Raw genomic sequence first — 115,343 nt, 5'->3', positions numbered from 1 at the left:
GGCCGTGCGCTCGTCGCCAAACTCGTCGCCGCCGAACCCGAGCGGGTGGATGGCGAGTTCAGAACATGTCCTGGCGGACATGACCTGGAAGACATGCGCATCAGGACATGCCCGCAGGGGCATGTCCCGTTCAAAAGTACTCCCAGAGCACCTTGAGCAGCTTCTTGCACTCGCGGGCGAGGGCGGCGAACAGCTCGGGGTCGACCCACTTGTCGGGGATCGGCTCGCGGTTGCCGGCGACCGTCGGCGCGGCGGCGACGGCGACCTGCAGCGGGAACACGTCGGCGCGCGACCAGCCCTGCTTGCGGATCTCCGGCGTCACCAGCTCGATCCACCCGCGCGGGTTGTCGGCCCACGCGAGCCAGCGCAGCGACGGCGGCTCGCGGGTCGCGTCCGGCGTGCCGGGCCACAGGACCAGGGCCGGGCGCGCGGTGCCCTCGCGGAAGCGGACCATCGCCGGCAGCAGCAGCGCGTCGCCGGGCAGGACGTCGCTGGCGTTGCGGCGCACGACCGGGCGCTCGAGCAGCGCGCCGTGGCCGTGGGTGACGAACACCTGCGAGGTGTCGGCGCCGAGCACCGCGTCGACCTTGAGCGCGCTGATCGGCGCGCCGGTCAGCTTGCTGCGCGTCGGCGTGAAGTCCGGGCGCTTGCTCGCCTCCTCGGGCTCGGCGGGGCGCGGCTCGACCAGGGTGCGCTTGCCGGGCGCGACCTTCTGCCAGGTGAGGGCGTCGGGATCGACGCGCCACAGCCGGCCGAGCATGCCCTCCGCTTGCGGCCCGCCGAGGACGATCCGGGCCGCGCCGTGACCTGTCCCGAGGACCAGCATGCAGGTGGCAGGCCACTGCAGCCGCGTCTCCTCGGCCTCGGGCAGCGGGACGAAGCTGTCCTCCTCGCCAGGCCCGGAGGGCCGTAAAGCAGGTTCAGGCGGCGGCTTCGGCTGCTCGACGAGGAACCGCTGCAGGAGGCCCTTGGGCCGCAGGACGTAGACGTGGCGCTCGTCGCCGCCGCAGGCGAGCGGGGCGGCCTGGCGCGCGGCCAGGCGAGGGAAGCGCTCGCCTTCGACGCGCAGGTGCTTGCCGGTCCAGGCGACCGCGCCGTCGCGGGCGCAGAGGATCGCGCGGCCGGTGGTGGTGGTGCCGAGCGCGGCGATGCCCTCGGCGTCGACGTCGGCCGGGCTGGTGGCGCGCAGCTTGAGCTGCGTGTAGCCGGACGGGCGATCGGGATCGATGAGCCACGCGGTGGCCGAGCCGTCGGCCCACAGCGCGCGGCCGTCGAGGTTGACGAGGCCGGTGACGGTCCGCTCCGACACCTTGCGCCGGTGCAGCGGGTTCTCCTTGTCGACGTCGAACAGGATCTCGCCGGTCGCCCCGACGCCGCACAGGACGCTCGGACGGACCAGCGCGACGCGGTCGACGAAGTCGCCGAGCTTGCTGCCGACCTTGGTCAGCGCGGTCGAGAACACGCTGCCGAAGTAGAGGTGATGGCCGCCGATCCACAGCGAGCCGTCCTTGGCGCCCTCGCTCACCGACGGCTCCGGGTTGGCGCACTCGATCGTGCGCACGACCTCGAAGCTGCTCACGCCGAGGATCCACAGCTCGTACGGCAGCGGGACGACGAGGTGCTTGCCGTCGCGGGTGATGTGGATCGACAGCGGGCGATCGTCGAGGTTGGCGACATCGGCGGACTTCGAGCCGGCGATGGTCCGTTGACCGGTGCTCGAGCGCTTGATCGGGGCCTGGCGCCGCATGACGAGGCGAGCCTAACACGGTCGCGGGCCGCGAGATCAGGGCGCACGAAGCCGCGCAGGACGGCCAAGAGGCGCGTTCTGGCGGCCGACGGCCGGGTCCGCCCGCGGCGGCCTCAGATGTTGAGGACGCGGCCGCCGGCGTCGAGCGCCGCCTCCTTGACCACCTCCGACAGGGTCGGGTGGGCATGGACGCTGCGGGCGATGTCCTCGGCGCTGGCGGAGAACTCGATGGCGACCGCGGCCTCGGCGATGAGGTCGCCGGCGCGCGGGCCGATGATGTGGACGCCGAGGACGCGGTCGGTCTCGGCGTGGGCGAGGATCTTCACCATACCGTCGGTCTCGCCGAGCGCCTTGGCGCGGGCGTTGGCGAGGAACGGGAAGCTGCCCTTCTTGAACGGCACGCCGGCCTGCTTGAGCTCGGGCTCGGTCTTGCCGACGCTGGCGATCTCCGGGTGCGTGTAGATGATGTTGGGGATCGCGTCGTAGTTGACGTGGCCCGGCTGGCCGGCCATGCCCTCGACGGCGGCGATGCCCTCTTCCTCGGCCTTGTGTGCGAGCATCGGGCCGGGGATGACGTCGCCGATCGCCCAGATGCCGGGCACCGCGGTGGCGTAGTGGGCGTCGACCTGGACGAAGCCGCGGCGGTCGAGCTGGACGCCGACGGCCTCGGCGCCGAGGCCCTCGGTGTTGGGCTTGCGGCCGACGGCCACGAGCACGCGGTCGCCGGTGATCGTCTGTGACTGGCCGTCGGGCGCGGTGAAGGCGACCTCGACGGTGTCGCCCTTGCGGGTCGCGCCGGTGACCTTGACGCCGAGGCGGATGTCGAGGCCCTGCTTGGCGAACAGCTTGGCCGCGACCTTGCTGACGTCGGGGTCCATGATCGGCAGGAGCGCGGGCATGTACTCGAGCACCGTGACCTTGGCGCCGAGGCGGGCCCACACCGAGCCGAGCTCGAGGCCGATGACGCCGGCGCCGATGACGATCAGGTGCTCGGGCACGCTCGGGTAGGCGAGCGCGTGCGTCGAGTGGCCGATGCGGTCGCCGTCGAACGCGACGCCGGGGATGGTCGCCGGCACCGAGCCGGTGGCGATGAGGATCCGCTTCGTAGCGAGCACCTCGGTGGTCTCGCCCGCGACCTCGACCTTGCCCGGCGCGACGATCTTGCCGAGGCCCTTGGCCCAGTGGATCTTGTGCTTGCGGAACAGGCCCGCCACGCCGCCCGTGAGCTGTTTGACGATCTTGTCCTTGCGGCCCAGCATCGTCGGCAGGTCGAGCTCGACGCCGCCGATCTTGATGCCGTGCTCGGCCGAGTGCAGGCGCGCGGCGGCGAACCGCTCGCTCGACTCGAGCAGCGCCTTGCTCGGGATGCAGCCGACGTTGAGGCAGGTGCCGCCGAGGGTCGGGTCCTTCTCGACGCAGGCGGTGCGCAGGCCGAGCTGGGCGGCCCGGATGGCGGCGACGTAGCCGCCGGGGCCGGAGCCGATGACGACGAGATCGAAGGTCTCTTGGGACATGGTGTTATGGACCTGTCTTGGTGGACATGTCTTGACGGTCAGACGTCGAGGAGCAGGCGCTCGGGCGCCTCGATGCGCTCCTTGACGTGGACCAGGAACTGCACCGCCTCGCGGCCGTCGACCAGGCGGTGGTCGTAGGACAGCGCGAGGTACATGATCGGGCGGATCTCGACCTGGCCGTTCACCGCGACCGGGCGCTCGACGACGTTGTGGAGGCCGAGGATGCCGGTCTGCGGCGGGTTCAGGATCGGGGTCGACAGCATCGAGCCGTAGATGCCGCCGTTCGAGATCGTGAAGGTGCCGCCGCTGAGCTCGTCGAGCGTCAGCTTGTTCTCGCGGGCGCGCACGGCCAGGCGGGCGATCTCCTTCTCGATGTCGGCGAAGCCGAGCTGGTCGGCGCCGCGGACCACCGGGACGACCAGGCCCTTGCCGCCGCCGACGGCCACGCCGACGTCGTAGTAGCGCTTGTAGACGATGTCGTCGCCGCGGATCTCGGCGTTGACCGCCGGGTAGGCCTTGAGGGCCGACACCGCCGCCTTGACGAAGAACGACATGAAGCCGAGCTTGGCCCCGTGCTTGTCGACGAACCCCTGCTTGTAGTTGTTGCGCAGGCGGTACACGGCCGACATGTCGACCTCGTTGAAGGTCGTCAGGATCGCCGCGGTCTGCTGGGCCTGGACCAGCCGCTCGGCGACGCGCCGGCGCAGCGGGGTCATGGCGACGACCTCCTCGCGGCCGCCGGCCTGCGGGCGCGGGGCGGGCGGCGCGGCGGGCTTGCTCTCGGCCGCCGGCTTCTTGGCCTCGGCCGGCTGGGCCTGCGCGGGCTGGGCCTGCGCGGGCTTGCTCTCGGCCGCGGCGCGCTGGACGTCCTCCTTCAGCACGCGGCCGCCGCGGCCGGTGCCCTCGACCGCGCCGAGGTCGACGCCGGTGCGGCCGGCCTCGGCGCGCGCGGCCGGCATCGGCTCGCCGCCGGCCTTGGCCTGCGGCTGGGCCGGGGCCTGAGCCGAGGCTGACTGTTGGGACCTGTCCGAAGAGGCCTGTCCTGAAGCACCTGGCGCCGGGGACGTGCCCGAAGGGGCAGGTTCCGCGCCGGCCTCGCCGATGAGGCCGATGGTGTCGCCGACGTTGACCTTGGCGCCCTGCTGGGCGGAGAGCTCGGTGATCACGCCGGCGGCGGGCGAGGGGACCTCGACGGTGATCTTGTCGGTCTCGAGCTCGACGAGCGGCTGGTCGACGGTGACGCGGTCGCCGGCCTTGACGCGCCAGGACGAGACGACGGCCTCGGTGATGGACTCGCCGAGCGGCGGGACTTTGATCGGGCTAGGCATTGGCGGCACTCCGGGCGGCTTCGGGCAGGTTGGCGAAGGCTTCTTCGAGGATGAGCTTGCGTTCGTAGGCGTGGCTGTCGGGCGAGCCGGTCGCCGGGCTGGCGCTGGCGGCCCGGCCGATGTACTTGAGCGGGCGCTGCAGGTTGCGGGCGGCGAGGGCGTCGCCGAGGCAGCCGCGGACGAAGCTCCAGGCGCCCGAGTTGCGCGGCTCCTCCTGCACCCAGCACAGCTCGCGGGCGTTCGGGTAGCGGGCCAGGACCGCCAGGAGCGGCGCCTCGGGGAACGGGTAGAGCTGCTCGACGCGGACGACGGCGACGCGGCCCTCCTTCCGCTGCTCGCGCTCCTCGGCGAGGTCGTAGAAGATCTTGCCGCTGCACAGCATGACCCGCTCGACCTGGGCCGGCTCGACCCGCTCGTCGTCGATCACGCGGGCGAAGCCGCCGTCGGTGAACGCCTCGACCGGCGAGAACGACGGCCGCGAGCGCAGGAGGCTCTTCGGCGTCATCAGGATCAGCGGCTTGCGCCACGGCCGCAGCACCTGCCGCCGCAGCGCGTGGAACACCTGCGCCGGGGTGGTGAGGTTGCAGACCTGGATGTTGTCCTCGGCGCACAGCTGCAGGAACCGCTCGAGCCGCGCGCTCGAGTGCTCGGGGCCCTGGCCCTCGTAGCCGTGCGGCAGCATCAGCGTCAGGCCGCTGAGGCGGTTCCACTTGTCTTCGCTGGCGACGAGGAAGTTGTCGATGATGATCTGGGCGCCGTTGGCGAAGTCGCCGAACTGGGCCTCCCACACGATCAGCGACTCCGGCGAGCAGATGCTGTAGCCGAACTCGAACCCGAGCACGCCGTACTCCGACAGCGGGCTGTTGAAGATCTCGAAGCGCGCCTGGCCCTCGCCGAGCTCGTACAGCGGCGACCACGAGCGGCCGCTCTTGGTGTCGGTGTAGACGGCGTGGCGGTGGCTGAAGGTGCCGCGCTGGACGTCCTGGCCGGAGAAGCGGACCTGGTGGCCGGCCTTGAGCAGGCTGGCGTAGGCCAGCAACTCGGCGGCCTGCCACGTCAGCGGGGCTGCCCCGGAGTACATGTCCTTCAGTTCAGCCGCGAACCGCTGGACCTTGCTGTGCAGGTGGAAGTCCTCCGGCCAGCGGACGATCCGCTCGGCCAGCGCGTCGAGCTGCGGGCGCGGCAGGCGGGTCGGCACGTCGGGGGTGTCGCGGTCGGGGCCGCCGCGGTACTGGCTCCACACGCCGTGCATCGGCCGCAGCCGCGGCTTGTGGGCGTTCTCGCCGCGGGCCACCCCGAGCGCGCGGTCGAAGGTCGCCAGCCAGGCGCCGTCGATCGCCTCGGCGTCGGCGTTGCCGAGGGTGCCGCGGGCCAGCAGCTCGCGCTGGTAGATCGTGCGCACCGAGGCGTGCGCCTTGATCAGGTCGTACATCACCGGCTGGGTGAAGGTCGGGTCGTCGGCCTCGTTGTGGCCGAAGCGGCGGAAGCACACCAGGTCGACGATGACGTCGGTCTTGAAGCGCTGGCGGAACCCGGCGGCCAGCTTGGCGACCCACACCACGGCCTCGACGTCGTCGCCGTTGACGTGGAAGATCGGCACGTCGAGCATGTGGGCGATGCTGGTCGCGTAGGGCGTCGAGCGGGCGTCCTTCGGGTCGGTGGTGAAGCCGACCTGGTTGTTGACGACCAGGCGCACGCTGCCGCCGGTGCGGTAGCCCTCGAGGCGCGACAGGTTGAGGCTCTCCTGGACCACGCCCTGGCCGATGAAGGCGGCGTCGCCGTGGATCGTGAGGCCCATGACGCGGCTGCCGTCGGCGTCGCCGATCTGGTCCTGCTTGCCGCGCACGCGGCCGGCGATGACCGGGGTGATCGCCTCGAGGTGGCTCGGGTTGAAGGCCAGCGCCAGGTACATGTCGTGGCCGCGCGAGGTCTTGTACTCGCGGAAGTGGCCGAGGTGGTACTTGACGTCGCCAGCGCCGAGCAGCTCCTCCGGGTGGTTCGACTTCTCGAACTCGAGGAACACGTCCTCGAACGGCTTGCCCATGATGCTCATCAGCACGTTGAGGCGGCCGCGGTGGGCCATGCCGATGCACACCTCGCCGACGCCGAGCTCGGCCGACTCCTCGATGACGGTGTCGACCAGCGAGATCATCGACTCGGCGCCCGAGACCGAGAAGCGCTTGGCGCCGAGGATTGGTGTGGAGGAACTTGTCGACGTCCTCGACGCCGGCGAGCTGGTTGAGCAGCCGCAGCTGCTCGGCCGGCGCCGGCACGACCTTGTTCTCGCAGGCCTCCATGCGCGCCTGCAGCCAGGTGCGCTGCTCGAGGTTCTGCATGTGCCAGTACTCGACGCCGATGCTGCGGCAGTAGGTGTTCTGCAGCTTGGTGAAGATCTGGCGCAGGGTCGCGCGCCGGCCCGGCATGAGCAGCCCGGGGTCGAACTCGCGGTCCATGTGCTCCTCGCCGAGGCCGAAGTAGGCCGGGTCGAGGCCGGTGGCCGGGGCCTCGCGCGGGCGACCGAGCGGGTCGATCTGCGCCGCGGTGTGGCCGTGCAGCCGGTAGTGCTCGATCAGCTTGTCGACGCGGCTCTGCAGGAGCAGCTGCTCGGCCTCGCGGCTGTCGACCCGGAGCGCCGCGGGGGCCTTGCCCCCGCCGGCGCTCAGCTCCCGCAAGATCGGCACCCACTGCGGATCGACCGAGTTCGGGTCGTTCTCGTAGGCCTCGTACAGGGCCTCGAGGAAGGCGAGGTTGTGCCCGCTGAGCGTGGATTCGATATCCATAGGCGCGGCCGCAGCATACTCGTTTGCGCGTTCGAGACAACGCAGCGGGGCCTCGCGGCCGCGATCGTTTTCTCTGCGGAGATCGCGCGGCGGACAGCCGACCTCGCGCCGCAGCGGCGGCGGCTCGCCCGCGCGGGCGTCACGCGGGGGTTTCGGCGCGGCTCGCCGTGCGAGGCCTCGGCGGCGCGTCGCGGCCGGCTGCCGAGGGCTCGCGTCGGTCCCGCGGCGCGCGCGAGGGCGCAGGCCCGAGGCGAGGCTCGCGGCGCGACTTGCCGCCCCCTTCACCGCCGATTTGTGTCACGCTTCGCCCACGATGAGTTCGAAGGCAAACCTCGACGTCCTGAGCCGCCAGGTCGCGTACTCCGGTGAAGGGATCTCCGTCAAGTCGCTCGAGACGGACATCCAAAAAGAACGCACGATCCAGGACAACAAGGTCGAGGAGCTCAAGGTCCTTCGCGAACGCAACGTGAACATCCAATCCGCGATGGCGGAAGAGCTGAAGAAGCTGCGCAAGTTCAGCGACTATCTCAACGGGACCGCCACGAACGGCGGGTTCTGGGCCGGCTTCAAGGAGGTCCTCAGCTACATCCCCGGGCTCGGGTCGATGAGCATGAGCCAGCGGTCGATCGAGGAGCTGCTGAAGGCCCAGTACCAGATCTCGGCCCGCCGCGTGAAAGAGGCCGCCGAGTACGTCGACACGCTCAAGCAGAGCGAGCAGGACCTTTACAAAGAGATCGACCGCATCAACGTGCGCATCGTCGAGATGGCCAAGAACGAGCGCGAGGCGCTGAATTACGTGCTCGAGCTGAAGGCGCTGCAGGAGCAGCTCGAGGGCGAGGAGCAGGCCGTCGAGGCCGGCAGCGTCGAGCAGCGCGACATCCAGGCCAACATCGACAAGGTGCGGGCCAAGCTCGCCGAGCACTCGACCAACGTGCAGCTGTACGGCTCGGCCGAGGAGCGCTACGCCCGCCTCAAAGAGAACACCCGCAAGCTGGCCGACACCATCCGCAACCTGGCCCAGGACATCCAGCAGTACACCACGGCGTCGTCGATCAAGCTCGACATGGCCTCGGCCCAGATCCAGGCGATCGGCCGCGCCGCCGACGCGTCGACCGTCATGCTCGAGATGAAGCGCAGCCTCGACGTCATGACCGAGTCGATGAACGTCACCACACAATTCGTCAGCGACACCCAGATCTTCTTCCGCACCAACCTCGACACGTTCATCAACGAGCTCGACACCTTCGACGAGAAGACCTCGACGGTGCTCGAGGACAACCTCCGCAAGTCCAAGGAGGTCGAGGACGCGCGGATCCAGGCCGCCATCGACAAGGCGGTCAAGCGCTCCGGCGCCCCGGCCGCTTCGCCGCCGTCCCCGTCCGGCGCGTGACGCCTCCGCCGAGGTCGCGATGACGGTCGTCGCGTTGCACACCCAGGCGCTCGTCCAGCCCGAGGCGGCGACCTACCTCGATCTGCTCGGCCGCTCGCTGCACGCGGCCCGCCTGTCGAACGGATTCCCCGAGCGCCGCCCGCTGCAGCAGTCGCTCGAGACGCTGGCCGAGTCGCTGCGCCTCGGGCTCCACGGCGAGCTGTACGTCGACTCGCGCGCCGGCCTGCCCAACCTCGCCAGCTTCACCCGGCCGCTGACCGACAAGAGCGTGGCCCGCGAGTCGCTGGCCCGCATGGGCGACCGCGCCGCGCTGCAGGCCCGCGCCGGCGAGGCGGAGCTGTTCGCCCGCCTGGCCGCGAAGCACGCCTACTACGAGAAGCTGCAGGACCGCGAGCTGGCGCCGGTCGACGACCATCGCGTGCTGCTGCGCCGCCACGACCCGGCCAGCGGCACCGCGGCGTTCCGCATCGAGCTGACCAAGCTCGACGCCAGCGGGGTGTACGTGCGCCTGCAGATCGAGCTGACGCAGGTGTCGTCGCTGTGGCGGCGCAAGGTGATCGACCTCGCCGAGGACGGCGAGACGGCGGCCGCCAACGAGGCGTTCCGGTCGATGGTGTACCGCTGCGCCGACCTCGACGCCGAGGCGCTGTTCATGCGCCTGCACGGGGCCGAGGGCGTGAGCGTCGAGCGGGTCCAGCGCGGGGTGATCGGGCCGGTGCTGTTCGCCATGCCGACCGGCAGCGGGGTCCAGGTGATCCGCACCGCCGAGGCCCCGGACGACGCGCTCGGCCGCGAGTGGCACGCGTGGTCGGTCGGCGCCGGCGCTGCCGAGCACGAGCGGCCCGAGCTGCTCGCCGCGTTCGCCACCGACTCGGCCGCGCTCGACATCCGCGAGGAACGCAGCAACGACCCGATTTCGCCGCTCCTGCGCGACCGGCTGCGAGATCAGGAGCAGGCGCGTTATCGCGCGCTGCGCGAGCGCTACCCGTTCAAGGTGTTCAAGGACCGCAAATTCGTGGCGACGCCGGGGCTCAAGGCGGTCGCCCACGCGACCTGCGCGGCGGCTGGCACCAAGAACATGATCTATGCGCTCCAGCTCGCCTGAGGCACCGACGTCCGATCGGACCTCGTCACCTTCGGCGGGTTCGGGTTTGCGTTCGCGCGCGCTTTGGCCAATCATCGCTAGACGAGCGCCGCACGCGCCGGCCGAAGGAGAAGATCATGCTTAAGTACGTTCAGTTCACCGTCATCGGCGCCGCCCTGGCGCTGGGAGCCTGTGGGGACGACGAGGGGAAGGGCAGCGGGACCAACGTCACCAACCCGAGCACCAACCCGACCAACGACGCGACCGAGGGCGACACCTCGACCGGGACCAGCGACCAGACCTCGAACGGGACGACGACCGCTCCCGGCACGACGACGGCGCCGGAGCCGACCACTGGGGTCGCCACCGATGCGACCGACTCCGGTGTCGGCACCGAGAGCTCCGGCTCCTTCATCACCCCGCCCGACGGCGGCGGCGGCGTGAAGGAGTGCGACGTGTGGACGCAAGACTGCCCGCCCGGGCAGAAGTGCATGCCGTGGGCCGACAACGGCAGCAGCTCGTGGAACGCCACCAAGTGCTCGCCGGTCGACGCCAACCCGGGCAAGGAAGGCGACCCGTGCACGGTCGAGGGCAGCGCGGTCAGCGGCGTCGACAGCTGCGACGTCGGCCTGCTCTGCTGGTACTTCGACGAGAACAACAACGGCTCCTGCATCGACATGTGCAAGGGCACGCCCGACGCGCCGAGCTGCGACATGGGCCAGACCTGCGACGTGTCGAACGACGGCGTGCTGATCCTCTGCCTCGAGACCTGCGACCCGCTGGTCCAGAGCTGCCCGGCCGGCCAGATCTGCTTCTGGGACGGCCTCGATCAGTTCATCTGCGACTTCGACGCCAGCGGCGACATGGGCGCCTACGGCGATCCGTGCGCGTACATCAACGTGTGCGACTACGGCCTGTACTGCGCCACGCCCGAGTCCGTGCCCGGCTGCGACAACGCCGACGGCTGCTGCAGCTCGTACTGCAACCTCCAGGAGCCCAACACCTGCCCCGGCGCGGACGGCGGCCAGGAGTGCGTGCCCTGGTACACCGAGGGCATGGCCCCTCCGGGACAGGAGAACATCGGCGCGTGCGCCGTCCCGGTGTGACGCCCGAGCGCGAGCTCGCGTAACAGATCGAAGGGACATGTCCTCGCGGGCATGTCCCTTCGGCGTTAAGATGTCCGGAGGGACAGGCTGTCCGGAGGGACAGGCGGCCGCGGCTCACTCGTCGCCGACGGGGAACAGCGGCGGCTTGGGCTTGCCGCGGTACTCCGGGCCGATCTGGCCCCACACCAGCCAGATCGCCAGCCAGGTCGAGGGCAGCAGGACCATGAACTCGGGGTAGACGCGCATGACGAGGAAAGCCATGGCGACCAGCGACAGCGCGCCGACGGCGAGGTTGGCCCAGCGGGCGCGCAGGGCCCCGAACTTCTTGTTGCGCAGGTTCGAGACCATCAGCAGCGCGCCGACGATCATCGCCCACGGGAAGGCGCACCACACGTCGGGCCCGAGCTGCAGGTCGCCGAACAAGCGGCCCTCGGCGAACCGGTCGGGCGCGGCGAGCGGGTTGTCGGGCCCGCCGTACTTGATGCAGACGAGGAACCAGTTGACGAGCAGGCCGGCGGCGAGGGTGGTCGGCACGCCGTGGAAGATGGTCTTGTCGGTGACCTCGGCGTCGCTGAGGACGTTGAAGCGGGCCAGCCGCACCGCGGCGGCGGCCAGCCACAGGCCGGCGGCCAGCAGCGCCCAGGCGAGGCCCGAACCTGACCCGAAGGGCAGGCCGGGCGTGGAGCTCAGCGCGGTCAACACCAAAAACGGCGGGACCACGCCGAAGTTGAAGAAGTCGGCGAACGAGTCCATCTGCACGCCGAAGCTGCTGGTGGCCTGCAGCCGGCGGGCGACGAAGCCGTCGGCCCGGTCGAGGAAGGTCGAGAAGAGCAGCAGCCAGGCGGCCGCGACGTAGTCGCCGCGGTGCGTGAGCAGCATCGCCCCGAGACCGCAGGCCATGGCGCCCACGGTGATGAAGTTCGGCGCGAGATACGGGACCTTCGACATGACGCGCCTCAGCCGGCGACCCGCGCCGGACCGAGCACCGCCAGCAGCCGGGCGGTGACCTCGTCGGGCGAGCCGACGCCGTCGACCCGCTTCAGCAGGCCCTTGGCCTCGTAGAACGGGACGATCGGCGCGGTCTCACGGTGGTACTTGTCGAGCCGCGCGGTCACGGCGGCCTCGAAGTCGTCGCTGCGGTGGACCAGCCGCGCGATGGCGTCGGACGGCGGCGGGTTGAACTTGAGGTGATAGATGGCGCCGGTGTCGGGGTCGCTGCGCCGGCCGGTGACGCGCTCGACGATCAGCGAGTCCGGGACCTCGAACAGGACGACGGCGTCGAGCGCGACCCCGGCGGCGGCGAGCGCGACGTCCAGCGCCTCGGCCTGCGGCCGGGTGCGCGGGAAGCCGTCGAGCAGGAACCCGCGGGCGCAGTCGGGCCGCTGGATCCGCTCGATCACCATGCCGATGACCACGTCGTCCGGGACGAGGTCGCCGCGCTTCATCGCCGCGTCGGCCTTCTTGCCCAGCTCGGTGCCGTTGCGGACCGCCTCGCGCAACATGTCCCCGGAGGAGATGTGGGGGATCCCGTGGGTCGAGACGATGTACTGGGCCTGGGTGCCTTTGCCGGCGCCGGGCGGGCCGATGAGGATCGTGCGCATAGAGGAGAAGCTCGCAGGTGGTGCGGGCCCCGCCGCGCTCATGCGCGAAAAGGCCCGTTGGCGCGGCAACTGTGACACGGGCCCGCGGGGACCCGCAAGGTTTCCGACCGCGCGCCCGGCGACCCCGGTGCGGCAGAAACCGCGTCACAGGGCCGCTAGAGGCCGGCACGCGGCTGCGCACCGTCGTCGCGGCGGGCGAGGAGCGCGGAGAAAGAAGATCGGCGCGCAGCTCGCGATCGCGGCGCGTGCTCCCGCGCCGTGCCGCGAAACCAGCCGCACAGGCCGGCCGGCGACGGCGAGGCAGCTCGAGCACCTGGGCACCCGAGTCGAGACGACTTCAGCTCCGGACGACCGATCGCTACGGCCGGTCGAGCGCAGGCCGACGCCGCAGGTCTGCCAGTCGAGGCACCGGGCCGAGACGACGGTCGCCGCGTCGGGACCCGGTCGGCGCAGGTCTGCCAGTCGAGGCGCCGGGTCGAGACGACTGCCGCCACTTCAGGACCAGGTCGGAGAAGACTGCCAGTCGAGGGGCTTGCGCGACGTCGGGACGAGGCGGCTGCCGATCCGCGGTCGAGACGACGGCGACGCTCGCCCGCGTGGCGGCGTCGGAGCGAGCCCGGATCACGGGGGCCGAATGCGAGCGGCTCGCCAGGAGGGCGAGCCGCGTCGAGGCAGAAGTAAGGATCGAGCCGCCGCGCCGATCAGTGGACGTACTGCACGAGCAGCGAGTTGCCGCCGGCGTGGCTGGCCGCGGCGCCCGGGTGGGCCGGCGCGACCACGGGCTCGCCGAAGGTCTCGCTGAGGAACACGCGAGCGCGGATCCGGGGCCCGTCGTGCACCGGCGACAGACCGGCCTTGCGCATCAACGCGGCCAGGAAGTCGTGCGGGCGCGGCAGCTGCCGCCACACCACCGGCAAGAACACGGCCTGGCGCGAGCCGATGCCGAGGATCACGCCGTCGCGGCCGGGCGTGATGGTCTCGGCGATGGCGTCGAAGCCGACGCACTCGAGCTGCTGCGGCTCGCCGAGGATCGAGATCTCCCCGTTCATGCGGTGCCAGCGAGACGGACGCGCCGGCGAGGTCCGCGGATCGTGGAGGCCCGCCTGCACGGCGTAGCGCACGACGGCCTGCTCGAGGTTGGGCCACGGCTCGAGCGAGCCGATGCAACCGACCAGCTCGCGCACGTCGTGCCACGAGACGAACACTCGCGCCGGCGCCTCGAGACGAGGGTCCTCGTCAGGGCGCTCGGCCACGCCGACCGCAAGACCCGTGGCGTCCGGATCTTTCGCGGCCATGGCGTCGCGCAACGCCCGGCGGGCGAGGTGAAGCAGCCAGCGACGCGCCGCTTCGGAGAGCGGCTCGGGGAAGGGGGCTTTTGCCATGTCCAACGCCGGCGAACTATGGATCCTTCGGGCGGCGACGTCGACGGAAAAATGCGGGCGGCGGCGTCGCGATCCGGCGCCGTCTCGCCGAGCTCGCCGACCGCGGTGGCCGCCGGGCAGCTGTCCGTGCGCGGGGTCCCATTCTCGAGGCGACGGGGTCCTCTCGCCGCGTCGCGACGAGCGACCCGGCGAGGCGGCGGCGCCGGCGTCGAGCGCCGCGTCGCCGGACTCCATGCGGCGGAGTTCCAGCGCCGGACGGGTCGAGAGGCGCCCGCGTGGGGCTCCGACGGCGGCCGCGGGGAGAGGCGCTCGCGGGGCTGCGATGCGGGCGGCGTCAGAGAGGGCCGGCGGGGCTCCGACGCCGGCTGCGGCGAGAGCCGTCCCGCGTGGCTCCGCCGCGGGATCGGGGCGCGGCCTATCGGCGGGCGAGGGGGTCGAGATCTCCGAGCTGTCCGAAGGGACAGGCGAGAGCGGGCTCGCATGACGCGGCGCCGCGGCACCGGTCGCCTCGCTCGCGCCTGGCCGGCGGGGGAGGCTGGTGTGACGCTGCGGCAGAGTTGTCTCGCGGCGGGTCCTTCGGCGCAGCGCGTGGTCGCGAGCTCCGGCGGCCCAGCGCCGAAGAGGGGCGGATGGCACGTGTCCGCGAGCTCCGGCGGCCTGACGCTCGGACGCGAATCACTGCCGAGTCGGGCCGCGTGGTCGTGAGCTCGGCGGCCTGGCGTACGGCTGGAATCACCGCCGCCCTGGCCACCGAGGTGGCGCTCGGGCGGGGCTCACCGCGACGCGGACGGCTGGCAGTTCACGACGACCGGCGGGGGACGGTCGCGTGGCACTTCCGGCTCGGAGGCGGGGTCGATGCCCGGTCGGCACGCGCGCCGGCGCGCAGGTCGGTGTGCCCGCGGCGCCGGGGATGGGATACAACAGGACCCGTGAGCACCCTGGATCGGATCGCCAGCATCGACGAGTTCTGGACCCGCGAGTTCGCGTACTACCTGCACGAGCACCGCCACCCGCTCAACCGGCTGACCCACATGTTCGGGGTGCCGATCCTGGTGGTGACCGGCGTCGGCGCCGTGGCCACGCTGAGCTGGAAGATGTTCGTGATCGGCTGGACGATCGGCTGGGCGTTCCAGATCGCCGGGCATCGCATCGAGGGCAACAAGCCGGCGCTGCTCAAGCGGCCGATCTCGTGGCTCATGGGGCCCGTGATGGTCATGGTCGAGTTCCTCGAGCTGGCCGGGCTGCACTTCGGCTTCGCCCGCCGCGCTCGCACGATCGTCGGGCTTTGAGCGCCGATCTCGCGCTGGTATGGTGGCCGGGATGCACACCCGGCCGCACCTCGTCCTCTCGCGCTCCGCCCGCTGGCTCGGGCTCGCCGCCGCCGTCTCGCTGGCGGCCTCGCCCGCTCGCGCCGACGAGGGCCAGTGGATGCCGGGCCAGATCGTCGAGCTCGACCGCGCCAAGCTGAGCGGGATGGGCCTCGAGCTGCCGCTGGAGCAGCTGTGGAGCAACAACACCGGCCTGATGCGCGCCGCGGTCAACCTCTCGGGCTGCTCGGCGGCGTTCGTGTCGGCCGAGGGACTGATCGCCACCAATCACCACTGCGCGCACGGGGCGATCCAGGCCGTCAGCAGCGTCGAGCACGACTACATCAAGGACGGCTTCCTCGCCCGCACGCGCGCCGAGGAGCTGCCGGGCAAGGGTCTGACGGTGCGGGTGCTGGAGCGCATCGACGACGTCACCGCGGAGGTGCTGGCCGGCGCGGCGGACCTGAGCGACGACCGGGCGCGAGCGCAGGCGATCGACCGCGCGCGCAAGCAGATCGTCGACACCTGCGAGAAGCCCGGCGGCGGGCTGCGCTGCGAGGTGGCGGCCTTCTACAACATGAGCCTGTTCCAGCGCTTCACCTACCGCGAGCTCCGCGACGTGCGGCTGGTGTACGCGCCGCCCTCGGCGATCGGCGAGTTCGGCGGCGAGGTCGACAACTGGATGTGGCCGCGGCACACCGGTGACTTCACGCTGCTGCGCGCCTACGTCGGCCCGGGCGGCGAGCCGGCCGACCGCGCCGACGCCAACGTGCCGTACAAGCCCGACGTGTGGCTGCCGGTGGCGCACTCCGGGGTCAAGGCCGGCGACTTCGTGGCGGTGCTGGGCTACCCCGGCAACACCGAGCGCTACCTGCCGCTGTCGGAGGTCGAGCGCTACGAGTCGCAGATCTTCCCGGCCCGCATCGACATCGTCGGCGAGTGGGTGGCGATCCTCGAGGAGCTCGGCGCGACCGACCCGGCGCGCGGGATCAAGGTGGCGGCGACCAAGAAGAGCCACGCCAACCGGCTGAAGAACGCCCGCGGCATGCTCGCCGGGTTCGCGGCGATCGGCCTGCTCGAGCGCCGCCGCGCCGAGGAGGCCGAGCTCGAGAAGTGGGCCCAGGACTCGGGCGACCGCTCGCAGCGCGAGGCGCTGCCGGCCCTGCGCAAGCTCAGCGAGGAGCGCAAGGACAGCTTCGCCCACGACTACCTGCTCGAGCAGGTGCCGCACGGGCCGAACCTGCTCGGCCTGGCGATCGACCTGGTCCGCCGCGCGCGCGAGCGGCAAAAGCCCGACCTCGAGCGCTCGGCGAGCTACATGGACCGCAACGAGAAGAAGCTGTGGGAGCGCCAGGAGCGGCGCCTCCGCGACTTCGACCCGGAGGTCGACGCGCACCTGCTGGCGTCGGTGATCGCCCGCGCGCAGGCGCTGCCGGCCGCGTGGAAGCTGGATGCCTTCAAGGACATGTCCCCGGAGCCAGCCGCGACGAAGCCCGCGGCGGATGGCGCGAAGGACATGGCCGCAAAGACAGGCTCCGGGCGCGAGCGCTACCTCAAGCAGGCGCGGCAGCTGATCGCCCGCACCAAGCTGCTGGGCGAGGGCAAGGCCAAGGCGCTGTTCGACGGCGCCGACCCGGCGGCGCTGGCGGCCAGCGGGGACCCGTTCGTGGCGCTGGCGCTGGCGCTGGCGCCGGCGATCGAGGCGGCCGAGGCGCGGGCCGAGACGCGCGCGGGCGCGGCCTCGCGGCTCGGGCCGGCGTACTTCTCGATGCTCCGCAAGGTCCGCTCCGGGCCGGTCTACCCCGACGCCAACGGCACGCTGCGCCTGTCGTACGCGTCGATCCAGGGCTACAAGCCGCGCGAGGGGCTGCTGGCGACGCCGCAGACGACGCTGACCGGGCAGATGGCGAAGGTCACCGGCGAGGACCCGTTCACGATGCCGGAGCGGGTGCTCGCGGCTGTCCCGAAGGCCAGGGAGTCGTACTGGGCCGACCCGATCCTCGGCGACGTGCCGATCGCCTTCCTGAGCACCGGCGACACCACCGGCGGCAACTCGGGCAGCCCGGTGATCAACGGCCGCGGCGAGTTCGTCGGCCTCAACTTCGACCGCGTGTGGGAGAACATCGCCGGCGACTTCGGCTACAGCGAGCGCTCCCGCAACATCGTCGTCGACGTGCGCTACCTGCTGTGGCTGCTCGACAAGGTCGAGGACGCCGACGCGCTGCTGCAAGAGCTCGGGGTCGGCGGGCTGCGCGTGGCCGGCGCCCGGGCGCAGGTCGGCGAGGGCACGCCGGGGCCGGCCGCCGCCGGGGCCGGGCCGGAGCGCGAGACCTGCCCGCAAGAGCGCCGCGGCTGCGGCTGCGCGAGCAGCTCGGAGTCGACGCCGTGGTGGCTGCTGGGCGGGCTGCTGTGCGTCGGGCGCCGGCGGCGGCGCTGAGCCTGGCTTCGAGGACAGCTTCGGCGTGCGCGCGGTGGGAGGATCGGCGTCGGCGAGCTGTCCTATAGGGCAGGTTCCTGGGCGACGGTGAGGCGCCCGCGCCATTCTGGGGCATGACCCCTTCGGTCATGCCCCACATGATCGCCGGGATCGCGGCGGCGATGGTCGGATGACATGTTCTTCAGGGCAGGTTGTCGAGCGAGCGCGGAGCGCCCGCGCAGCTCTTGGACATGTCCCTTCGGACATGGAGCGTGCGCGTCGGCGGGCTCGCGGCGGGCGGCGCTCGGATGGCATGTTCTTCAGGGCAGGTTGTCGAGCGAGCTTGAAGCGCTCGCGCAGCTCCTGGACATGTCCCTTCGGACATGGAGCGCGCGCATCAGCGGGTTCGCGGCGGAGCGGCGGTCGGATGACATGTTCTTCAGGGCAGGTTGGTGAGCGAGCGCGGAGCGCCGCGCAGTTCTTGGACATGTCCCTTCGGACATGGGCCGCCCCGGGTCGTCGCGGAGTTCGCGTCGCCGCCCCTGCGGGGCTCGGATGACGGTCGCGTCGTCGTGGCCTCGCGGCAGATCGGCCCGCCGGTCGCGGTGGGAGCGCGGGGATGACGGCCCAGGCGGGCGAGGGTTTCCACGGCCCGGCTCGTGGCCACTGCGGCGCCCGTGCGACGAGCGGGGGCCGATGACCTCGATCTGCCGCGGGTCCGGTTCCGTCCCGGTGAGGCGCCGGAGGCCCGCGAACGCGGCCGTATCGCGCGTATACAAGCTCGCGCGGATCCGGCGGTGCGTGCGCGCGTGCGGGCGGCCGCGGGCCTGCCCGGCTCGGGCCGCTCGCCGTGGCGGGGTTTTGGCGCTCACGCCGAGGGTAGGGCACGATCCAGGGAGGATGCGCGCGGCCGACGAGACCTACCGCCAGTGGTTGAGCTTCGCCTCGGGCAGTCGTTCATCGACGACCTCATGTCGCCCGACCAGGCGGTGGTCTGGCACGAGCTGTGTCGCGCCCTGCGGGTCGGGCCCGAGCCGGCCGGCGACGACGACGACGAGGAGGCCCTGGCCGCTCGCGGCGAGTCCCTCGAGACATGTCTCATCAGCCATGGCGAAAAGGGCATGTCGCCGCTGTGGGCGGTCGGCTCGACGCGCGCCGGCGGGTGTACTCTGGTGCAGGATCTATTGCTCGGGCTGTGCGGGCCGGCCGGCGCGGGGGCGCGGGGCCGGGTGGGTGACGTGCTGCCGGTGCCGCTGGTGATGTGCGGGCGGACGGTCCGCGGGCCGCTCGGCATGCTCGGCATGGATGTCCGCTGGGACAGCTGCGAGACGGTGGGCGAGGCGCTGGCGCGCTGGTGGGCGCTGGTCGAGCACGACGTGCGGCGGGCGTTCGCGCCGGGGTTCGCGGCGGCCGACCTGCAGGCGGGCCCGGTTCGGCCGCTGCTGCTGATCGCCGGGCTCGACGAGCTGCCGGAGGCGACGCGCGCGGCCGTGGGGCGGTGGGCGGCGGAGCTGTGCGCGGCGGGGGCACCTGTCCTTTTGACCACGCGCTCGGCCGAGGTGCCGGAGCTCGAGCAGCTGCGCGCGGCGGGGTCGCTGCGGCGGGTCCACCTGCAGCCGCTCGCGCGGCCGGCGATCGATCGCTTCGTCGACCGCTGGGTGAAGCTGCCGGGGGCGTTCGAGCCGGCCGCGGCGGGGCGGGTGCGGGCGGCGATCGACGGCTCGCCGGCGCGGCGGGCCCTGGCGCGCCGCCCGGTGACTCTGGCGATGCTGACGGTGCTGCTGGCCCGCACCGAGGTCGCGCCCGACTCGCTCGAGGCGCTGCAGCGGCAGCTGCTCGCGGTGCTCGAGCCGCAGCGGCCGGCGCACCGCCTGCTCGTCGCGCGCATCGTCGCCGATCGCGACAGCCCGATCGCGGCGTTCGAGCGGGCCGAGTGGGTGGCGCCGCTGGTCGCCGCGGCGGGGGTCCACGATCACCCGGAGCTGGGCGACGCGCTGGGCCGTGACCCGGCGCTGGCGGACACGGGCGCCGAGGTGCTGCGCGCGGCGGCGCAGGGCTGGGCCGCCGGTGGATGCCCGATCGCGGCGGTGCAGTCGCTGGTGCCCGCGGGGCTCGTGGCGCTCGCGGCCGGCCACGTCGGCGACCGCGACGATGCGATGGCGCGGCTGGTAGTGTTCGGTCAGCGCGCGGGCTGGTGGCGGCCGGAGCACGCGTTCGTGCTGCACCGCGGGCTGCCGGGGCGCGAGCGGCTGTTCGAGATCGAGGACGCGAGCATCCGCCCGCGGCCGCTGTTCACGGCGCTGGCGGGGCTGCAGGAGATGTGGGGCACGTTCGCGTTGCCGCTGCTGCGCGCCGCGCCGCTCGGCTACCTGCTGGCCGAGGGCGGCGCGGCCTGCCCGGTGACGACCGCGGCGCTGTTCGCCGAGACCCCGCCGCCCGAGGTGCGGACGGTGCGAGATCTGTTCCAGCGCGCCCTCCTGCTCGAGCTGGCCCTCGTCAGTCTCGCCGCCGACGACGAGGCGCTGCAGCGCGAGGTGCTCGAGGTCGTGCTCGCCCGCGATCAGGACCTCGACGCGGCGCTCGACCGGGCCCTGCTCGCGGAGCTCGGCGAGACCCGCCCGCCGGGGCCGCGCAGCGCCGGCAACCTGAGCCCGCGGCTGCTCCACATCGACGCGGCGCTCGAGCTGGCGAGCCGCCTGACGCCCGACGGCGCGCCCGAGCTGGCGCGAGACCTCGAGCTGGCGCGCGCGCGGGCGGCGACGGAGCACGAGCCGCGGCTGCAGCGCCTGGCTGCGTTCGTGGTCGTCATCCTTTTATATGCGATCGACCGCCGGCTGGTGCCGACGCGCACGGAGATCCGGCGGAACGATGTCTCCGCGCTGCTGCTGGCGCTGACGCGCCCGGAGACGGTGGCGGCGGCGTTCCCCGAGGAGCGCCGGGGGCAGATCGCGGCCGAGTGGCAGTGGGTGGCCCGGCAGTCGTGGGCGCCGCAGCGCGTCGCGGAGATCTTGCTGCTGCACATGCCGGATGCCGTGTCGCTGGCGCCCGAGCGCGTGCTGCCCCGCTGCCACGCGTGGTTGCGCCACTTCCTCGGCGCGACGACGGAGCGCGGGGCGCTCGAACATGACGGCGGCGAGAGGCCGCGCGCCCGCAAGTGACGCGGGCGGCGACGAGTGCGCGAGCGCCTCGGCGGTGACGATCGGCCGCGCAGGACCTCGGCGCTCGCGGCCGCGGCAACAGGCGCGGCTCGGCGGAGGTTCGGCCGCGAGGGGCTCCCGTATTGCCGGCCGCGGCAATGCGCGCGGTCCCGCAGAGGCGGCGACAAAAAGCACGAGACATCGGCGCTGCTGGCGTGGCGAGGCGCAGATCCGCAGAGTCGCGGCCGCGAGGCACGCGAGGTTCGGGCGCGAGACATCGGCGCCGCTGGCGTGGCGAGGCGCAGTTCCGCGGAGTCGCGGCCGCGAGAGGCGCGAGGTTCGGGGCGCGAGACATCGGCGCCGGTGTGTGAGGCGCAGATCCGCGGAGTCACGGCGGCGAGGGGCGCGAGGTTCGGGGCGCGAGACATCGGCGCCGGTGTGAGGCGCAGATCCGCGGAGTCGCGGCGGCGAGGGGCGCGAGGTTCGGGGCGCGAGACATCGGGGCGCCGAGGGGGAGGCGCAGACCCGCGGTGGCGAGGGGCGCGAGGTCGGGGCGGTGGTGACGGAGGCGCGGCCGCGAGGTGCGCGAGGCTTTGCGTGTCACTGCTCGTCGCGCGTGAATCGATCGACCGTGCGTCGCGGTGGCGACGACGCGGCGCGCGGAAATGTGCCGCGGTGCGTCACGCGGTGTCTCGCGAGGACGTCATGCCACGCGCGGGGGTGCGCGGCCTCGCCGGCCCGCGGGATAGGCAAACCCTGGTATGGTGCAACCCTGGCCGAAGGCCCTGACGCGCGCCTCTGTGTGCGGGCAGGCGCGGCGCCGGTTAGGGCAGGCACGAGGCATCCGATGGCAGACACATCTTCGCGTATCCCCGATGAGCAGGGCTTCGACAGCGCGGCGGCGGCGGTCCGCAGCGAGCCCGAGCGGGCCGACCGCTGGGACCAGGTCGAGGCGCTCGGCGAGCCGGAGCGCGCCGCCGCGATCGCGGCGCTTTATCGCGAGATCCTCGCCAAGCAGCTTACCCCCGCCGCGGCCACTGTCGTCGGTCAGCGCGCCGTGGCGTTCTTCGAGGAGTGGTTCCCGGGCGACGAGGCGGCGCTCACCGAGGTGCTGCGGCGCGTGCTCGCGGTCCAGCCCGGCGACGGCTGGGCGTTCCAGCGGCTGACCGGGGTGCTCACGTTGAACGAGCGCTGGAGCGAGCTGCTCGCGCTGTACGACCAGGTCCTCGCCGCGGGCACGCTCGACGAGGCGCGCCGGATCGGGATCCTCGAGGAAGCCACCGACATCGCCCGCGACTTCGCCGGTCAGCCGGACCACGCGGTCGACTACATGCAGCAGCTGCTGGCGCTGCGCCCGAGCGACACGCGGCTCGAGGCGGCGCTCGAGCGCCTGCTCGAGAAGCAGGCCCGCCACCGCGACCTGATCTCGCTGTACAAGCGGCGCATCGGCCTGCAGGGGCGCGAGGCGACCGCGGGCTTGCCGGTCAAGATCGCCGAGCTGTGGCTCGATCGCCTGGCGCAGCCCGGCGAGGCGCTCGAGGAGCTGCGCGGCCTGCTGAAGGACGACGTCGGCAACCGCGAGGCGTGGGCGCTGCTCGAGCGGATCCTGGTGCTCGATGAAGCATCGACGGCGGTGCGCACCGGGGCGCTCGATCTGCTGCGCACCAGCTACGACGCCGCGAACCTGCCCGAGGAGGTGATCCGGATCCTCGGGGTCGCGCTCGGGTTCGCCGAGCCGCAGGCGGCGATCGGGCTCCACCGCGAGCTCGCCGAGCGGCTCGTGACCGCGGGCCGTCCGGCGGCGGCGATGGAGCACTACGTCGCGGTGGTCGGCGCGCTGCCGGGCTCGGAGAGCGATCACCGGCGGCTGCGTCACCTGGCGGAGCTGCACGGCGAGCACGCGCTGCACGTGAAGGGCCTGGCGGCCGCGGCCGCGAGCGAGGCCGACGCGGGCAAGCGCGCGGCGCTGTGGGCCGAGGCGGGGGATGTCCACCGCGAGTCGCTGGCCGACGACGTCGGCGCGATCGGCCTGTACCAGCAGGTGCTGGGCGAGCCGCAGGCCGACCGGGCGCTGGCGCTGCGGGTGGCGCGGCTGCTCGACGTGCTGCTGGCGCAGACGGGGCAGGCGGCGGAGCGGCTCACCGTGCTCGAGCGACTCGGCGAGCTCGAGTCGGGGCCGACGCAGACGACGGTGCTCGGCGAGGCGGCCAAGCTGGCCCTCGGGTCAGGTGACGCCGAGCGCTCGCTGAAGAGCTGGCGCGCCCGCCTGGCCCTCGACGCCGAGGACGCCGAGGCGCTGACCGCCGCGATCGCGGTGCTCGAGGGCCTCGGCCGCTGGGGCGAGGTGGTCGACGTGCTGCGCCAGCGCGCGGGCGGGCCGGTGCCGGAGCACCAGCGCCGCGCCGACCTGGTGCGGGTGGCGGAGATCCAGGCGGAGCACCTGGCGGACCTGGCGGGGGCGATCGTGACCTGGCAGGAGATCGTGCGCGGCTTCGGCGAGTCGGAGCAGACGGTCGAGTCGCTGGCGTCGCTGTTGGCCGAGGTCACGCGCTGGCCTGACCTCGCGGACCTGCTCGATCGGGCAGCCGGTCGCGGCACCGCCCGCCTGGCCGACCTGTCGACGCGGCTCGGCGACGTGTGCCGCACGCAGCTCGACGCGCCCGGTCGCGCGGTCGCCTGCTACGACACCGCGCTGACGGCCGACCCGGCCCACGAGGGCGCGCGCGCCGGGCTCCTGGCCACGCTCGAGACCGAGGCCCGCGCCGGCGCGGTCGAGGTGCTCGGCAAGCTGTACCGCGGCCGCGGCGAGTGGGCCGACCTGGCGGCGATCGTCGACGCACGCCTGGCCGCCGCCGAGGGCGACGCGGTCAAGCAGGTCGACATCCTGCGCGAGACGGCCCGCCTGCACGAGGCGCACACCGGCGACAAGCCGGCCGCGGTCGCCGCGCTGGCCCGAGCGTTCCCGCTGGCGCCGGCCGACCGCTCGATCGAGCGCGATCTTCTGCGTCTGTCCGAAGGGACAGGTGATTTCGCGCCCGCGGCGACCGCGTTCCACCAGGCCGCGGCGGCCCCGATCGCCGGTGAGCCGCACCGCGCGACCGAGCTGCGGCTGTCCGAGGCGCGGCTGGCCGAGCACAAGCTGGGCGACGCGGCGCGAGCGCTGGCGGCGTATCAGGCGGTGCTGTCGGCGACCCGCAGCGACGCCGAGGCGGTCCGCGGGGCGATCCGCACCGCCGCGGCGGTGGGCGACTTCTCGGCCGCCGCGCACGCGCTGCTCGGGCAGATCGTCGGCGACCAGAAGATCGACGACGCCACCTTCGCTCTGGTCGAGGGCCTCGCCGGCGAGCACGCCGGCTGGGACCGCCTGACCCTGTCCCTCGAGGCAGCCGCCAACGCGGGCAAGAGCTCGCTGACTCCCGAGCTGTACGCGTTCGTGGCGGCCCGCGTGGCCCAGTGGCACCGCGACAAGCGCAGCGACGTCGCGGCCGCCCGCGAGGCGTTGCTGCGCTCGGTGGCGGCGCAGCCCGGCCACCGCGAGCGGCTGCGGACCCTGGCCGACCTGCAGCGCGCGGCGCCCGAGCCGGCGCTGATCGACACGCTGCTGGCGCTCGACGGGCTGAGCGAGACCGACTTCGACCCGCTCTACGAGGCCTCGGAGCTGGCGCTCGGCCTGCTCGGCGACACCGACATCACGCGCGACATCCTCCAGCGCCTGCTGGGCCGCGCGATCGCGCTGTGGAGCCGCGGGGTCGCGACCACCGGCGCGCGCAGCAACGACGTCTGCGTCGGCTGGTCGGCGCAGAAGCTGTCCCAGCTGCACGAGCAGGACGGCGACCGCAAGGCCGCGGCCGAGCTGCTGGCCAAGGTCTCGACCTTGCCCTTCGACCAGCCTGTCGCTCAGGACATGCGCGTTCGGGCAGCCGCGATCTTCACCGAGCTCGGCGACCGCCAGCGGGCGATCGGCCTCTACGAGGTCGCGCTCGACTCGAACCCCGACGACCTCGCGGTGCTGCGCCTGCTCGGCCCGCTGCTGCAGGCGGAGGAGCGGTTCCCCGAGCTGCTCAAGCTGCGCAAGCACGAGCTGTCCAAAGAGCCAGACGCGGCGCGCCGGCTCGAGCTGCGGCTGGAGATCGCGCGGCTGGTCGGGGTGATCGAGCAGCGCGGCGGGCGGGTCGAGGCGCTGCGCTCGAACCTGCACGACGACCCCAGCCACGACCCGTCGCTGGCGGCGCTGACCGAGATCCTGGCGGACAAGGCGAGCCCCGACGAGCTGGCGAAGTTCCTCGGCGAGCACGCGGCCCGGCTCGAGCAGGTCGACGACAAGCCGCGCGCGGTCCGGCTGTGGACGCAGCTGGCCGAGCTGGCGGAGCGGCGGATCGGCGACGTCGAGCTGGCGCTGTCGAGCCACCGCCGCGCCGCCTCGCTGGCGCCCAACTTCCACAACCTCGACGCGCTGGCGCGGCTGCACGTGGCTCGCAACGAGCCGGCCGAGGCGGTGCCGTGGCTGACGGAGCGGCTGGTCCGCACGCCCGAGGGGGCCGAGCGCACCGACATCGTGCTCGGCCTGGCGAGCGCGCTGCTCGGCGCCGGTCGCAACGTCAAGGCGATCGAGGTGCTGACGCGGGCGGTCAGCGATCACCCGGCGGAGGCGCGCACGCGCGACCTGCTGATCAAGCTGGTGCGCGAGGCCGGCGACTGGGAGCGGCTGGCGTCGCTGCTGCAAGTCGCGGCCGAGCACACCGAGGATCGCGAGGTGGTGCTGGCGTTCCTCTACGAGGCCGCGGCGATCGTGCGCGACCGCCTCGGCGAGCTGGATCGGGCGATCCCGGTGCTCGAGCGCCTGCACACTCTGGTGCCCGACGACCGCGGCGTGCTGGCCTACCTGGCCGACGCGCTGGTCAGCGGCGAGCGCTGGGCCGACGCGCAGGGGGTGCTCGAGCGGCTGCTGGCCGACTTCGGCCGCCGGCGCCCGCCCGAGCGCGCGCGCGTCCACTACAAGCTGGCGCAGGTGGCCCGCGCCCTCGGCGACACCAAGGCGGCGGTGGCCCAGCTCGAGCTGGCGACCGCGATCGACGTCGGCGACGTCGCCAGCCTGCAGCTGCTGGCCGAGCTGTCCCGAGATACAGGTGACCTCGCCCGCGCCGAACGCAGCTACCGCGCGCTGCTGCTGGCCGCGCGCCGCCGCGGCGTCGACGGCGACGAGCGCCTGATCGGCATCGCCGAGGCGCAGTACGAGCTGAGCCGCCTGGCCGAGGGCCGCGGGCAGACCGACCTCGCCCAGGAGCTGCTCGGCTCGGCCATCGAGGCCGCGCTGCAGGACGACCGCGAGGCCCGCAAGCTGCAGCGCGCGCTGCGGAGCCGCGGCGACGCGCAGCTGCTGGTCCGCGTGCTGCGCTCGCGCCTGGCCGCCGCGCAAGATCCGGCGGCTCGCGCCAGCGTGCTCGGCGACCTCGCCGACGCGCTCGACGCCACCGGCCAGGCCGAGGAGGCGCTGGGCCTCAAGCTCGAGGCGCTGCAGCAGGACCCCGGCGCCGCGGCGCTGCAGCAGTCGGCGGCCGAGCAGGCCGCGCGCCTCGGGCAGAGCGCGCGCTACGTCGACGCGGTGCTCGGCCTGGTCGACCGCGCCCGCCGCAAGCAAGACGCCAATCTGCAGGCCGACCTGCTCCTTCGGGCAGCCGACATCGTCGAGCGCGAGCTCGCCGACCACCCGCGCGCGGCCGAGCTGTACGGCCGCGTCGAGGCCGGCGGTCAGCGGGTCGTCGAGGCGTGGCTGGGCCTGGCGCGGATCGCCGCGGCCCGCGGTGACACGGCGCGGCAGGTCGAGCTGCTCGAGCGGATCACCAACGCCCCCGACGACGCGATGTCGCCGGAGGTCCGCGCGCGCGGCCTTCGGGCTGGCGGAGATCCACCTGGCCGCGCCCGAGTCGCGCGACGCCGGCGTGGCGGCGATGCGGCGCGCGCTGCAGACCGAGCCGCGCCTCGACCTGGCCGAGCCGGTCCTGCGTCGGGCCCTCGCCGCGGCGCCCGACCACAAGGACCTCGGCGAGCTGTACGAGCAGATCGTGCGCAAGCTCGGCGATCGCCAGGCGCTGCTCGCGTGGCTCGAGCAGAAGGTCAACGTCGAGGGCATCGATCCGCAGGTCGCCGAGGACGCGTCCAACCTGGCGCTCGAGCTCGGCGAGACCGAGCGCTCGGAGAAGCTGCTGGTCCGCCGCATCGAGCTGGCCAACGGGCGCGAGGGCAACGGCAAGTCGATCGCCGAGACGTACTTGACCCTGGCCGAGCGGCGCAAGGCCGCCGGCGACCTGCGCGGCGCGGTCGACTACCTGCGCGAGTCGGCCGCCAGCCTGCAGCTGCCGCGGACCTTCGAGCTGCAGCTCGAGCTCGCCGGCCTCGCCGCGGGGCAGGCCGATCAGCTGACGCTGGCCGCCGAGGTCTACGACGACCTGCTGCTGCAAGACCCGAGCAACAAGGGCGTGTGGGGGCCGCTGATGGCGGTCTACCGCAAGCTCGGCGACGACGCGCGGCTGCAGCAGCTCGTCGAGTCGACCCTGCCGAGCCTCGCCGAGGTCGGCGAGCGCAATCAACTCCGGCTCGAGCTGGTCGAGGCGCTGCTGCAGGGCAGCGGCCACGAGCAAGAGGTGGTCCGCCTGCTCAAGGACGTGCTGATGGAGGAGCCCGGCCACAAGCAGGCCGAGGCGCTGCTGGCCGAGGTGTTCGAGAAGACGGGCTTCGACTCCGAGCTGGTCGAGCTGCTGAACCAGCAGATCTTGACGGCCCAGGGCGCCGGCGACAGCGAGGGCGTGATCGCGGCCTCGCTGCGGCTCGGCGACCTGCTGCGCAAGACCCAGCCCGACGAGGCGCTGGCGGTCTACCGCAGCGCCCTCGACTTCGCGCCGCAGAGCCGGGCGCTGATCGAGGCGATGCTGAGCCTGGTCGACGGCGAGCACGACCCGCGCGAGCGGGCGGAGATCGGCGAGCGCCTGCTGGCGATCGAGACCGGCGCGGCGGCGGTCCGCCTGGCGCTCGACGTCGCCGGCCAGTACGACAAGCTCGGCGACCGCGAGGCCACGAGCCGCGTGCTCGAGGCCGGCTACAAGGCGTCGCCCGACAGCGACGCGCTGCGCGAGCGGCTGGAGGCGTGGTACCGCGAGCGCGGCGAGTTCGAGCGCCTGGCCGAGCTGCTGGTCGCCTCGGCCGACCGCGCGATCGACCCGACCAAGTCGGTCGGGCTGCTGCGCGAGGCCTCGTCGATCTACGTCGACCAACTGATGGACGCGCAGAAGTCGGCCGAGGTGCTGCGGACCGCGGTCGCCGTCGACCCCAACGACAACGAGCTGCTGCGCGAGTTCATCGGCCGCCTGTGCGACACCGGCGAGCACGCCAGCGCGGTCGAGGAGCTGACGAAGGCGATCGACTGGCGCCCGCTCGAGGAGGACGTCCAGGTCGAGTTCCTGCGCCGCCGCGCCGAGCTGCGCATGATCATCGGCGACGAGGCCCGCGCCTCGGCCGACCTCGAGGAGGCCTACGGCCTGGTCGGCGCCGAGCTGATCCCCGACCTCATCGACGGCCTCGAGCGCTGGCGCAGCGCGGCGGCCAAGCGCGGCGACCGTGAGGGCGAGCGCAGCGCGACGCTGCGGCTGGCCGACGTCCTGCGCAAGGAGGGCGCCGACGATCAGGCCCGGCACGCGCTGTCCGGGTGGATCGACCACGCCCCCGGCGACACCGAGGCGCTGCGCCAGCTGACGGCGATGGACGTCGCCGCCGGCCGGTGGGAGAGCGTGATCGAGACGGCGACCAAGCTGGTCGCCGCCGAGACGGGCGAGGAGCAGATCAAGGCGGTGATGCAGCTCGTCGACGCGTGCGAGAAGGTCGAGCGGCCGCACGACGCCCAGGCCGGGCTCGAGGCGGCCCACAAGGCCCAGCCGAAGAACGAGGCCGTGCGCGCGCGGCTGAAGCAGATCTTCGAGGAGACCGAGAACTACCCGGCGCTCGCGCGGCTGCTCATCTCCGAGGCCGACGTGATCACCGACGAAGGGACCCGCTTCGTCACGCTGCGCCAGGCCGGCGAGCTGCTGCTCGACGAGGACCCGGAGGCGGCCGTGGCCGCGCTCAAGCGGGCGCTCAAGCTGCGCCCGGCCGACCAGGCGGTCAACCTGCTGCTCGTCGAGGCCTTCGCCGCGGCCGGGGAGTTCGACGAGGCCAACGCGATCCTCGACGCCGCGATCGAGGCGATGAAGGGCCGCCGCTCGCCCGACCTGTGCGCCATGCAGTACCGCAAGGCGATGATCGCCGGGGCCCAGGAGAACTACGAGCAGGAGCTGCACTGGCTCAAGGAGGCCCACAACACCGACCGCAACAACGGCGACGTGGCGGTCGCCCTGGCGACGCTGGCCGAGCAGCTCGAGGACTACGACCTCGCCATCCGCGTGCTCCGCAGCATCGCCCTGATGGAGGCCGCCCCGATGAGCCGCGCGGTCGCGTACCTGCGCCAGGGCTACATCGCCGAGCGGCGCGGCGACCGCCAGAAGGCGGTGCTGTGGGGCCGGAAGGCGTTGATGGAGGACCCGAACTGCACCGAGGCCACCGAGTTCCTGCGCCAGATCGGCGAACTGTAAGGCCGCGGTGTCGCAGCGGCGGAGGCGAGGTCCCACCCGCGGGGCCTCGCCTCTCGCCGTTCGGAGCCCCCATATGCCGCGGTGTCGGCCCGCGGGCGTTCGGCTTATCATCGCCGCGTATGTCGACGATGACGACGAGCGACAAGGTCCAGATCGCCTACCGCGTGCTCGGCGAGGGCCCGCGGACGATCCTGGCGATCCACGGCTGGATGGTGTCCAGCACCGTCTACGACGAGCTGGCCGAGCGGCTCGACCTCACGGGCTACCGCCTCGTGATCCCCGACCTGCGCGGCGCCGGCGAGTCCGACCGGCCCGAGTCCGGCTACACGGTCGAGCGCTACGCCGCCGACGTGACCGAGCTGATGGATGTCCTCGGGGACAGGTCGTTCGTGCTGATCGGCCACAGCATGGGCGGGGCGATCGCGCAGTGGATCGCGGCGGCGACGCCCGAGCGGGTGCAGGGGCAGGTGCTGCTGTGCCCGGTGCCGGCCTCCGGCATCCCGTTCCCGCCCGACGCGGCCGGGCTGTTCCGCGGCGCCGACAACCGCGAATCGAAGGCGACGATCCTCGGGATGGCCTGCACCAACCTGTCCGAGAGCGCCCGCGACCGCCTGCTCGGCGCCGGCGCTTCGATCCCCTCGAAGTGCATCGCCGAGGGCTTCGATTCGTGGTCGGGCCTCGGCTTCTCCGACCGCCTGAAGAACGTCACGGCCCGCACGCTGGTGGTCGCCACCGACGACCCGTTCATGCCGCCGCCGTTCCTCCGCCAGACGATCGTCGACCCGATCGCGGGGGCCCGCCTGGCGGTGATCCGCGGCGCCGGCCACTACGTGCAGGTCGAGCGGCCCGACGAGACGGTCGCGGTGATCTCGGCCTTCCTCGCCGGCCTCGGCTAGCTCTTCGGGGACATGTGCTTCAGGGCATGCGCTTCGGGACATGACCCAAAGCACATGTCGTAGGCGGCAGCGAGGGCACGCCGCGGGGCGGCGACCGTGGCCCGGCGCGGTGAGGCCCGGATGAGCGCGGCGCCAGTCGGGTCGCGACGGCCGTCGCGCGGCGCGGGGGCGGTCGTACGCCGGACGGCCCCGTTCCGCGTCACCAAAGAGGTAGCCTCCGGTCGCCGTGAACCACCCGGTCGAGATCGACATCACGTTCTGCCGCCCTGGCCTCATCATCCTCGACAAGCATGGAGCCCTCTACAGATCGCAGGTCTTCGGTCACTGCTGCGCGCAGGTCGCTGTCCGGGGCTTCTTCGTTCCCCTGGACGAGACGTTCCCGGAGTTCGTCCCCGAATCGATCGAGGCCGCTCTCGGCACGCTCCTGGCGAATCTGCCCGGTCTCTCGGAGAGCCAGGCCGACGAGGTGGACGCGATCCTCGCCCGGTACAGGGAGACCGAGTTCCTGCGCGTCGATCGAGCGATGCTGACGGAGTCGGGGGAGGCTTGGGTCTACGTCGACGTCACGTCGGGCGGAGGCTGTCCGCTCGCGGGGAGCGGACCCTGGAAGGGCGTGTTGGTGTGGCCGAACAGCGACTGACTGCCCCTCGCGCCGGGGAATGACCGCGCGCCGCGCAGCGGGGCCGACGAACGGAGCATTCGCGGCTGTCCTGAAGAGCAGGTCGCTCGCCAGCCGGCCTGGCCACGCCGCGAGGTGCTCTGCGCGGTGGACCTCGCCGCCATGGCGCTCTCCGTCAGCTGTCCCGGAGGACAGCCCCGCTTCAGACGATCGCCTGCGGGTCCGCCAGCACGAACGCGTCGACCAGCGCCTCGAAGCAGGCGCCGTTCGGGCGGAACATGGTGTAGCTGCCGTGCATCGCGCCGTGGGGCGTCTCGAGCACGCAGCCGCTGGTGTACTCGAACGACTCGCCGGGGTGGAGCAGCGGCTGCGAGCCGACCACGCCCTCGCCCTCGACCTCGCGCACGCCGCCGTGGGCGTCGGTGATGAACCAGTGGCGCCGGCACAGCTGGGCGGGCGCTTCGCCGGTGTTGGAGATCCGGATGGTGTAAGCGAACACGAAGCGCGCGCCCTCCGGCAAGGCACGCCCGCCGACGTAGCGCGTCTTCACCTCGACGCAGATCCCCTCGGTCTCGCTCCGGGTCACCTGGGGTCCCATTAGCCGAGCGACGCGGGGCCTTGCAAGGGGGGCGTCCGTGAGCCAGGCGTCGAGCTCGAGTTCGCGGCGGAGGCGCTCCGACGGTCCGCCGCTCGGGACGTGCCCGCGGGCGGCGTGGTATGCGTCGACCATCGCCGCGACGTCGGCCCGGTCGAGCGACGCGCCGTCTTCCAGCGCCTCGTCGTGGAAGCGGTCGGGCAGGCGGTCCTCGGCGAGCGTCCAGCCCTCGCGCACGTTGAAGGCGTGACGCACGGCGGCGACCCTGCGTGCCGACCGCCGCAGATCGTCTTCGCCCCGAGACATGCCCGTCACCATCGTCAGCAGCTCGGCCCCCTCGCGCCAGGGCTCGCGGATGGCCCCGCGCAAAAACTTGCAGAGGATCAGGGAGTCGAGCAGGGCCGCGTTGTCCTCGGCCTCGATCACCCGCGCGGGCGCGCGCCACGTCGGCGCGGTAGCGGTCGACGCCGGCCTGGAGGTCGGCCTGGTACGCGCCGCTGCGGTTGTGGTCGGCGCCCCTGCTGGCGACGCACAGGCCGAGCGCGAACGTCTGCATCGCCCGCGGCTCGTAGCCCGGCAGCTCGAGGCCTTTGACGTGACAGGCGAAGCGCTCGCTGCCCTGGCCGATCACGGCCGCCAGGCGACGTGTCCCTTCCGCCAGGAGATCGCCGGCGCCCTCGCGGCGGGCGATCGCGCGGAGCCACGGCAAGACGTCGGCGCCGAAGCGCAGCGGCCAGTCGACGAGGCCGCGCTCGGCGCACTCCATCGCGAACGCCAGAGTGCCGCCGGCCGAGATCGTGTCGAGGCCGAGCGCGTCGCAGGCGCCGGCGGCCGCGAGCAGGCGCGCAGGGTCGTCGACGTCGATCAGCGGCCCGAGAGCGAACTGAGTTTCGTACTCGATGCGCGTGCCGCCGTAGCGATGGTCGCAGCCGATCGTGCAGCCGGCGCAGCTGTCGCGTACGTGCTCGCCGGCGCGGGCCAGCCCCTCGGGCGCGAGGCGACGCGCGGCTGCCTGGCCGATCGACACCGTCTGGAAGTTACGCCGCGGCAAGATCCGCAGGCGGTCGAAGGTCTCGAGGTTGGCCGCGGTCCCGAGCGCCCGATACTTCTCGGTCGCCGCCCCGGCGCTGCGCGCCGCGAGATCGCGGGCCCGCGCCTGCACGCTCGCCGCGTCCGCGACCCCGGCGACCGCCGCCCCGCGCACGCTGATCGCCTTGACCCGCTTGGACCCGAGCACCGCCCCCGCGCCGCCGCGCCCGGCGTGCCGGCCGTCGTTGGAGATCGTCGCATAGCGGACCTGCGCCTCGCCGGCGGGGCCGATCGCCGATACATGGCGGAAAAGACCTTGCTTTGCAGCCATGTCTGAAAGTTCATGTGCGGACAGGCCGGCCCACGCCGGGCACGGCTCGACGCGGCAGGCGGCCGGGTCCTCGTCGAGGTGGAGCCAGCCGAGGCGGTCGAGCGCGCCGCGGACGACGATGGCGTCGACCCCGAGGCGCTTGGCGGCGAGGGCGAAGCGGGAGCTGCTGAGGCCGTCGCTGATCCGCCCGGTCAGGGGGCTCTTGCACAGGACTGCGAACTTGGCGGTGGTGGTCAGCGAGGTGCCCAGCAGCGGGCTGAACGCGTAGACGAGCGGCGCCTCGGGCGCCAGCGGGTCGACGCCCGCCGGGGCGAACCGCCACAGGAGATAGACGCCGAGCCCGACGCCGCCGACGAACGCCTGGTAGACGGCCTCCGGCAGCGCCACGTGCTCGACGGCCACGCGGTCGCCCCGCAGCTCGACGAGCAAGATCCGGCCGAAGTTGCCGCGCATCGGGAGGGTTGTAGCGCGCCCGCCCGCCCGCGCGACCGCGAAGCCGAGCGCGCCGGCCGAGCGCGCGACGTCGATCACGGATCTCTCCAGCATCTGCGAGTCGCGCGCCGCGCCGAGATCGAAGCCGGCAGGGAGCGGAGCCGAGCTCGTCACGCGACGGGCTGCACGATCGGGTGCGCGCCGTGGGGTCGGCTGACGTGCTCCAGTGCGGACGCGCCTGGGAAGTTCCCTGGGCGAAGCGATCGGCTCGCGGCTGCGCCGTCCCGGCGAGAGGCGATCGGGGCGGGTCGCCGGGACGGAACGATCGCTCGGGCGGTCAGCCGCCGGCGGCGGCGGAGATCAGCACCAGCACCGTGCCGTCGGCGATCGGCAGCGCCGGGTCGGCGACGATCTCGCGGCCGTCGACGGCGACCAGCGCGTGCTCGGTGAGGCGGCCGTCGTGGACGATGTCGGGCACGAGGCCCGGGAGGCTCGAGGCGAGCGCGTGGAGGATCGATCCGAGCGTGCCCGCGGGGACCTCCACGCGCGAGGCGCCCGCGCGCAGGCGCGGCACGCCGTAGAGCTCGACCGTGACCACGCCTCAGCGGGCCAGCAGCGCCTGCGCGTCGGCGTCGGGCGTGAACTCGAGGCCTTCGGGCAGCGCGGGCGCGGCGTGGGGCGCGAGCTCCGGCAGGCCCTCGATGTGGGGCGCCTTGCCGCCCTCGATGACCCAGTCGAAGCGGCTGTAGTAGCGGGAGGTGTGGCGCTCGCTCTTGAGCTCGAGGCACAGCTCGAACGGGGCCGGCGCCTCGCCCTCGCACTCCCACACGCGGGCCTCCATGTCGAGGCGGACGCGGTCTTGCGGCAGGTGGAGGGTCAGGCGGTTCTGCTCGCGGTGCCACGCGAAGATCTCGAGGAAGTGGCGCCACTGCGAGCTCTTGCCGAACCCGCCGAAGCGGTCGCGGCCCTGCTCGAGCAGGACGAGGTGATGGATCTGGTCGCGGTCGTTCTGCGGGAGCCGCTCGATCCACACTTGATTGGCGAGGTGCTGCACCCCGTCGGTGCTCGCGCAGTCGAACAGCCCGAACTCGTACGCGCCGATGCCCACGGTCGCCGCGAGCCCGAGGCTCACCCACTTGCTGGTCTTGCTTCGTGCCATTGCCGCGGCAGTCTAGAGCGCGCCGGCGCCCGCGTCCACGCCGCTGCAGCCGCTCGCCGCAAAACCCCCCAAAAGTCGCGCCGCAGCGCCGATAACGAAGTTTCCCCGCGCGCGTGCCGGGCTCGGGCGGGCACCGAGCGGGGTCTCCGGTCGCCGCGAGCGGGCGGGCGGGGAGCCGCGTGTTCTTCAGGACATGTCCATCGAGACATCTCTCCGACCGCGCGAGACGGCCGCGCGAGCGGCTGCCTCGGTCCGCGCGCCCGAATCGGTCGAGCCGTCCGCTCCTGCGGTGATTCGACCGATGCGAATGCGCGGCGCGGCCCGCGGTCGACAGCCTTGATTCGCGCCCGAGGTCCGGACGGGCGCGGCGGTGGTCGCCGCGATCACGACCGGCCGGCGATGCTCCGACCGTCGGCCGGCGGATCGTGACCTGTCCCCGAGGACATTCGCATGTCGCGGCCGCGTGACGGACGGTCCTGCGCGGCGGTCGTCGCAAGCACGCCCGGCGGGCCGTGCTCTGACCGCCGGTCGGCAGAAAGCGACATGTCCCCGAGGACAGTCGCGCATCGCGGCCGTCTCATGAGGCGCTCCCGCGCAGCGCAGGTCGTATGAATCACGCATCCGCGCGCCGTCGCGTGACGCGGGCGAGCGCGCGCCGTCGCGGGCGCGCGAGGCCTGCGTGGGCGGGCGAGGAGAACCCGTTTCAGCCCGGGGTTACGCTGCATCGCGGGCCGCGAGCGCGCCCGGGGGGCCTGCGAGCGGGGCCCCGCCCGCCCCGCGTGGGTTCCGCATACCCCGCGAAGACTCCGATCGTCGGGCACGCTCGAGTGCCGTGATCGCGGGGATCATCGCGCCTCTCGAATGCGATTGGAGGCTCGCCCATGATCCGGCCACGAATTTACGACGTGCTCCCCGTCCTCGCGCTGCTCGCCTGTCCGGCGACTGACGGCAGCACCACCGGCGGGACCGACAGCGACGGCCCGACCGGCGGTGCGAGCGAGCCGACCGCGGGTACCGCCCATCCGCCGACCACCGGCGGGACGAGCGAGACCGGCGAGACCGGCGACGAGACCGGCGAGACGCCGGCCGGCCCGTACGCGCGCTGCGGGGCCGGCATTGTCGACAGCGTCAGCGGGCAGATCGACGCCGCCCGCTACGCCCAGGTCGCCGGCGATTGGAGCGAGGAGGCCGTGAATTGTCGGCTCGGTCCGACGTGGGCCGAATTGCACGACGGCGACGCCACCAACGCCGCCCCCGAGGTTTGGGGCCCCGCGGGGCAGACTTGCGCCGGCGGCTATCTCACCGACGGCATCCCGGTGCAGGCAGGCGTGTGCCCCGAGGGCGGCGGTTGCTACGGCAGCGTCAGCGGCCAGGCGCTCTACGTGCCCGCCGCGGGGCTCGGCGCGGCCACCCCCGGGGTCGATCGGATCCAGACCCACGCCTGGGAGCAGGGCGCGATCTCGAGTCACCCGAAGATGCTGAACAGCCCCGAGCCTTACGTGACGCGCCCCGAGTACGACCCGGCCGCGCTCGGCCAGCCGATCGCCATCGCCCGCAGCGAGCGCAACTGGACCAACGACGGCGTGGCGATCTTCGCCGGCGGCGCCGTCGGCACCGCCGGCACCGCGACCTCGGGCTCGGTCGGCGCCTATTATCAATTCCCGCCGCACCTCGTGCCGAGCGCGGTCGCCATCACCAGCAACAACGAGTTCGTGCTGGTCACCCTGTGGAACACCGACGAGGTGCGCGGCGAGCTGGCGGTGCTGTCGGTGCGGGGGCCGACCCCGAACGCGCATTCGTGGTGGTACCACGGCCTGTTCAACGCCGGCGGCGTGCGCGAGCTGAAGCTCCTCGGCACCGTGCCGCTGCCTTTCGCCACCCCGACCTCGATCGCCGCGGTCACCACCCACGGCTGGACGAACCCGAACGACGCCAACGGCAAGTCGATGCGCAGCCTGTCGTTCACCGGGCCGCACAAGGACACCATGGTCGACACCTGCTTCACCAGCGAGGCGCAGATGTCCGACGTCGCCAATCAACAGCCGATCTCCGCCTTCGCCGAGGGCGGGTGGCTGCAGCACCTGGTCGCGCGCAAAGGCTACGCGCTGGTCGCCAGCCAGTGGGAGGACAAGGTCGCGTTCGTCGACCTGGCGCCGCTGCTCGGCTACTTCCATTCGATGTACTTCGGCAGCGAGGCCAGCTGCTCCGAGACGCTGTCGCAATTCGTGTGGGACGGCACGCAGCCGGGCGACCAGGTGCTGCCGCAGGCGCCCGCGGACGTGTGGCCCTACACCTTCGACGTCGCGCCGGAGAGCGCGCGGCCGACGGTGGCCGCGGTGTTCGACGTGACCGCCCCGCGGGCGGTGCGGGTCGGCCTCGACAAGAGCCAGGCGATCTACGGCCCGACCAATGGCGTCGACGCGTGGAAGGCCTACGCGGCCGGCGACGACGGCGTGCTGCACGTGTTCACGCCGGGGCGGCTGATGGCGAGCTGGTTCGAGGTCGGCAAGGGCGAGCAGGCCACCGGCGAGCCGGCCCCGCTGGCGACCGGGCAGATCTGCCAGCACCCGACGGCGCTGGTGATGCACCGCGGCCTGGGGGGCGATCGCTCGACCTTCCTCGACATCGTGCCCGAGAAAGTCGACGACCAGACGCAGGAGGTCCGCGGCCTGAACGACGGCGTGATCGTGGTGTGCCGCGGCGAGCGGGCGCTCCAGCACGTGGTCGCGTGGAAGGACGAAGTAGAGGTCTACGAGGAGATCCGCGACAGCCGCATGAACGACCCGGTCGCGGTGTGGTACTCGGATCGCGCCGACGTGCGCACCGTCGCCGACTTCGAGGGCCAGAAGCTGCTCAGCTACCGGTTCGGCCGGGTCAAGATCGAGGACTGGAAGGAGGGCGGCTGCGGGCCCCAGGGCGCCGAATACGGCCCCGGCGAGGGCGGCATGGGCGACCACGAGTTCGCCGGTGAGCTGGCGATCGCCGGCTCTCCGTTCCACGTCAGCGTCGCCAACGTCAACTGAGGGCGGCCGCAATTGCGTCGGGGGCGGCCCGGGCCGCGGTCGGCCGGGCTGCGACAGCACGGCACCAAGGCCCACCTCCCGGCGCCGCCCGTCATGCGAAGGCTGATGTGTCGACGTGACAGCGGCGCCTACACTGCACTGGATGCAGTGACCCGCGGTCGCATTATTGATAGTTGACGCCGCGCGCTCCGGGCCCGTAGTTTGGCCTGGGGGGATAGGTCGATGGCGAAGACTCTTGCGGTCGTGGTGGGTGCGGCGGTGTTGTTCGGCGCGGGCGAGGCGGTGGCCGGGCCCGCGCTGGTGCGGGCGTTCGACCCGGCGCAGGGCGAGCTGCCGGAGTCGATCACCACCGACTGGGCCGGCAACCTCTACATGTCGATGGGCCCGGTGGTGAAGAAGCTGAGGCCGAACGGGCAATTGACGACTCTGGCGGCGCCGCCGGTCCCGGCGGGCACCTTCATGCTCGGGCTCAAGTTCGGCCGCGACGGCTGGCTCTACGCCGGCAGCGGCGCGTTCGCGCCCGAGCCGTCGGCCGCGTTCGTGTGGCGGATCCACCCGCTCACCGGCCAAACCACCCAGTACGCCGCCCTCGATCCGCTCGGCTTCCCCAACGACCTCGCGTTCGACGATCGCGGCGACCTCTACGTCACCGACCCGTTCCTCGGCCTGATCTGGAAGATCGACGACGACGGCGACGCCGACGTGTGGCTCGCCGATCCGTCGCTCGAGGGCGACCCGGTCACGCCGTTTTTGCCGTTCCACAGCTTCGGCGCCGACGGCATCGCGTTCGACCGGTGGAAGCGCAACCTCTACGTCGGCAACCTCGACTACGGGACGATCGTCCGCATCCCGATCGACTGCCACGGCGAGCCGGGCGAGCCCGAGGTCTGGGTCGACGACTACGCCAAGCTCGCGGGCGCCGACGGCATCGCCTTCGCCGCCGACGGCGATCTCTACGTCGCGGTCAACGGGCAGGACCGGCTGGTCCGCGTCGACGACGACGGCGACGTCCACGTGCTCGCCCAGGGCGGCCTGCTCGACGCGCCGTCGAGCGTGGTGTTCGGCCAGACTTTGTTGACGAAGAATACATTGTACGTCACGAGCTTCGCCATCAATCGCTATCTCGGCGTGGTGCCGGGTACGCCGAAGCCGGCGTTGCTCTCGTTGTCGGTGCCGGACTGGGGCCTCGCGCTGCCCTGACGCGGCGGCGGGCCGGCGGTCCGCACGGTCCGACGCGTCCGCGGCGGCGCGACGGTCCGTGCGCGCGATTGCATCGGCACGGCGGGGTGCGCGCGACGCAGCGGCCGAAGCGTCCCGACCGCCGTTCCGGGTGTTATCATCACAACAGATGACCCCGAGGTCGGGAGCACCTGGGCAGTTCGGCAGCACGCACGTCGGCTTCGGGGGTCCCGACGCGGCGGCGCTGTGGAACGCCGCCGAGCTGCTGCTGGCGCGGGTGCGGCTGGCGCCGCAGCTGCAGATCGAGGAGCTGGCCGGCGCGGTGCGCGAGCTGTCGGGGCGCGAGCCGGCGGAGCTGTTCGCCGACCCCGCGGGGCTGCGGGGGCTCGTCCACGGCGACGACCTCGAGCGCTACGACGACGCGATCGCGGGCGCCTCGCCGTGCACCTCGATGTTCCGCTGGCAGTCGCCGCAGGCGCCGGTCCGCTGGACCGAGCACACGATCGTGCCGTGGCTCGACGAGCACGCGCGGCGGGTCGGCTTCCTCTGCCTCGTCCGCGCCGTGCGCAGCGCCTCCTCGGTGGAGCTCAAGCGCGACGACTCCTACTTCCACACCCTGCTGCAGACCATCAACGACGGCATCCTCGTCAACGACCCCGACGGCGCGATCGACTTCGTCAACTCGCGCCTCGCGGCCATGCTGGCGACCACCCCCGAGGCCATGATCGGGCGCCGGATCTTCGACTACATGGACGACGACAGCGCCGCCGCGGCGCGGTCCAACCTGAAGCGGCGGCGCCAGGGCTCCGAGGACCAGTTCGACTTCCGCTTCCGCCGCGAGGACGGCGCCGACTTCTGGGCCATCGTCTCCGCCAAGCCGCTGTTCGGCCCGCACGGCGAGCACCGCGGCTCGCTGGTGGCGATCACCGACATCACCGCGCGAAGGCGGGTCGAGGAGGACCTCCGGCGCGCCCGCGACGAGCTCGAGGCCCGCGTCGCCGAGCGCACCGAGCAGCTCACCCTCGAGGTGCAGGAGCGGCGGCGGGCCGAGACCCTGGCGCTCGAGGCCAGCCGGACCAAGAGCATCTTCCTCGCCAACATGAGCCACGAGCTGCGCACGCCGCTCAACGCGATCATCGGCTACACCGAGCTGCTGACCGAGGAGCGCGACGCCGAGGACGAGCTGCAGCGCGACCTCGGGCGCATCCACGGCGCCGCCACGCACCTGCTCGAGCTCATCAACAACATCCTCGACCTGTCGAAGATCGAGGCCGCGAAGATGGAGGTCGTGCGCGAGCGCTGCGTGATCGGCCCGCTGCTCGACGACCTGCAGAGCACCGTGCTGCCGGCGGCGGTCAAGAACGGCAACCACATCCAGATCCTGTGCAGCGACCCGCAGCGGACCATCGTCGTCGACCGCACCAAGGTGAAGCAGATCCTGCTCAACCTGCTCGGCAACGCGGTCAAGTTCACCCGCCGCGGGTGGATCGAGCTGCGCGTCGGGTTCGAGCGCGAGGACGACGTCGACTTCATGGTCGCGGTGGTGTCCGACACGGGGCCCGGATCCCGGCGCACAAGATCGGCAGCCTGTTCAGCGCCTTCCAGCAGGCCGACGGCTCGATCGCCCGCAAGTTCGGCGGCACCGGCCTCGGCCTGGCGATCTGCCGCGAGCTGTGTCACCTGCTCGGCGGCGACATCCAGGTCAAGAGCGAGGCGGGCGAGGGCACGACCTTCACCGTGCGCCTGCCGCTGCTGCCGATGTGACGGGCTGCCCACATTGCGTGAATGTGGGCACCCAGACTGCGAATGTCGTCAGCGCGCCAGGGTGCGCGCCACGTCGACCACGCGATCGATCCGCGGCCGCTTGTAGAACCGCTCGCCGTCGTCCTCGAAGAAGACGGGCTTGAAGTCCCTGTCGAGGATGAAGGTGCCGGCGAGGCCGACCCCGTTGCCGAAGTCCCAGCGCGACCACGACTTCAGCATCACGCCGTCCGGATCGCTGAGGATCGGGAACGTGAGGTGCTGGCGCTCGATCATGATCTTCGCGCCCTCGAGGTCGTCGGCGGACACCGCCGCGACGTGGACGCCGAGCGCCTGCAACTGCGGCAACACTTCCTGCAGCTTCCCGAGCTGCACCCTGCAGAAGGGTCACCAGTGGCCGCGGTACGTGACCAGGACCAGGCCGTTGGGGCCGGCGAGATCCGCCAGCCCGCGCGGGGTCCCGGCGCTGTCGGGGACGCGGAAGTCGGGGGCCACCGCGAACGGCGGCGGCGCCTCCGCGCGGCTGGGCGGGACCGGACCGCCGCGGTGACCCGCGCAGGCCGCGATCCCGCAGGCGAGGTGAGCTGCGAGCGCGAAGACGCGAGCAGGGCGGGGCATCGCCGAGAAGCTATCCGGACCGATGAGGCCGCCGCAAGGGCCGTGGTACGATGCCCCCAGACTCGTGTCTTCGCCCGCCGACCTGACGCTGAACACACCGCTGACGCCGGTGCTGTCCCACGTGAGTCCGTCGCCCGAGGGGACGCCGCTCACGCCGCCGGTCGACGGCGAGCCGGTCAACGACTGCGCGGCGGAGTTGGAGCCGCTGCCGAGCCAGATCGGCCGCTTCAACGTGCTCAAGCGGCTCGGCTCCGGCGGCATGGGCGTCGTCTACGTCGCCTACGATCGCGACCTCGATCGCAAGGTCGCGCTCAAGGTGCTGCGGACCGCGGCGATCAGCCGCCCCAAGCGCGACAAGGCGCGCCACCGGCTGCTGCGCGAGGCGCAGGCGATGGCCCGCTGTCGCACCCGAACGTGATCGCGATCTTCGACGTCGGCTCGGTCGAGGACCAGATCTTCCTCGCCATGGAGTTCGTCAAGGGCGTGACCCTGACGAAGTGGTTGCGCTCGGCGGAGGGCCCGAACGGGCCGCGGCGGCGCGGGTGGAAGGAAGTGCTGCTGGTGTTCATGGAGGCCGGCCGCGGGCTGGCGGCGGCGCACAAGGCCGGCGTCATCCACCGCGACTTCAAGCCGGACAACGTGATGATCGACGCCGAGGGCCGCGTGCGCGTCGGCGACTTCGGGCTCGCCCGCGCCGGCCGCGGCCTCGGCCCGATGGTCCGGCCCGACACGTACACCGAGGCGATCAAGGCGATGGCCGAGAAGAGCCTGCTCGACATGCGGATCACCCGCACGGGCGGCATGACCGGCACGCCGGCGTACATGGCCCCCGAGCAGTACCTCGGCCAGAACACCGACGCGCGCACCGACCAGTTCAGCTTCTGCGTCGCGCTCTACGAGGGCCTGTACGGCCAGCGGCCGTTCGTCGGCGACCGCGTGCCGGTGGTCCGCGAGGCGGTGCTGGCCGGCCGCGTGCAAGAGGTCCCGAAGGACACCGACGTCCCCGCCTGGCTGCACCGCATCGTCCTGCGCGGCCTCAGCGTCCGGCCCGCCGAGCGCTTCAAGTCGATGGACGAGCTGCTCGACCACCTCAACGAGACGCCGCGGCCGCGCGGGCTCGGGCGCCGCCTCGCGCTCGCGGCCGGGCTCGCGGTCGCCTTCGTCGGGGCCGCGTTCGCCGTCTACGACGTGGTCGCCGCCCGCCCCGAGCAGCCGGCCCTCGCGGGCGTGTGCGAGACGCCCGACCTCGGGTGGGACGACGGCCGCCGCGCCGCGCTCGCCCGGGCCCTCGCCGAGCGCCCCGGCGGGGCGGTGTTCGCCGGCCCGACCGTGGACGCGCTCGACCGCCACGCGCAGAAACTTCGGGACATGTACCAAGAGACATGTCGAAACGCGCAGGCCGAAAGCGACGAGGGCGCCGCGGCGCGCCGGCGGGCCTGCCTCGAGCGGCGGCGCAGCGCCTTCGCCGGGCTGGCGCGGGCGCTGTCCGAGGCCTCGGGCCCGGCGCTCGACCGCGCCGGCACGGCGCTCGACGCCCTGCCGGCCCCGGGCGACTGCGACGATCCGCGGCGGCTGGCGGCGGTGGTGCCGGGCCCGGAGGACGACGACCAGCGGGCCCAGGCCGAGCGCCTGCGGGCCGAGCTCGATCACGCGGCCGCGGTGCTGGCCCTCGGCGACGCGCCGCGGGCGTGGGACATCGCCCGCGTGCTGGCGACCGGCGACGAGACGTGGCTGCCGGCCCGCGCCGAGGCGCTGTACGGGCGGGCGGCGATCGAGCGGGCGCTGGGGCGGGCCGAGGCGGCGTCGCGCGGCCTGGCCGACGCGCTGTGGGCGGCGGAGGCGAGCCGCCACGACGAGGTCGCGGCCGACGCCCTGACGCTGCAGTTCGCGGTCGAGTGCGAGGACCTGGGCCGCCGCGGCGAGGCGCGCCGGCTGTGGCCGCGCCTGTCGGCCGCGCTGCAGCGGCTCGGCGACGACGGTCGCCGCGAGGCCAGCGCCCGCGGCCGCTACGGCCGGGCCCTGCTGCAAGAAGGCGACGTGGAGACCGCCCGCGTCGAGCTGACGGCGGCGCTGCGCCGCGGCGAGGAGGCCCTCGGCGTCGAGCACCCGCGGCTGCTGCCGATCTTGCTCGACCTGGCGACGGCGTGTCAGCGCGGCGGTCGCGACCGCGAGGCCAACAGCCTCGTCGCCCGCGCCGGCGAGCTGGCCGCGGCCCGCCTGCCGCCCGAGCACCCCGACCGCGCCCGCGTCCACGTGGTCGCCGGCGACCTCGCGCGCGCCCGCAACGACCCGGCCGCGGCGCGCCAGCGCTACGACGACGCCCTGGCCATCTACACCGAGATCTACGGACAGGACCATTCGGACATGTCCCTCGCGCTGGTCGGCCGCGGGCTGGCGGCGGCCGCCGAGCAGCGGTGGGCCGACGCGGCCGGCGACCTGCGGCGCGCGCTCGCGGCGTGGGAGCACGTCCTCGGCTCCGAGCACCCGCGCCTGGTCGAGCCGCTGACGTGGCTGTGCGCCGTCGACTCGGCCCTCGGCGAGCACGCCGCGGCCCAGGGCGCCTGCGCCCGCGCGCTGGCCCTGGCGACCCGCGCCGCCGTGCCGGCCCAGGTCGCGCTGGCCCGCTTCGCCCTGGCCAAGGCCCGCGCCGCCGCCGACCTGGCCGCCGGCGAGACCGGCCCCGAGAGCCGGGCGCAGACGGTCGCGCTGGCCCGTCAGGCCCTCGGCGAGGCCTCCGCCGGCGGCGAGACGGCCCTCGCGGCCGCGATCTCGGCCTGGATCGCCGGCCAGGGCTAGCTGACCGAGAGGTCATGGCCGAAAGGTCATGTCGTCAATGCGTTCGATTGAAAGTGATTGTCAAAATCGTGGCAGGCGTGCGGTTCTCCTGATGGCAGGATCGCCGGACGGCAACATCCTGACTTCGCGGCGCTACTGCGCCGGCGCGCCCTCGAGGAGCACCGGCAGCGACGGCGTCGCGCCCTGGGCGGCCTCGGCGGCCGCCACCCGGGCCTGGACCTGCTGGTAGATCGCGGGCCAGTCGAGCGCGGGCAGGGCGGACGCGTCGGTCAGGCGGCCCGCGAGCAGGCCGATGTAGATCGCGCCGAAGGTCGTCATGTCGGGCCCCGGGTCGCAGCCGAAGCTGGTGCGGTCGTGGCGGGCCGCGGCCAGGCCGACGAGGCCGGGCACCCCGGCCAGCGCGGGGGCGAAGCCGCCGGCGTGACAGGCCTGCAGCACCACCAGCTTGGGCGTCGTGTCCGGGAACGCCTGCAGCGCGCGCGCCAGCATGCCCGGGGAGAACACCAGGTCGTCGGCCGGCGCGCCGGCGCGGCGGGCCGTCATCAAGAACACCGGGTGGAACCCGTGGCCCGGCCCGGCCGCCAGTGCAGCGCGTACTGGTCGAGCATCGCCGCGTCTGGCGCTTCGAGCAGGTCCTTCGGGACATCCGGAGGCAGCAGCGAGCTCAGCCCGTGGGTCGTGACGTAGACGTAGAGGAACGGCGGCCGGCGAGCGGCCGCGCGGGCCAGGTGCTCGCGCACCACCGCGGTCGCCGCGGGGTAACAGTCGGTCAGCTCGGCGGCGAGGCGGCGGTACTGCGCGCGGTCGCGGCGGAACGCCTCGCGCGTCGGCTTCGCCCAGTAGCACACGATCTCGTCGGCCTGCAGCCCGCGGGTGCGCAGCAGCTCGCGCTGCGCAACGACCTCGGCGGCGAAGTTGGCGACGTCGGACCCGCCCGCGACCAGGAACACGTGCGCTCGCTCGGGCAGCGGCGCCGTGCCGTACGGCACCTTCGCGACGAAGCGCGTATATGCGAGCGGCGCCCCGCAGCCCGCGAGCGCGAGCCCGAGCCCGATCGCCGTGACTGCGCGCAGGAGGCTCACGACGTGCGAGGCTAACACGGCGCGCTCGCGGGCTCTCCGCATCCTCCTGTCACGAGGAGCCTGTCTTGAAGGACAGATGATTCGGGGCCGGCCCTGGGGCTTTCGCGCCCCATCCGCGATTGGACGCTTGATCGCGACAGTGATGAAATGGTATCGATTGTTGCGCTATGAACAGTGTTTCCATCCCCTGGATTGCGAGCGCCATCAAGGCATCGTTCGCCGCGCTGATCCTCGTCGCTGCCGCGTGCGACGACGGCGGCGGCAAGAGCTCGGACACCGACGACGCCACGACCACCACGGACGGCACCACCAACCCGACGACCAACAGCACCAACCAGCCGACCACGACGGAGACGACCGACACCGACGGCACGAGCACGACGGACGACACCGGGACGCCGACCACCGGCCCGCTCGAGGTCGACTACGAGACCGACATCCAGCCGATCTGGGACGCCAACTGCACGACCGGCTGTCACGTCGCCGGCGGTTCGGCCGCGAGCTGGTTCGTGATCACGCCGGGCGACTCGCACGGTGCGCTCGTCGGCAAGCAGTCGATCGAGCTCCCGTCGATGCAGCTCATCGCGCCGAGCGACAGCGAGAACAGCTACCTCTGGCACAAGATCAACAACACCCACGTCGAGGTCGGTGGCAACGGCACCGCCATGCCGCCGCCGCCCGCGGCTGCGCTCAGCAGCGCGGACCTCGACAAGATCGGCGCGTGGATCGACGCCGGCGCGCCCGAGTGATGATGGGTGCGTGCGACCTCATGCGTCGCACATGAAGAAGCCGCCGCCGCGCTCGGGACGACCCCGAGCGGGCGGCGGTGCGCTCGGACCGCGGCGGTCTTGTGATAGTGTCCCGCCGCCATGTACGCCTCACTACGATTGATCTTCACCTGCTCGCTGTTCGCCTTGCCGCTCGTCGCATGCGGCGATGACGGCAACGCGACCGACGCCAACGCGACGCCGGGCACGACGACGGACGACACGACGACCGCGACCGCCACGCTCGGCACGACCACCGGCACGGAGGCGACCACCGACGAGCCTACCACCGGCGAGCCGACGACCACCGAGACGACGACCGAGCCCGGGACGACGACCGAGCCCGGGACGACGACCGAGCCCGGGACGTCGACGACCGAGCCGGGCACGACGACCGAGCCGGGCACGACGACCGAGCCGGAGACCACGACGACCACGACGACCACCACGGGCGACGCCCTCAGCTGGGAGACCGACGTGTTCCCCGCGGCCCTCGAGGGCAAGTGCGGCTGCCACCAGCAGGGCTCGGGCGGTCTGACGTTCACGGGCGCCCAGGACTCGTACCAGAACCTGGTCGACGTCGACTCGACCCAGGCCGCCGGCTTCAAGCGCGTGGCCCCGGGCGACGCCGCCAACTCGTACCTGCTGGCCAAGCTCAAGGGCACGGCCGGCGACGGGCCGTTCAACGGCAACCCGTCGCAGATGCCGAAGGGCGGCGGTCCGCTGCCGGCCGACATGATCGCGCTGGTCGAGCAGTGGATCGACGAGGGCGCCGCGCCCTGAGCCCGAGCCGCCGGCGAGGATGAGCGAGAGGGCATGTCCGATCGGGCATGCCCTTTCGCGCTGGGTCTTGAGGCCATGTCCTCATGGACATGACCCATGAGACATCTTCCGATCAGCCGAGGCGCTCGGCGATCACGTCCCAGTCGACGTTGGCGAAGAAGTCCTCGATGTACGCCGCGCGCTCGGGCGGCAGCGGCTTGCGGTAGACGGCGAAGGCGTGCTCCCACACGTCGAGCGCGAGCAGCAGGCGGCCGCCGGCGGGGTGGCCGTCCTGGTGGTCCTCGACCCAGTGGTTCCAGACCTGGCCGTTGTTCGGGTCGAGGTAGGTGAGGGCCCAGCCGACGCCCGGCATCTTGGCGACGCCGACGAGATCGGCCTTCCACGCCTCGACGCTGCCGAACTGCGCGGCGACCGCCTTGGCGAACGGGTTGTCGGCGCGCAGCTCACCGGCCTTCGCGGTCAGGCCGTCGAAGTAGTACTCGTGGAGGCGCATGCCGTTCCACTCCCAGCCGGCCCGGCGCTTGAGCTCCTGGAAGCTGGAGTCGCCGGTCTTGCCCTCGTTGCTGAGGCCCGCGACCCTGGCGAACAGGGCGTTGGTGCGGTCGACGTAACCGCCGTAGAGCTTGAGGTGGACCTCGATCTGCTCGTCGGTGATCCCGACCAGCCCCCGGAGGTGCTTGTAATCCTTCGCCTTGTACTCGGTGGGCGCGTACTTGGAACCGCTCATCAGTCGCTCTCCTCGGCGGCCGGCAAGGTAGCACCGGTGGTGAAAATGAGCGTTAGCGCACAGGGCGGACGCGGCGCACAGCGGCTGCAGGACGCGACATCCGGGCCTCCATGGCCGCTTCGGGCCTCTGCCGGGCAGCAGCGCCCGGGTCGGGCCGGCGAAAATCGCGGGAGCGCCGCACGCTCGGGCCCGGCCGCGGAGGGCGGACGCTCCCTTGACACTCGCGGGAACCCGCGGCTACCTTCCCGGCCCTCCAACGCATAAGGCCGCTCGCTATGTCGCAAGTCTGTCAGGTCACCGGGAAGCGCCCTCAGGGCGGCATGAACGTGTCGCATTCGCACATCCGCACTCACAAGCGGAACATCCCCAACCTGCACCGCAAGCGCTTCTTCGTGCCGAGCGAGGACCGCTGGGTCACCCTGCGGGTCAGCGCCCACGGTCTGCGCGTGATCGACAAGCGCGGCATCGAGGCGGTCGTCGCGGAGCTCCGCGCCCGCGGCGAGAAGGTCTGAACCCGGGCGCCAGGCGGCGAGATCGCCGTCCGTCCGCGTGTCAGCCGACCGGCGCACAGATGTAAGAAAGAAGAGCGCATGGCCGAGATCTTCGTCCCGCTCTTCTTCTTCATCACCGTGCTGGGGGTCTTGCTCGGGCCGAAGTACCTCCGGTTCAAGCACGAACAGCGGATGAAGGAGCTGGAGAGCGGGTCCGCCGGGGCCGGCCAGCTCAAGGCCCTGATGGAAGAGCGCAAGGCGCTGATCGAGGAGCGAAAGGTCCTCGAGCAGCGCGTGCAGTCGCTCGAGACCATCGTCTGCAACGTCGACTTCGAGCTCAACGCCAAGCTGCAGCGGCTCGCGGTCGCGACCCAGAGCATCGCCGCCCTCGGGCCCGCGCCGGCCCAGCGCGCCGCGGTCTCGGCCGCGACCGGCGAGGCCGAGAGCCTGATCGCCGGCCAGGTCCGGCCCGGTCAGCGCGTGGCCAATCGCTTCGTCGTGTCGCGCCTGCTCGGCGCCGGCGGCATGGGTGCCGTCTACCTCGCGCGCGACGACCAACTCGGCGAAGAGGTCGCGCTCAAGGTGGTCGCCGGCCTCGGCCTGCTCGACCCCGGCGCCGCCGATCGCCTGCGCCGCGAGGCCAGCACGGCCAGGCGGATCTCCCATCCCAACGTCGTGCGCTTGCACGACATCGGCGAGGAGAACGGCCTGCTGTTCCTGTCGATGGAGTACGTGGCCGGCGAGAGCCTCGCGGCCCGGCTCACGCGGATCGGGGCGATCCCCGCGGCCCGCTGCGGCCGATCGCCGAGCAGCTGTGCGACGGCCTGGCCGCCGCGCACGCCGCCGGCGTCATCCACCGCGACCTCAAGCCGGCCAACGTGCTGCTCGCCGGCGATCGCACGGTCAAGATCATCGACTTCGGGATCGCCCGCCCGCTGACCGAGGCGGGGATGACCGCGACCAACATGGTCGTCGGGACACCCGAGTACATGGCGCCCGAGCAGGTCCGCGGCGGCCACGTCGACGCGCGCACCGACATCTACGCGCTCGGGGCGATGCTCTACCACGCGCTGACCGGTCGGCCGCCGTTCGCCGCGCCGTCGCCGATCGCCCTCGGCCTGGCCCACTGCCAGGACCCGGTGCCGGCGCCGCGGCTGCTCCGCCCCGACATCCCGGTCGAGTGGGAGACGCTGATCCTCCGCGCGCTCGAGAAAGATCCGTCGCGCCGGTTCCAGACCGCGGCCGAGCTGCGCGAGGTGTTCCGCGCCAGCGAGGCGCCGACCTGGCACGGCCCGGCCCCGACCGTGCGCGTGTGAGCCTCACTCCGCCGCATGGCGGCGAGTGAACGCTGCGTCGTTGCGGGCGCGTCGCCGACTTGGCCCCTCGACGTCCGTCGGTGCCCTCGAAGGCGCCGGGATGGAGGAGCTCGCGGTCGAGACGATGTCGGCGGGGACGTCGGCGTCGACGCGCGCGAGGTCAAAGACCGGGCCCTGGCGACGAGGGGACGAACGCAGACGCGATCCCGCGAGCGAAGGCGAGGACCGGCGCGGAGCCGCGGCGGCGAGCGGCGAGCGCGGCGGCTGTCACCTTTTTCTTCGGCGCCCGTAGAGCGAGGCGACGGAGACAAACATGCTGCGCACCACCATCGCCTCGCTCGCCCTTCTTCTCGGCAACCTCGCGTCCGCGGGCTGCCAAACCGACCCCGAAGTCCAGGCCCGCATGGCCGAGCTCGCCGAGCTGCCGGGCATCAAGGTGCAGATCGACGGCGCCGACCTCGATCACGCCCAGGCCCAGGCGATCGCCAAGCACCTCGAGGGCAAGGCGGCGGACACCGGCGCGGCGATGGTGCGGCTGAAGAAGGACAATCCGGGCGGCACGTCGCTCGAGATCGAGCTGTACGCGAAGTCGCTGCCCGCCGCGGAGGGGCTGGCCGCCGAGCTCAAGGCGACGTTCCCGGCGCTGGCGAGCGCGACGATCACGACCGCGCCGGCGGTCGGTGGCGCGGGTGAGCTGCCGGTGATCGAGGTCAGCAAGGAGCTGTCGCCCGAGGAGGCGAAGCAGGAGATCCTCGAGCAGCTGCAGGCCGACGGGGTCGACGGCAACGTGAACGTGCAGATCGAGGACGGGGCCGAGGGCCGGCGGATCGAGGTCAAGATCGACAAGCAAGAGGTCCACTGAGCGCGGCGGCGCCCGCTTCGGGGCGGCCACGGGAGTGACCTGTCCGTTCGGACAGGCGTCACGCGCTGCCCTTGGCCGGCGCGCGCTTGCGTCGGGCCGGGCTCGCGCGCTTGGTGCTCGCGCGCTTCGCCGACTTGCGCTTGGCCGCGCCGGCGGGACGGCTCGACCGCCGCTTGCTCGTCGCCTTGGCCTTCTTGGCCGGCGTCGTCTTCGGCAGCATCAGCCCGGCCGCGGTCATGTCGTGCGCCCGGCCGGCCTCCGTCAGCGTCGCGCGCTCGAACGGGATGAGCTTGCCGCGCTTGGGGAAGGTGGCGTCCTCGAGGGTCACGAGGCCGGCCGCGACCAGGCCGCCGAGCAGGTGCTCGAACGAGCGGCGATCGACGTCGCCGTCGGGAAAGGTCTCGCGGTGGAGCCGGCCGGTGGCCTGGCCGTCGGCCTGGGCCAGCGCCGCGAGCAGGCGCTGCACGTGGCGCTGCTCGCTCGCGCTGGGCGCCCGGTACTCCTGGGCGATGCAACGAGCGGGCGCGCAGGCGTCGCAGATCCCACAAGGCTCGCCGCTGTCCTCCTGGTCGCCGAAGTGACGCACGAGCCGCACCATGCGGCAGCCGTGGCCCTCGGCGAAGCGGGCCATGCCCAGGAGCTGGGCCTGCTTGTGCTCGCGCTGGGCGGCGTAGCCGGCCTGCCAGGTGCTCGCGCCCCGGGCCAGCTCCTCGCCGGTCTCGATCGCGCCGCCGTGGATCACGAGCTTCTCGAGGGCCCGCTCGAACGCCTCCCGCCCGGCGCGGCTGCGCTTCTTGTTCAGCGCGGCCCGATCGGTCGGCGTCTTGGGCAATTTCTTGAAGATCTTCTCGAGCTCGAGCGGGTCGGGGTAATCGCGCTCGTGGAAGAATTCGTGGGTCTTGCGATCGACGTAGGCGTGGAACAGGACCGCCCGCGCCGGCGCACCGTCGCGGCCGGCCCGCCCGATCTCCTGATAATAGCCCTCGAGGCTGCCGGGCAGCGCGGCGTGGAGGATCGTGCGCACGTCGGCCTTGTCGATGCCCATGCCGAAGGCGGTGGTGGCGACGATGACCTCGCGCTCGCCGGCCAGGAAAGCCGCCTGGACGCGGTCGCGGTCGTCGTTGCTCATGCCCGCGTGATAGGCCGCGGCGAGCCGCGGACCGAGGGCGCTCGCCAGCTCCTCGGCGCTCTTGCGGGTGGCGGCGTAGACGATCGCGGGCCGGCGCGCGCGGTCCGACAGGAGCTCGCGGATCGCCGCGGCGCGCTCGCCCGGGTTGCGCTCGATCACCTCGATAGCGATGTTGGTGCGGCGAAAGCCGTGGATGAAGCGCCCGGCGTCGCGCAGGCCGAGCTGGGCGACGATGTCGTCCTGGACGGTGGGCGTGGCGGTGGCGGTGAGGGCGATGATCGGCGCGGGACGCAGGGCGGGCAGCCGCTGGCCGAGCATGCGATAATCCGGGCGAAAGTCGTGACCCCACTGCGAGATGCAGTGGGCCTCGTCGACGGCGATCAGGGCCGGCGTGCGCCGGGCGAGCATCTCGGGGAAGCCGGGCACGCGCAGGCGCTCGGGGGCGATGAACAGGAAGTCGAGGTCGCCGGCCAGATAATCGATGCACGCCTGCCGCGATTCGCCGCGGCTGCGGCCCGAGTGGATGCGCTCGGCGCGAAAGCCCTGAGCGGCGAGCCGGGTGGATTGATCCTCCATCAAGGCGATGAGCGGGCTTATCACCAGAGTGGTGCCGCCGCGCGCGACGCCGGGGAGCTGATAACACAGCGATTTGCCGGCCCCGGTCGGCATGACCAACAAGAGGTCGCGGCCGCGCGTGGCGGCGCGGCAGACGGCCTCCTGGTAGGGGCGAAAGCCGGAGAAGGCGAACCGCGAGCGCAGCAGACCGAGCAGGTCGTCGGACGCGGCGTCGGCACGAGGAGCCGCGCGGAGAGGCGGGCTCGCAGCGGGGTAGAGGGGTGCGGTCGAGCGGTCGTCCGAATCGTTGGCGGAGCCGCGACGAGGCGTCGCGGCGGAATTGAACAGTTCTCCGGTGGCTCCGCGGCGAGGTGGGGTCGCGGGAGCGGAATCCCCGTCGCTCGCGGGGCGGCGGCGTGGCGGGGCGGGAGCGGACTCTACTTCGCTCGCGGATTCGCGGCGAGGCGGGGTAGCGAAGGTGGAATCGACGTCGCTCGAGGCTCTGCGGCGAGCCGGGGTCGCGGGAGTGGGATCGACGACGCTCGTGGCTCGGTGGCGAGTCGGGGCCGCAGGGGTGGAATCGAAATCGTCCGTGCCTCTGCGGCGAGTCGGGGTCGCGGGAGTGGAGTCGACGTCGCTCGTGGCTATGCGGCGAGTTGGGGGCGCGGGAGTGGAATCGACGTCACTCGTGGCTCTGCGACGAGTCGAGGGCGCGGGAATGGAATCGACGGCGCTCGTGGTTCCGCGACGAGACGGGGTCGCGGGAATGGAATCGGCGGCGCTCGTGGCTCTGCGGCGAGTCGGGGTCGCGGGAGTGGAATCGACGGCGCTCGTGGCTTCGCTACGAGACGGGGTCGCGGGAGTCGCCAGGAGAAAGTCGCTCGTGATCCGGCTGCGCGGCGCGCTCGTGGCTTCATGTGCCTTGCTCGCGGCAGTGCGGCGAGGCGAGGTCACGGAGGCGGAATCCAGGCGGCCATTCGCAGCAGTGCGGCGAGACGGGGCCGCGGGTGTGGCCTCGGCATGGTCGCTCGCGGAGCCGCGAGGCGAAGCCGCGGGCTCGGAATCAAAGCGGTCGTCGGCACGCGGGGCTGCGGAGGCGGAATCAAAGAGGTCGCCCGTGGTGCCGCGTCGGGGCAAGGTCGGAGGGGCGGAATCAAAGAGGTCGCCGATGGTTCCGGGCCGGGGCGAGGGCGCGGTTGCGAAGAGGTCGCCGGTGGTTCCGCGGCGCGGTGAGGTCGCGGGAGCAGCGGCGAAGAGGTCGGCTGTGGCACCGCGTTGCGGCGGCGTCGAGGGATCGGCCGCGAAGGGATCGCCGGTGGCCCCGGGGCGCGAAGGGGTCGCGCGAGCGGTGGCAAAGAGATCGCCGGTGGTCCCGCGATGCGGCGGAGCTCCAGCAAATATGGTGGCCGAGTCACTCGCGGGTGTGCGGCGAGAGGTACGGGTCGCAGCGGGCTCGCGCGTGCGCACGGGGCCGGGCTCGTTCGCGGGTCCGGGGGCTCGCTCGTCGTGGGCGGGCGCTTCTCGCCGCCGGCGCGGGGCGACGGAGCCGGCGGCGGCGAGAGGCCGGTGACGCGGCCGACGACCTCGGTGACGAACGACTCGATCGCCGCCATGAAGGTCGGTAGGTCGCCCTCGCCCCGCGACATTCGCTTGAGCTTGGCCTCCCATTCGCCGGTCATCGCCGGGCTCTTGACGTCGGGGTGGACGACCGAGATCAGATAAATGCCCTTGTCGGTGGCCGCGAGCGACTTGCCCTCGCGGATCGTGTATTCGCGGCGCAGGAGGGTCTCGATGATCTGCGCGCGGGTGGCGGGCGTGCCGAGGCCGAGGTCGCGCATCGCGTCCGACAGCTCTTTCTCCTCGAGCGTCCGGCCGGCCGTCTCCATCGCAGTGAGCAGGGTGGCCTCGGTGTGGCGCGGCGGCGGTCGCGTCTGTTTCTCGAGGGCCTTCGCCTCGAGCACCTGCTGCGATTGGCCGCGCGCGAGGCCGGCCGGCAACGCTTGATCGCCGGGGTCCGTTTCATTCGCCGCAGCCTTGCCGCGCGGCTTCGCCGGCGACTTGCCGTGGCCGACCTCGAGCACCTTCCAGCCGTGCTTCTGGATCGCGGTGCCCCGGCTCTCGTAATGATCGACGATCGCCGGCTCGTCCGCCGACGTGATCGTGGTGATCACGGTGGTCGCCGAATAGACGTAGTCCTCGTGCCAGGCCGCGAGCAGCCGGCGGCAGATCAGATCATAGATCTTCTGCTCGTGGGCGGTCAGGCCCTCGCCGGCCGACTTGGCGGTGGGCAGGATGGCGTGGTGATCGGTGACCCGCGCGTCGTCGACGAAGCGGCGGCCGAGCGGCCGCGTGCCCGTGCCGGGGGCCAGGAGGCCGGGATATTGCCCGCCGACGGCGGCCACGACGTCGCCGAGGGTGGCGGCCACGGCCGCGGACAAATGGCGGCTGTCGGTGCGCGGATAGCTGATCAGCTTGTGCCGCTCGTACAGCGATTGGGCGATGTCGAGGGTCTTCTGCGCGCTCAGGCCGTAGAGGCGATTGGCGTGGCGCTGCAGCTCGGTGAGGTCGTAGAGCAGCGGGGGCGGGATCGATCGCGTCTCGGCCTTGATCGAGGCGATCGCGGCCCGGCCGGCGAAGGCGCGCGCGACGATGGCCGCTGCTTCCACGCCGTCGGCCGGGAGGCGCTTGCGCTTGCTCGGCTCGTCGTCGGCGTCGCCGGGCGCCGGCGGGCGGAACCAGGTGCCGACATAGGAACCCGCCGGGGGCGGCGTCGGTGACCGGCTGGAAGCGCGCCACGACCTCGCGGTAGTCCTCGGGCACGAAGTCGCGGATCGCCAGCTCGCGCTGGACGAGGATCGCCAGGGTCGGCGTCTGCACCCGGCCGACCGAGATGTCCTGGTCGAGCACCAGGCTGTAGGCGCGCGACAAGTTCATGCCGACCAGCCAGTCGGCGCGGCTGCGACCGCGCGCGGCGTCGGCCAGATCGTCGAATTCGGCGCCGTCGCGCAGCCGCGAGAAGCCGGCGAGGATCGCCTCGCGGGTGAGCGACGAGATCCACAGGCGGCTCACCGGTTTGCGACAACCGGCGGCGTCGTAGATGTAGCGGAAGATCAGCTCGCCCTCGCGGCCGGCATCGGTGGCGCAGACGATCCGCTTGACCGCGCGATCGCTCATGAGGCGCTGGACCACCGCGATTGCTTCTTGGTGTCGGGGATGACGACCAGCGGGAATTGCCGCGGCAGCATCGGCAGGGTGAGGAGGCTCCAGCGCTTCCACGCGGGGTCGATCTCGTGCGGCTGGGCGAGCGCGACGAGGTGACCGATGGCCCAGGTGACGAGGTAGCCGGCGCCCTCGAACCAACCGTCGCGGCGCCCCGTGACGCCGAGCGCCGCGGCGATGTCGCGGGCGACGGAGGGCTTCTCGGCGATGACGAGGGTGGTCACGGAAGGGCGCGGCGCGGGCGGAGGACCCGGGCGCGCGCGACCTTAGCACACGCCGATCGAGGCGCCCGGCTCGCGCCCGACTCGCGCTGCGAGGCGCGTCTTGCACCGGACAAAGCGGGCGCCGCAGCCGCGTCGCAGGTCTCCCTGGCGTCAGCCGTGGCGGCTGCGATCCGTGGCCCGCGTCGCTGCCACGCGCGCCTCGTGGCGAGGCCGGACGGAGGCGCGAGAGGAGGACGGGCGAGACCGAGGCGTGCGTCGCTGTCACACGCGCATCGTGGCGAGGCCGGGACGGAGGCTCGAGAGGAAGACGGGCGAGACCCGAGGCCCGCGTCGCTGCCACGCGCGCCTCGTGGCGAGGCGGGGACGGAGGCGCGAGAGGAGGACGGGCGAGACCGTGGTCCGGGTCGCTGCCACACGCGCACCCTGCGAGGCGGGAACAGAGCCCTGCGAGCCTGGTCGGGTTCGGGTCGATGCGCGCGGTGAAGCGGCGACATTCAAGATATGTCCCTCGGGACATGTCCTTTCAGTCGGGCTCACGGATCGGTGAATTCGCCCTGGGCTTCGATGCGGATCTTGACCTCGCGCCGGCCGGCGCCGTCGTCGGAGATCTCGACCTGCGCGTCGCCGTGCAGGCCGCGGGCCTCGAGGCGCTCGAGGATCTGGGCGCGCGCGGCCTCGGCGTCGTCCTTGTCGAGCAGCTCGAGGTCGAACCATTCGAGGCCGAAGCGGCCGCCGAGCGTGCCGTGGACCGTCTCCACCAGCGGCTCGATCCGGCAGTTCTCGGCCTGTAGCGCCGGCACGTCCTCGACCTCGGCCAGCAGATCGTCGCCGACGAGGGCGGCGTCCTCGCCCCACAGGTCGATGAGGAGCGTCCCCGGGCCGCCGTGGTCGGCGTGGACCCGCACCGTCACCTGCTCGGCGCCGGCGCGCTGCTGCAGGCGGTCGGCGAGCTCGCGCACGTGGTCGCTGTCCAGCAGGTCCTCGCCGGGGACCTCGCACGAGACCGTCGCGCCGAAGCCGCGGTCGTAGTCGTACGGCAGGCGGCAGGCCGCCGCGACCGCGACCGCGGCCAGGCCGGCCGACAGGGCCCAGCGGTGGCCGCGGAGGAACCCGGCGAAGCCGAGCCGCGCGGGCGCGGGGCGGCGGGCGAACCTGGCCATGAGGTCCTGTTCCAAAGACGCTGGCGGAACGGACATGTCCGAGAGAACATGTTCTGAAGGCGCGCCGGCGCGGTAGAGGCGCCGCAGCGCGGCGGGGAGGCGATCAGGCCAGGGCACTCTCGGCTCCTTTCTTGCCCGCGGCGGGGCGGAGGCGGGCGCGGAGGTCGCGGAGGACCCGCGACACGCGCTGTTTGACGGCGGCCTCCTGCAGGCCGAGGACTTCGGCGATCTCGCGGTGGCGCAGGCCGTCGGCGAAGCGCAGGGCCAGGAGCTCGCGGGCGTCGGCCGGGAGCTCGCGCACGAGGGCGGCGAGCTGGTCGAGCTGCTCGCGCTGGAGGAGGCCGCCCTCGGGGCCGACGGCGTCGCTCGGCAGGAGGTCGAGCAGCTCGGGGGCGGCGGTGGCCCGCGCCTTGCGCAAGTGGTCGATGACCGCGTTGCGGGCGAAGGTGAGCAGCCAGCCGCGCACGCTGCCGCGCTCGCGGTCGTAGTCGCCGAGCCGCTCGACGAAGGCGACGAACACGCGGGCGGCGAGGTCCTCGGCGTCGGCCCGGGCCGACACGCGGCGGGCGACGAAGCGGACGACATCGGGGTAGAGGTCGCGGTACAGCGCGCGGAACGCCTCGCCGTCGCCGTCGCGGGCGCGGGCGAGGCGACGCGCGTGGAGCTCGTCGCGCAGCGGCCAGGGGAGCTGCATGTCTGTCGGGAGGGTACGGGCCGGCGCGGAAAAGGTGACGGGCGCGAAGTCACGAGTCCGCGGCGGACCGCGCGCGGTCGTCGATCGCGGGTCTCTTTCAAGGAGCGGCGCGCACCGCCTGCGCGTGCGTCTCATCGGCCAGGGCCGACGCCGGGGACGAGCGCAGCGAGCAGGACATCGCGGGCGCGAGCGGCGAGGAAGTCCCCTTCATGGAGGCGCCGAGGACGAGCGAGCGAGGCCGCGAGCGAGACGCCGCGACCAGGCCCGGCGAGCGTCGCGCGGGTCGAAGCGAGCGGCCGCGGCGCCGCGAACATGGTTCATCACCTGGATGTCTCAATGAACATGTTTCGGGAGTCATGTACGTGGATCGAGGCTGTGGAGAATCGATGGCGCGATCGGGAGCCAGGCGCCGGGAATCGACAGAGGAACGAGCCGACTGCGCGCGAGGGGCCGAGGCCGTGGAAATCGACGGAGGGCCGAGCCGCCTGCGCGAGGGCCCGAGACAGTGAGGTGCCGATGGCGCGCGAGCGGGGCTGCGCGCGGGTAACCGCTCCTGCGAGGTCGTGGAGCGCGAGCCGAGCCGCTCGAGAGTGTGGAGAATCGATGGAGCTCGAATCGAGCGCCGGCGCGGCCGTGCGCGTGGATACGATTGCGCATTGTGGAGGAATGATGGAGGGCCTTCGATCGGGCCGACGCGGCATTTCAAAAGCGGCTAGACATGGCGGCGGTGCGAACGAGGAGTCGACGATGAGAGTCATTGATGTTGCGGCGAAGGGGTATATCGACATTCCGGGCGTCTCGGCCGGGGAGACGAGCGGGGGGTTCAGCATTCAGATGTGGGTGCGGCCGTCGGGCAAGGGCGGGGTGATCTGGTACTGGGGCGAGGGCGGGCCGCTGCTCGTGATGATGAACAACGGCGGGCTCGAGCTGCGCGTGGGGGTGCTGAAGCTCCTGGCGCCGGGGGCGATGACGATGGGGCGGTGGACGCACGTCGCGGTGGAGTTCGCCGCCGACGGGGCGGCGGCGATCTTCATCGATGGGATCCGCGCGGCCGCCGGGACGCTGCCGAAGCTGGGGGCGACGCCGTCGATCCGCGTCGGCGACCAGGGCTCGCCGAGCCTCGCGCTCGCCGACGTGCGGCTGCTGGCGCGGGTGCGCTCCGCCGGCGAGCGGGCGCCCTCGGCCGAGCCGCAGGGGCTGCTGGCGCACTACGCCGGCCAGCTCGACGGGACCAGCGTGCGCGACGCGGGCCCGCTGCAGCGGCACGGGCAGCTGGCCGGCGGGGGCCAGGCGGTCGAGGACGTCGAGCTCGACGTCCTGCGCAGCCCGAGTCCGGGCGCGGTGGTGTGGGACGAGAAGCCCGACGTGCTCGAGCTGCCGCCGGTGACGACCGACTTCACCGGCGGGATCACGGTCGAGGCGTGGATCCGGCCGCGCAAGGCCGCGGACCCGGTGTTGTTCGCGCTCGGCGGTCCGGACTCTTTCAACGTCCGGCTGCGGATGGGCGACGGGACGCTCGTCGTCGAGTTCGTGGCCAAGACCGGGCCGACGGCGATCAAGGTCCCCGGGGTGGTGCGCGCGGACGAATGGCAGCACCTGTGCGTCTCGGTCGACGGCGGCGGAATGTTCAGAGCGTTCGTCGACGGCCGCACGGTCCACGAGCAGCAGGTGGCGGCGCCGGCGGTCGCGCGCGACGGGGTGCGCACGGGCGGGACGATCGGCGAGGAGTTCCTGGGCGAGGTCGCCGAGCTGCGCGTTTGGCAGGGCGGGCGCTCGCTCGAGGACGTGCGGGCGCTGTGGCTGCGCCGCGCTCGCGGCGACGAGCCTTCGCTCGTGTATTGCTATCACCTCGACACGCTCGCCGAGGGCTGGGCGATCGACGCCGGGCCGCGCCGTCAGCACGCGCGGCCGATGGGCCAGTTGACGTGGGGCGACGGCGTCGGCGCGCCGCTGCGGGCGCTGAGCGACGCCCGCCGGGTCCACGTGCGCGCGGCCGGCAAGCTGCTGCTCGACGAATTGCCGGTGTCGCTGTTCCCGACCAAGACGATCGAGGTCGGCCTCGGGGGTTGGGGGGACGTAGGTCTCAAGGTGCCGACGGCGCAGGAGTACGGGACGGTCAAGGGCTCGCTGGTCCGCTGCGCGGTGTACGAGGTCTCGATCGAGCCGCGCACGGCCGGCGGCAGCAAGCTGGCGGGCGAGGTCGAGGTCCGCGTCGACGCGCCGGTGTCCGTGGTGCGCAGCGACGGCGGGGTGCAGCGGCTCGAGGCGTGGAAGCCGGGCGTCCCGGTGAAGGTGGTGGTCAGCGAGGGGGTCGCGCGCGCGTGCGGGTGCTCGCCGCCAAGTCGCTCGATTGCCCGGCGCTGCGGCTGCGCGCGCCCGGGATGGACGCCGACTGCTGGACCGTGGTGCGCCCGGCCGACGGGGCGCAGCGGCAGCTGGCGAGCCTCAGCGCGTCGGCGCTGAAGCAGCCGCCGCCCGGCAAGACGCCGGTGCTGAAGAGCAACATGCCGAAGGACGACGCCGAGGCGGTGACCCAGTTCATGCGCGACACGGCCCGCGCGCTGCCGACGGCCCCGCCGGTGCCGATCAAGAAGGGGCAGAAGCTGTCGTGGGGCGACGTCTGGGACGTGGTCGAGGACGTCGGCGAGGCGGTCGGCAGCGCGGTGATCGACTTCGGCAGCGACGTGGCGAAGCTGACGATCTCGGCCGCCGGGGACGCGGTGAAGCTGGCCAACAAGGCCGCCGGGGCGGCGGTGCGGACCGGGGAAGCGGTGATCCGCGACTGCATCGAGGACGCGCGCGACCTCGCGGTCGACACCACGAAGACCGCGTGGGGCGCGGTGATGGTGGTCGGCGAGATGGTGGTCGACGGCTCGAAGAAGATGTTCCGCACGATCGTGGCGGGGGCGCTCGAGGTCGCCGGCGCGATCGAGGCGTTCCTGAAGCGGATCGGCGCGGCGATCCGCGACTTCATCGAGTTCCTGGCGATGCTGTTCAACTGGGAGAAGTTCCTCGCCAAGTCCGACGAGCTGTACGCGCTGGCGAGGGACAAGTTCGACGAGCTCGGCGGGTACGCGGCGCAGATCCGCGACATCCCGGCCATGCTCGACGCGCTGGTGGCGAGGCCGGTGCGGTCGGGGCTGTCCGGCAAGTCGCTCGGCAAGGCGTTCGGCGTCGGTGACTTCGAGCTGCCCGACTTCGACGAGCTCAAGTGGCTGGTCGACGTGATCGAGGAGGCGTTCACCGGCTCGCCGCCGAAGCTCGAGGACGACCCGAAGGGCAAGCAGGGGCCGACGCAGCTCGACAAGACGAAGACCGCGGCCGAGAACGAGGCGACGACGGCGGCGCTGCCGAAGGCGCTGCTGGACGCGAGCGACGTGCTGGACACGTCGATGGACGCGCTGCTCGACCTGCCGAAGAAGACGTGGGCGGCCGGCCGAGAGGTGACGACGGAGCTGACGGGCTGGATCGCCGACCACACCCCCGACCTGGTCGATCAGGCCCGGCGCACGCTGACCTCGCAGCTGAAGATTCCGTACCTCACCGAGGTGATCGAGGTGGCGATCCTGCGCGGGCGCAAGCTCGACATGCTGCGCCTCATCGCGCTGGTCGGGGCGGTGCCGGCGGTGCTGACGAGCGGCGGCAACAAGTCGACGGCGTCGCTGCAGAAGTCGGCGAAGTCGCAGGCGGAGGAGGCGATCCGCTGGACGCAGTTCGGCATCAGCCTCGTCAACTCGTCGATGTTCATCGCCCGCAGCGCGAGCGAGTGGAAGGGCAACTTCACCGCGGTGTGGACATTTAGCGTCATCGGCGGGGCGACGACGGCGGTCGCGGCGGCGTTCGACATCGCGGCCGCGGCGGCGTTCGACGACGCAAATACGCGGTGGTACGGCATCACCCACGGCGTGCTGTCGCTGTGCGGCGGGCTGTGGATGATCGGGTCGACGGCGTGGGCGATCTCCTGGCCCGAGGGCGAGGGGGTGATCGCGATCGTCGACGGGGTGATCGAGGTGGTGATCGGCTGCGGCGAGCTGGCGACCGCGATCGTCGTGTTCTCCCAGGGCGAGCTCGCGGAGGAGGAGTTCTGGGCGCAGTTCAGCTACCGCATGGCGAATTGGAGCCTGCGCGGGCTGTACCGCCTGCTCGACGGCGTCGACAACAGCCGGATCAAGGCCGCCAACGCGCTGACGACCAGCTGCGCGGTGGCGATCCTGGCCAGCGACCTGTGCGAGATGGGCTACGGGCTCACGAGCACCGCGATGGGCTGAGCGCGGCGGCGGCCCGGCGGCGAGCGGGGCTCGTCGCCGGGTCAGCCCGGGGGCATGAAGTTCTCGCAGGCCTCGTCGATGAGGCCGATCGCGTCGGAGAAGAATTGCTTGTACGAGGGCGCGCAGATCTGGCCGATGAAGCCGTTGGTGAACATCTCGGTGAATTGCACGATCCGCGGCGACAGCTCGGCGCCGGTGATGCCGCCGTTGCACTTGTCGAGCGCGGGGCAGGTCGGATTGACGGGACCGATGAGAGACAGGACGACGATGTTGGTCTCGACGCCGCCCTTGGCGGTGACCAGGCCGGTGTACCAATTGCCGGGTTCGCCGGGCGAGCCCGACTGCGGCAATTGCTGGCAGGCGGCGACCTCGTGGTCGTCCTCCTCGTCGGTGATGAGGACGACGACCAGCAGCGCGTCGTCGCGGATGAAGCCGTCGTTGCAGGCGCCGGGCGCGTTGTTCTGCGGCTGCACCGCCTGCAGCATGGCGTACATCGGCTGCTCGTTGCCGTCGCCGCCGGTGCCGACCTGGCCGGCGCAGGAGAACTTGGTGCCGAGGTCGTCGGCCTCGCTCATCCAGTTCTTGCCGCCGGCGTAGGGGGTGCAGGTGGCGTTGCTCGAGCTGGCGCCGCCGGTGCGGTTGACGAGGCCGCCGTACATCTGGCAGCCGGCGCCGTTGTAGACGTTGCTGTCGCTGCTGATCACGCCGACGTGGTAGCTGTCGGTGTTGGACAGCTGGGTCTGCATCTCCGACACGAAGTCGGGGAAGCTGTTGACGAGGTTGATCTGCTCGTCGGCCATGCTGCCGCTATTGTCGATGACGAACAGCAGGTCGACCTTCTTGCAGCCCGTGTCGGGCATGGGCAGACCGCCGTCGGGGGTCTCGCCGATGTCGAACTTGGGCGCGGGGCCGCTGTCGACGTTGCTGGTGGCAGGCTCGCTGGTGCTGGCGTCGGTGCCGGCGGTGCTGGTGGGATTGGTGCCGGTGCTGTCGGTGCCGCCCGTGGTCGTACCGTCGCTCGTCAGGGTCAAGTTGCTGATCCCGCCCAGAGTCGGCGCGGCGGTCGGATTCGTGCCTCCTCCGCCCCCGTCGTCGCTGCAGGCGGAGAGGCAGGGGACGCCGAGCGTGATCAGGGTGAGGGCGAGGGCGCGCATCAAGAATCACGGTACGCCCAGGAGCCAAGCGCTTGCAAGCGGAGACCCCCGCCCGCGGCCCGGAGGTCACGCGCGGGCGATCGACCCCGATCTGCGGGGCGCCTGGCGAGGAGCGCCGCAGCGATGCGGGCGCGTGCGGCGGAGCGTGCGCGGGCCGTGGCGCGTCGGCGCGAGTGAAACACGATCCAGCGATTTGCCGGCGGGCGCATGCGCGCGACGTGGGCGAGGGCGCCGGCGCGAGGCACGGGAGCTTCGAGGGCGCGAGGTCGCGGCCGGTCGCCGTCGTCGCTTCGCGCGCGACGTCGGCGATTGTGCATAGTCGGTGCTTTGCTGATTGTCGGGTTGGGAGCGCGGCGATTCGTCGATCTCGGCGTGCGTGGCGGACGATGGGGGCCGGAAACGGCAGCGCCCCCGCCCGAACTTCCGGCTTGGCGGGCTCTCCGCGCGCGGGCATCCTCGCCCGGCCTTCCGGAGGTCGCTTGCCATGATTCGTGCTTCGTTCGCGCTGTCCGCCACGCTGTCGCTGCTCGCCGTCGCGTGCGGGCCCACCAGTCCCGCCATCACCACCGACGACGTCGCGGAGACGAGCGACGGCACCACGACGACGGGTGGCACCGACGAATCGACGACGACCGATCCGTCCAGCGCGGGGCCGACCCCCGGCACGACGGGCGAGCCGACCACCGGCGAGCCGACGACGATCGAGCCGACCACGATCGAGCCGACCACGCTGACCACGGGCGGGCCGGCGTGCGGCGACGGGGTCGTCGAGGGCGGCGAGGCCTGCGACGACGGCAACCTCGACGACACCGACGCGTGTACCAGCGCCTGCACCGCGGCCACGTGCGGCGACGGGCTGGTGCATGCCGGGGTCGAGGGCTGCGACGACGGCAACGGCGACGACAACGACGAATGCGTGCAGTGTCAGCCGGCGGCCTGCGGCGACGGCTTCGTCGGGCCCGGCGAGACCTGCGACGACGGCAACCTCGTGGACGGCGACGGCTGCGCCGCGAACTGCATCGCCGAGTTCTGCGGCGACGGGGTGGTGCAGGCGGGCGAAGAATGCGACGACGGTAATTCCGACGACGACGACGCGTGTACCAGCGCCTGCAAGATCGCCGTGTGCGGCGACGGGATCGTCCAGACGGGCATCGAGGCGTGCGACGACGGCAATCCGATCGACGGCGACGCCTGCCTCAACGTCTGCCTGGTCGCTACCTGCGGCGACGGGATCGTTCACACCGGCGTGGAGGCCTGCGACGACGGCAACGACGAGGACCTCGACGCCTGCTCGAACGCCTGCCAGGCGGCGACCTGCTCCGACGGCGCGGCGAACGGCGCCGAGACCGACGAGGACTGCGGAGGCCCGAATTGCATGCCCTGCTCCGAAGGACAGGTGTGCGCGATCGACACCGACTGCCAGTCCGGGAATTGCGAGGCCGGCTCGTGCGGCGGGGTGACGCTGGTGGTGCCCGACTGCGCGGCGGCGAACGTCGACGCCGCGCAGGTGTTCAGCATGGTGGTGCAGCCGAAGTGCGGCTGCCACACCGGCGGCTCGGGCGGCCTGACGATGACCGACGCCGCGACCGTCAAGGCCAACAACGTCGGCGTGGCCGCCACGAACGCCGACATGAACCGGGTCACCGCCGGGGACGTGGACCAGAGTTATTTACTCTACAAGGTCCTCGGTCAGCAGAATAACGTGCCCGGCGGCGGCGGCTCGACGATGCCGCTCGGGAGCACGCTGACCGACGCGCAGAAGTGCCTGCTCGTCAATTGGGTGAAGAGCGGCGCGCTGTGACCGTCGCGGACAGCTGTCTTTGATTGTGCGGACAGCTGTCGTCGGTGCCGACGTGCGTCGATGTCGGCACCGATGATTGCGCGCGGGCGCCGATGTGGACCATGTGGCGCGCGGCCATTCTTGCTATGACGGGAGCTGTCGTCATGGCGCTGCAAAAGACCGCGTATCCGTACGCCAAGGGCCCCGATTTCAGCCGACTGTTCAGCTGGGGCATCAACCTCAAGAACGTCTCCGACCTGTACCTCGCGTCGGGCATCGGCGCCCACGACGCCTTCGGCGTGATCCAGCACCCCGGCGACGCGGTGGCGCAGACGCGCTACATCCTGCAGCAGGTCCCGGGCTTCCTCGCCGAGGCGGGCTTCGCCGTCGCCGACATCGTGCGCATCGAATACACGTTCACGCGCGAGGTCCCGCGCGGCTCGTTCGACGCCATCTTCGCGGTCATCGCCGAGTTCCTGGCGACCGAGGCGACCAAGCCGACGGCCGGCACGCTGCGCGTGGTCGAGGCGCTGGCGTTCGACCATCAGCTGGTCGAGTACGAGTTCTGGTGCGCCCGCTGATCCTCAGGTCCCGACATTGGCCCGCGGCGGCTCAGCGCCGGCGCTTGCGGGCCATGGCGAGCGTGACCTGGACGGCGTCCTGCAAGGTGCCCAGGACGATGAGCGAGTCGTCGATCCGCATGCCGTGCTCGGTGAGGGCGACCGCGGCCGCCGGCTGGATGCCGGTGAGCACGGTGCGGGCGCCGATCAGCTTGACCGCCTCGATCAGCTCGATGATGCGATAGGCGGGGGTGGTGTCGACGGCGCGCAGGCCGGTGAGGTCGAGGATGATGACGCGGGCCTGGTGCCGGACGATGCCGTCGAGCACCGCCTCGCGCACGTGCAGCGAGCGCGCCTCGTCGAGCGTGCCGATCAGCGGCAGCATCAAGACGCCGTTGGCGAGCGGCAGCACCTGGGCCGACATCTCGGCGATGAGCTCGGCCTGCTGCCGGCGGATGATCTCGTCCTGGCGCTCGCGCTCGCGGATCGCGGTGTGCAGGCGGGTGACGTCGCGGACCTGGGTGGCCTTGGCGCCGCGTCCGCCGGCCGCGCCGGGGATGGCGAACATGGTCAGCTCGAGGTCGACGCGCACGCCGTCGACGCGCATGAACTCGGTGGTGCCGGGGACGATGTCGAGGAGCATGGCCGCCGCGTCCTCGGCGGCGGCGTCGGGCGGGAGGGCGAGGATCCGCCGCAGCGCGGGTTGCAGAACATCGGCGCGGTCGGGGTGTTGGGGCGCACGAGCACGCCGTCGGGCGAGTGATGCACGAGCGCCTCGAACACGCGCACGGCGTCCTCGGCGCGCTTGCGTTCGGTGACGTCGATCGCCAGGCCGCCGATGCCGATGTTGTTGCCGCCGCCGTCGGCGGGGCCGAGCGGGAAGATGTGCTCGAGGAACACGCGCTCGCGGTCGTCGATCGGGATCTCGAACTCGCTGACGCTCGGCGTGCCGGTGCTGACGACCCGGTCCATCACCGCCTGGATCTCCGCCGCCACGTCGGCGTCGAGCAGGTCCGACTCGAGCTTGCCGACGACCTGGTCGGGGGTGCGCCCGAGCAGCGTCGCGTGCAGGCGATTGCTGAGGGTGAAGCGGCCGTCGACGTCCTTGGCGTACAGGACCATCGGCGCGTGCTCGGCGAGCGCGCGCAGGAGCGAGGCGGTCCGGGAGAGCTGCCGTCGCTGCTCCTCGTGGGCCTGCTGCAGCGCTGCGTTGGTCGCTCGCAGCGCTGCGATCTCGGCCTCGAGTTGCTGGACGGTGGGCATGCTCGAGTCCGCGTGGTCGGCAGTGTGCCGCGGGCGACCCGGCTTGTCACGGTCCGCGCAGGCGCGTGAGCCGGCGCGCATATGCAGCGGGTGTCGGGCCGACCCTCAGGCGGTGTGCGTCGCGCGGCGGCGCGCTAGAACCACTCCGGACGGGTGTTCGCGTACGAGTCCTCCTCGTCGCGACACAGGCGTACGAGCGGGGCCACGCGGGGCGCTCGGTCCGCAGCCAGTACTGCGCGGCCTGCAGCTTGCCGCGGTAGAACGCGTCGTCTCCTGTCGACAATGTCCCGCGGGACAGGGCCGTGCGGGCCGCCGTGGCCTGGCGCAACCATTGCCAGGCCACGGTGATCGTCATGAAGATGTCGAGGACGTCATGGCTGTGGCGGAGCATGCGCTCCGGGTCTGCGAGGTGACGTCCGGCGAGCTCTGCGATCAGCGCCCCGGCGGCGCCCGCGGCCTCCTGCAGCGCGGTGACGTCGGCGAGGTCGAGGCCGACCGCCTGCGCTTGCGAACATGTTTGAAGGATCTCCCGCCCCAGCGTCTGCAGGGCTCCAGGAGCCAGCGCGCGGCGACCGAGCAGGTCGAGCCCGTGGATGGTGGTCGTGCCCTCGTGGATGCTGTTCAGCTTCTGGTCGCGCAGCCACGCCTCCGGCAGGTACTCGCTCGAATAGCCGTAGCCGCCGTGGATCTGCAGGGCCAGCGCGTTGCTGTCGTAGCCGCGCTCGGCCGCGAAGCTCTTGGCGATCGGGGTCAACAGATCGAGCAGCAGCGCCGACCGCCGGCGCACCTCCTCGTCCTCCGCGTGGTGGGCCAGGTCGGTCAGCCGCGCCGTCTCGACCAGCAGCGACAGCCCGCCCTCGACGATCGCCTTCTGCCGCAGCAGCATGCGCCGGACGTCGGCGTGCTCGATGATCGGGACCGGCGGGCTGTGCGGGTCGCGGCGGCCCGCCGGGCGGCCCTGCCGGCGCTCGCGCGCGTAGGCCAGCGACTCGTGGTAGGCGACCGCGGCGGTCGCCACGCCGTTGAGGCCGACCATCAAGCGGGCCTCGTTCATCATCTGGAACATGTACGAAAGGCCATGTCCCGGGTGCCCGACGAGCTCGCCGCGGCAGGCGCCGCGCTCGCCGAAGTTGATGACGAGGCTGGGCAGGCCGCGCCAGCCGATCTTGTGGATCATGCCGGCGGTGCTGACGTCGTTGTCGACGAGGCCGTCGGGCCCGGGCCACAGGCGGGGGATGGCGAACAGGGAGATGCCCTTGATCCCGGCCGGGGCGCCGTCGATGCGCGCGAGGGTCAGGTGGACGATGTTGTCGGCGATGTCGTGGTCGCCGCCGGAGATGAAGATCTTGCCGCCCTGGATGGCGTAGGTGCCGTCGTCCTGGAGGACCGCGCGGGTGCGGATGTCGGCCAGGCTGCTGCCGGCCTGCGGCTCGGTCAGGGCCATCGTGCCGGTCCACTCGCCGGCGTACATGCGCCGCATGTACCTGTCCTTCAGGTCATCCGAGCCGAAGGCCTCGATCAGGTGGGCCGCGCCGGCGGTCAGGCCGGCGTAGCAGTAGGCGCCGAGGTTGGCCGCCATCAGGTAGGCCTCGGCCAGCAAGGCGACGGTGCGCGGCAGCTGCTGACCGCCGACGTCGACCGGGCGCGAGGCCGTGATCACGCCGAGGTCGCACAGCCGCGGCCAGATCGTGCGCATGCGCGGGTGGACCCGGATCCGCCCGCCCTCGAAGGTCGGGGCGGCCTCGTCCATCGGCCGGTAGGCCGGGTACAGCACCTCGCGGGCGAGGCTCCGCGCGTTGGCGAGGAAGAGGTCGAAGGTGTCGCGGTCGTGGTCGGCGAAGGCCGGCAGGCGCAGCAGGGCGGCGGCGTCGTGCACCTCGTACAGCAAGAAGGCGACGTCGCGGTCGGACAGGAGCGGGTTCCCGGCGGTCACGCGGGCAGGATATCGCAGGGCGCGAAGGCTGTCGCGCCGACCGGCGAGAGCCGGTGAGCCCCCGGCCGCGCGCCGCGGGCGGCCCGCGGTCCGCCGACGCCGGGGACCTCGCGCTCGCGCGGCGGCCGGAGGATGAATGAAGGGGCATGTCCGAAGGGACATGCCATGGCGTCACCCGGCGCAGCGGGTGCACGCGACCTGGCGGGTCAGCGCGCTCAGGTCGGCGAGCTGGCGGCGCACGTGGTCGACCTCGATCCGGACCGTCGGCGGGAGCCGCTCGGGGTCGAGCAGCGGCTGCAGCTCGGCGCGGGCCTCGTGGCTCAGCGAGGACCACAGGTCGTCCGGCAGGGCGAGCAGCAGCAGCGTGGCGGCGTCGGTCGGCCACGGCGGGGCGAGGGCCGCGACGCGGGCGTGCAGCGGCAGCGCTCGCAGGTCGGAGAGCAGGGCCTCGGCCGCACCTGTCTGTTCGGACAGGGCGAGCGGGCGCCGCTCGATGGTCAGCGGCAGGCCGGCGAGGGCCGAGAGCAGCGCGCGCAGGAGGACGTCGAGGTCGCCGGCCGGGGCCCGGGCGAGCGCGGCGGCGAGGGCGTCGAGCGCGGCGGAGAGGGCCTCGAAGCCGCCGTCGCCGAGGCAACGGGCGGTGAACAGGAGGCTCGGCGGGCGGCTGTGGCGGCGCAGGGCGACCCATCCGCGCGGGCGCCCGGTGGCCGGATCCGGCGGCTGGGTGGCGGCGTAGAGGGCGGGCAGGGCGACCCAGTGCGGCGGGTACTTGAAGCGGGCCACGTCGAGCACGAGGACGTGATCGCTGGTCGGGTCGTAGCCGCCGATCGGCGAGAAGTGGCCGGCGCCGGTCTGGCCGAGCGAGCCGCGGTCGTAGCTGACGATCAGCGCCGGTTCGACGACGGAGCGCGCGGCGGCGTCGACGGCGGCGCGGAAGTCCGCGAGGCCGCGGGCGTCGGGCCGGTGCACGTCGGCGCTGGCGCCGTTGCAGCGGGCGAGGCAGGCGAACTCGTCGAGGGTGATGCCCTGGGCGCGCACGCGCTCGAGCGGGCTGCAGCAGTCGAGCAGCTCCTCGCTGAACCACCGCCACGGGCCCTTCCACAGCCGGCCCGGATCGACGCCGAGGGCGTTGAGGGCGACGACGAGGGTGCCGAGGCCGCAGAAGGCCGGATCGGCCTGGGTGTGGAACTGCTCGATCAGCGGGAAGAACGACTCGAGGCCGCCGGCCGCCCGCGCCGCGTCGAACAGCGCCCGACCCTCGGGCGAGGCGAAGGCGACCAGCTGGGGTGGCAAGGGGCGGCGGTAGAGGCTGGGGGCAGGAGAGTGCATCGCGGCGCTCGCAGGTCGAGCCGATGATCCCGCGTCGCGGTCGATTCGTCGAGGGCGAAGCGGACGGCGGCCGCGACGCCGGGGGACGCGCATTTCCCCGATTGTGAGCACCCCGCGCGCCGCCCTATCACGTCGCTCGCAGGGTCGGCGATCGGCTGCATTGCGAGCACCACGGGCGGGTCGGGGCTACGTCGGGCCGCCCGACTCGACGAGGGCGGCGAGGCGGGCCAGCGATTGGCGCCAACCGGTCGCGTTGTCGGTCGGCGGCACGCCCGGCGGGAGGCCCTCGTGGATCGCGTGGAGGTCGGTGCCGCCTTCGTCGGCGTCGACGAGGGTGGTGGTGATCGTCATCTCGCCCTGCAGGGCGGGATCGTCGGTCTCGAACTCGAGCGATTCGACGATCCTCTCGTCGGGCACGAGCGCGACGAAGCGGCCGTGATAGGTGTCGGTGTGCGCGGTCGTCTTGCCGGTCGCGGTCGGCTCGACGTAGGTGAGCGAGACGCGGAACGCCCCGCCCTCGCGCGGCTCGAAGGTGTGCACGCTGCTGGTCATGCCGGGCGGCACGCGCCACTTCTCGACGGCGCTCGCGTCGAGCAGCGCGCGGTAGACGGCGGCGCGCGGGGCCTTGATGTGGCGGGAGATCCGGGTCGTGCTCACGGGCGAGACGTAGCACCCGCGCGGAGGTGCGCAACGGCGGGGGCGACCGCGAATCCTGGGCCGTCGCGCGATCGGGGCGGCTCCGTGCGAGCGGAGAAAAAGCGCGAACGCGAGCCATGGAGACGTCCTCAAAATGACTGGTTTGACTGTGGCAGTCATTTAAGCCATGCTGCTTTTCATGGCAGCGCGAGACCCGACGAGGCGGCGGAGGATCATGGACGTGGCCAAGCGCCACTTCACCGAGCGTGGCTTCAAGGGGACCACGCTCGACGCGATCGCCGAGGAGTCGCGCTGCGCCAAGGGAGCGCTCTACCTCGAGTTCGCCGACAAGGAGACGCTGCTGCGCGCGGTGGTCGAGGAGACGTTCGCGGCGATCCGCCGCAGCTTCGCCGCCGAGGTGATGGCGATCGCGTCGCCGCTGCAGCGGCTGGGCGAGACGCTGCGGTTCGCGTACCGCCAGTACGCGCGCGAGCCGCTGTTCGGCCGGCTGATGCGCGAGGACCCGGAGCTGCGGGCGCTCGGCCTCGGCTCGCACGAGGACGACGGGCGGGCCGCGCGGGCGCAGATCGAGCAATTGGCGGGCTGGGTCGACGAGGGCATCGCGCGCGGCGAGATCCGCCCCGACGTCGACCGCGACGTCGTGCCGTTCGCGCTCGGCGTGCTGCGCTCGGCGCCGCAGCAGCTCGCGCTGACCAGCGGGCTGGTGAGCGTGTCGCAGGAGCGCGTGCTCGAGGGGCTGGTGCAGCTGTTCCTCGCGGGGCTGGCCGCGCCGCCGAAGCCGGCGGCGAGCCGGGCGCCCGCGGCGAAGAAGAAGACCACACGCAAACAGATGAGGAGGCAGTCATGAGTGCGAGTGCCAGTGCGATCACCGTCGAGGGGCTGGGGAAGCGCTTCGGCGCGGTGCAGGCGGTCGACGACGTCAGCTTCGCCGTCGAGCCGGGCGAGATCTTCGGCTTCATGGGCCACAACGGCGCGGGCAAGACGACGACCCTGCGCATGCTGCTGGGGTTGACGCAGCCGACAAGCGGCCGCGCCGCGGTGCTCGGCCACGACATCGTGCGCGCCACGCTCGAGGTGCGGCGCGTGGCCGGCTACCTGCCGGCATCGTACGCGCTGCCGCCGGACATGACGGCGCGCGAGTTCTTGCAGTACGTGGCGGCGATGTTCGCCATTCCGCCGGCCACGGCGCGGGCCCGCGGCGACGCGCTGCTGCGCCGATTCGGCCTCGAGGACGCGGCCGACCGCAAGCTGCGCGGCTTCTCGACCGGGATGACGCAGAAGGTCGGGCTGGCGCAGGCGCTCATCAACGAGCCGCGGGTGCTCCTCCTCGACGAGCCGACCGCGGGCCTCGACCCGCTCGGCCGCCACGAGCTGCTCGAGCACCTCCGCGAGCTGGCGCAGCAGGGCGTCACGATCGTGTTCTCGTCGCACATCCTGTCGGACGTCGAGACGCTGTGCCGGCGGGTGGCGGCGATGCACCACGCGAAGCTGATCGCCTGCGGCGAGATCGCGGCGCTGCGGCGCGAGCATGGGGCGGCGACGATGGACGAGCTGTACCTCACCCTCGTGCGGAGGCAGGCGTCATGACGCGGCTCCTGTGGCTCGATTATCTGGCGGGGCTGCGCGAGCGCAAGACGTGGATCGCGGCGGCGATGCTGGTCTACGCGGTGCTGGTGATCCCGCTGCTGCTGGCCGACCCGCCGCCCCACGTCCGCGAGGCGATCGCGGCGTGGTTCGCCGACGCCGACCCGTTCGCGGTGTTCATGTTCGTGTGGATCGACCTGGTCATGAACAAGGTGGCGACGTTCGTGCCGGTGATCCTGGCCAGCGGGGTGGTGCTGCGCGAGCGCGACACCGGGGTGCTGGCGGTGCTGGCGGCCAAGCCGCTGACGCTGTCGCGCTATTTCGTGGTCCGCACGGTCTCGGCGTGCGCGGTCATGCTGACGCTGTACGTGGGGGCGCAATTGCTGGCGGCGCTGTGGTTCCCGGGGCGCGTCGCGGGCTTCCGGCCGGGCACGTTCCTGGCGGCGATGAGCCTGCACGCGTTCGCGGTGCTGTTCGCCACCGCGTTCGCGGCGACGGTGAGCGTGGCGGTGGGCCGGCGCGGGGCGGGCGCGCTGGTGGCATTGATGCTGCTCGGGCTGATGGTCGGTCTGGCGCTGGTCGGGTTCTACCAGCCCGAGTGGTACGAGATGACGCTGGTCAATCCGCTGACCCTGGGCGCGCTGTCGATGCGGGATCTGGCGCACCTGGGCGCGTCGACGCTGCTGCCGCCGATGCTGGCGCTGGCGGGGCTCACGGCGGTGACGATCGCGCTGGGCTCGCGGGTGGTGCGAAAGGTGGAGGTGTGATCATGTCGACTGCATCGCTCGAATTCTCGCAACACTTGCGCCGCGAATGGCGGTTCGTCCCGCGGCGCGGGCCGCTCGTCATGATGTCGGTCGGCGTCCTCTGCGTGGTGTTCAATCACCTGGTGTTGCCGCTGTTCCCCGAGCGCGCGCTCGCGTTCATGCGCGTGGGGTTCCGGCTCGAGGACATGGCCGGGGTGCTGGCGCTCAACGACCTGATGGGCGTGTACTTCCCGACCTTCTTCGTCGGGCTGACCGGGTCGCTCGGGGTGGTGCTGCTGGCCCGCGAGGAGCACCGCCTCGAGCTGCTGCTCGCCAAGCCGGTGCGCACGGCCGACTTCGTGGCGGCGCGGGCGCTGCCGGTGCTGGCGTGGACCGCCGCCGTGGGCGTGGTGAGCTCGACGGCGATGGCGATCGCCCTGGCGGTGCAGGCCGAGGTCGGGACCAGCGTGACGCCGCTCGGAGCGCTCGGCGGCGGGCTGCTGCTGACCGCGCTGGCGGTGGTGCTGCTGGCGGCGCTGCAGATCGCGTTCGTGCGGATCCGCGACCCGTTCACCGGGCTGCTGGTGGCCTGCGGCGCGTGGTTCGGGACGATGATGCCGACGGCGGTGCTGCTGTACCGGCCGGACGCGTTCGCCGGGCATCCGGTGGTCCTGCACAACCTGGTGATGCCGAGCCTCCTGTGGCACGAGGCGACGCTGCGCTGGCTCGGACCGCTGAGCCTACTGCTCGCGCTGCCGCTCTCGGTGGTGCTGGCGCGCGCGGCAGGGGCGTGGCTCGAGCGCTCCGACGCGCTGTGATGGCCGAGGCAAGCTGGCGTATAGGCCATGTTTTTCAGGACATGGCCTGAAGAACATGGCCGTGACTTCGACCTCGGTGGCGGTTCGTGGCCGTGGTGAGCGGGGGCGAACCGACGACGCGCGCGCTCGCCGGAGCTTGTCGTGGGCGACGCGCGATGGACGAGTCCGCCGGTGATTCTCACGCTGCGAGATCGGAGGTCGGACGTCGTCGAGTCGAGGCGTGAGGATCTCGCGTGCGCGAGTCGCCCGAGCCCGCGCAGCCTTGTCGAAGCCGGAGCGGCGGATTATCACCTCTCGCATGAGAGCGATCGTCGTCGAAGAGTTCGGTGGGCCCGAGGTCCTGAAGGTGGTCGAGTTGCCGGCGCCGCAGCCCGGAGCGGGGGAGGTCCGGATCCGCGTGCGCGCGGCCACGGTCAATCCGACCGACGTGTTGCTGCGCTCGGGGGAGATCGCGCGATTGGTGCCGAAGCTGCCGCCGCCGCCGTACATCCCCGGGATGGACGCGGCAGGGGTGATCGATGCGGTCGGTCCGGGCGGCGACGGCCGGCTGAAGGTCGGCGACGAGGTCATCGCGGTCGTCACGCCCTTCGGTCCGCACAAGGGCGCGTACGCCGAGCAGGTCGTGGCGCCCGCGGCCTCGGTGGTCCACGTGCCGAAGGGCAGCGGCCTGCCGGCAGCGTCGACGCTGCTGATGAACGCGCTGACGGTGCGCCTGGGGCTCGACGCGCTCGGCCTGCAGCCCGGGCGGACGGTCGCTATCACGGGCGCGGCGGGGGCGGTCGGGGGCTTTGCGATCAAGCTGGCCAAGGCCGACGGTCTGCGGGTGATCGCGGACGCGTCACCGGCCGACCACGCGCTGGTCGAGCGGCTCGGGGCCGATGTCATCCTCGAACGCGGCGACGAGCTGGCGCGGCGGATCCGCGAGGTCGCCCCGCAGGGGGTCGACGCGGTCATCGACGCGGCGATGCTCCACGAGCAGATCTTGCCGGCGATCGCCGACGGCGGAGGAATCGTGACAGTGCGCGGATGGAGCGGTCCGACGGAGCGCGGCATCGTGGCGCACCCGGTGTTCGTCGGCTCGGCGCTGACCGACACCGCGAAGCTCGAGCGCCTGCGCCAGCAAGCGGAAGTGGGTGAGCTGACCCTGCGCGTGGCGAGGGTGCTGCCAGCCGCGGAGGCCGCGGAGGCGCATCGCTTGCTCGAGGCGGGCGGCGTCCGCGGTCGGCTGGTGCTGGACTTCAGCGCCTGAAGTCGCGAGCGTGCCGCGCAGTGATTCGGCGTCGCCGCGAGTTGCGCCGCGGACTCGAGCGCCCGACGGGTCCGGGCCGCGGGGCCGCCGTCGTCGAGCGACGCGGCCGGCTCCGGGCGCGGGCTTGACAGTCCGCGGGCTGCCGCAAAAAAACCGCGCGTGGCCGTCCGGTTCCCGTTCACGCAGTGGATCTCGCCGCGGCAACCGCCGGAGGTCGAGCGGCTGCTGAAGTCGGCGGCGACGCGCGAGGGGGTGCTGTCGCTCGCGGGCGGGCTGCCGGGGGAGGACCTGTTCCCGCGCGCGGCGCTGGCCGAGGCGCTCGAGGAGGTCATGCGGGAGCACGGCCGCGAGGCGCTGCAGTACCAGTGGCCCGAGGGCTACGGGCCGCTGCGCGAGCAGGTCGCGGCGATGCTGCGCGACCGCGGCGTCGAGGTCGCGCAGGACGAATTGCTGATCACCAGCGGCGCCCAGCAGGCGCTGGATCTGCTGGCGCGACTGCTGCTGCGCCCCGGCGACGCGCTGGGGATCGAGTCGCCGACCTACGTCGCGGCGATCGAGGTGTTCGGGCTGCAGCGGCCGCGGATGGTCCCGCTGGCGCGCGGCGAGGACGGGCTCGACCTCGCGGCTGTGCGCGCGCTGGTGCGAGGCGCCGAGAAGAGCCTGTTGTACCTCGCGCCCGCGGGCCACAACCCGAGCGGCTCGTCGCTGAGCGCCGAGGCCTGCGAGTCGCTGGTCGAGCTCAGCCGGGCGCACGACGCCCTCGTCATCGAGGACGACGCTTACGGGCGGATCCAGTTCGAGGCGCCGCGCCGGCCGCTGCGCAGCTACCCCGGCGCGGAGGAGCGGGTGATCCTCGTCGGCACGTTCTCGAAGGCGCTGACGCCCGGGCTCAGGGTCGGATGGATCGTCGCGCCGCCCGCGGTCACTGCCCAGCTGGTGCTGCTCAAGGGCATCGCCGATCTGCAGACGAACACGCTCGGGCAGATGGCGCTGTCGAGCTACCTCGAGCGGCACGACCTCGACGCGCACGTGGCCCGCTGTCTGCCGCGCTACCGCGAGCGGCGCGACGCGATGCTGCAGTCGCTCGCGGAGCACATGCCGGCGGAGGTGCGGTGGACGCGGCCGACGTGCGGCTTTTCGGTGTGGGTGACGCTGCCGGAGGCGCTGGCGGCCGAGGCGTTGCTGGCCCGGGCGATCGAGGCGGGGGTGGCGTTCGAGCCCGGGGCCGCGTTCTTCCCGGTCGAGACGCCGCGCAACTACCTGCGCCTGTCGTTCTCGAATCAGACCCCGGACCGGATCGCCGAAGCAGTGGCGCGGCTCGGCAAGTCGCTGCGCGCGCTCTGAGGGCGTACCGGCGGGCGTCGAGGCAGCGACGTCGAGGCTCGGTTATCATCGACCGCGCCATGGCCGAGGCGCTCACCGTCGATGCGACGCGCGAACCCTATCCCGACAGCTTCTTCGCGCTCAGCTGGCGCTTCGCACCCGACCCGGGCCGGCCCGCGCAGACGTCACGGGGGCTGCTCGACGACGTGCTGGCGATCCTGGCGATCACTGCGCGGCACGAGCTCCTGATCCCGACGCATGTCCACGACGGCGCGCGGCGGATCGCGCTCGAGGTCGACTCGGTCGCGGCGTTCGTCGAGCGGCTCGCTGCTCTGATCGACGCCCGCGAGGTCGGCCCGTACCTCGACGAGATCGGCGGCCACGGCCTGGTCGCGCGCCCGGACGGCGCTCGCGTGCGGCAGGACGGCCTTATCTCCCTGCAAGACCTCCGCCTGGGCGAGCGCGAGTTCTCGGTGGTCACGCGCAAGAGCCTGTGGACGCCGATCGCGCTCGACCGCAGCTTCGGCTTCGAGTGGCAGGTCGAGCTCGCCGATCTCAACGGACCCCGCCTCGAGCGGTGCCTGCAAGAGATCGACGTCGCGCTCGATCTCGCCGTCGAGCCGGCAGCGCACGAGCTCGACCGCGAGCAGCCGATCTGGATCCGCGGCTTCAAGCTGTTCACGAGCCCGGAGATCCTCCGTCGCGAGTTCGCCTGCGACCCACCGCCGGGGCTGGCGTCGATCGATCGATTCATCGCACCCGGGGCGTGAGACGAGCAGGTCCGCGCGCGGACGAGCCGGGCTGGCGGTCGCCGGGCCGCCCCGGGCGTGGTGTACGATGCCCGGCGAATGTCGACCCGCACGCTCGTCGCTCACGTCCTCGCCACCAGCTCGCTCGCGCTCGCAGTCGTCGGTTGCGGCGACGACGGCGGGCAGGCGACGGCGGGCCAGACGGCGACGATGGCCACGACGGTGAGCACGAGCAACGGCACCCAGCCGACCATGGACGCGCCGACGTCGACGAGCAGCACGGAGGGCGGCTCGGACAGCGAGACCGGGACGTCGACGGGGAACCCGGGGACGATGAGCGGGACGATGACCGGCACCACCGGGCCGACCGATCCGTCGGCGGGCGCCAGCAGCTCGACCACCGATGACACCGGCGCGGTCAAGTTCGACATGGCGAGCAGCGGCGACTTCGGCGCGCCGCCGTCGTCGTGCAAGGTCGTCGACGACATGGACGCGATCGGCGACTGCACTGACAAGGCCCCGCCCGACTCGTTCGAGCCCGAGGCGCAGTGGACGTTCACGGGCCCGCCCGGGTTCGAGAACTGCATCGTCATGCCGCTGGTCGTCAACCTTACCGACGACAACGCCGACGGGGAGATCGATCTGTGCGACATCCCGGACGTGGTGGTGGTGGCGGGGCCCGACCAGGGCTCCGACGTGCCGCCGTCGCGGCTCTACGTGCTCGACGGCGCGACCGGGGCGGTCCACTTCTTCGCCTCCGAGATGGTGCAGTTCGAGGGCACGCCTGCGGCCGGCGACATCGACGGCGACGGCATCGCCGAGATCGTCGCCATCGAGCCGGGCTCGGGCGGCCGCCTGATCGCCTTCGAACACGACGGCCAGGTCAAGTGGAAGAGCAACACGTCGTGGCCCGGCTCGCAGTCGGGCTCGATCGCGCTGGCAGACATCGACCAGGACGGCGACGTCGAGATCGTCGCCGGCGCCAATGTATGACCACAACGGGGTCGAGATCTGGACCCGCGGCAACGATTCGTCCTACAACGCCTCGGCCATCGCCGACCTCGACGGTCAGCCCGGGCTCGAGGTGCTGATCGGCGGCGCGGCGTTCCACGCCGACGGCAGCACCTGGTACGACACCAATCAGTTCGGGTGGATCTTCCCGCAGATCGCCAACCTCGACGCCGACCCGCAGCCCGAGGTGCTGCTGGCGCTCGACAACAAGATCGAGCTGCGCCAGCACGACGGGACGCTGGTCTGGAACTTCACGCCGAACGGCCAGAACGACCTCAGCCGACCGATCAATATCCACGACCTCGACGGCGACGCGGCGCCCGAATTCGGCGTCAGCGCGCCCAACTTCTACGGGGTCTACGAGACCAATCAGGCGCTGCTGTGGCAGGCGGCGGTGATCGACCAGAGCGGCCAGGCCGGCGGCACGGCGTTCGACTTCCTCGGCGGCGGCAAGGCCCAGGCGATCTACGCCGACGAGCACACGGTGTGGGTGTTCGACGAGATGGGCTCGCCGCTGATGGACACGCCGCACCTGTCGGGCACGATCATCGAATACCCGGTGGTCGCCGACATCGATAACGACGGCTCGTCGGAGATCCTCGTGGTCTCCAACACGCTGCTCAACGGCGGGGTGGTGCCGTTCACGGTCCAGGCGGTGCGCGACGTCCAGGACCGGTGGGTCCAGGGCCGGCGGATCTGGAATCAGCACACCTATCATGTGACGAACGTGCGCGAAGACGGGACCATCCCGCAGTTCGAGCCGCCGCACTGGACGAAGCTCAACACGTATCGCACGCAGGCGCAGATCGCCGCGGGCGGCGAGGTGTGCATCCCGCCGCAGTGATTGCGTCGACGCGCGCATCTCCGATTCGCGGGATGACCCGCGGCCGGTCGGTCGCGACTCGCAGGTGTCGCCAATGCGCCGCTGCCGGAGTCAGCCGCCGAGCCACATCCACAGGACAGCGGCGACGAGCAGCAGACCGACCAGCAGATTCAGCGCGATGAGGAACTTCTGCGGGCCGCTCGCAGCGCTCCGTTCGACGGCCGCAGCCGAGGGCGCCGCTGGTGCCTCCGCCTGAGTCGTCTCTTCTGGTCGCTGCTGGGGCGGCGAGCCATGGACTTCCGGCGTATGGGGGCGGTCGACCGGCGAGACGACTCCCGTCGCCTCGCTGACCGCCTCGGCTTCCTGCAAGATCAAGGTCGCATCGTCCGGCCTGGGGGCCGCAGTCGCGGTACGCGGGACGACTTGCGTGTATGCCCCGTCGAGCGGGCTCGCGCTGCGGGCGAGCATCATCGTCTATTGCGCCTCGAGGCGGTCGAGCCAGGGGGCGGAATGTCTGTGTAGGCGCATCGTCCCGCTCGGGCTGGCCCCTCGGTCGCGGGACGGCTACGCGCGCCCGTACGGCCGCAGGTCGTTCGCCGCGCGCCATCACTGTCGTCCGCTCATCGCTCTCTGCGGCCTCCGGTTCGCCGCCCCGCGGTAGCACCCCGGTATGTTGCGCGGCCCTCTGGACCCCGGAGTCACCGCTCCGCGGCAGAACCTCCGTCCGCTCTCCGCTCGCGGTCGCCAAACTCTCGGCGCCCTGCGGCGGCCCCTCGGGACCCGCTTCGACCTGCTGCGCCTGGGTTCGGTCTCTGCGCGGCAGCACCGCCGTCCGCTCATCGCTCGCGGCTGCCCCCTGCGGCAGCACCTCCGTGCGCGCCTCGGCCTTCTCCGCCGCGAGTCTATCGCTCCGCGGCAGCACCTCCGTCCGCTCCTGAGCGCCGAGGTTCACCTGCTCGCGCCTGCGCGGGGCGAGCGGATGCTTCATGCTCGCGTCGGGGCCCCTGTTCGGCGGGCTCGTCGACGGTCGGGGCATGTCGCCGGGGACGCTTCCCTGCTCCTGGCTCGACGAATGCGTCGTCGGGGGTGGCTCACCCAGGGCGCTGCTCCGAGGAGCCTCCTGGACGCTCGCGGGCGGCTGAGCCGGCGATGGTGTGTCGACCTGCGGCGGCGGTGGGAGCAGCGCCGCGAGATCGCGCGCCAGGCTCGACGGATCGGGGATGCGATCTTTCGGCCGGCGCGCCAACGCGCGGGTGATGACGGCCGTGAGCGGCGCGGGTAGCTCGATCTGCGGCGCGACCAGCGACGGCACCGGCGCCGGCTGGGTCAGGAGCTTGATCGCCACTGCCGCGGCGCTCGGACCGGAGAATGGATGGACTCCGGTCACCATTTCGAAGAGCAGGACCCCCAGCGAGAACACGTCGGATCTGCCGTCCCCGGGCGCGCCCTCGAGCTGTTCGGGCGCCCGGTATTCGACGAACGTGCCATCGGCGCGCGGTCGAACCGGCGGTGCACCGAGCTCGGCAATCCCGAAGTCGAGCACCTGAGCCTGCCCACTCGCAGCGAGCCACACGTTCCCGGGGCGGAGCGCGCGGTGGGCTGCGCCGGTGGCTGCAGCGAGCGTAGCCAGGCCCTCGGCGCACGCTTGCACGATGGCCGTCGCGCGCGTCCACGGGATCGGCTTGAGGCGAGCGCACAAGCTGGCCAGATCTTCGCCCTGTAACAGCTCCCCCGCCACGAACGGCGGCGACTCCGACGTTGCGACCTGGACGCCCGGCACGATCACCGCCGGATGCACGACGGCCGACGCGGCCGCGAGGCGGGCCGCGTAACGCTGCAGTTCTCCGGCAGCGACGTGCGCGCCGTCGAACACCTTGATGGCGATCGGACGATCCGCGCTGCGATCGTGGGCGAGGAACAATGAGCAGCGCCCACCGGCGAGCACCTGGCGGAGCTCGTAGCGTCCCGCGAGCGTATCACCGACCTTCACGGCCCACCCATCGATATCGAGCTCGTCGCAGCGCCTCCCGTCGAGCTCGCCAGTGTGATGCCATGAACCCCCGCGTGGAAACCACACCACTATATTCGGGATCTTCGGCACCGATCAACACGGCGGTCGCAAAATAGGACGACCAGGTCGCCCCGCCCCCGACTCGCGTTTTCACCCGCCCGCGGCGGCGTTCGCGGGGCACATCCGCTCGCGCCGATTGGCGACAAACCGAAGCACTTGTCCTGGTCGAAGGGCGAGGGTTAGCCTGACGCCGGTGGTGTTCGGGGAGGGTCCATGGGGGAGCACGACGGGAAGAGCGTGGGCGGTCAAGCTGGTGGCCACGGCCTCCTGACGCCAGTGCTCTATTCGCTGACCTGGCACGACGCGCCGGCGGTCGATTGGCGGGTACGGCGTATCGAATTGCTCGAATCGATCTCGGACCTTTACACCCTGCGTTTGCACCTCCTCACCGAGGATCTCGACGCCGACGTCGACGCCTTGCTCGGGGCGAGCTGTACGCTGACGCTCGCGCGGGCCGTGCCGGAGCGGGCCGTTCACGGCATCGTCCGCAGCGTCGACCTGCGCGGCGTGGCCGACGAGCGTCTGCGGGTCGAGTTGACCGTCGTGCCGGCGCTGGCGCTGTTCGCCCAGCGCCGCGACACCCGATTCTGGCAGGACAAGACCGCCCTCGACATCGTCCAGGAGGTCTTGAAGGCCCCGCTGCGCGAGCTCGGCCGCGGGCTCGCGGTCACCGCGGACGCGCAGGCCTACCCCCGCCGCGAGTATTGTGTGCAGTACCGGGAGACCGACCTCGAGTTCGTCCGCCGCTTGCTCGCCGAGGAAGGCATCGCCTTCTACTTCCGCCACGACCTGGACGACACGGCCGAGGTCTTGACCCTGCTCGGCCTCACGCAGCACGCGCCCGAGCTCGCCCACCCCGACCTCAGCGAATTGCCGGTCAGGGCGCCGGGGGGCGGCGCAGCGTCGACCGAGTCCATCGCGGCCTTCGACTGGCGTAGCGACCTCGCCGGCACCTCGACGGTTCAGCGCGACTGGGATTGGCAGCAGGCCGCCGATGCCCCTTATCAACACGAGCGCCGCGGCCAGGACAGCAAGAACCGCGTGCGCGAGAGCTACGATCACGACGACCGGCGCCTGCACGCCGACGACGGCAAGCAGCGCGCGTCGCCGGCTCGAGGCGATGACCGCCACGAAGGACAGCGGGGCCGGTCGAAGCGACGTCGCCGCGCTCGCCCCGGGCCACCGGATCAAGCTGGCGCTGCACCCGCGCCACGAGCTCGACGGCGAGTACCTGCTCGCACGCGTCGAGCACCGCGGAGAGGCGCCGGAGGCCGAGGCCTTCGGCGACGACCACCAAGGCGGCACCCGCTACGACAACAGCTTCGAGTGCGTGCGCGCCGACGTCCCGCTGCGTCCGCCGCTCGCGCCTGCACGTCCGCGCGTGCACGGGCCGCACACGGCGATCGTCGTCGGCCCTGCAGGCGAGGAGATCCACACCGACGAGCACGGGCGGATCAAGGTCCGATTCCACTGGGACCGCATCTCGCCGGCCGACGACACCGCCTCGTGCTGGATCCGCGTCGCCCAGACCTGGGCCGGCGCCGGCTGGGGCGCGACGTTCCTGCCGCGCATCGGCATGGAGGTCCTGGTCGAGTTCATCGACGGCGATCCCGATCGCCCGCTCGTCACCGGTTGCGTCTACAACTCGACCCACGGCGCGCCGTACCCGCTCCCTGCGAGCAAGACCCGCAGCGCCATCAAGACCGAGTCCACCCCGGGCGGCGGCGGCTTCAACGAGATCTCGTTCGAGGACGCCAAGGGCGCCGAGGAGCTGTTCATCCACGCGCAGCGCGACCTGAAGCTGGTCGTCCTCCGCGACGGCGGCAGCAACGTCGGCCGCGACGACGCCGGCAGCGTCGGCCGCGACCAGAACGCCTCGGTCGGGAACAACCGCGTCGCCTCCGTCGGCGCCAACGAGACCGCCTCTGTCGGCGCCAACCAGACCGTCTCGGTCGGCGCCAACCAGAGCATCTCCGTCGGCGCCAATCAGAGCACCTCGGTCGGCGCCAGTCAGAGCACCTCGGTCGGCGCCGACCAGAGCGTCACCGTGCAAGGCAGCCGCACCACGACCGTCACCGGGAGCGACACCGTCTCGGTCACCGGCGAGCGCAGCCTGAGCGTCGACGGCGGCCTCAACGAGACCATCACGAGCGGCGCGAGCCTCACGGTCACCGGTACGCGCAGCGTCGTCGTGTCCGCGGCCGCCACGGAGACCGTGGGCGCGAGTCGTACGGTCATGGTCGGCGCGGCCCAGACCCACACGGTCGCTGCTGCCGCGAGCCTCACCGCGGCCTCCATCGCGCAGACCGCCGCCGGCGTCTACACGGTGCAGGCCGGCGGTGCCATGACCTCTCCGCCGGGCCTTCGGCCGACCTCGGCGCCCTGGCGGTGACGATCGCAGGCGCTACCTCGATCCTGCTCACCTGCGGCGGCAGTGCGATTCAGCTCGATCCGGGCGGCGTCACCATCAACGCCGGCACCATCAAGATCGCCGGCGGCTCCGTCGATATCACCGGCGGCATCGTCAAGATCAACTGATTCCCGGAATTCGTCATGGATCCGCTGACCCGCGCCGCCCAACGATTCTCCGGCACGCTCGCCGAGCGCTGGCGACAGGCCCCGCTCGTGCGCCTCGTCGCGGCCGCGCACCACCGCACTCACCTCGTCGGCGGCCTCCGTCTGTTCGAGTGGGCGCCCGACAACCGCTGGCCGCTGTGCCTCGTCGAGGCCGCAGCGGACGATCTCGCGGTCCTCGCCGACGCCGCTCGCACGCAGCTGCTCGCCGACCTCGCTCGCCTGCGTCAGGGCCTGGCCGACGACGGCGTCGCGCTCGTCGATCCCGCCGTCCTCGCCGACGACGCCGCGACGGATCCATTGTCACGATTGCGCCACCTCGTCCTCCTCGCAGGCGAGGCCCTCGCGCGGACCGGCGTCCTGTCGGGCATCACCCTGGTCTTCGTGCCGGGCGCCCCACATGTCCCAAGGTCATGCGACGCCTCGCCGTCGCCCTCGCGGCGTGGCCCGAGCGCACTGACGTCCGCCTCGCTTTCACCGTCGACGAGCCCGCGACGCTCGTCGACGTGGTGCCCGTCGCGGCCGCCTTCGACCTCGACGACGCCGCGCTGCACGACTATTGCCAGCAGCAAGGCGAGCGCCAGGCCGCCGCCGCCCCGCCGGCCGAGGCCGCGGTGCGCCGCCAATTGCTCGCCGCTGCGGACGCGGCCCGACGCCAGGATCTCGCAGGCGCGCGACGGGCCTACCAGGCTGCCTGCACCGAGCTCGAATCACAGCGCAGGACCACCGAGGCCGCGGTCGTGCATATCACCCTCGGCGGTCTCGCCTTCGGCCTCCAGGACGAACGCGCGGCGCTCGACCATTTCGAACGCGCGGTGGCCCACGGCACCACGGTGGGTGAGCCTGCGATCGCCGCGCAGGCTCACCTCGGCGCGGCCGGCGTTCTCTTCACCCGCAAGGACCTCGCCGGCGCGGCCCTCCGCTACGAGCTCGCGGCTCGCGACGCGGCCCCCGGTCCTCTGCGGATCGAGGCCCTGCGAATGGCCGGCACCTGCCACCTCCAGCTCGGCGACCGGACCGCCGCCGCCGACGCGTGGCAGGCCGCGGTGACCGACGCCGGCGCGCTCCCGGCCGAGGCGCGGGTTCAGACCACCTGGAAGCAGGCCGGCGAGGCTCTCCTCGCGCAATTGCAACGCAGCGGTCAGGCCGCCCAGGCCGCGCATCTCCGTGCCCTCCTGCAGGCCGATTGAGGCGAGCATGACCCAGGCCGCCAAGTTCTTCGATCCCGTCCTCGGCATCGACATTCACATGGTGGTCATCCCGCCGTCGCCGGCGCCGGTGCCGATGCCCCATCCATTCATCGGCATGGTGTTCGACCCGATCGGTGCGGCCATCGGCGCGGTCATCGGCCTCATCCTCGGCGGCGGCGGCCCGGTCCTGATCAATTCGCTGCCCGTCGGAAATACCGGCACCCAGGTCCTGGCGATCCCGCACTTCCCGATGGGTGCCTCGTTCCACGCCTGCGACATCCCCGGCAACGACGGCGTCATCGTCACGGGCAGCAAGACAGTCACCATGGCGGGGGCGTCGACCGGTCGCCTCGGCTCGCTGGTGATGAGCTGCAACTTCCCGATCAACCTGCCGACGTCCCTGTGCCTCGCCGTGCCGATGGGCGCCCCCGTGATCGTCGGCGGGCCCGACAGCTTCGACATCCTCGCCGCAGTCACCCAGGCGATCCGCACCAAGTGGGTGTCGAACAAGCTGCACACCCTGCTCAAGGCCAAGCCCGGCTCGCGCCTCAGCAAGGCGATCTGCTTCCTCACCGGTCACCCCGTCGACGTGATGACCGGCGCAGTGTTGACCGACGCCGTCGACTTCGAGCTGCCCGGCCCGCTCCCCCTCAAGTTCGAGCGCAATTACTACAGCCGCGATCCCCAGGCCGGAGCGCTCGGCCAGGGCTGGTCGCACAGCCTGGAGGCGGCGGTGCGCGACGACGGTGACGCGCTGCTCGTCCAGCTCGAGGACGGCCGCCAGGTCTCGCATCCCCCGCTCGCCGTCGGTCGATCCGACTGGGAGCCCGTCGAACGCTACACCCTCACCCGCACCGGCGAGCACGACTACAGCCTCGTCTTCACCGACGGCCGCACCCTCGATTTCTCGCGCGTCCGCGGCGCCGCCTGGTCCTGCCCGCTCGTCCGGATCCGCGACCGCAACGACAACGCGATCAGCCTCGTCCACGAGGCCGGTCGCCTGGCCGGCGCCACCGACAGCGCCGGACGCAAGCTGCGCTTCCTCCACGACGGCGACGGCCGCCTGCTCGGCGTCCGCTACCATCGCGGCGGCGCCCAGGGCAAGTGGGTCGAGCTCGTCCGCTACGCCTACGACGCGAACGGCCAGCTCGCCGCGGCCCACGACCCCAAGGGCCGCCCGTTCACCTACGCTTACCGCGGCGGCGTGCTCGTCCGCGAGACCAATCGCAACGGTCTGTCCTTCCACTTCGAGTACGACTGGGACGACCCGGACGGCTGGTGCACCCGCACCTGGGGCGACGGCGGCATCTACGCTCGCACGATCACGTACGACAAGCACGGTCACGTCACCCTCGTCGACGACTCTCGCGGCGGCCGCACCCATTACTTCGGCAACGGCGCCGGCCTCGTCGATCGCGTCCTCGACCCGGAGGGCGGCGAGTGGCGTTACGAGTGGCATCGCGAGCAGCTGCGCAAGACCGCCGAGGTCGACCCCCTTGGCCACCGTCGCACCTGGGAGTACGATCCGCGCGGCAACGTGGTCTGCGTCACCGACCCGCTCGGCCAGCGAACTCGCTGGCGCTACAACGATCTCGATCTCCCGGTCGAGATGCTCGACGCGAGTGGCCACACCTGGAAGCGCGAGTACGACGCCCGCGGCAACCTCGTCCGCAGCGTCGATCCGCTCGGCGCGGCCTATGTCTACCGCCACGACCGCCGCGGCAACCTGACCGAGGCCCGCGACCCGCTCGGCCGCGACGTCCTGCTCACCGTCGACGAGGCCGGCCAGGTCGTCGCCTCCACCGACCGCGAGGGCCACACCACCCGCTACACCTACGACGACCGCGGCCGCTTGCTTCTGCACGTCGGCCCGCTCGGCGGTGAGACACGCCTGCACTGGGACGACTGCGGCCAGCTCGTCGCCGTCGAGCGCCCCGATCGCTCGCGCGTCAGCCTCGACTACGACGCCGAGGGCAACCTCGTCCGCCGCGTCGACGGCCTCGGGCACCTGTGGACGTACGCCTACGGCGGCTTCAACAAGCTCCACCGCCAGACCGACCCCCTCGGCGGCCGGATCGGCTACTACTATGATACGGAGGAGAACCTCGTCAAGCTGACCAACGAGCACGACGAGCCGTACACCTTCGATTACGACCGCCGCGGCAACGTCAACCGCGAGGTCGGCTTCGACGGCCGCACGCACCTCTATTATTACGACCAGGCCGGCAACTGCGCGACGATCATCAACGGTCGCAAGCAGACCACGAAGATCACCCGCGACCCGCTCGGCCGCCTGGTCCACCAGCTCGGCAGCGACGGCGTCTGGCTGCGCTTCGCCTACGACTCGACCGGCAATTTGATCGAAGCCACCAACGAGCACTGCGTCGTCCGCTTCGAGCGCGACCCGTGCGGCCGTGTGCTGCGCGAGCACGCCAACGACCACGTGGTCGAGAGCACCTACGACCCGCTCGGCAACCGGATCCGCCGCACCACCAGCCTCGGCCACGAGGCCCTGTACGACTACGACGGCAACGGCGACCTGATCCGCCTGCGCGTCCCCAAGCCCGCCCCGGAGCCGGCCGAGCCCGATGTCCCGTACTTCGGCGAGCGCGACTGCTGGCAGATCGAGCTCGTCCGCGACGCCGAGGGCAACGAGGTCGCGCGCCGCCTGCCCGGCGGGATCGAGTCGCTGTGGACCCGCGACGCGATGGGCCGTCCGCTCACGCACCGGATCGTCCGCCACCCGCACGGCCTCGTCCCCCGCACCCCCGCGCAAGCCGCGAACTCGGCCCCGCCCGAGGAGCTGTTCCACACCACCTACGACTGGCGCCCCGAGGACCGCCTGGCCGCGAAGCACGAGAAGCACCGCGGCGACACCAAGTACACCCATGACGCCCGCGGGGCTCTCATCGCCGCAGAGTACCCCGACGGCACCGTCGAGCACCGAGCGATGGACCTCGTGGGGAACATCTACCGGACGCCGGAGAAGACGGACCGCAAGTACGGGCCCGGGGGGCGGCTGCTCGAGGCAGACGGGACGACCTTTCAGTACGACGCCGACGGGAACACCGTGAGCACGACCCTCGAAGACGAGGGCAGGGCAGAATACAGGTGGAACAGCCTGAATCGGCTCACGAGCGCGGCCATCGGCCGCTCGGGCCCGACGACGCATTTCTACGACGCATTATCCCGTCGCGTCACCCGCGCCGATCAAGGCGACACGCGCTTCACCTGGGACGGAGCCGCTCTTGTTCACGCGCGAAGCGACAGCCGGGAGGTGGGCACCTGGGCGAGCTATCGCTGGCCCCCTGAGCTCATGTATCGCGCGAGGGGTGACGACCCCACTGCCGTCCTCTGCGGAACAGCGCTGGAGGAATTGGCGTCGATCGATGAATCGGGCCGGATCGACATCTCGACGCAGCGACCGCCTCGATTTTGCGGCCATCACGTCGATCCTGGGACAGACCTCAACTACAGCACTTTCAGGTACTTTGCGCCGGATTTCGACCGGTTCATCTCGCAGGATCCTCTCAGGCCTCGTGCGCACGAGGGCGCATACAACTATGTCTCGGATCCCCTGACCTGGGTCGACCCACTCGGCCTCAGCGCCGAATGGCCGTACATGATTCGCGTCCAGCTCCAGCAGGAGGTGCCAACCTTGCGAGCGACGCCATCCTCAGCAAGACACCCATCTCCGCGCTCGAGGTGGAGAAGCTGATGCTCAAGGTCATCAACGATTTTGGCAAAGATTACGGGAATCTGGTGCCGAGAGCGCACGGTGCGGCAGCACAGCTCAGCAAAAAGCTCCGGGGACTCGCGCAGAACGGCGGCATCAGTACCGGCGGAAACATCCTGCGAGAGTGGCTCGACGGGACCAGATCGCTTCGACGTCGAGAGTCGAGGCGAGGGCAACGTATGCAAATAGCAGACCTCTCGGAGGAGGCGCTCCTGTCGCCGGAGTTCCAGGCGCGGCTCCGTCAGCTCACTTCAGCCGAGAAGGATGAGATGGCGCGAGGATTCTCCGAACTCCTGACGGAGACGGCCGGGAATCTTCCGCTCCAGCAGCGCATCCTTGCAGCCAAGCTTCTGCGCGAGCTCTGCCGCGCCGGTGCTCACGAGTCGCTCCTGAGCGTCGCGCTCTCCCCGGGCGAGGACGTGACGCTCCGAGAGCAGTGCATCATCGCGCTCGAGCACCTGGGACTGGGACACCCCGAGATTCAACCCGCTCTCGCCCAAAACCTCCAGGGTTGGGCAGCCAGCGAACAATTGTTACCCGCGAGCCTCCGTCTGGCATCGGCGTTGCCGCTCCCGGAGGCCATCGACTTTGCCAAGGACATCGTCTTGTCGACGGCGCGTCCGACTGGACTCAGAGTTCTCGCCCTGGAAGCGCTCCGCGATAATCTGTCCGAGCGCGCCGACGCAGCCCTGTCGGAGATTGCCCCTGTCCTCGACGAGAACCTGGCGCAGCTCACGGCCCGGTTTCTTCGAGAACGCCGACGAAGGGCCTTCATCTCGCAATTTCACGCCCAGGTGTCGACCGGGCGCCCCATTCCTGCCGGTATCGTGCGCGAGGCGCTCGGCCACCGGCTCTTCTCGGTGGTTCTTCGCGCCCTGGAGCTCGGGCTCGTCTCGGATCTCGATCTGGAGACGGTCCGCGGTATGGTCTATCCGGACGATCTATCTCGCCAGGAACGCAAGCTCGTGCGGAAGATCGAGGAGCGTATTGCCAGCTGATGCGCTCGCCAGGCCAGCGTAGACCAGGCCTCGCCCGCTTCGGGCCGGCCCGGGGCCAGGAACGCCTACCGCACCTCCCACCGGGCCTCGTCTCACACCGCCTCGATCTCGGAGCCTGCGCTTTTGCACAGGTCCTCCTGGACAGGTTCCGTGTGCCGGGAGCCGGCCGGTCGCCGCGGAGCGGCGCCAGCAGTTCGAAGCGGCCGGCGATCGGGGTGCCGAGGGAGGTGGGAACGATTCGAGCGGCCTTGTTCACCGCCAGAACGTCGAGACGATGTCGCGCTGGATCTTGTGGTGGAGGCGTTTGATCTCGAGGAGGAACCGCTGCGCCGCCTCGCAGCCGCGATCGATGCGGGTCTTGGCGTAGCTGCCGGGCAGGCCGCGGGTCATCGCGCGCAGGATGATGACGATCAGCTCGTCCTGCCAGAACGCGGAGCGGATCGCCTTGCGCACGCCGGGGTAGAGGTCGAGCCCGCGCAGGGCGCCGCCGTCGATGGGGCGTCGCTTCTCTTGCGCCGTGTACACCAGCGCGTGCAGCGGCTCCATGCGGGTGATGTCCTCGGACAGCAGGAAGTAGAAGAGCGCGCCGAGGGCGAAGATGTCGTGCGGCTCGAGCAGGGGGCGCTCGACGATGCAGCGGCGATAGTCCTGGACCTCCGGGGCGACGCCGGAGTACTTGGCCACCTTGCCGCCGTCGAGCACTGCCTCGATCTTGAGGTCGTGGACGTGCTCCTCGTCGAGCGAGTGGCTGATCAGATCGCCGGGCATCAGCGGCAGGGACAGGCCGCGCATCTCCGGCGGGATGACGAAGGTCTTCTCCTCCGGCGAGAATCCGAGCGGTTGGTCGAGGCCGACGTCCTGGCGCCGGTTCTTGGCCTCGGGCGACAGGAAGGGGCCCTTGTTCTGGCCGGTGGCTTCGTCGTCGTCGTACCACGAGCGGGTCGGCGTCGACTCGTCGGCGAGGCCGAAGTCGATCAGAAGGGTGCGGAAGGTCGGATAGCCGGTGATGTCGTTGAGGATGTCGCTGACGTTCATCTCCGGCCGATGCTCGCCGCGCCAGTTCGACTTGCCGTTACGGACGCCCGAGAAGCGGACCATGATGTTGTCGGCCGCGAGGTCCTTGTGGATGATCCGCTTCTCGCCGTGCAGCCACGCGACGCCCTCGACCAGCTGGACCACGGCCAGGACCTTCTCGAGCAAGAGGGCCTTTTCGAACAGCTCGGACGTGCGCCGGTGCAGCCACTTCTTCGGCAGCAGGGCGCCGATTCGCTCGAGCCACCCGGGCTTCGACGCGAGGACCAGGGCGGTCGTCTCGCCGCCCTTCTTCTTCCACTGGTCCATCACTTCTTCGCGGCGGCGCCGGGCGAAGTCCTTGAGGCCGAGGGTCAGGTGCTCCATCACGATGACGTCGCGATGGACGAAGTTGATGATCGTGCCCTTGCCCTCGACCGCCTTGTCCTGGCAGCAGGTGCGCGCGGTCGCCGACGAGAGCTCCTGCACGCGGTCCATCACGCGGTTGGCCGGCAGGACGTACTTGCAGGCGGTGCATTGCAGCCCGGGGTGAGCGTCGAGGTCGACGCGCGTCAGCAGCTCTTGCCCGCAGGTGGGGCAGCGCGGGAGTAGACCTTGCCGCAGCCGCACAGCACCAGCGGCCGCAGCTGCAGCACGTCGAGGATGTGCAGGACGTTGACGTTGTCGGCGTCGCTCAGCTTGCGCAGGTGCGCGATCTCGGTGGCGAACAGGCGCTCGTGCGCCAGGGTGGCGTGGCTGTGCAAGATCTTGATCGCCACGCTGCGGGCTGGTTGATTGCCGATCTGCTGCTGACCGCACAGGACGCGGGCGAACTTGCCCTGACCGAGCTCGACCGGGACCCACAGCCCGCCGCGGTTGCGGGTCATGCGAAAGGCGTAGCGTAGCTGGGAGTTGACGGTCTCGCGGCTGATCGCGGCTTCGGGCGGGAGGGCCGCTTGCGCGGGCGTGGCCGCCCTCGACGCGGAGATGTCGGTAGTTTGTGCCATCGTGTCTATCGCTCTCTCAGGTGATACCGATACACGCCAGGTGCGCGCGGGCCAGCTCCGGCTCGTCGACCTGCAGGACGATGAAGTCGCGCACCGGCGTGGCGAAGTAGACGGTGAGGTTCAGGCGGCTGACGTCGATCGAGAGCCGCTCGCCCAGGGGGCCCTGGGTGGAGTAGCAGATGACCTCGCGCAGGCCGAAGGCCCGCTGACCGACGTAGACGGCCTTTTCGGCGCCCGGGTCGAGCATCGCCCGGGTGAGGCGTGAGCCGACCCCGTTGGGGTTCGAGTAGAGCCCGGGTCGCTCGCCCGGGTGCCCGACGACGGTCAGGGCGAGCGAGACCTCGGCGTAGCGCTGGACGACGAGCTTGCACGACAGGCCGGCGTTGAGCGGGACCTCGAAGCCGTGGCGCAGCTCATCGTTCGTCAGGGCGACCGGATGCAGGATCACCGTGACCTCCGGCGTATTGAGAAGGATGGGGACAGGGGTGGGCGCCACCTCCACGACGCGCCAGTTCTCCGGCAACGCCACCTCGAATTCGTCCTGCGCCGGCACTGCGGCGTCCAGGGTCTGCTCGAGCTCGGTCAGCAGCTCCCGCGCGGTGGTGAAGCGGTCGCGCGGGTTGATCGCGACGGCGCGCGACAGCACGGGCTCCCACGCGCCGACGTCGAGACCGACGAGGCCCGGGGTCGGCCTGCGCAAGGCGCAGGCGCCGTGCTCCGGGTCGCTGGCCGTATTCGGGTACGGCAGATAGCCGGTGAGCAGATGATAGAGGATGAGCCCGATGGCGTGGACATCCGTGAAGGTGCCCGTGCGGTGCTGCAGGACTTGCTCGGGGGCGGGGTACCTGGGCGAGTGGGCGATCAGGACCGAACCGGTGGGCGCGTCCGGCAGCGCCGCCGGCTCCTCGTAGCCCGGGCGGATACAGGCGATGCCGAAGTCGATTAGACGAATGCGCCGACCGTGGGCGGATTCAGACACGATGATGTTGTTCGGCGCGATGTCTCGGTGGGCGATACCGTGGGCGTGGGCCTCGGCGAGCGCCTCCATCACCGGACGCAGCAGATCGAGCGCCTCGCGGGGGGACCACTCGATTCGCGGACTCTGCCGCAGGAGCTCCGCCAGAGTGCGACCCTCGATCCATTCGAGCGCCATCCACGGCACGTTTCCGCTCTCGGGCAGGCTGATCGTCCCGCAGTCGTAGGGCCGCACGATGGCGGGGTGTTCGAGGGCGGAGAGGATCTTGATCTCCTGAAAGAAGTGCGAGATGGCCTCTTGCTCGATGGAGGCCTCGGGCCTGGCGAGCGGGCAGAAGACCTTGACGGCGATCTCTTTGTGCAGAGAGGTGGCGCCCGCGATAGACCACTCCGAAGCCGCCGCGCGCGACCGCCCGATCGAGCGCGAACGTGCCCTTCAGCGTGGTCCCGCGCAGCTGCAAAACGTCGATGTCTTCGCTCATGGCTGCTTATCCTCTACGTCAGCGAGCACCCAACCTGGGGCTTATCTTCCCCCGCATCCATGATGCGATCAATCCATTTTCGCCAGGTGCGAATCCGGACGCGGCAGCCTCGGGCGTTGCGGTCGGAACAGCACGATTCTCGATTGCGCGCTCCCTCGCCCCCCGGCGAATACGGCGCGGCGGCCGGCGGGCCGGTGCGAATGCCTCCGCCGGGCGAGCGGGCTGAAGCGGACGCGCTGCGCTCTCGATGATCCGCGGGTTTTGAACACGCTGCTCGCTGGCGGGTGGGGCCGTTCGCGATCCCGGACGATGCGCGACCTCCAGGTGCGGTGGGTCGAGGGTCGGCGGAGCTGGAATCAGCAGACCTGTCATGTGACCGATGTCCGCGAAGACGGCGCCATGCCCGGTTCGAGCCGCCGCGCCGGGCGAAGCTCGACACGTACTGCGCGCCGACGCTGTTCGGCGCCGGCGGCGAGTGTGCGTCTCGCCGCGGCGAGCGGCAGGCGTCGCTGCATATTCGCGCCGATTGCGTTCTATGTACAGCGGCGCCGCGGAGGCGGCCGGCGAGGAGAAGTGAGGCTCAGGGCGACGGACGACCGTGGTCGGTGCAATGCACGCGGGCGGCCGCCAGCGCTCCGTTTGACGGATAAAGGGCGACTAGCCCGTGGCCGTCGCGTGGGAGCCCGACGCGCCGGTGCGCGCGACCCGATCGGCCACGCCCCCGGGGGCCGGCGGGACGCGCATGGTCTCCGCGTACTTTCAGACGAGCACCCAGCCACGCCGCGGGCCTGGAGGAGTGCAGCCCGCCGCAGGGACCACGCGGGGGAGCGTAATCCTCGCAATGCCCGCAGGCGGCTCCGCGCTTCGTCGCCGCGGATCGGCAGCGAATGCGTCACGACATCCCAGACGTGGACGCTGGCGATGGGAGGAACAGGCGCGATCGCGAATGGTGCTCCCATCGAGGAGACCATGAGCGCAGATCTGACCTCGGGGCCCTGCATGCGCTGCTGCTTCCTTCGAGACGTCGCGGCTGGCATAACCGGGGCGATGAACATCGTCGAACTTACGCAACGTTGTGGTTTCGCCGCGCTCGTGGCCCTGCCGGCCGGGTGCATGGACCTCCCCGTCGACGCCGACGTCGAGGCGCGCCAGGGCGGCGGCCCCGGCATCGACTTCGACATCGGCGCCGACGGGACGCCCGGGTTCTTGCTCGAGGACGTCCAGCTGCGGCCGGGCGTCACCGTCGACCTCTTCGTCAACCTCTACGGCAGCCTCGACAAGGCCAGCGAGTCGAAGCGCTGTCACTTCGCGGTCCACGGCGGGGTGTTCGCGGCGGCGTCGTGGCGGCCGTACGCCAAGGCGCTCGGCGAGGACGCGTGCGTGCTGGTGACCGACATGCCCGTGCGCGGCAACAGCGGGGTCCCGCAGGGGGCGCTGTTCGGCGACCTCGACCTGTTCGACTACGTCACCGCGATCGAAGAGGTGCTGGAGCGCCTCGACGCGCGGAAGATCCGTCCGCGGACGATCCTCGGGCACAGCATGGGCGGCACGCTGGTGCAGATGCTGCAGCAGCGGCTCGTCGACGCGGGCAGCAGTCTGCGCAAGCGGTTCGGCATCCGCGACGCGATCCTCGTCGCCTCGGACCTGCCGGCGGAGGTGCCGTGGGCGCTCGGCGACAGCGGCGACCTGTCGGGGCTGATCCAGGCGTTCGCGGTCGAGGAGCCGGCGTACGGCTCGCTGTTCGAGATCCCGGTGGCGCTGTGGCCCGCGTTCTACTTCACGAACCGCGACGGCGACGTGGTCCCCGGCGCGCTGACGCCGGCGGAGATCGAGGCAGGCGGCTTCAACGCGCTGGGCGAGCCGCTGCGGGCGATCCACCAGCTCAACGGGACCGGGCCGTTCACCTCGCGCCCCTCGGCCGACGCGGAGCTCTTTGAGAAGAAGGGCACGCGCCTGCGGGCGATCGCCTACGAGGAGGACATTTATGTGCAGCTCGCGGAGAGCGAGACGCTGTATCGGCACCTGAGCGGCGACCCGGCGTCGCGCTGCTTCGTGCCGGTGCTCGGGCCCGACACGGTGCACGTGCTGCAATTCTCGAACCCGCAGGCCCTGGTCGACGCGATCGCGGACTCCGAGGATTGCCATTACTGACGGCCGTGACCGCCCGGGCCGCCGCGGCGAAGCACTCGTCGCGGTGAGCCGGCCTGTCGCCCGCGGGCTCGCGGGTCAGCGGCCCGCGAGCGCGAGCGAGACCTGCTGCCGCGCGCGGCCGGACGCCACGCGCACCCGGGTGCAGGTCACGGGTACGGCATCGATCGCAGCGATGGATTCGCCGTACTTCGTCGCCGCGCCGCACAGCGTGTAGTTGCCCGGCGGTACGTCCGCCAGCTCGATCTCGGTCTTCTCCGCGAGGTGAGCGTGGTCCGGGCGCGCGCGTTCGCGGTCGAGCTTCGCGCTGGCCCGATCGAGCTCTCCGCTGGTCGCGGCGGTGAAGGTCCCCTTGACGAGCATCACCGACACGACGTCGGCGGCGCCCGCGGAGAGCTTCGGCGTGATGACGAGGGTGGGCCCCGCACGGACTTCGAGATCGAGCCGCGCCTCCCGGTCCGCCCGGAGGTTCGCCTGCTTGGCCCGCGCGGGGTGCGAGATCGAGTGCATGTCGTTTCGGAACAGCTGGGCGGTGACGACATATGTCCCTCCGGCCAGGCGCTCGAATCGATACCTCCCCTCGTTGTCGGTGGTCACGGTGAACGTCACCGCGGAGCCGGAGCCCGCGGGCTGCGCGGTGACGTCGGCGCGAGCGGGCTTGCCCGCGTACGTCACCCGGCCCGCGAGCGCGCCGGTCGGTCCGAGGCGGAGCTCGCTCGTCAGGTCGTCGTTGCCCTCGGGGAGCCGCACCGCCGGCGAGCGCCCGAGCTGCGGAGCCTCGGCGGCCACGTACAACGGGCCGCGCCCCAGGGCCGTCAGCGTGAAGCTGCCGTCGGCCGCGGTCGTGGCCGTGCGCACGGCGATATCGAGGAGCGCCGCGCCGTCGCCCCAGAGGTCGGCGTCCGCGTAGATCTGGACCCCGGCGGCAGGGGCTCCTTCGGCCGTCAGCACGCGCCCGCGCAACATTCGCCCGCGGTCGAGGACCAGCGCGCCGAGGTCGCGGGTCTTCCCCGCCTCCATGGGGAACGGATCGAGGTCGAGATCCAGGAAATCACCGCCGAAGAGGGTCACGCCATAGATCCCCGGCGGCAGCCCCTCGAACACGAATTCCGCGGCGCCCGCGGTCGCGCGGAACTCTTTGTATGGAGTGTCGCAATCGTCCGAGTTGCGCCATCCGGCGCGCTCGCGCGAGGCCGAGGCAGTGAACGTCGACGGCGCGGTCTTGTCGGCGAACTCGAGCTTGCCGCGGATCGTCGCGGTGTCCGGACCCGCAGGACAACGGGCGCGCTCGGGCGGCTTCGTCGCCTCCGGCGGCGCTGCCACGGGCGGGGTCGTCGCTGTCGCTGCGGGCTCGGGCTGCGGGGGCGCGGCCACGGCCTGTCCCCGGACGTCTTTGCCCCGCAAGACGCGACTGTGACGAGCAGGACGAGCGCGAGCCCGGCGGCTGCGGTCGCGTGGATGGGCGCTGGCGTGGCCATGGATCCGCCGCCCGTCACTTCCGGTCGCCCTGCTGCGCGTGGCCGGGCACGGCGAGGCCCACCGAGGTGTAGGTGCCGCGCGTGGCGGTGCGCTCGACCTTGCGTTGCCACTGCTGCTTGCCGGTCTCGAGCGAGAAGGCCACCAGGAGCTCGGCGTGGGCGACGAGGACCTGGCCGCCCTCGACCAGGAGCGTCGCGGTGAAGTGCACGATGTTCTGACCGCCCTTGAGCGGGTGTCGCCACAGCAGCTCGCCGGTCGCGTAGTCGAGGCAGCACACGTGGGCGGTGGCGTCGGCGGTGGCGAAGAAGCCCGACTCCTCCATGCGGCCGGCCACCACGACGACCCGCTGCTCGTCGGCGTGGATGCGGGTGACGTGGGGATGGTCGGCCTTGCCGTCGGGGATCCGAAACGCCCACGCGACCTCTCCGGTGGCCCGTGCGTGCGCGGTGACGATCCCGTCGACCGCGGTGATGACAAGCTGGCTCGGCATGGCCGGAGCATAGCGGTCGGCCGACGCAGAGGGCGCTCGCAGGCGGCGCGAGGCCGGAGCGATCGCACGTGCGTGCGGGCATCGTCGCGCTGGACACCGCGGGCGGCGTGATTGCGCGCTGCCGTCCCTCGCGCTCGCATGCGATCCGACGGCACCTCACGTCATTGGCGTGCTCCCGACAGCCGTTCGGGAGCGGATCATGCCGCATCTCGGCCGAATGATCTGCCCGCCGCTTTCGCCTGCGGTCATTCGCCGAACCAGAACTCGCACGCGTGCGCTTCGCTGGCGCGTTCGGGCGCGAACCCGAGGACCGGGGCGAAGGCCTCGCGGCGCCACCACGGCCAGACGGCGGCCGCCCATCCGCCCTCGACGGCGAACAGGGCGAGGCCGGCGGAGAAGTCGGAGGACGCGTCCGACTCCTCGTCGAGCTGCTCGTGGGTGAATCGCAGGTGGGCGACGATCCAGTTCGTGCCACCGAACCATCGGCCCGCGACCCTCGCGTTCCAGGTGCCGACGAGCGGGGCGAACAGCGGCAGGCGGCTCAGCCGGCGCGGGTCGGACAAGACCGCGGGCTCCGGCGCGTCGAGCTCGACGAGGGCGCAGTGCGGCGGCGGATGGGGCCACGCCGCGAGGTCGGTGAAGCCGAACGCCCGGCGCGCGCCGTCCAGCGGCTGCTCCCGCGGGGCGCCGTCGCCCAGGGCCCTGAACGCGTCGATGCAGGTGGCGAAGGGCCGCAGCGCGAACGCGTCGGCGAGCGGGGCGAGGGGGACAGTTTCGATCGTCGTCATGCCATGGCTCCGCGCCGCGCCGGTCGCCGGCGGGCGCCTCTGTGCATACCCGAGGATGCGCGTCCGCGGCCGTCGCACGGACGCGAGCCGCAATTGCATGAGTGCGAGGCTGCGCTCATTCGACCGGCCACATGCACAGGCCGGAGCCCTGGAGGTCGCAGACCATGTCGTCCGGGCACTGCTGACCGCCGCTGCAGTCGAGGGAGCACGTGTGGGGGCGGCCGTCGAGGTCGCACTGGGGGGTCGCGGTGCCCGTCGCCGGCGTCGGGCACTCGCCGTCGTCGCCGCAGAACGGGGTGCAGACCGAGAACTCGAGGCCGTCGTGGGCGCTGGCGATGCACAGGTAGACGCCGGGCTGGCAGGTCGACGCGCCGTCCTCGCAGGTGGCGTAGGGCGTGGCGTTCGGGTCGCCCTCGTGCGCGCACAGGGTCGTGCACATCAGCAGGTCGTCGCAGACCGGCTGGTCGCAGGCGAGGACGCAGGCGCGCTGCTCGTCGTCGGCGGCCTCGCAGGCGGCGGTGCACTGCTCGAGGGTCACCTGCGGGGTGCACTCGCGGGTGCGCTGGCACAACTGCGCGCAATCGCCGGTCTGTCCGGTCGTCGCGTCGGTGCTGGCGTCGGTGCCCGGGCCCTCGGTGACGGGGCCCTCGGTGACGGGGCCGCCGGTGGTGGGCGAGCTGCTCGTCGAGCCGGGGCTGGTGTCGTCGGTGGTGGTGGTCGGGTCGCTCGCGGTCTCCGAGGTCACGGGGTCGCCGGGCCCGCCGCACGCGAGCGCCACCACGGGGACGAGCGCGGCGAGGCGCCGGAAAGACGCGAGCAGGAGCTGCGGGCGGCAGGAGGTGGACAGAGCTCGCGGGCGCGCCGGGGAGTGCATGCGGGCAGGGTACGCGCTGCCGCGGCCGCCGTCGTCGCATTCGTGCGAGAGGTATTGCAAGCGTGCGAACCGGTCGCGCGAGGCGAATGCGCGTGCGCGCCCGCGGTCTCGCGGGGCGCCGCGCAGGTCTGACGGAACAATGGGGAGAAAGCGGCTCGGAGTGTCCGCGCGCCTCACTCGCACGAGAGTTACTTGCCGCGCTTGAACGTGATGTTGTCGTGGAGCACCGTCCCCGGGTTGACGGGGACTTCGGTCGGCTGCTCGAGGTCGAGCTTGACGAACGAGATCTTCTCCTTCCAGACCGTGCGGAGGAACTCCTTGATGAACTCCACCGTGATGTACTCCCCGGCGCAGCGGCGATAGCCGAATCCGAAGGGCGCGTAGCCGGCCGTGTCGCACACCGGATGCGCCTCGCCGTCGACGACCCCGTACACGGCACCGAAGGCGCTGTTGGTCATTTCGCCCGTTCGGCCGTCCTTGAGCTCGAGGGAGGCCTTGGCGAAGGGGCAGCGCGCAAGGCCGATCTCCTTCGCCCGCGCCTCGTCGTTGTCGACGCTCGTCGGCGCCGTCTTGTAGCGATCCGGGTCGAATTCCTCCGGGTGGATCCAGTGCCGGGGATCCATGCTGGTCGCGCGATGGGGCGTGGTGATGCCGCTGAACTCGGCGCTGAGCAGCTGGCGGTGCCGAGGCGGCGAGGACAGGCTCCCGTCGTTCGGTGAGATCGTCCGGAACAGCTCCATCACGAATCGTTCGAGCGGCGGGAACGCGCCGCCGTCGGCCTTGTCCGGCCCGCCCTTCATCGTCTTCTCGAACCAGGCCCGCACCCTCGGGTCACCGTACTTCGGCTCCAGCTTCGCGGCGACATTGTAGATCATGTTGCCCCACTGGCTGAGCGCCAAAAAGTTGTGGAAACATTCGAACACGATGTCGATCCGGCGGAAGTTCTCGCCCAACCTGCCGTTCTTGAGCCAGTAGTAGACGAAGGTCCGATCGGCGTCGGGCTGCGTGCCGTCGATGATCCGCTGCACGCGTTCGTCGAGCCACTCCTTGAGCGCCGGACGCGAGGCTCGCGCGCTCATGTATGCGTCGCGGACGATCTCCAGCGTCGGGAACCAGTAGCCGAGCACGGTATTGAAGCTGGCGCTGAATTGCCGGACCTCGGGCGGGATCTCGTCGCCCGTGGCGCCGACATGGAGGTCCCAGTAGAGATCGTCGTAGTACTCGAAATATCGGCCCATCATCGGCGCGCCGGCGTTGGCGTTGCCGAGCAACTTGGCGAAGAAGCCCGTGATCTTGGCATGGTACTTGGTCGCCACCAGATCCGGCGTATTCGCCGAGACGTAGATCTTCTTGCGCTCGTTGTCGGCCCCGCGGCGCTCGAAGCCTTGAAAGAAGACGCTGATGCCTTCTTCGTCCGGATTCGGCCACCAGCCGTCGTACAGCAGGCCCCACAGGTTGACGGGGATCGCTTTCTCCTTGCTGAGCATCAGATCGATCATGGGCAACGTGGGCCGCTCGCCCAAGAAGCTGCTGCTGAGCAGGAACGGCGCCGCGGCGCCGCGGACGTAGTCCGGCGGGAAGGAGCTCGGCAACAGTCCGACAGGATAGGCGCCCGGCGGCAGTCCCCCCGATCGCTCGCTCGCTGATTTCGTGTGGGGTGGCTTCTTGTTCTCGGTCATGACTCGCTCCTCTCGCTCCGGTTCGGTCCGTGCTGTCCGTGACCCGCGCCCAGTTCGATCGTCGCCGCCTCGTGTGCGACGATCCTGGTTTCGAGCGCGCGGGCCGGCAGCGTCCAGTGGTCACCCGCGCGGCGGGGCAATCCCATGCGCGTCCGCGGGGCGACGAGGCCGCCGGCGAGGTGTCGCGCACCGTCGATTCCGAATGGGCCCAGTCCGTGTCGGTCGCCATGCGCCGGAGTGCGGCGTCCAATCCGTCCAACGGATCGGCGAATGCGAGATCGAGCCTCCTCGTTGCGCGGGAGACGCCCTCACGAATGAGCTCTTTCGGCGGAGTGTGCGGAGCGCGGTGTCGACGCGGCGAACCGCGCGCGCCGGCGCCATCCGAGCCGTGCGCGCCCCGCCTCGAGCTACGGGGTGACGTACGCCAGTGCGCCCCATCGCGCCCGCGATCGCGTGTAGGCCGCCAGCGCGAGCCTGTGGCGACGGGGGCCCGTCGCGGGTCACTTCGACATCGCATCGACTGTCGATCGTCGTATCGATGATTCCCTCCCCGATCCGCAGGCACGATGAATCATCGAGACGACTCGGCGCGTTCACCGGAACGACCGCGATCCGAGTGCGGCCGCCGAGCCGAGCATGATGTCTCTTCGGACAGGCGACGGGGCGTCGCGCACCTGAGTCAGCGCCGGCGCGGCGGCGGCCGCCCCGTTCGCCGGCGTCGCGCGTCGCAGATCGAAGATGGTCCTTCGGACATGTTCTGAGAACAAAACCCATCGGTGTGCCGCCGTCGCTCTGGGCCGCGCGGGCGTCCTCGCCGCGGGGTGGGCGGATCCGCCACCTCGGAGTTTTTGCACCCGGCGGGCAATTTTTTCCCGGGCCGCGGGTACTCCACCCGGGCTAAGGTCCGCATGACGATCGGCCGCCGCTCCGTGGACCACGACGAACGAACACTGCTGCAGGTGTCGCCGCCCAGCGGGCGGCCGTCGAGGAGCGCGACGCGCTGCTGGGGATCTCCGAGACCCTGCCGGCGACGGGCGGGCTCGGGGCCACCGGCGAGGAGGCGGCCCGGCCGACGCGGACGCGCGGCAACGTGGTCGGGCGCTACGTGGTCCTGTCGCTGCTCGGCACCGGCGGGATGGGGGCGGTCTACGCCGCGCACGACCCCGAGCTCGACCGCAAGGTCGCGCTCAAGCTGCTGCGCTCCGACGCGAGCCCCGGCGAGGCGGCGCGGATGATCCGCGAGGCGCGGGCGCTGGCCCGGCTGGCCCACCCCAACGTGGTCGCGGTCCACGACGTCGGGGTGGTGGGCGAGGGCGAGGAGGCCGAGGTCTTCATCGCCATGGAGTTCGTCGACGGGGTGACGCTGCGGACGTGGCTGCGTCAGCGGCCTCGCTCGCTGCGCGAGATCGTCGAGGTGTTCGCGGCGGCGGCCCGCGGACTGGCGGCCGCGCACAAGGTCGACCTGGTCCACCGCGACTTCAAGCCGGACAACGTGATGGTCGACGGCGACGGGCGGGTGCGGGTGATGGACTTCGGCCTGGCGCGCGCCGGGCTCGCCGGGCTGTCGCGCGAGCCGAGCCTGCCGGGCGACCTGCGCGCCAGCACGACCGATGTCCGGCTGACGCGCGCGGGGACGCGGCTGGGGACGCCGGCGTACATGGCCCCCGAGCAGTGGCAGGACGACGAGGTCGACGCGCGCACCGACCAGTTCGCGCTGTGCGTGGCGCTGTGGGAGGCGCTGTACGAGGAGCGGCCGTTCCGCGGCGAGTCGGTGCACGAGCTGATGTTCGCGGTCACCGAGGGGCCGCTGGCGCGGGCGCCGGAGGGCAAGCGGCGGGCGCCGGCGTGGCTCGGCAAGGTGCTGGAGCGCGGGCTGTCGCGCTCGCCGTCGCGGCGGTTCCCGTCGATGGACGCGCTGCTGGCCGAGCTGGAGCGGGGGCTTTCGCGCCAGCGGCGGCGGCCGCTGCTGTTCGGGCTGCTGGCGGCGGGGCTGCTGACGCTGGGGGTGTTCGGGCTGCGGGCCCGCAGCGTGGCGAGTTGCGCGGCGGCGGGCCGGCAGATCGAGGAGGTCTGGAACGAGCGGGCCCAGGCGGCCCTGCACGCGGCGCTGCTGGCCACGGGGGCGCCGTTCGCGGAGTCGTCGTACCAGAAGGCGCTGCCGCGGATCGACCGCTGGGCGGGGTCGTGGTCGGAGCTGCGCTCGCAGGTGTGCACGGAGGCCGAGGTCGACGGGACGCGCTCGCCGGCGCTGTACCGCCAGTCGGTGGCGTGCCTGGACGAGCAGCGCGAGACGCTGGCGGCGCTGCTCGAGGTGTTCACCGCCGACTCGGCGGCGAACGTGCAGCGCCTGGTGCCGGCGGCGGCCGGGCTGGCGCCGCTGGAGCCGTGCGCCGAGAAGAGCTACCTCGAGCGCATGCCGGCGCCGCCGGACGACGCGGCCACGCGCGAGCGGGTCCACGCGCTGCGCCGCGAGCTGCAGCAGGCCCGCGGGCGCCTGGCGGCCGGCGACTGCAGCGGGCTGCCGCAGGCCGAGGCGATGTTGGCCGCGGCCGAGGCGCTGCCGCACGCGCCGCTGGTGGTGGCGGCGCGCGACCTGGTGGCCGACCTGTCCGAGTGCGGCGACGCGTTCGACCGCGCCGAGGAGGCGCTGCGCCAGGTCTACGTCGAGGCGGAGGCGCTGCGCGCCGACGAGGTGGCGGCCGGCGCGGCGATCCAGCTGGTCGGCACGATCGGCCGCGACCGCAGCCGCGCGGCCGAGGCGCTGCAGTGGGCCCTGCCGGCCGAGGTGATCGTCCAGCGGCTCGGCGAGGCGCGCGGGCTGCTGGGCGCGAGCCTGGCCCAGAACGAGGCGCTGGTGCACGCGTCGCGCGGCGAGTACGAGCTGGCGCTGAAGGAGATGGAGCAGGCGCTGGCGATCCGCGAGAGCTGCTGGGGCCCGACCACCCGACGGTGGCGGTGGCGCTCGACGTGATCGGCGGGATCCACCGCACCCGCGAGTCGCTCGACGCGGCCCTGGCGGCGCAGACGCGGGCGCTGGCGATCCGCCGCGAGGCCCTCGGCGCCGACCACCCGGCGGTCGGGGTCTCGGCCAACAACCTCGGCCTGCTCGAGCAGCAGCGCGGCAACTACGACGCGGCGCTGCCGCTGCTCGAGGAGGCGGTGGCGGTCGCCGAGCACGCGCTCGGCCCCGACGACCTCGAGGTCGGGACCGCGCTCAACAACCTCGGCCGCCTGCAGCACGTGCGCGGCCGCTACGCCGAGGCGCGGGCCCTGCTGACGCGGGCGCTGGCGATCCGCGAGGCCAAGCTCGGGCCGAGCGACCTCGACGTGGCGGTGACGCTGCAGAACCTCGGGCTGCTCGACCTGCTCGAGGGCGACCGCCTGGCGGCCCGCGAGCTGCTGCAGCGGGTGCTGAAGATCCGCGAGCGCAAGCTCGACGAGTCGCACCCCGAGGTGGTGGCGATCCTCGACAGCCTGGGCACGCTGAACTACCGGATCGGCAGCTACGCGGAGGCGCAGGCGCTGCACGAGCGGGCGCTGGCGATCCAGCAGCGCATGCTGCCTGCCGGCCACCCGGACATCGCCAGCTCGCTGCGCAACCTGGCGCTGGTGTCGGCGGCCCGCGGCGAGCGCGAGCAGGCGCTGGCGCAGGCGAGCGAGGCGGCGGCGATGGCCGAGAAGGCGCTCGGGCCGAGTCATCCCGACCTGGCGCCGCTGCTCAACACTCTGGGGATGCTGCAGCGCCGCAGCGACCCGGCCGCCGCGGTGGCGACGCTGGAGCGGGCGCTGGCGATCTCGGCGCGGGCCCGCGGGCGCAAGCACCCGGCGACCGCGACGTCGCTGCTGCGCCTCGGCGAGGCCCACCTGGCCCGCGGCGCCCGCACGGAGGCCGAGGCGAGCCTGACCGAGGCGCTGGCGATCCGCGAGAGCCTCGGCCGCGACACGCCGGAGGTCGCGGAGGTGCTGGTGGCCCTCGGCGAGCTCGAGCTGGCGCGCGAGCGACCCGAGGCCGCGGCGCCGCTGCTCGAGCGGGCGGTGCAGATCCGCAGCAAGGGCGGGATCGCCAGGCACCAGCTCGCGGAGGCCCGCTTCCGCCTGGCCCGCGCCCTGGCCACCAGCGACCCGCCGCGCAGCCGCGACCTGGCCGAACAGGCAGCCGCGACGCTGCGCGAAGAGGGTTCGGCGTTCGCCGAGGAGCTGGCCGCGGTCCTGGCGTGGCTGCAGCGCTAGCGGGTCCGCGGAGCGGCCGCGCGAGGTGTTGGCGGCGGCGGGGCGAGCAGGGTCCGGGACGTCCTTCCGGACGGGCATCGTGAGGCCGACGGCCGCGGAGGTGTCGGCGTCGGGCCGCGGCGCCCGCAGGGCGGAAGCGGCTCGGTGGCGGGATGTCTTTTCGGACAGGCTTCGTGAGGCCGGCGCTCGCGGAGGTGCCGGGTCGCGCGACGGTTCGGTCGCCGGGTGTCTTTTCGGACAGGTCTCGTGAACCTCGGCATCGCGGGGTGCTGTCGGCGGTGAGGCGGGCCGTGGAGCGGCTCGGCATCGGCATGTCTCTTCGGACAGGTCCATTCGCGGCGCTGCTCGCGGCGCGCGGCGGTCACCGGCCATTCGCTACGGACTCGCTGCATTCGAGTGCGATGATTCGTCCACCGCGGGGTCGCCGCGGCACGGCGGGCCGATCCGGCCGCGAGCCGCCTGCGCGCGCGCCGGCGCGCCTGGCGTCGGGCTCGCCGGCGTCGTACTCAGGGGATACATGAGAACTCGAATAGGCAGTCGCGCCGGCGATGGTCGCCGTACTCCCATCAATACGCCGTTCCTCGCCGTCGGAACATGGGTCGTGGTCCGCCGCCCCGATTGCGGCGAGGCGGGCGTGCGGGCTGAGCCGGGGCGACTGGCACGAGCGCGGCGCGCTGCCGGGGTCTGCGGGCGTGCCGTACACTGAGCGGCGGTATGTTGCTCCCGCCCGAGCCGAGCCATGAGCGTCAGCGCCTCGAGGCGCTGGAGAGGTGCGGCGTCCTCGACAGCGAGCCCGAGCCGGCCTACGACGACGTCGCGCGGATCGCCACGCTGGTGTGCAACACGCCGATCGGGCTCGTCACCCTGATCGACGACAAGCGCCAATGGTTCAAGTCGCGGATCGGCCTGAACGTGGCGGAGACGCCGCGCGAGCAGGCGTTCTGCGCCCACGCCATCGCCGCGCCGACGCGCCCGCTGGTGGTCCCCGACGCGTCGAAGGACGAGCGCTTCGCCGACAACCCGCTGGTGACCGGCGAGCCGCACATTCGCTTCTACGCCGGGGTCCCGCTGGTGCTCGACGAGGGCGTCGCCGTCGGCACCTTGTGCGTGATCGATCGCGTCCCGCGCGAGCTGTCCGCGAGGCAGCTCGAGGCGCTGTCGCTGCTGGCCCGCCATGTCCAACGAGCTCCGTCTGCGCCGCCGGCTGGCCGCGCTCAAGACCCAACCCGCCCTGCCGCCCGAGCTCCGGGGCTCGCCCTCGTCCAGCCGCACCGTGTTCACCGAGGTCCTCCGCGACACGCCGCTGCCGCTCGACACGATCGCGGGGCGGTACCGGCTCGGCGACATCATCGGGGTCGGCGGCATGGGCCTGGTCGTCAGCGCGACCGACCTCGAGAGCGACCGCCCGGTGGCGATCAAATTCCTGCTGCCCGACGCCCGCTTCGAGGCCGACATGCTCGAGAAATTCGTCCGCGAGGCCCGCGTGCTGATGCGCGTCCACGGCGATCACGTCACGCAGATCCTCGACGCCGGCAACCTCGGCAACGGGGCGCCCTTCATCGTCATGGAGCGCCTCCTCGGGACGGACCTCGACACCCTGCTGGAGCGGCGCGGGAGCCTGCCGGCGGGCGAGGCGGCGGACCTGCTGCACCAGGCGTGCCTCGGGGTTGCGCAGGTCCACGCGGCGGGGATCCTCCACCTCGACCTGAAGCCGTCGAACCTGTTCCTGGCGCGCAGCGAGGCCGGGCCGCCGATCGTCAAGGTCCTCGACTTCGGGGTGGCCCGGCCGTGGCAGCCGGACGAGGCGACGCCGAGGGACGCGGCGACCGAGCTCGATACCGCCGGCTCGCCGCACTACATGTCGCCCGAGCAATTGGTGGAGGCGACGACGACGGACGTCCGCAGCGACGTGTGGTCGCTCGGGGTCATCCTGTTCGAGATGCTCGCGGGCATCCGGCCGTTCGAGGCCGAGTCGATGACCGAGGTCTGCGCCCAGGTGCTGACGGCCCAGCCGCCGCGCCTGTCGCAGTGGCGGTCCGACCTGCCGCCCGGCCTGGAACAGATCGTCCTGCGCTGCCTGCAGAAGGACCGCCACAAGCGCTTCGCCACGGTCGACGCGCTGGCCGGCGCGCTCGCGCTGTTCGTGCCGGGTCGCGAGGAGCGCTGAGGGTCAGAGGTTCTGCGCCGAGGCGCAGCGGCTCCATTGCGCGTGCCGAGGGCGCGCGTCTGCTCGCGCAGGAAGTCGTAGACGGTGGCGATCGGGTCGACGGCGCCGGACAGGTCGTAGCCGCGGCGGCGCGTCAGCAGGGTGGCGGCGTCGATCTTCTGCAGCTCGGCGAGGGTGGTCTCGCCGTCGCGGTCGAGGTCGGCGTCGGCGATCCACTGCGCGCGCAGGGTCGGGCTGTCGCCGCCGAAAGCGGTGTGCAGCCAATCGACCGCGGGGAACGTCAACGTCACGCTCGGATTGGCGACCGTCGGGTCGTTCCATTCGCAATCGCCGTAGGCCACGCCGTGCGGCAGGCCCCAGCGGAAGCGGATCAGCGGGGCAGGCACGCAATCGGCGGGGTCGTCGGGCTTGCACGACATGCCGTCGGCTTTCTCGATCGTGCCCTCGACGTAGATCGCGTAGCCGCCGTCGACCATCAGCTTCGCCTCCTGCTCGAGCGTGTACGGCGTCAGCGGCCGGCTCCGGCCCGCGCTCGCCTGCGGCAGGGTGAAGGCGACCTTGCTGGCGCGCTCGCGGACGTCGGTGCGCTCGAGGAGGGTGCCGCCGACCGGCAGGCTCTGCAGGTCGATGACGAAGTCGGCGGCGACCTCGACGTCGCCCTCGGCGGCGGTGGTGAAGGTGACGGTGCCGAGCGAGACGAGGAGCTTCTGGTACTCGACGGTCCAGCCGTCGCGGATCTGTCCGACCCCGCCGCCGCTCTGCACGCCGAACACGCCGTCGCCCGGGGCGGCGATGACGTCGCCCACGGGGCTGAGGCCGTCGCTGACGCTGCCGTGGGTGGTGTACATCATCTGCCCGCCGGTGGTGACGCCGCTGCCGTCGTCACCGCAGCCGCTCAGCAGCGCTCCGCCGCAAAGACCTAATAATAAGAATGTCCTGCGCATCGCCGGTGGGAAGCACAGCATGCGGGTGCAGGTCCGTCAACTGCGGTCGACGCGTCGCGGCTGGAGCCCGCGGCGAGGGCCCGCGACGACGACATGGGCGTCGCGCACCGGCTGGAGCTCGCGGCGACGACATCGCGTCGCGCATCGGCCTGGGGCCCGCGCCGAGGGCCCGCAGTGACGGCATCGCGCGCCGGCGGAGCTCACGGCGAGGGCCCGCGGGCGATGGATGCCGCGCGCCGGGTCACGGCGCCTTGACCAGGGCGAGGTCGAGGACGAGCTGGCTGGCGAGCGCCCGGCCCGAGGCGTCGGCCGGCGCGACCGCGAGCGCGGCTTCGAAGGCCCGCCGTGCCCGCGCGGCTTCGCCGATATGCGCCAGCGCCCGGCCGTGCGCGCGGTGCAGCTCGGCGCACGCGCCGGCGCCGGCGCAGCGCTCGTCGAGACCGTCGAGCTCGGCGAGCAGCCGACGCACGATCGCGGGCGAGAGGCGCGGGGCAGCGGTCTCGTGGCTCCACGCGCGGGCGAACAGCTGGAGGTAGCGCGCCTCGCCCAGCGCGAGCCGCAGGGCAGGGGCGAGGCCGTCGGGGTCGCTCCGCAGCCATCGCTGCAGCTCGAGCTCGAGGGCCGGCTCGTCGGCCAGGGCGCGCTCCAGCGGGGCCGCGACGTCGCGCCCGCGATGCAGCCGGATCGCCGCCATAGCCTGCCACAGCCGGGCGCGCGGGGTGGCGAGGCCCGCGAGCAGGTCGCTGGCCGCCCGCGGATCGCCGTCGACCAGCAGCGCCGCGGCCCGCGGGAGCGGCGAGGCCAGTCTGTGAGCGCCGAGCGTGGCGCCGAGCAGCTCGACGCCGCGGACGCGCACCCGCATGGGGACGGCCGGCGCCGCGGAGCCCCGCAGCTCGAGCGTCGCCGGGCCCACGCGCCAGGCACCCGGCAGCGCGACGATGTCGTGCGTGGTTCGCTCCGCGCCGCGGACGCGACAGGTGGCGGTTCCGGCGGCGAGGTCGAGGTCGAGCTGCAGGGTCAGCGGGACGGAGGCAGGATCGGCAGGCACCGGGCCGAGGCGCGTGTCGTGCGACGGGACGCCTACGTCGGGGGCAGTGCCGTCGCCAGGAGGAGCGCCGGCGTCGGTGGCCGAGGCAGCGCTGGCGCGGAGGGGAGTGCCGGCGTCGGTGGGAGCTGCAGCACCACGGCGGGGTGCGCTGGCGTCGGTGGGAGCTGCAGCGCCGCCATGAAGAGGAGCGCTTGTGTCCGAGGGAGGCGCAGCGCTGGCGGCCGCGCTGTCGCGGGAGGGAGCGACGGCGTCGGTGGAAGGCGCGGCGTCGGGGTTCGCGGCGTCTCGCTCGGTTCGGGGCGCGGCGCCGCAGGTCAGCACGAGCTCCGCTGCTTCGTCCTCGCCGGTCACGACGCGCAGGCCCACCTGGGCCTCGGCCCCGGCGCCGGTCACCGCGATCGCGAACGCGGCCCCGGGAGTCGGCGACGACATCGTGAGGTCCGCTTCCACGAGCAGGCGATCGGCGCGCAGCTCGAGCGACCAGGCCGCGAGCAGGCCGGTGTCGCTGGCGACGACCAGCGCGTGATCGACGGGGTCGCCGCGCAGCACCGCCGGGTCCACGGCGATCCACGCGTCCGTCTCGCCGAAGCGCGGCGGCAGCCGCGAGCGGGCGTCCAGCAGCGCCGCCAGGCGGTCGCGCAGCGCCTCGGTCTCGCGCCGGGCCGCGTCGTCGAGGCCCGTCTCGGCCAGCCGGGCCGCGAGGGCCGTCGCGGCCGCCTCGATGTGGCCGTCGCGCGAGAGCAGCGCGGCCTGCTCGCCCAGCGCGGCCGCGCGGACCGTGGGCTCCTGCGCCGCGGCGGTCCACAGAGCCAGCGCCCGCGGGGCGTCGACGGCCGCGACGAGCGTCGCCGCGGCGAGTCGCCAGCGGGCCCGCGTCGGCGCCTCCGCCCGGCCCGCGAGGGTCAGCAGGGTCGCCGCCGCCAGGTCGAGCAGCCCCGCCCGCGCCAGGGCGACGACCTCGTGCGGCGCAGCGGCGTCGGCGAGCTGCCGTGCGAGCCCCTCGAGGTCGGGTCGCGGGCCCGCCGGACGCGCGGGAGACCCCACGGCCCGGGTCGCGGCGTGCAGCGGCGCCAGTTCGGGGGTGGAGAGCAGCTCGGGCGCCTCGACGCCGATCAGCGCCAGCACCCCGGCCGGGTCGGGAGGCGCGTCGGCGCGCTGGGACGTGGGCTCCAGGGCGCCAGGAAGCGCGTGGGCGCGCGCAGCAGCCGGCTCCGCGGCGCCGGGAAGCGCGGGGGCGCGCGCGGCAGCCGGCTCCGCGGCGCCGGGAGGCGCGTCGGCGCGCGTAGAGGACGGTCCGGATGCATCGGGAAGCGCGCCCGCGCGCACGCTCCCGAGCCCTGGCGCGCGCGGGCGCCCCTGGTCGCGCGTCGCCGCGGCCGCGCGGGCCAGCCCGAGCAGCGCCTCGCGGCGGGCCTGCGCGTCCGCGCCCGCGAACACGTACGCGTGGGCCCACGCCACGCCGGTGGGCCGCCCCGAGCCTGCTCGAGCAGCCGGGCCCAGCTCGCCCAGGCCCGGCCGGCCTGCGCCTCGCTCACGTCCGCCAGCAGGACGTCGGCCGCCGTGACCTCCCCGGCCGCCAGCAGCCGGGCCAGCCGCTGCTCGAGCGCGGCCGCCTGCGCCTCGGTCGCCCGCGCCTCGCGGTGGGCCGACCAGGCTCGCCCCCCAGCACGGCCGTCACCGCGAGCGCCAGCGCCCCGGCCCCGATCAGCCAGCGCCGCCGCCGGGGTCCGGCCGTCGCCTCGCCGTCGGCGGCCGTCAGCGCGGCCAGCAGCGCGTCCATCGTCGGCCAGCGCTCGGCCGGGTCGGTCCGCAGCCCGCGGAGCAGCGCCTCGCGCAGCTGGGCCGGCACCGGCGTCCCCGGCGGGGGCGGGCGCAGCCGACCCGCGGCCACCGCCGCCAGGTCCTCGAACGGGCGCTCGCCGAGCAGCGCCTCGTAGGCCATCACGCAGAAGCTGAACTGGTCCGAGCGGGCGTCGGCGCGGCCAGGGTCGCGCAGCTGCTCGGGGGCCATGAAGGCCGGCGTCCCCAGCACCGTGCCCGACTTGGTCAGCGGCGCGTCGAGGCTGCCCGTCGACGTGTCCGCCGCGCCCGGGTTGGCGCGCGCCAGCCCGAAGTCGACCACGCGGGCGCGCCCGTCCTCGCCGACCAGCACGTTCTCCGGCTTGAGGTCGCGGTGGATGATGCCCGCCGCGTGCGCGGCCGCCAGCCCGCGGCCGGCCTGCGACACCATCGCCACCACCTCCGCCAGCGTCCGCGGGCGGGCCTGCAGCCACTCGCGCAGGGTCGCCCCGCGCACCAGCTCCATCACCACGAACGACTGCCCGTCGGCCTCGCCGATCTCGAACACCTGGACCACGTTGGGGTGCGACAGGCGGCCCAGCGCCTGGGCCTCGCGGCGCAGGCGGGCCAGCTGCTCGGGGTCGGGCTGGCCGCGCGGCGAGTGCAGCAGCTTGACCGCGACCTCGCGGCGGAGCTGCGGGTCCTGGGCGCGGAACACCACGCTCATCCCGCCCTGGCCGAGCCGCCCGAGCAGGCGGTAGCGGCCGAGCTGCACCGGCTCGGCCGGCCGCTGGAACAGGCGCCCGCCGACCTTCGCCGCCAGCAGCTTCGCCTCGAGGTCCGACAGCGCGCCGGGGCGCGGGCCTGGGCGCTCCGGGTCCATGGCGGCCTACTGCTGGGCCCGCAGGTTGCGGGCCCACGTCTCGAAGCCGAACGGGATCCGCTCGCGCACCGCCTGCGAGCTGGTCAGCATCGCCATCTGCTCCTCGAGCAGCTGCCGGGCGCGGCGCAGCCGGGTCGCCGCGGTACCGACCGGCACCCCCAGCGCCTCGGCGATCTCGGCGACGCTGAGCTCCTCCCAGTAGAACAGCTCGATCACAAGCTGGTGGGCCAGCGGCAGGCGGAACAGGGCGTCGAGCAGCAGCTGCTCCTCCTGCTCCTTGGCCACCACCGCGCTGGCCGTCGGGCCCAGCTCGCACAGCGACACCTCGTCGAGGTCGAGCGGCGCGCCGTGGCGGTGGTTCGTCCGCAGCTGGTTGTACAGCACGTTGCGCGCGATCCCGAACAAGAACCCGCGGAAGCTGCCCTCGCCGCTGAACCGCTGCTGTCCTTCGAGACAGCCGAGGAAGGTCCGCTGGATCAGCTCCTCGATGTCGCCGTGGATCTTGTTGCGGAAGAAGCGGGCGATCGACGCGAAGTGCCGGGCGAACAGGGCCTCGCCGGCCGCCTGATCGCCGCCGCGCCAGGCCGTGAGCAGCTGCGAATCGCTGGCGTCCGCCACCGCCGTTTACCGTAACAGACCGGCGCGCCGACCCGCAAGAAGCGCCCCGGAGCGTCCCCCGCGCCCGCGGGCCGTGCGGTCCCCGGGCCGCTCCGGCCGAGGCCGGCAGCAACGGCCTCGACCGACGGCCTTCCCCAGCCTGCTGTGGCTCGAGAACGAGTGGTCGGCTCCGCGGTGCCGCACGCCGGCGGCGGGCCGGAGCCGCCGCGCGCGTCGGCGGCCTCGCGGCGGTTTTTTCTCGCGCCCTGCAATTCGCCCGGCCGCCGCGGTTACTCCGCGGAGGAGGGGCGAACATGCTTGGCTTACACCTTGATTGCACTGCACTTGCGCGCGCCGGTCGACGGGGCGCGCTGATCATCCTTCCGCTGCTGGCCGCGCTCACCGGCGCCTGCGGCGACGACGCTGCCGGCGTCGGTGGCTACGACGGCTGGGGCGAGCCCGAAGAGGACCCGACGCCGAAGCAGATGCCGGACGAGGCGCAGGCGGGCGACGGTCCGGCCTGTGACATGGAGACGCCGGTGACGCTCTTCCTGTCGCCCGACGACTCGAACTCGACGTCGTCGCCGGTGCAGGCGCGCGAGGCGATCCTGAGCGGCCGCAGCCTCGGCGGCGTGCCGCTGCGGACGTGGGAGTTCCTCAACTACTACTCGTTCAAGTACCCGACGGCCGAGCCCGGCCAGGTCACGGTGACGCCCGAGCTGACGCGCGTCGACGGCATGCCGGAGGGCCAGTACGTCATGCAGATCGGCGTCGCCGGCGAGGCGATCGGCAACGCCGACCGGCGGCTGATGAACGTCACCCTCGTGCTCGACGAGTCGGGCTCGATGGACGGCCTGCCGATGGACATGCAGAAGGCGGTGTGCCGCGAGATCGCCGGCAGCCTGCGCGCCGGCGACGTCGTCTCGGTGGTCGGCTGGGACACCGAGAACGCGATCAAGCTGTCGGGCCACGCGGTCACGGGCGCCGACGATCCGGCGCTCGTCGCGGTGTGCGACGGCCTCGCCGCGGGCGGCGGCACCGACCTCAACGGCGGGCTGACGGCCGGCTACGAGCTCGCCCAAAAGCACTTCGAGGCGGGCAAGCTCAACCGCGTGGTGCTGGTCAGCGACGGCGGCGCGAACGCGGGCGTCACCGACCACCAGATCATCTCTCAGGGCGCGGGCGCGCAGGACCAGGAGGGCATCTACCTGGTCGGCGTCGGCGTCGGCTACCCGGACACCTACAACGACTCGCTGATGGACGTCGTCACCGACGTCGGCCGCGGCGCCTCGCTGTTCATCCCCTCGGCCGAGGAGGCGCGGCGGATGTTCGGCGAGCGGTTCGTCCAGACGATGGCGGTCGCCGCCCGCGACGTGCGCGTGCGCCTCGAGATGCCGCCCGGCTTCTCGATCGTCAAGTTCAGCGGCGAGGAGTACTCCGCCGACCCGGCCGCGATCGAGCCGCAGCATCTGGCGCCGAACGACGCGATGGTGTTCCACCAGACGATCGAGACCTGCGCCCCGGCCGAGTTCGACCCCAACTCCGCGTTCACCGTGGTCGCCCAGTGGAAGGACGCGGTGACCTTCGCCGAGCGCGAGGTCGAGGTCTCGCTGCAGCTCGGCGAGGTGCTGGCCGCGGAGTCGCCCATGCTCGAAGGGCGCGGCAGTGTTCGAGTACGCCGAGGCGCTCAAGTCCGTGCGCGAGGCGGTGACCACCACCGACGTGCTCGAACCGGCCTTCGCGGCCCTGGAGCGCGCCGAGGCGGCCCTGCCCGGCGACGCCGACCTGGTCGAGATCCGCCAGATCCTGCAGGCGCTCTGACGCGCGGTCCGGTGATTGCCGCTGCTATGAACATTGTAGGTGGCCGCGTCCCCGCCGGGGCCGCGGCCCTACACCGACCCGCAAGGGCATACGAATCCTCGCCCGATTCTGCCCAGATGGCCGGGGCCGCCGGCCTACACGGAGCCGCAAGGACCTACGAATCTGCGCCCGGCCTCGCCCGGTGATCGCCGGGGCCCTACACCGACCCGCAAGGACATACGAATCTGCGCCCGATTTTGCCCGGGCTCGGTGATCGCCGCCACGGCGGCCCGAGCGCGGCTCGCGGGCCGGCCGCCGGGTGTGCTTACTATGTTACGGCGATGCCTCTATTCAGCTCGCCCCACCCGCGCGTCCGGCCCGTGATTTTTGTATGTCTTTTGAGACATGTCGCTCGGGTCATGCCAGTAATGCTCGCCGCCGGCTGCGTCGACCTGGCCCAGTTCGACACCGACGCCACCACTGATGCGGCGACCGCGACGACGAGCACGACCTCGACGAGCGGCGCGCCGCCGGAGACGACGCTGGCGCCGACGACGACCGGCAGCACCGCCGGCACGACGAGCAGCGACACCGGCGAGCAGCCGACCACCGGCATCCCGCCGGGGCCGGCGCCGATCCAGCGCTGTCAATTGATCCCCGCTTTGGAGCTGCACGAGGCCGCCTGCGCCGGCGCGGAGGATTGCGAGATCCGCGGCGTCATGCGCCTCGAGTGCGACGGCGCCGCGTTCTACCCCCACCTGGCAGCGGCACCGCTCGGCGACGCCGCGCTGTACGTGCAGACGCAGGCGGTGCCGACCTTCGGCATCCAGCACGAGGCGTTCCTGCTGACCGCGCAGGGCAGCGCCTTCGCGGACATGTGGGTCACGGAGAACACGTTCGGCGGGCGCTCGGGCGAGCTGATGCCGCGGCAGGACGGGCAGATCGAGCTATGGTTCCAGGACGGGCAGAACCCGCCGACGATCCTCTATCCGCCGCACGCGGAGATCGATCCGGAAGGCTACTCGGTCCCGACGGCGGTGCGCGACGACATCCAGTGGTTCCTCGGCACCCGCACGCGCCCCGACGACGTGCCGATGGCGTACTTCACCGTCGGCGAGACCGACATCCGCGCGCTGTACGACTTGCCCGGCGGGCGCGTCGAGCAGCCGCTGATCGTCGGCGCCGAGGCGTGGACGATCTGGCTGCACGAGGTCGCCGGCGCGCTGAAGATGAGCTGGTCGCAGTTCTCGGGCGAGCTCGACGGGACGTTTCTGTTCGTGCGCGACCTCGAGGCCCCGGCCGACCAGCCCGGCGCGCCGCGGGTGCGGATCGGCGACTTCGCGGCGGGCCGGCCGTTGACCGCGGTGCTCTCGTCCTTCGGCGACGGCGCGCACGGAGTGGTGATGACCGAGCGCGACCTCGGCGAGCCGACGCGCCTGGTCGCGGGCGAGCCGTGGCTTTACGAGGAGATCCTCGGCGGCGTGACGGTCGAATGCCCGACGCCGACCTGCGCCGGCGGCTGCGGGGCGGCGCCGCCGTGCGTCGAGTCGCGCGCCGAGGCGTGGGGCGTCGGCCTGCAGAACGGACCCGAGGTGGTGCGCGCGTGGCACCTCGAGTGCCCCCACGAGGTGAGCCTCACGTGGCAGGAGGGCAGCTACTTCGACATCCTGTGCCTGTGCGACAAGTGCCGCTGCGAGGCGCAGGCCGGCGAGATCGTCGAGCAGCCGTGCGAGCTGGTTGCGAGCACGCTGGCGCCCGACCCCAATGCACCCGACACGCTGCTGCGCACCGAGACATGGCGGCGATCGCTCGGCTTCGAGCGCAGCGAGCTGGTGGTCGACGCGGTGGTCGGCGACGACACTCTGTGGCTGCTGACCCGCTCGACGCTGCCCGACGCGCAGATCGCAGTGTGGATCGTCGACACCGAGTGAGGGAAGAAGAGATCGCGGCGCAGGGCTGGCGCCGGGGCCGGGCCCTCGACTATCGTCGAGCGCACGAGGGCGACATGACCGATCGGACATACGAGGTCGGCGACGTGGTCGCCTGGGCGGAGGTGCCGGACGGAGCGCTGGTGTTCGACCCGGGCGACGAGAACTGGCCCGAGCCGGCCCATGCGCTGCGCCTCGCCGGCCGCGGCCGGTGGGTCCACGAGGCGCGCGTCACCGACTGGACGCTCGAGCTCGAGGACTGGCCGTGGCAGGCGGGCGCGGAGCAGGGGCAAGGGGCAAAAGGCGTCACGCTCGTGGCGTTGAACTTGCGCGGTGACGAGTCGGCCGACGAGCTGCGCCG

The 115,343-nt window shown here is 72.4% G+C and carries 79 protein-coding genes and 10 pseudogenes (1 of these 89 only partly in view); 47 read left to right on the top strand and 42 right to left on the bottom strand.

Annotated elements, in window-relative coordinates:
• Positions 1-130: 130 nt before the first annotated feature.
• The 5 genes and pseudogenes from OV079_RS24825 to OV079_RS54380 all read right to left on the bottom strand — a co-directional run.
• Positions 131-1,747, bottom strand: coding sequence for a hypothetical protein (locus OV079_RS24825; RefSeq protein ID WP_267771330.1), 1,617 nt, complete (start codon positions 1,745-1,747; stop codon positions 131-133).
• 113 nt (positions 1,748-1,860) lie between these two features.
• Complete coding sequence (gene lpdA / locus OV079_RS24820) at positions 1,861-3,261, bottom strand: dihydrolipoyl dehydrogenase (protein WP_267771329.1); 1,401 nt, start codon at positions 3,259-3,261, stop codon at positions 1,861-1,863.
• A gap of 38 nt (positions 3,262-3,299) precedes the next feature.
• Complete coding sequence (gene odhB / locus OV079_RS24815) at positions 3,300-4,589, bottom strand: 2-oxoglutarate dehydrogenase complex dihydrolipoyllysine-residue succinyltransferase (protein WP_267771328.1); 1,290 nt, start codon at positions 4,587-4,589, stop codon at positions 3,300-3,302.
• Entirely contained in the window at positions 4,582-6,741 is a 2,160-nt protein-coding gene (locus tag OV079_RS24810; protein ID WP_276602793.1) for a 2-oxoglutarate dehydrogenase E1 component, read from the bottom strand. The genes odhB and OV079_RS24810 overlap by 8 nt, the downstream gene beginning before the upstream one ends.
• Before the next feature lie 556 nt (positions 6,742-7,297).
• Positions 7,298-7,369 (bottom strand): annotated as a pseudogene (locus OV079_RS54380) (hypothetical protein); the annotation flags it as partial.
• 313 nt (positions 7,370-7,682) lie between these two features.
• Here OV079_RS54380 and OV079_RS24805 point away from each other — a divergent pair.
• The 3 genes from OV079_RS24805 (at position 7,683) to OV079_RS24795 (ending at position 10,949) form a co-directional block, all read left to right on the top strand.
• The gene (locus OV079_RS24805) at positions 7,683-8,759 is read left to right on the top strand and encodes a hypothetical protein (RefSeq protein WP_267771327.1); all 1,077 of its coding nucleotides are present in this window, start codon (positions 7,683-7,685) and stop codon (positions 8,757-8,759) included.
• Between the two features lie 19 nt (positions 8,760-8,778).
• Positions 8,779-9,864, top strand: a complete 1,086-nt coding sequence (locus tag OV079_RS24800) for a hypothetical protein (RefSeq protein ID WP_267771326.1) — start codon at positions 8,779-8,781, stop codon at positions 9,862-9,864.
• 116 nt (positions 9,865-9,980) lie between these two features.
• Positions 9,981-10,949, top strand: a complete 969-nt coding sequence (locus OV079_RS24795; RefSeq protein ID WP_267771325.1) for a hypothetical protein — start codon at positions 9,981-9,983, stop codon at positions 10,947-10,949.
• Positions 10,950-11,063: 114 nt separating this feature from the next.
• Here OV079_RS24795 and OV079_RS24790 read toward each other — a convergent pair whose 3' ends face one another.
• From OV079_RS24790 to amrA, 3 genes are all read right to left on the bottom strand, one after another.
• Positions 11,064-11,897, bottom strand: coding sequence for a CDP-alcohol phosphatidyltransferase family protein (locus OV079_RS24790; RefSeq protein WP_267771324.1), 834 nt, complete (start codon positions 11,895-11,897; stop codon positions 11,064-11,066).
• Between the two features lie 8 nt (positions 11,898-11,905).
• On the bottom strand, positions 11,906-12,550 hold the full coding sequence (locus OV079_RS24785; protein ID WP_267771323.1) for an adenylate kinase: 645 nt from the start codon (positions 12,548-12,550) through the stop codon (positions 11,906-11,908).
• A gap of 701 nt (positions 12,551-13,251) precedes the next feature.
• A complete protein-coding gene (gene amrA, locus OV079_RS24780; RefSeq protein WP_267778633.1) occupies positions 13,252-13,932 on the bottom strand; it encodes an AmmeMemoRadiSam system protein A in 681 nt (226 codons plus the stop codon).
• A 929-nt stretch (positions 13,933-14,861) separates the two neighbouring features.
• On the opposite strand from amrA, the gene OV079_RS24775 reads away from it, so the two are divergent.
• From OV079_RS24775 to OV079_RS24745, 7 genes are all read left to right on the top strand, one after another.
• Positions 14,862-15,221, top strand: a complete 360-nt coding sequence (locus OV079_RS24775; protein ID WP_267709823.1) for a DUF962 domain-containing protein — start codon at positions 14,862-14,864, stop codon at positions 15,219-15,221.
• Between the two features lie 31 nt (positions 15,222-15,252).
• Positions 15,253-17,676 carry a S46 family peptidase gene (locus tag OV079_RS24770; RefSeq protein WP_267771322.1) on the top strand — a complete coding sequence of 808 codons (2,424 nt, stop codon included), beginning with the start codon at positions 15,253-15,255 and terminating at the stop codon, positions 17,674-17,676.
• 908 nt (positions 17,677-18,584) lie between these two features.
• Positions 18,585-20,813, top strand: coding sequence for a hypothetical protein (locus OV079_RS24765; RefSeq protein WP_267771321.1), 2,229 nt, complete (start codon positions 18,585-18,587; stop codon positions 20,811-20,813).
• 826 nt (positions 20,814-21,639) lie between these two features.
• On the top strand, positions 21,640-28,407 hold the full coding sequence (locus OV079_RS24760; RefSeq protein WP_267771319.1) for a tetratricopeptide repeat protein: 6,768 nt from the start codon (positions 21,640-21,642) through the stop codon (positions 28,405-28,407).
• A 136-nt stretch (positions 28,408-28,543) separates the two neighbouring features.
• Positions 28,544-29,410, top strand: coding sequence for a tetratricopeptide repeat protein (locus OV079_RS24755; protein WP_338089102.1), 867 nt, complete (start codon positions 28,544-28,546; stop codon positions 29,408-29,410).
• Between the two features lie 119 nt (positions 29,411-29,529).
• Positions 29,530-30,306 (top strand): alpha/beta fold hydrolase, encoded by a 777-nt coding sequence (locus tag OV079_RS24750; RefSeq protein ID WP_267771317.1) that lies wholly within the window; start codon positions 29,530-29,532, stop codon positions 30,304-30,306.
• 226 nt (positions 30,307-30,532) lie between these two features.
• Positions 30,533-30,946 (top strand): DUF6210 family protein, encoded by a 414-nt coding sequence (locus OV079_RS24745; protein WP_267771315.1) that lies wholly within the window; start codon positions 30,533-30,535, stop codon positions 30,944-30,946.
• A gap of 181 nt (positions 30,947-31,127) precedes the next feature.
• Here OV079_RS24745 and apaG read toward each other — a convergent pair whose 3' ends face one another.
• The 4 genes and pseudogenes from apaG to OV079_RS24720 form a co-directional block, all read right to left on the bottom strand.
• Positions 31,128-31,946 (bottom strand): Co2+/Mg2+ efflux protein ApaG, encoded by an 819-nt coding sequence (apaG, locus tag OV079_RS54375; RefSeq protein ID WP_338088932.1) that lies wholly within the window; start codon positions 31,944-31,946, stop codon positions 31,128-31,130.
• Between the two features lie 88 nt (positions 31,947-32,034).
• A pseudogene (locus tag OV079_RS58525) lies at positions 32,035-33,333 on the bottom strand (aldehyde ferredoxin oxidoreductase N-terminal domain-containing protein); the annotation flags it as partial.
• A 316-nt stretch (positions 33,334-33,649) separates the two neighbouring features.
• Positions 33,650-33,910 (bottom strand): MoaD/ThiS family protein, encoded by a 261-nt coding sequence (locus tag OV079_RS24725; RefSeq protein ID WP_267771313.1) that lies wholly within the window; start codon positions 33,908-33,910, stop codon positions 33,650-33,652.
• Between the two features lie 3 nt (positions 33,911-33,913).
• Complete coding sequence (locus OV079_RS24720) at positions 33,914-34,471, bottom strand: hypothetical protein (RefSeq protein WP_267771312.1); 558 nt, start codon at positions 34,469-34,471, stop codon at positions 33,914-33,916.
• Positions 34,472-35,376: 905 nt separating this feature from the next.
• On the opposite strand from OV079_RS24720, the gene OV079_RS24715 reads away from it, so the two are divergent.
• The 4 genes and pseudogenes from OV079_RS24715 (at position 35,377) to OV079_RS58515 (ending at position 40,437) form a co-directional block, all read left to right on the top strand.
• On the top strand, positions 35,377-37,494 hold the full coding sequence (locus OV079_RS24715) for a hypothetical protein (RefSeq protein WP_267771311.1): 2,118 nt from the start codon (positions 35,377-35,379) through the stop codon (positions 37,492-37,494).
• Positions 37,495-37,716: 222 nt separating this feature from the next.
• Positions 37,717-38,694: an SMP-30/gluconolactonase/LRE family protein gene (locus OV079_RS24710; RefSeq protein ID WP_267771310.1), complete on the top strand. Its 978-nt coding sequence runs from the start codon at positions 37,717-37,719 to the stop codon at positions 38,692-38,694.
• A 148-nt stretch (positions 38,695-38,842) separates the two neighbouring features.
• Positions 38,843-39,886: pseudogene (locus OV079_RS58520) on the top strand (PAS domain S-box protein); the annotation flags it as partial.
• A 170-nt stretch (positions 39,887-40,056) separates the two neighbouring features.
• Positions 40,057-40,437 (top strand): ATP-binding protein, encoded by a 381-nt coding sequence (locus OV079_RS58515; RefSeq protein ID WP_420829538.1) that lies wholly within the window; start codon positions 40,057-40,059, stop codon positions 40,435-40,437.
• 48 nt (positions 40,438-40,485) lie between these two features.
• Here OV079_RS58515 and OV079_RS24700 read toward each other — a convergent pair whose 3' ends face one another.
• A complete protein-coding gene (locus tag OV079_RS24700; protein WP_267771308.1) occupies positions 40,486-40,809 on the bottom strand; it encodes a redoxin domain-containing protein in 324 nt (107 codons plus the stop codon).
• 12 nt (positions 40,810-40,821) lie between these two features.
• Positions 40,822-41,052, bottom strand: a complete 231-nt coding sequence (locus OV079_RS24695; protein ID WP_267771307.1) for a thioredoxin domain-containing protein — start codon at positions 41,050-41,052, stop codon at positions 40,822-40,824.
• A gap of 64 nt (positions 41,053-41,116) precedes the next feature.
• Here OV079_RS24695 and OV079_RS56215 point away from each other — a divergent pair, with 64 nt between their 5' ends.
• Both OV079_RS56215 and OV079_RS24685 read left to right on the top strand, forming a co-directional pair.
• Complete coding sequence (locus tag OV079_RS56215) at positions 41,117-41,470, top strand: protein kinase family protein (RefSeq protein ID WP_267771306.1); 354 nt, start codon at positions 41,117-41,119, stop codon at positions 41,468-41,470.
• Positions 41,467-43,848, top strand: a complete 2,382-nt coding sequence (locus OV079_RS24685) for a serine/threonine-protein kinase (protein ID WP_267771305.1) — start codon at positions 41,467-41,469, stop codon at positions 43,846-43,848. The genes OV079_RS56215 and OV079_RS24685 overlap by 4 nt, the downstream gene beginning before the upstream one ends.
• A gap of 132 nt (positions 43,849-43,980) precedes the next feature.
• Here the strand turns inward: OV079_RS24685 and OV079_RS24680 are convergent, their stop codons facing one another.
• Positions 43,981-44,391 carry a C13 family peptidase gene (locus OV079_RS24680; RefSeq protein ID WP_267778631.1) on the bottom strand — a complete coding sequence of 137 codons (411 nt, stop codon included), beginning with the start codon at positions 44,389-44,391 and terminating at the stop codon, positions 43,981-43,983.
• Positions 44,391-44,930, bottom strand: a complete 540-nt coding sequence (locus tag OV079_RS24675; RefSeq protein WP_267771304.1) for a hypothetical protein — start codon at positions 44,928-44,930, stop codon at positions 44,391-44,393. The genes OV079_RS24680 and OV079_RS24675 overlap by 1 nt, the downstream gene beginning before the upstream one ends.
• 167 nt (positions 44,931-45,097) lie before the next feature.
• On the opposite strand from OV079_RS24675, the gene OV079_RS24670 reads away from it, so the two are divergent.
• Positions 45,098-45,679: a hypothetical protein gene (locus OV079_RS24670; protein WP_267771303.1), complete on the top strand. Its 582-nt coding sequence runs from the start codon at positions 45,098-45,100 to the stop codon at positions 45,677-45,679.
• A 120-nt stretch (positions 45,680-45,799) separates the two neighbouring features.
• Positions 45,800-46,480 carry a hypothetical protein gene (locus tag OV079_RS24665; protein WP_267771302.1) on the top strand — a complete coding sequence of 227 codons (681 nt, stop codon included), beginning with the start codon at positions 45,800-45,802 and terminating at the stop codon, positions 46,478-46,480.
• A 112-nt stretch (positions 46,481-46,592) separates the two neighbouring features.
• On the opposite strand, the gene OV079_RS24660 is transcribed toward OV079_RS24665, so the two are convergent.
• Positions 46,593-47,207, bottom strand: a complete 615-nt coding sequence (locus OV079_RS24660; RefSeq protein ID WP_267771300.1) for a superoxide dismutase — start codon at positions 47,205-47,207, stop codon at positions 46,593-46,595.
• 275 nt (positions 47,208-47,482) lie between these two features.
• Here OV079_RS24660 and rpmB point away from each other — a divergent pair, with 275 nt between their 5' ends.
• From rpmB to OV079_RS24640, 3 genes and pseudogenes are all read left to right on the top strand, one after another.
• Positions 47,483-47,719, top strand: a complete 237-nt coding sequence (gene rpmB, locus OV079_RS24655; protein WP_267771299.1) for a 50S ribosomal protein L28 — start codon at positions 47,483-47,485, stop codon at positions 47,717-47,719.
• A gap of 78 nt (positions 47,720-47,797) precedes the next feature.
• A pseudogene (locus OV079_RS24650) lies at positions 47,798-49,014 on the top strand (serine/threonine-protein kinase).
• Positions 49,015-49,327: 313 nt separating this feature from the next.
• The gene (locus OV079_RS24640) at positions 49,328-49,876 is read left to right on the top strand and encodes a hypothetical protein (RefSeq protein ID WP_267771297.1); all 549 of its coding nucleotides are present in this window, start codon (positions 49,328-49,330) and stop codon (positions 49,874-49,876) included.
• Positions 49,877-49,934: 58 nt separating this feature from the next.
• Here OV079_RS24640 and OV079_RS24635 read toward each other — a convergent pair whose 3' ends face one another.
• The 6 genes and pseudogenes from OV079_RS24635 to OV079_RS24610 all read right to left on the bottom strand — a co-directional run bounded on the left by OV079_RS24635 (position 49,935) and on the right by OV079_RS24610 (position 56,857).
• On the bottom strand, positions 49,935-52,514 hold the full coding sequence (locus OV079_RS24635; RefSeq protein WP_338088931.1) for a RecQ family ATP-dependent DNA helicase: 2,580 nt from the start codon (positions 52,512-52,514) through the stop codon (positions 49,935-49,937).
• Complete coding sequence (locus tag OV079_RS24630) at positions 52,511-54,226, bottom strand: DNA topoisomerase (protein ID WP_267771296.1); 1,716 nt, start codon at positions 54,224-54,226, stop codon at positions 52,511-52,513. The genes OV079_RS24635 and OV079_RS24630 overlap by 4 nt, the downstream gene beginning before the upstream one ends.
• Before the next feature lie 175 nt (positions 54,227-54,401).
• Positions 54,402-54,494: pseudogene (locus tag OV079_RS58510) on the bottom strand (hypothetical protein); the annotation flags it as partial.
• 236 nt (positions 54,495-54,730) lie between these two features.
• Complete coding sequence (locus tag OV079_RS24620) at positions 54,731-55,003, bottom strand: toprim domain-containing protein (RefSeq protein ID WP_267771294.1); 273 nt, start codon at positions 55,001-55,003, stop codon at positions 54,731-54,733.
• A gap of 533 nt (positions 55,004-55,536) precedes the next feature.
• Positions 55,537-56,163, bottom strand: coding sequence for a hypothetical protein (locus OV079_RS24615; RefSeq protein ID WP_267771292.1), 627 nt, complete (start codon positions 56,161-56,163; stop codon positions 55,537-55,539).
• A gap of 103 nt (positions 56,164-56,266) precedes the next feature.
• On the bottom strand, positions 56,267-56,857 hold the full coding sequence (locus OV079_RS24610; RefSeq protein ID WP_267771291.1) for an RNA polymerase sigma factor: 591 nt from the start codon (positions 56,855-56,857) through the stop codon (positions 56,267-56,269).
• 312 nt (positions 56,858-57,169) lie between these two features.
• On the opposite strand from OV079_RS24610, the pseudogene OV079_RS56210 reads away from it, so the two are divergent.
• Positions 57,170-58,633 (top strand): annotated as a pseudogene (locus OV079_RS56210) (LamG domain-containing protein); the annotation flags it as partial.
• 545 nt (positions 58,634-59,178) lie between these two features.
• Positions 59,179-61,125 carry a hypothetical protein gene (locus OV079_RS56205; protein WP_267771290.1) on the top strand — a complete coding sequence of 649 codons (1,947 nt, stop codon included), beginning with the start codon at positions 59,179-59,181 and terminating at the stop codon, positions 61,123-61,125.
• 41 nt (positions 61,126-61,166) lie between these two features.
• Here OV079_RS56205 and OV079_RS24595 read toward each other — a convergent pair whose 3' ends face one another.
• A complete protein-coding gene (locus OV079_RS24595; RefSeq protein WP_267771289.1) occupies positions 61,167-62,279 on the bottom strand; it encodes a vWA domain-containing protein in 1,113 nt (370 codons plus the stop codon).
• A gap of 484 nt (positions 62,280-62,763) precedes the next feature.
• On the opposite strand from OV079_RS24595, the gene OV079_RS24590 reads away from it, so the two are divergent.
• A complete protein-coding gene (locus tag OV079_RS24590) occupies positions 62,764-64,080 on the top strand; it encodes a DUF4215 domain-containing protein (RefSeq protein ID WP_267771288.1) in 1,317 nt (438 codons plus the stop codon).
• A 143-nt stretch (positions 64,081-64,223) separates the two neighbouring features.
• Positions 64,224-64,640: a Rid family hydrolase gene (locus OV079_RS24585; protein ID WP_267771287.1), complete on the top strand. Its 417-nt coding sequence runs from the start codon at positions 64,224-64,226 to the stop codon at positions 64,638-64,640.
• A gap of 31 nt (positions 64,641-64,671) precedes the next feature.
• On the opposite strand, the gene OV079_RS24580 is transcribed toward OV079_RS24585, so the two are convergent.
• The 5 genes and pseudogenes from OV079_RS24580 to OV079_RS24560 form a co-directional block, all read right to left on the bottom strand.
• Complete coding sequence (locus OV079_RS24580; protein ID WP_267771286.1) at positions 64,672-65,262, bottom strand: STAS domain-containing protein; 591 nt, start codon at positions 65,260-65,262, stop codon at positions 64,672-64,674.
• Positions 65,190-65,882: a PAS domain-containing protein gene (locus tag OV079_RS24575; RefSeq protein ID WP_267771285.1), complete on the bottom strand. Its 693-nt coding sequence runs from the start codon at positions 65,880-65,882 to the stop codon at positions 65,190-65,192. Before OV079_RS24575 ends, OV079_RS24580 begins: the two co-directional genes overlap by 73 nt.
• 134 nt (positions 65,883-66,016) lie before the next feature.
• Positions 66,017-67,632, bottom strand: a pseudogene (locus tag OV079_RS24570) (acyl-CoA dehydrogenase).
• 354 nt (positions 67,633-67,986) lie between these two features.
• Positions 67,987-69,144 (bottom strand): phytochelatin synthase family protein, encoded by a 1,158-nt coding sequence (locus tag OV079_RS24565; protein ID WP_267771284.1) that lies wholly within the window; start codon positions 69,142-69,144, stop codon positions 67,987-67,989.
• A 186-nt stretch (positions 69,145-69,330) separates the two neighbouring features.
• On the bottom strand, positions 69,331-69,801 hold the full coding sequence (locus OV079_RS24560; RefSeq protein WP_267771283.1) for an SRPBCC family protein: 471 nt from the start codon (positions 69,799-69,801) through the stop codon (positions 69,331-69,333).
• A gap of 214 nt (positions 69,802-70,015) precedes the next feature.
• Between OV079_RS24560 and OV079_RS24555 the strand changes: the two genes are divergently transcribed.
• From OV079_RS24555 to OV079_RS24515, 9 genes are all read left to right on the top strand, one after another.
• A complete protein-coding gene (locus OV079_RS24555) occupies positions 70,016-70,648 on the top strand; it encodes a TetR/AcrR family transcriptional regulator (RefSeq protein WP_267771282.1) in 633 nt (210 codons plus the stop codon).
• Positions 70,645-71,388 carry an ABC transporter ATP-binding protein gene (locus OV079_RS24550; RefSeq protein WP_267771281.1) on the top strand — a complete coding sequence of 248 codons (744 nt, stop codon included), beginning with the start codon at positions 70,645-70,647 and terminating at the stop codon, positions 71,386-71,388. The genes OV079_RS24555 and OV079_RS24550 overlap by 4 nt, the downstream gene beginning before the upstream one ends.
• The gene (locus OV079_RS24545) at positions 71,385-72,152 is read left to right on the top strand and encodes a hypothetical protein (RefSeq protein ID WP_267771280.1); all 768 of its coding nucleotides are present in this window, start codon (positions 71,385-71,387) and stop codon (positions 72,150-72,152) included. Before OV079_RS24550 ends, OV079_RS24545 begins: the two co-directional genes overlap by 4 nt.
• Positions 72,153-72,154: 2 nt before the next feature.
• On the top strand, positions 72,155-72,949 hold the full coding sequence (locus OV079_RS24540) for a hypothetical protein (RefSeq protein ID WP_267771279.1): 795 nt from the start codon (positions 72,155-72,157) through the stop codon (positions 72,947-72,949).
• Positions 72,950-73,247: 298 nt separating this feature from the next.
• Positions 73,248-74,198 (top strand): NADP-dependent oxidoreductase, encoded by a 951-nt coding sequence (locus tag OV079_RS24535; protein ID WP_267771278.1) that lies wholly within the window; start codon positions 73,248-73,250, stop codon positions 74,196-74,198.
• 159 nt (positions 74,199-74,357) lie between these two features.
• Complete coding sequence (locus tag OV079_RS24530; RefSeq protein ID WP_267771277.1) at positions 74,358-75,542, top strand: aminotransferase-like domain-containing protein; 1,185 nt, start codon at positions 74,358-74,360, stop codon at positions 75,540-75,542.
• Between the two features lie 59 nt (positions 75,543-75,601).
• Positions 75,602-76,291, top strand: a complete 690-nt coding sequence (locus OV079_RS24525; protein ID WP_267771276.1) for a hypothetical protein — start codon at positions 75,602-75,604, stop codon at positions 76,289-76,291.
• Positions 76,292-76,369: 78 nt separating this feature from the next.
• Entirely contained in the window at positions 76,370-77,263 is an 894-nt protein-coding gene (locus tag OV079_RS24520; protein ID WP_267771275.1) for an FG-GAP repeat domain-containing protein, read from the top strand.
• Positions 77,256-78,125, top strand: a complete 870-nt coding sequence (locus tag OV079_RS24515) for a hypothetical protein (RefSeq protein ID WP_267771274.1) — start codon at positions 77,256-77,258, stop codon at positions 78,123-78,125. Before OV079_RS24520 ends, OV079_RS24515 begins: the two co-directional genes overlap by 8 nt.
• A gap of 90 nt (positions 78,126-78,215) precedes the next feature.
• Here OV079_RS24515 and OV079_RS24510 read toward each other — a convergent pair whose 3' ends face one another.
• A complete protein-coding gene (locus OV079_RS24510; RefSeq protein ID WP_267771272.1) occupies positions 78,216-78,575 on the bottom strand; it encodes a hypothetical protein in 360 nt (119 codons plus the stop codon).
• 808 nt (positions 78,576-79,383) lie between these two features.
• Positions 79,384-80,049, bottom strand: a pseudogene (locus OV079_RS58505) (protein kinase domain-containing protein); the annotation flags it as partial.
• Between the two features lie 339 nt (positions 80,050-80,388).
• Between OV079_RS58505 and OV079_RS58500 the strand changes: the two are divergent.
• The 5 genes and pseudogenes from OV079_RS58500 to OV079_RS24480 all read left to right on the top strand — a co-directional run bounded on the left by OV079_RS58500 (position 80,389) and on the right by OV079_RS24480 (position 88,673).
• Positions 80,389-82,567: pseudogene (locus OV079_RS58500) on the top strand (type VI secretion system Vgr family protein).
• Positions 82,564-82,713: a hypothetical protein gene (locus OV079_RS24495; RefSeq protein WP_267771270.1), complete on the top strand. Its 150-nt coding sequence runs from the start codon at positions 82,564-82,566 to the stop codon at positions 82,711-82,713. The pseudogene OV079_RS58500 and the gene OV079_RS24495 overlap by 4 nt, the downstream one beginning before the upstream one ends.
• Before the next feature lie 449 nt (positions 82,714-83,162).
• On the top strand, positions 83,163-83,939 hold the full coding sequence (locus OV079_RS24490; protein ID WP_267771269.1) for a hypothetical protein: 777 nt from the start codon (positions 83,163-83,165) through the stop codon (positions 83,937-83,939).
• A 7-nt stretch (positions 83,940-83,946) separates the two neighbouring features.
• Entirely contained in the window at positions 83,947-87,657 is a 3,711-nt protein-coding gene (locus OV079_RS24485; RefSeq protein WP_267771268.1) for a DUF6531 domain-containing protein, read from the top strand.
• Entirely contained in the window at positions 87,657-88,673 is a 1,017-nt protein-coding gene (locus OV079_RS24480) for a hypothetical protein (RefSeq protein ID WP_267771267.1), read from the top strand. Before OV079_RS24485 ends, OV079_RS24480 begins: the two co-directional genes overlap by 1 nt.
• A 252-nt stretch (positions 88,674-88,925) precedes the next feature.
• Here OV079_RS24480 and OV079_RS24475 read toward each other — a convergent pair whose 3' ends face one another.
• From OV079_RS24475 to OV079_RS24465, 3 genes are all read right to left on the bottom strand, one after another.
• Complete coding sequence (locus tag OV079_RS24475; protein WP_267771266.1) at positions 88,926-90,314, bottom strand: protein kinase family protein; 1,389 nt, start codon at positions 90,312-90,314, stop codon at positions 88,926-88,928.
• Positions 90,257-90,571 carry a protein kinase gene (locus OV079_RS24470; protein ID WP_267771265.1) on the bottom strand — a complete coding sequence of 105 codons (315 nt, stop codon included), beginning with the start codon at positions 90,569-90,571 and terminating at the stop codon, positions 90,257-90,259. The genes OV079_RS24475 and OV079_RS24470 overlap by 58 nt, the downstream gene beginning before the upstream one ends.
• Before the next feature lie 136 nt (positions 90,572-90,707).
• Positions 90,708-92,018, bottom strand: a complete 1,311-nt coding sequence (locus tag OV079_RS24465) for a serine/threonine protein kinase (protein ID WP_267778629.1) — start codon at positions 92,016-92,018, stop codon at positions 90,708-90,710.
• Positions 92,019-93,195: 1,177 nt separating this feature from the next.
• On the opposite strand from OV079_RS24465, the gene OV079_RS24460 reads away from it, so the two are divergent.
• Complete coding sequence (locus OV079_RS24460; RefSeq protein WP_267771264.1) at positions 93,196-94,299, top strand: alpha/beta hydrolase; 1,104 nt, start codon at positions 93,196-93,198, stop codon at positions 94,297-94,299.
• Positions 94,300-94,374: 75 nt separating this feature from the next.
• Here OV079_RS24460 and OV079_RS24455 read toward each other — a convergent pair whose 3' ends face one another.
• The 5 genes from OV079_RS24455 to OV079_RS24435 all read right to left on the bottom strand — a co-directional run bounded on the left by OV079_RS24455 (position 94,375) and on the right by OV079_RS24435 (position 99,519).
• Positions 94,375-95,619: a carboxypeptidase-like regulatory domain-containing protein gene (locus OV079_RS24455; protein WP_267771263.1), complete on the bottom strand. Its 1,245-nt coding sequence runs from the start codon at positions 95,617-95,619 to the stop codon at positions 94,375-94,377.
• 169 nt (positions 95,620-95,788) lie between these two features.
• Positions 95,789-96,265: an outer membrane protein assembly factor BamB family protein gene (locus OV079_RS24450; RefSeq protein ID WP_267771262.1), complete on the bottom strand. Its 477-nt coding sequence runs from the start codon at positions 96,263-96,265 to the stop codon at positions 95,789-95,791.
• Positions 96,266-96,510: 245 nt separating this feature from the next.
• Positions 96,511-97,053, bottom strand: a complete 543-nt coding sequence (locus OV079_RS24445) for a hypothetical protein (RefSeq protein WP_267771260.1) — start codon at positions 97,051-97,053, stop codon at positions 96,511-96,513.
• Positions 97,054-97,168: 115 nt separating this feature from the next.
• Positions 97,169-97,927 carry a hypothetical protein gene (locus OV079_RS24440; RefSeq protein WP_267771259.1) on the bottom strand — a complete coding sequence of 253 codons (759 nt, stop codon included), beginning with the start codon at positions 97,925-97,927 and terminating at the stop codon, positions 97,169-97,171.
• 188 nt (positions 97,928-98,115) lie between these two features.
• On the bottom strand, positions 98,116-99,519 hold the full coding sequence (locus OV079_RS24435) for a cytochrome P450 family protein (RefSeq protein WP_267771258.1): 1,404 nt from the start codon (positions 99,517-99,519) through the stop codon (positions 98,116-98,118).
• Between the two features lie 1,177 nt (positions 99,520-100,696).
• Here OV079_RS24435 and OV079_RS24430 point away from each other — a divergent pair.
• The 4 genes and pseudogenes from OV079_RS24430 (at position 100,697) to OV079_RS24415 (ending at position 106,003) form a co-directional block, all read left to right on the top strand.
• The gene (locus OV079_RS24430; protein WP_267771257.1) at positions 100,697-102,577 is read left to right on the top strand and encodes a serine/threonine-protein kinase; all 1,881 of its coding nucleotides are present in this window, start codon (positions 100,697-100,699) and stop codon (positions 102,575-102,577) included.
• The gene (locus OV079_RS24425; RefSeq protein WP_267771256.1) at positions 102,556-103,836 is read left to right on the top strand and encodes a tetratricopeptide repeat protein; all 1,281 of its coding nucleotides are present in this window, start codon (positions 102,556-102,558) and stop codon (positions 103,834-103,836) included. Before OV079_RS24430 ends, OV079_RS24425 begins: the two co-directional genes overlap by 22 nt.
• 714 nt (positions 103,837-104,550) lie before the next feature.
• Positions 104,551-104,961, top strand: a pseudogene (locus OV079_RS58495) (GAF domain-containing protein); the annotation flags it as partial.
• 49 nt (positions 104,962-105,010) lie between these two features.
• Positions 105,011-106,003: a serine/threonine-protein kinase gene (locus tag OV079_RS24415; protein ID WP_267771255.1), complete on the top strand. Its 993-nt coding sequence runs from the start codon at positions 105,011-105,013 to the stop codon at positions 106,001-106,003.
• Positions 106,004-107,188: 1,185 nt separating this feature from the next.
• Here OV079_RS24415 and OV079_RS24410 read toward each other — a convergent pair.
• From OV079_RS24410 to OV079_RS24400, 3 genes are all read right to left on the bottom strand, one after another.
• Positions 107,189-109,453 (bottom strand): hypothetical protein, encoded by a 2,265-nt coding sequence (locus tag OV079_RS24410; RefSeq protein ID WP_267771254.1) that lies wholly within the window; start codon positions 109,451-109,453, stop codon positions 107,189-107,191.
• 73 nt (positions 109,454-109,526) lie between these two features.
• Positions 109,527-110,657 (bottom strand): serine/threonine-protein kinase, encoded by a 1,131-nt coding sequence (locus OV079_RS24405; protein ID WP_267771253.1) that lies wholly within the window; start codon positions 110,655-110,657, stop codon positions 109,527-109,529.
• A 6-nt stretch (positions 110,658-110,663) separates the two neighbouring features.
• On the bottom strand, positions 110,664-111,275 hold the full coding sequence (locus OV079_RS24400; RefSeq protein ID WP_267709725.1) for an RNA polymerase sigma factor: 612 nt from the start codon (positions 111,273-111,275) through the stop codon (positions 110,664-110,666).
• A 293-nt stretch (positions 111,276-111,568) separates the two neighbouring features.
• Here OV079_RS24400 and OV079_RS24395 point away from each other — a divergent pair, with 293 nt between their 5' ends.
• From OV079_RS24395 to OV079_RS24385, 3 genes are all read left to right on the top strand, one after another.
• Positions 111,569-113,260 carry a vWA domain-containing protein gene (locus OV079_RS24395; RefSeq protein WP_267771252.1) on the top strand — a complete coding sequence of 564 codons (1,692 nt, stop codon included), beginning with the start codon at positions 111,569-111,571 and terminating at the stop codon, positions 113,258-113,260.
• Between the two features lie 213 nt (positions 113,261-113,473).
• Positions 113,474-114,985, top strand: a complete 1,512-nt coding sequence (locus OV079_RS24390; protein WP_267771251.1) for a hypothetical protein — start codon at positions 113,474-113,476, stop codon at positions 114,983-114,985.
• Between the two features lie 74 nt (positions 114,986-115,059).
• Positions 115,060-115,343, top strand: the 5' end (the start) of a protein-coding gene (locus OV079_RS24385) for a tetratricopeptide repeat protein (protein ID WP_267771250.1). It continues 472 nt past the right edge of the window; 284 of the gene's 756 nt are visible here — the first part of the coding sequence; it begins with the start codon at positions 115,060-115,062; the stop codon falls past the right edge of the window.

This window comes from Nannocystis pusilla (assembly GCF_026626665.1).
Classification (GTDB): Bacteria; Myxococcota_A; Polyangia; order Nannocystales; family Nannocystaceae; genus Nannocystis; species Nannocystis pusilla.
The sequence above is the reverse complement of the archived record's forward strand: the minus strand, read 5'-3'. Positions and strand labels throughout refer to the sequence as shown.

Coding starts and splice junctions, on each gene's coding strand:
- OV079_RS24825 (WP_267771330.1), bottom strand. CDS start 1,747: ATGCGGCGCCAGGCCCCGATCAAGCGCTCGAGCACCGGTCAACGGACC.
- lpdA (WP_267771329.1), bottom strand. CDS start 3,261: ATGTCCCAAGAGACCTTCGATCTCGTCGTCATCGGCTCCGGCCCCGGC.
- odhB (WP_267771328.1), bottom strand. CDS start 4,589: ATGCCTAGCCCGATCAAAGTCCCGCCGCTCGGCGAGTCCATCACCGAG.
- OV079_RS24810 (WP_276602793.1), bottom strand. CDS start 6,741: ATGATCTCGCTGGTCGACACCGTCATCGAGGAGTCGGCCGAGCTCGGC.
- OV079_RS24805 (WP_267771327.1), top strand. CDS start 7,683: ATGAGTTCGAAGGCAAACCTCGACGTCCTGAGCCGCCAGGTCGCGTAC.
- OV079_RS24800 (WP_267771326.1), top strand. CDS start 8,779: ATGACGGTCGTCGCGTTGCACACCCAGGCGCTCGTCCAGCCCGAGGCG.
- OV079_RS24795 (WP_267771325.1), top strand. CDS start 9,981: ATGCTTAAGTACGTTCAGTTCACCGTCATCGGCGCCGCCCTGGCGCTG.
- OV079_RS24790 (WP_267771324.1), bottom strand. CDS start 11,897: ATGTCGAAGGTCCCGTATCTCGCGCCGAACTTCATCACCGTGGGCGCC.
- OV079_RS24785 (WP_267771323.1), bottom strand. CDS start 12,550: ATGCGCACGATCCTCATCGGCCCGCCCGGCGCCGGCAAAGGCACCCAG.
- amrA (WP_267778633.1), bottom strand. CDS start 13,932: ATGGCAAAAGCCCCCTTCCCCGAGCCGCTCTCCGAAGCGGCGCGTCGC.
- OV079_RS24770 (WP_267771322.1), top strand. CDS start 15,253: ATGCACACCCGGCCGCACCTCGTCCTCTCGCGCTCCGCCCGCTGGCTC.
- OV079_RS24760 (WP_267771319.1), top strand. CDS start 21,640: ATGGCAGACACATCTTCGCGTATCCCCGATGAGCAGGGCTTCGACAGC.
- OV079_RS24755 (WP_338089102.1), top strand. CDS start 28,544: ATGGACGTCGCCGCCGGCCGGTGGGAGAGCGTGATCGAGACGGCGACC.
- OV079_RS24750 (WP_267771317.1), top strand. CDS start 29,530: ATGTCGACGATGACGACGAGCGACAAGGTCCAGATCGCCTACCGCGTG.
- OV079_RS24720 (WP_267771312.1), bottom strand. CDS start 34,471: ATGGCACGAAGCAAGACCAGCAAGTGGGTGAGCCTCGGGCTCGCGGCG.
- OV079_RS24710 (WP_267771310.1), top strand. CDS start 37,717: ATGGCGAAGACTCTTGCGGTCGTGGTGGGTGCGGCGGTGTTGTTCGGC.
- OV079_RS24695 (WP_267771307.1), bottom strand. CDS start 41,052: ATGCCCCGCCCTGCTCGCGTCTTCGCGCTCGCAGCTCACCTCGCCTGC.
- OV079_RS24680 (WP_267778631.1), bottom strand. CDS start 44,391: ATGACGGCCCGCCGCGCCGGCGCGCCGGCCGACGACCTGGTGTTCTCC.
- OV079_RS24670 (WP_267771303.1), top strand. CDS start 45,098: ATGAACAGTGTTTCCATCCCCTGGATTGCGAGCGCCATCAAGGCATCG.
- OV079_RS24665 (WP_267771302.1), top strand. CDS start 45,800: ATGTACGCCTCACTACGATTGATCTTCACCTGCTCGCTGTTCGCCTTG.
- OV079_RS24660 (WP_267771300.1), bottom strand. CDS start 47,207: ATGAGCGGTTCCAAGTACGCGCCCACCGAGTACAAGGCGAAGGATTAC.
- rpmB (WP_267771299.1), top strand. CDS start 47,483: ATGTCGCAAGTCTGTCAGGTCACCGGGAAGCGCCCTCAGGGCGGCATG.
- OV079_RS24640 (WP_267771297.1), top strand. CDS start 49,328: ATGCTGCGCACCACCATCGCCTCGCTCGCCCTTCTTCTCGGCAACCTC.
- OV079_RS24615 (WP_267771292.1), bottom strand. CDS start 56,163: ATGGCCAGGTTCGCCCGCCGCCCCGCGCCCGCGCGGCTCGGCTTCGCC.
- OV079_RS24610 (WP_267771291.1), bottom strand. CDS start 56,857: ATGCAGCTCCCCTGGCCGCTGCGCGACGAGCTCCACGCGCGTCGCCTC.
- OV079_RS24595 (WP_267771289.1), bottom strand. CDS start 62,279: ATGCGCGCCCTCGCCCTCACCCTGATCACGCTCGGCGTCCCCTGCCTC.
- OV079_RS24590 (WP_267771288.1), top strand. CDS start 62,764: ATGATTCGTGCTTCGTTCGCGCTGTCCGCCACGCTGTCGCTGCTCGCC.
- OV079_RS24585 (WP_267771287.1), top strand. CDS start 64,224: ATGGCGCTGCAAAAGACCGCGTATCCGTACGCCAAGGGCCCCGATTTC.
- OV079_RS24580 (WP_267771286.1), bottom strand. CDS start 65,262: ATGCTCCTCGACATCGTCCCCGGCACCACCGAGTTCATGCGCGTCGAC.
- OV079_RS24575 (WP_267771285.1), bottom strand. CDS start 65,882: ATGCCCACCGTCCAGCAACTCGAGGCCGAGATCGCAGCGCTGCGAGCG.
- OV079_RS24565 (WP_267771284.1), bottom strand. CDS start 69,144: ATGCACTCTCCTGCCCCCAGCCTCTACCGCCGCCCCTTGCCACCCCAG.
- OV079_RS24555 (WP_267771282.1), top strand. CDS start 70,016: ATGGACGTGGCCAAGCGCCACTTCACCGAGCGTGGCTTCAAGGGGACC.
- OV079_RS24550 (WP_267771281.1), top strand. CDS start 70,645: ATGAGTGCGAGTGCCAGTGCGATCACCGTCGAGGGGCTGGGGAAGCGC.
- OV079_RS24545 (WP_267771280.1), top strand. CDS start 71,385: ATGACGCGGCTCCTGTGGCTCGATTATCTGGCGGGGCTGCGCGAGCGC.
- OV079_RS24540 (WP_267771279.1), top strand. CDS start 72,155: ATGTCGACTGCATCGCTCGAATTCTCGCAACACTTGCGCCGCGAATGG.
- OV079_RS24535 (WP_267771278.1), top strand. CDS start 73,248: ATGAGAGCGATCGTCGTCGAAGAGTTCGGTGGGCCCGAGGTCCTGAAG.
- OV079_RS24525 (WP_267771276.1), top strand. CDS start 75,602: ATGGCCGAGGCGCTCACCGTCGATGCGACGCGCGAACCCTATCCCGAC.
- OV079_RS24520 (WP_267771275.1), top strand. CDS start 76,370: ATGTCGACCCGCACGCTCGTCGCTCACGTCCTCGCCACCAGCTCGCTC.
- OV079_RS24515 (WP_267771274.1), top strand. CDS start 77,256: ATGTATGACCACAACGGGGTCGAGATCTGGACCCGCGGCAACGATTCG.
- OV079_RS24510 (WP_267771272.1), bottom strand. CDS start 78,575: ATGATGCTCGCCCGCAGCGCGAGCCCGCTCGACGGGGCATACACGCAA.
- OV079_RS24490 (WP_267771269.1), top strand. CDS start 83,163: ATGCGACGCCTCGCCGTCGCCCTCGCGGCGTGGCCCGAGCGCACTGAC.
- OV079_RS24485 (WP_267771268.1), top strand. CDS start 83,947: ATGACCCAGGCCGCCAAGTTCTTCGATCCCGTCCTCGGCATCGACATT.
- OV079_RS24480 (WP_267771267.1), top strand. CDS start 87,657: ATGCTCAAGGTCATCAACGATTTTGGCAAAGATTACGGGAATCTGGTG.
- OV079_RS24470 (WP_267771265.1), bottom strand. CDS start 90,571: ATGACCCGCAACCGCGGCGGGCTGTGGGTCCCGGTCGAGCTCGGTCAG.
- OV079_RS24460 (WP_267771264.1), top strand. CDS start 93,196: ATGAACATCGTCGAACTTACGCAACGTTGTGGTTTCGCCGCGCTCGTG.
- OV079_RS24450 (WP_267771262.1), bottom strand. CDS start 96,265: ATGCCGAGCCAGCTTGTCATCACCGCGGTCGACGGGATCGTCACCGCG.
- OV079_RS24445 (WP_267771260.1), bottom strand. CDS start 97,053: ATGACGACGATCGAAACTGTCCCCCTCGCCCCGCTCGCCGACGCGTTC.
- OV079_RS24440 (WP_267771259.1), bottom strand. CDS start 97,927: ATGCACTCCCCGGCGCGCCCGCGAGCTCTGTCCACCTCCTGCCGCCCG.
- OV079_RS24415 (WP_267771255.1), top strand. CDS start 105,011: ATGTCCAACGAGCTCCGTCTGCGCCGCCGGCTGGCCGCGCTCAAGACC.
- OV079_RS24405 (WP_267771253.1), bottom strand. CDS start 110,657: ATGGACCCGGAGCGCCCAGGCCCGCGCCCCGGCGCGCTGTCGGACCTC.
- OV079_RS24395 (WP_267771252.1), top strand. CDS start 111,569: ATGCTTGGCTTACACCTTGATTGCACTGCACTTGCGCGCGCCGGTCGA.
- OV079_RS24390 (WP_267771251.1), top strand. CDS start 113,474: ATGCCAGTAATGCTCGCCGCCGGCTGCGTCGACCTGGCCCAGTTCGAC.